At 71.8% G+C, this 115,343-nt stretch carries 89 protein-coding genes, 1 pseudogene and 2 riboswitches (2 of these 92 only partly in view); of the genes and pseudogenes, 41 read left to right on the forward strand and 49 right to left on the reverse strand.

Annotation, left to right across the window (positions count from 1 at the left end):
* Nucleotides 1-634, reverse strand: the 5' portion of a protein-coding gene (locus L3i22_RS45295) for a Clp protease N-terminal domain-containing protein (protein WP_221323588.1). The gene continues 110 nt to the left of window position 1, outside the view; the window shows 634 of its 744 coding nt (coding positions 1-634); it begins with the start codon at nucleotides 632-634; the stop codon falls past the left edge of the window.
* A gap of 152 nt (nucleotides 635-786) precedes the next feature.
* On the opposite strand from L3i22_RS45295, the gene L3i22_RS45300 reads away from it, so the two are divergent.
* The 4 genes from L3i22_RS45300 to L3i22_RS45315 all read left to right on the forward strand — a co-directional run bounded on the left by L3i22_RS45300 (nucleotide 787) and on the right by L3i22_RS45315 (nucleotide 4,374).
* Nucleotides 787-2,133 (forward strand): nitrate/nitrite transporter, encoded by a 1,347-nt coding sequence (locus tag L3i22_RS45300; RefSeq protein ID WP_221323589.1) that lies wholly within the window; start codon nucleotides 787-789, stop codon nucleotides 2,131-2,133.
* 10 nt (nucleotides 2,134-2,143) lie between these two features.
* Complete coding sequence (locus L3i22_RS45305) at nucleotides 2,144-2,851, forward strand: hypothetical protein (protein WP_221323590.1); 708 nt, start codon at nucleotides 2,144-2,146, stop codon at nucleotides 2,849-2,851.
* 17 nt (nucleotides 2,852-2,868) lie between these two features.
* Nucleotides 2,869-3,372 (forward strand): DUF664 domain-containing protein, encoded by a 504-nt coding sequence (locus L3i22_RS45310; RefSeq protein ID WP_221323591.1) that lies wholly within the window; start codon nucleotides 2,869-2,871, stop codon nucleotides 3,370-3,372.
* Nucleotides 3,373-3,507: 135 nt separating this feature from the next.
* On the forward strand, nucleotides 3,508-4,374 hold the full coding sequence (locus tag L3i22_RS45315) for a class I SAM-dependent methyltransferase (RefSeq protein ID WP_221323592.1): 867 nt from the start codon (nucleotides 3,508-3,510) through the stop codon (nucleotides 4,372-4,374).
* Here L3i22_RS45315 and L3i22_RS45320 read toward each other — a convergent pair.
* The 4 genes from L3i22_RS45320 to L3i22_RS45335 all read right to left on the reverse strand — a co-directional run bounded on the left by L3i22_RS45320 (nucleotide 4,371) and on the right by L3i22_RS45335 (nucleotide 8,945).
* Nucleotides 4,371-4,508, reverse strand: coding sequence for a hypothetical protein (locus L3i22_RS45320; protein ID WP_221323593.1), 138 nt, complete (start codon nucleotides 4,506-4,508; stop codon nucleotides 4,371-4,373). The two genes, L3i22_RS45315 and L3i22_RS45320, sit on opposite strands and share 4 nt — an antisense overlap.
* Nucleotides 4,509-4,655: 147 nt before the next feature.
* Nucleotides 4,656-6,125, reverse strand: coding sequence for an ATP-binding protein (locus L3i22_RS45325; RefSeq protein ID WP_221323594.1), 1,470 nt, complete (start codon nucleotides 6,123-6,125; stop codon nucleotides 4,656-4,658).
* A gap of 2 nt (nucleotides 6,126-6,127) precedes the next feature.
* Nucleotides 6,128-7,786, reverse strand: coding sequence for an FAD-dependent oxidoreductase (locus L3i22_RS45330; protein ID WP_221323595.1), 1,659 nt, complete (start codon nucleotides 7,784-7,786; stop codon nucleotides 6,128-6,130).
* A gap of 4 nt (nucleotides 7,787-7,790) precedes the next feature.
* Complete coding sequence (locus L3i22_RS45335) at nucleotides 7,791-8,945, reverse strand: NAD(+)/NADH kinase (RefSeq protein ID WP_221323596.1); 1,155 nt, start codon at nucleotides 8,943-8,945, stop codon at nucleotides 7,791-7,793.
* Between the two features lie 131 nt (nucleotides 8,946-9,076).
* Between L3i22_RS45335 and L3i22_RS45340 the strand changes: the two genes are divergently transcribed.
* Nucleotides 9,077-9,901 carry an HAD family hydrolase gene (locus tag L3i22_RS45340; RefSeq protein ID WP_221323597.1) on the forward strand — a complete coding sequence of 275 codons (825 nt, stop codon included), beginning with the start codon at nucleotides 9,077-9,079 and terminating at the stop codon, nucleotides 9,899-9,901.
* Here L3i22_RS45340 and L3i22_RS45345 read toward each other — a convergent pair.
* Entirely contained in the window at nucleotides 9,861-10,445 is a 585-nt protein-coding gene (locus L3i22_RS45345; protein WP_221323598.1) for a DUF1684 domain-containing protein, read from the reverse strand. The genes L3i22_RS45340 and L3i22_RS45345 overlap by 41 nt on opposite strands.
* 97 nt (nucleotides 10,446-10,542) lie before the next feature.
* On the opposite strand from L3i22_RS45345, the gene L3i22_RS45350 reads away from it, so the two are divergent.
* Nucleotides 10,543-11,520, forward strand: coding sequence for a class I SAM-dependent methyltransferase (locus L3i22_RS45350; protein WP_221323599.1), 978 nt, complete (start codon nucleotides 10,543-10,545; stop codon nucleotides 11,518-11,520).
* A 25-nt stretch (nucleotides 11,521-11,545) separates the two neighbouring features.
* On the opposite strand, the gene L3i22_RS45355 is transcribed toward L3i22_RS45350, so the two are convergent.
* The gene (locus L3i22_RS45355; protein ID WP_221323600.1) at nucleotides 11,546-12,241 is read right to left on the reverse strand and encodes an adenosylcobinamide amidohydrolase; all 696 of its coding nucleotides are present in this window, start codon (nucleotides 12,239-12,241) and stop codon (nucleotides 11,546-11,548) included.
* Nucleotides 12,242-12,309: 68 nt separating this feature from the next.
* Here L3i22_RS45355 and L3i22_RS45360 point away from each other — a divergent pair, with 68 nt between their 5' ends.
* Complete coding sequence (locus tag L3i22_RS45360; RefSeq protein WP_221323601.1) at nucleotides 12,310-13,275, forward strand: nitroreductase; 966 nt, start codon at nucleotides 12,310-12,312, stop codon at nucleotides 13,273-13,275.
* Nucleotides 13,276-13,567: 292 nt separating this feature from the next.
* Here L3i22_RS45360 and L3i22_RS45365 read toward each other — a convergent pair whose 3' ends face one another.
* Entirely contained in the window at nucleotides 13,568-15,223 is a 1,656-nt protein-coding gene (locus L3i22_RS45365; RefSeq protein ID WP_221323602.1) for a sulfatase-like hydrolase/transferase, read from the reverse strand.
* A gap of 107 nt (nucleotides 15,224-15,330) precedes the next feature.
* Here L3i22_RS45365 and L3i22_RS45370 point away from each other — a divergent pair, with 107 nt between their 5' ends.
* From L3i22_RS45370 to L3i22_RS45380, 3 genes are read left to right on the forward strand one after another with little or no spacing between them, the layout of a single operon-like run.
* Nucleotides 15,331-15,945, forward strand: coding sequence for a TetR/AcrR family transcriptional regulator (locus L3i22_RS45370; RefSeq protein WP_221323603.1), 615 nt, complete (start codon nucleotides 15,331-15,333; stop codon nucleotides 15,943-15,945).
* The gene (locus L3i22_RS45375) at nucleotides 15,939-17,675 is read left to right on the forward strand and encodes an ABC transporter ATP-binding protein (protein ID WP_221323604.1); all 1,737 of its coding nucleotides are present in this window, start codon (nucleotides 15,939-15,941) and stop codon (nucleotides 17,673-17,675) included. The genes L3i22_RS45370 and L3i22_RS45375 overlap by 7 nt, the downstream gene beginning before the upstream one ends.
* On the forward strand, nucleotides 17,672-19,648 hold the full coding sequence (locus L3i22_RS45380) for an ABC transporter ATP-binding protein (protein ID WP_304523445.1): 1,977 nt from the start codon (nucleotides 17,672-17,674) through the stop codon (nucleotides 19,646-19,648). The genes L3i22_RS45375 and L3i22_RS45380 overlap by 4 nt, the downstream gene beginning before the upstream one ends.
* Before the next feature lie 57 nt (nucleotides 19,649-19,705).
* Here L3i22_RS45380 and L3i22_RS45385 read toward each other — a convergent pair whose 3' ends face one another.
* From L3i22_RS45385 to L3i22_RS45420, 8 genes are all read right to left on the reverse strand, one after another.
* Nucleotides 19,706-22,993 carry a Calx-beta domain-containing protein gene (locus L3i22_RS45385; protein WP_221323605.1) on the reverse strand — a complete coding sequence of 1,096 codons (3,288 nt, stop codon included), beginning with the start codon at nucleotides 22,991-22,993 and terminating at the stop codon, nucleotides 19,706-19,708.
* Between the two features lie 105 nt (nucleotides 22,994-23,098).
* Nucleotides 23,099-23,177, reverse strand: a riboswitch (cyclic di-GMP riboswitch).
* A gap of 191 nt (nucleotides 23,178-23,368) precedes the next feature.
* A complete protein-coding gene (locus tag L3i22_RS45390; protein WP_221323606.1) occupies nucleotides 23,369-31,702 on the reverse strand; it encodes a Calx-beta domain-containing protein in 8,334 nt (2,777 codons plus the stop codon).
* A gap of 579 nt (nucleotides 31,703-32,281) precedes the next feature.
* Nucleotides 32,282-32,899 carry a response regulator transcription factor gene (locus tag L3i22_RS45395; RefSeq protein WP_221323607.1) on the reverse strand — a complete coding sequence of 206 codons (618 nt, stop codon included), beginning with the start codon at nucleotides 32,897-32,899 and terminating at the stop codon, nucleotides 32,282-32,284.
* Between the two features lie 40 nt (nucleotides 32,900-32,939).
* Nucleotides 32,940-34,076, reverse strand: a complete 1,137-nt coding sequence (locus tag L3i22_RS45400; protein ID WP_221323608.1) for a sensor histidine kinase — start codon at nucleotides 34,074-34,076, stop codon at nucleotides 32,940-32,942.
* Entirely contained in the window at nucleotides 34,073-34,849 is a 777-nt protein-coding gene (locus L3i22_RS45405) for an ABC transporter permease (protein WP_221323609.1), read from the reverse strand. The genes L3i22_RS45400 and L3i22_RS45405 overlap by 4 nt, the downstream gene beginning before the upstream one ends.
* Before the next feature lie 116 nt (nucleotides 34,850-34,965).
* On the reverse strand, nucleotides 34,966-35,802 hold the full coding sequence (locus L3i22_RS45410; protein WP_221323610.1) for an ABC transporter ATP-binding protein: 837 nt from the start codon (nucleotides 35,800-35,802) through the stop codon (nucleotides 34,966-34,968).
* A gap of 101 nt (nucleotides 35,803-35,903) precedes the next feature.
* Complete coding sequence (locus L3i22_RS45415) at nucleotides 35,904-36,665, reverse strand: ABC transporter permease (RefSeq protein ID WP_255657639.1); 762 nt, start codon at nucleotides 36,663-36,665, stop codon at nucleotides 35,904-35,906.
* Nucleotides 36,662-37,576 (reverse strand): ABC transporter ATP-binding protein, encoded by a 915-nt coding sequence (locus L3i22_RS45420; RefSeq protein ID WP_255657640.1) that lies wholly within the window; start codon nucleotides 37,574-37,576, stop codon nucleotides 36,662-36,664. Before L3i22_RS45420 ends, L3i22_RS45415 begins: the two co-directional genes overlap by 4 nt.
* 296 nt (nucleotides 37,577-37,872) lie before the next feature.
* Between L3i22_RS45420 and rnhA the strand changes: the two genes are divergently transcribed.
* Nucleotides 37,873-38,337 (forward strand): ribonuclease HI, encoded by a 465-nt coding sequence (gene rnhA, locus L3i22_RS45425; RefSeq protein WP_221323612.1) that lies wholly within the window; start codon nucleotides 37,873-37,875, stop codon nucleotides 38,335-38,337.
* A 17-nt stretch (nucleotides 38,338-38,354) separates the two neighbouring features.
* On the opposite strand, the gene L3i22_RS45430 is transcribed toward rnhA, so the two are convergent.
* A complete protein-coding gene (locus L3i22_RS45430) occupies nucleotides 38,355-38,771 on the reverse strand; it encodes a MarR family winged helix-turn-helix transcriptional regulator (RefSeq protein WP_221323613.1) in 417 nt (138 codons plus the stop codon).
* Between the two features lie 63 nt (nucleotides 38,772-38,834).
* Here L3i22_RS45430 and L3i22_RS45435 point away from each other — a divergent pair, with 63 nt between their 5' ends.
* Nucleotides 38,835-39,428 (forward strand): TIGR03086 family metal-binding protein, encoded by a 594-nt coding sequence (locus L3i22_RS45435; protein WP_221323614.1) that lies wholly within the window; start codon nucleotides 38,835-38,837, stop codon nucleotides 39,426-39,428.
* A 31-nt stretch (nucleotides 39,429-39,459) separates the two neighbouring features.
* On the opposite strand, the gene L3i22_RS45440 is transcribed toward L3i22_RS45435, so the two are convergent.
* From L3i22_RS45440 to L3i22_RS54510, 3 genes are all read right to left on the reverse strand, one after another.
* Entirely contained in the window at nucleotides 39,460-39,807 is a 348-nt protein-coding gene (locus L3i22_RS45440) for an MmcQ/YjbR family DNA-binding protein (protein WP_221323615.1), read from the reverse strand.
* 36 nt (nucleotides 39,808-39,843) lie between these two features.
* Nucleotides 39,844-40,569, reverse strand: a complete 726-nt coding sequence (locus L3i22_RS45445; RefSeq protein WP_221323616.1) for a hypothetical protein — start codon at nucleotides 40,567-40,569, stop codon at nucleotides 39,844-39,846.
* A gap of 64 nt (nucleotides 40,570-40,633) precedes the next feature.
* Nucleotides 40,634-43,384, reverse strand: a complete 2,751-nt coding sequence (locus L3i22_RS54510; protein WP_221323617.1) for an AAA family ATPase — start codon at nucleotides 43,382-43,384, stop codon at nucleotides 40,634-40,636.
* Between the two features lie 117 nt (nucleotides 43,385-43,501).
* Between L3i22_RS54510 and L3i22_RS45455 the strand changes: the two genes are divergently transcribed.
* Nucleotides 43,502-43,750 carry an SCO4226 family nickel-binding protein gene (locus L3i22_RS45455; protein ID WP_221323618.1) on the forward strand — a complete coding sequence of 83 codons (249 nt, stop codon included), beginning with the start codon at nucleotides 43,502-43,504 and terminating at the stop codon, nucleotides 43,748-43,750.
* 302 nt (nucleotides 43,751-44,052) lie between these two features.
* Here the strand turns inward: L3i22_RS45455 and L3i22_RS45460 are convergent, their stop codons facing one another.
* Nucleotides 44,053-45,084, reverse strand: coding sequence for an intradiol ring-cleavage dioxygenase (locus L3i22_RS45460; protein WP_255657641.1), 1,032 nt, complete (start codon nucleotides 45,082-45,084; stop codon nucleotides 44,053-44,055).
* A gap of 589 nt (nucleotides 45,085-45,673) precedes the next feature.
* On the opposite strand from L3i22_RS45460, the gene L3i22_RS45465 reads away from it, so the two are divergent.
* Genes L3i22_RS45465 through L3i22_RS45475 form a run of 3 tightly spaced genes read left to right on the forward strand, consistent with a single transcriptional unit; the run spans nucleotide 45,674 to nucleotide 48,949 of the window.
* Nucleotides 45,674-46,210, forward strand: a complete 537-nt coding sequence (locus tag L3i22_RS45465) for a helix-turn-helix transcriptional regulator (protein WP_221323620.1) — start codon at nucleotides 45,674-45,676, stop codon at nucleotides 46,208-46,210.
* A complete protein-coding gene (locus tag L3i22_RS45470; RefSeq protein ID WP_221323621.1) occupies nucleotides 46,210-47,688 on the forward strand; it encodes an MFS transporter in 1,479 nt (492 codons plus the stop codon). The genes L3i22_RS45465 and L3i22_RS45470 overlap by 1 nt, the downstream gene beginning before the upstream one ends.
* Nucleotides 47,689-47,701: 13 nt before the next feature.
* Nucleotides 47,702-48,949 (forward strand): ABC transporter substrate-binding protein, encoded by a 1,248-nt coding sequence (locus L3i22_RS45475; protein WP_221323622.1) that lies wholly within the window; start codon nucleotides 47,702-47,704, stop codon nucleotides 48,947-48,949.
* 250 nt (nucleotides 48,950-49,199) lie between these two features.
* Here the strand turns inward: L3i22_RS45475 and L3i22_RS45480 are convergent, their stop codons facing one another.
* Nucleotides 49,200-50,063, reverse strand: a complete 864-nt coding sequence (locus L3i22_RS45480) for an SDR family oxidoreductase (protein ID WP_221323623.1) — start codon at nucleotides 50,061-50,063, stop codon at nucleotides 49,200-49,202.
* Nucleotides 50,064-50,147: 84 nt separating this feature from the next.
* Between L3i22_RS45480 and L3i22_RS45485 the strand changes: the two genes are divergently transcribed.
* The 4 genes from L3i22_RS45485 (at nucleotide 50,148) to L3i22_RS45500 (ending at nucleotide 53,195) form a co-directional block, all read left to right on the forward strand.
* On the forward strand, nucleotides 50,148-50,867 hold the full coding sequence (locus tag L3i22_RS45485) for a TetR/AcrR family transcriptional regulator (protein WP_221323624.1): 720 nt from the start codon (nucleotides 50,148-50,150) through the stop codon (nucleotides 50,865-50,867).
* Between the two features lie 101 nt (nucleotides 50,868-50,968).
* Complete coding sequence (locus tag L3i22_RS45490; protein ID WP_221323625.1) at nucleotides 50,969-51,334, forward strand: hypothetical protein; 366 nt, start codon at nucleotides 50,969-50,971, stop codon at nucleotides 51,332-51,334.
* A gap of 200 nt (nucleotides 51,335-51,534) precedes the next feature.
* On the forward strand, nucleotides 51,535-51,963 hold the full coding sequence (locus L3i22_RS45495) for a hypothetical protein (RefSeq protein WP_221323626.1): 429 nt from the start codon (nucleotides 51,535-51,537) through the stop codon (nucleotides 51,961-51,963).
* A 275-nt stretch (nucleotides 51,964-52,238) separates the two neighbouring features.
* Nucleotides 52,239-53,195 carry a DNA polymerase domain-containing protein gene (locus L3i22_RS45500; RefSeq protein ID WP_221330465.1) on the forward strand — a complete coding sequence of 319 codons (957 nt, stop codon included), beginning with the start codon at nucleotides 52,239-52,241 and terminating at the stop codon, nucleotides 53,193-53,195.
* Nucleotides 53,196-53,330: 135 nt separating this feature from the next.
* Here L3i22_RS45500 and L3i22_RS45505 read toward each other — a convergent pair whose 3' ends face one another.
* Complete coding sequence (locus L3i22_RS45505; RefSeq protein WP_221323627.1) at nucleotides 53,331-53,852, reverse strand: SMI1/KNR4 family protein; 522 nt, start codon at nucleotides 53,850-53,852, stop codon at nucleotides 53,331-53,333.
* 124 nt (nucleotides 53,853-53,976) lie between these two features.
* Here L3i22_RS45505 and L3i22_RS45510 point away from each other — a divergent pair, with 124 nt between their 5' ends.
* From L3i22_RS45510 to L3i22_RS45520, 3 genes are all read left to right on the forward strand, one after another.
* Nucleotides 53,977-55,065, forward strand: coding sequence for a sensor histidine kinase (locus L3i22_RS45510; RefSeq protein WP_255657642.1), 1,089 nt, complete (start codon nucleotides 53,977-53,979; stop codon nucleotides 55,063-55,065).
* 14 nt (nucleotides 55,066-55,079) lie between these two features.
* Nucleotides 55,080-55,727 carry a response regulator transcription factor gene (locus L3i22_RS45515; protein ID WP_221323629.1) on the forward strand — a complete coding sequence of 216 codons (648 nt, stop codon included), beginning with the start codon at nucleotides 55,080-55,082 and terminating at the stop codon, nucleotides 55,725-55,727.
* A 113-nt stretch (nucleotides 55,728-55,840) separates the two neighbouring features.
* On the forward strand, nucleotides 55,841-58,555 hold the full coding sequence (locus tag L3i22_RS45520) for a bifunctional diguanylate cyclase/phosphodiesterase (protein ID WP_255657643.1): 2,715 nt from the start codon (nucleotides 55,841-55,843) through the stop codon (nucleotides 58,553-58,555).
* On the opposite strand, the gene L3i22_RS45525 is transcribed toward L3i22_RS45520, so the two are convergent.
* Entirely contained in the window at nucleotides 58,468-58,974 is a 507-nt protein-coding gene (locus tag L3i22_RS45525) for a DUF2809 domain-containing protein (RefSeq protein ID WP_221323631.1), read from the reverse strand. The two genes, L3i22_RS45520 and L3i22_RS45525, sit on opposite strands and share 88 nt — an antisense overlap.
* A complete protein-coding gene (locus L3i22_RS45530; protein ID WP_221323632.1) occupies nucleotides 58,971-59,405 on the reverse strand; it encodes a TIGR03618 family F420-dependent PPOX class oxidoreductase in 435 nt (144 codons plus the stop codon). Before L3i22_RS45530 ends, L3i22_RS45525 begins: the two co-directional genes overlap by 4 nt.
* Before the next feature lie 36 nt (nucleotides 59,406-59,441).
* On the opposite strand from L3i22_RS45530, the gene L3i22_RS45535 reads away from it, so the two are divergent.
* Nucleotides 59,442-60,353: a TIGR03619 family F420-dependent LLM class oxidoreductase gene (locus tag L3i22_RS45535; protein WP_221323633.1), complete on the forward strand. Its 912-nt coding sequence runs from the start codon at nucleotides 59,442-59,444 to the stop codon at nucleotides 60,351-60,353.
* Nucleotides 60,354-60,366: 13 nt separating this feature from the next.
* Nucleotides 60,367-61,005 (forward strand): carbohydrate-binding protein, encoded by a 639-nt coding sequence (locus L3i22_RS45540; protein WP_221323634.1) that lies wholly within the window; start codon nucleotides 60,367-60,369, stop codon nucleotides 61,003-61,005.
* On the opposite strand, the gene L3i22_RS45545 is transcribed toward L3i22_RS45540, so the two are convergent.
* Nucleotides 61,002-61,403: an Hsp20/alpha crystallin family protein gene (locus tag L3i22_RS45545; RefSeq protein WP_221323635.1), complete on the reverse strand. Its 402-nt coding sequence runs from the start codon at nucleotides 61,401-61,403 to the stop codon at nucleotides 61,002-61,004. The genes L3i22_RS45540 and L3i22_RS45545 overlap by 4 nt on opposite strands.
* Nucleotides 61,404-61,700: 297 nt before the next feature.
* On the opposite strand from L3i22_RS45545, the gene dinB reads away from it, so the two are divergent.
* Together dinB and cobF are read left to right on the forward strand one after the other, a co-directional pair.
* Nucleotides 61,701-62,876, forward strand: coding sequence for a DNA polymerase IV (gene dinB, locus L3i22_RS45550; protein ID WP_221323636.1), 1,176 nt, complete (start codon nucleotides 61,701-61,703; stop codon nucleotides 62,874-62,876).
* 140 nt (nucleotides 62,877-63,016) lie between these two features.
* Complete coding sequence (gene cobF, locus L3i22_RS45555) at nucleotides 63,017-63,769, forward strand: precorrin-6A synthase (deacetylating) (protein ID WP_221323637.1); 753 nt, start codon at nucleotides 63,017-63,019, stop codon at nucleotides 63,767-63,769.
* 167 nt (nucleotides 63,770-63,936) lie between these two features.
* On the opposite strand, the gene L3i22_RS45560 is transcribed toward cobF, so the two are convergent.
* The gene (locus tag L3i22_RS45560; protein WP_221323638.1) at nucleotides 63,937-64,773 is read right to left on the reverse strand and encodes a sigma-70 family RNA polymerase sigma factor; all 837 of its coding nucleotides are present in this window, start codon (nucleotides 64,771-64,773) and stop codon (nucleotides 63,937-63,939) included.
* 82 nt (nucleotides 64,774-64,855) lie between these two features.
* On the opposite strand from L3i22_RS45560, the gene L3i22_RS45565 reads away from it, so the two are divergent.
* Complete coding sequence (locus L3i22_RS45565; RefSeq protein ID WP_221323639.1) at nucleotides 64,856-65,314, forward strand: carboxymuconolactone decarboxylase family protein; 459 nt, start codon at nucleotides 64,856-64,858, stop codon at nucleotides 65,312-65,314.
* Here the strand turns inward: L3i22_RS45565 and cobN are convergent.
* Complete coding sequence (gene cobN / locus L3i22_RS45570; RefSeq protein WP_221323640.1) at nucleotides 65,311-68,850, reverse strand: cobaltochelatase subunit CobN; 3,540 nt, start codon at nucleotides 68,848-68,850, stop codon at nucleotides 65,311-65,313. The genes L3i22_RS45565 and cobN overlap by 4 nt on opposite strands.
* Before the next feature lie 56 nt (nucleotides 68,851-68,906).
* Nucleotides 68,907-68,988, reverse strand: a riboswitch (cobalamin riboswitch).
* 271 nt (nucleotides 68,989-69,259) lie between these two features.
* Here cobN and L3i22_RS45575 point away from each other — a divergent pair.
* The 4 genes from L3i22_RS45575 to L3i22_RS45590 all read left to right on the forward strand — a co-directional run bounded on the left by L3i22_RS45575 (nucleotide 69,260) and on the right by L3i22_RS45590 (nucleotide 74,528).
* Nucleotides 69,260-70,663 (forward strand): precorrin-3B synthase, encoded by a 1,404-nt coding sequence (locus L3i22_RS45575; protein ID WP_221323641.1) that lies wholly within the window; start codon nucleotides 69,260-69,262, stop codon nucleotides 70,661-70,663.
* Nucleotides 70,660-71,280 carry a precorrin-8X methylmutase gene (locus L3i22_RS45580; RefSeq protein WP_370644577.1) on the forward strand — a complete coding sequence of 207 codons (621 nt, stop codon included), beginning with the start codon at nucleotides 70,660-70,662 and terminating at the stop codon, nucleotides 71,278-71,280. Before L3i22_RS45575 ends, L3i22_RS45580 begins: the two co-directional genes overlap by 4 nt.
* A gap of 45 nt (nucleotides 71,281-71,325) precedes the next feature.
* Nucleotides 71,326-72,843, forward strand: a complete 1,518-nt coding sequence (locus L3i22_RS45585) for a precorrin-2 C(20)-methyltransferase (protein ID WP_221323643.1) — start codon at nucleotides 71,326-71,328, stop codon at nucleotides 72,841-72,843.
* A 167-nt stretch (nucleotides 72,844-73,010) separates the two neighbouring features.
* A complete protein-coding gene (locus L3i22_RS45590; RefSeq protein ID WP_221323644.1) occupies nucleotides 73,011-74,528 on the forward strand; it encodes a cellulase family glycosylhydrolase in 1,518 nt (505 codons plus the stop codon).
* Here L3i22_RS45590 and L3i22_RS45595 read toward each other — a convergent pair.
* The 15 genes from L3i22_RS45595 to L3i22_RS45665 all read right to left on the reverse strand — a co-directional run bounded on the left by L3i22_RS45595 (nucleotide 74,468) and on the right by L3i22_RS45665 (nucleotide 93,973).
* Complete coding sequence (locus L3i22_RS45595) at nucleotides 74,468-75,664, reverse strand: glycosyltransferase (RefSeq protein ID WP_221323645.1); 1,197 nt, start codon at nucleotides 75,662-75,664, stop codon at nucleotides 74,468-74,470. The genes L3i22_RS45590 and L3i22_RS45595 overlap by 61 nt on opposite strands.
* On the reverse strand, nucleotides 75,642-76,880 hold the full coding sequence (locus tag L3i22_RS45600; protein WP_221323646.1) for a glycosyltransferase family 4 protein: 1,239 nt from the start codon (nucleotides 76,878-76,880) through the stop codon (nucleotides 75,642-75,644). The genes L3i22_RS45595 and L3i22_RS45600 overlap by 23 nt, the downstream gene beginning before the upstream one ends.
* Nucleotides 76,877-78,163, reverse strand: a complete 1,287-nt coding sequence (locus L3i22_RS45605; RefSeq protein WP_221323647.1) for a lipopolysaccharide biosynthesis protein — start codon at nucleotides 78,161-78,163, stop codon at nucleotides 76,877-76,879. The genes L3i22_RS45600 and L3i22_RS45605 overlap by 4 nt, the downstream gene beginning before the upstream one ends.
* On the reverse strand, nucleotides 78,157-79,041 hold the full coding sequence (locus L3i22_RS45610) for a hypothetical protein (protein ID WP_221323648.1): 885 nt from the start codon (nucleotides 79,039-79,041) through the stop codon (nucleotides 78,157-78,159). Before L3i22_RS45610 ends, L3i22_RS45605 begins: the two co-directional genes overlap by 7 nt.
* Nucleotides 79,041-80,993, reverse strand: coding sequence for a hypothetical protein (locus tag L3i22_RS45615; RefSeq protein WP_221323649.1), 1,953 nt, complete (start codon nucleotides 80,991-80,993; stop codon nucleotides 79,041-79,043). Before L3i22_RS45615 ends, L3i22_RS45610 begins: the two co-directional genes overlap by 1 nt.
* The gene (locus L3i22_RS45620) at nucleotides 80,990-82,099 is read right to left on the reverse strand and encodes a glycosyltransferase family 4 protein (protein WP_221323650.1); all 1,110 of its coding nucleotides are present in this window, start codon (nucleotides 82,097-82,099) and stop codon (nucleotides 80,990-80,992) included. The genes L3i22_RS45615 and L3i22_RS45620 overlap by 4 nt, the downstream gene beginning before the upstream one ends.
* Nucleotides 82,096-82,911, reverse strand: a complete 816-nt coding sequence (locus L3i22_RS45625; RefSeq protein ID WP_255657644.1) for a glycosyltransferase family 2 protein — start codon at nucleotides 82,909-82,911, stop codon at nucleotides 82,096-82,098. The genes L3i22_RS45620 and L3i22_RS45625 overlap by 4 nt, the downstream gene beginning before the upstream one ends.
* 147 nt (nucleotides 82,912-83,058) lie before the next feature.
* On the reverse strand, nucleotides 83,059-83,835 hold the full coding sequence (locus tag L3i22_RS45630; protein WP_221323652.1) for an L-type lectin-domain containing protein: 777 nt from the start codon (nucleotides 83,833-83,835) through the stop codon (nucleotides 83,059-83,061).
* 84 nt (nucleotides 83,836-83,919) lie between these two features.
* Nucleotides 83,920-85,029, reverse strand: a complete 1,110-nt coding sequence (locus tag L3i22_RS45635; RefSeq protein ID WP_221323653.1) for an aromatic ring-hydroxylating dioxygenase subunit alpha — start codon at nucleotides 85,027-85,029, stop codon at nucleotides 83,920-83,922.
* A complete protein-coding gene (gene solA / locus L3i22_RS45640; protein WP_221323654.1) occupies nucleotides 85,026-86,162 on the reverse strand; it encodes an N-methyl-L-tryptophan oxidase in 1,137 nt (378 codons plus the stop codon). Before solA ends, L3i22_RS45635 begins: the two co-directional genes overlap by 4 nt.
* Nucleotide 86,163: 1 nt before the next feature.
* Nucleotides 86,164-88,482, reverse strand: coding sequence for an FAD-dependent oxidoreductase (locus L3i22_RS45645; protein WP_221323655.1), 2,319 nt, complete (start codon nucleotides 88,480-88,482; stop codon nucleotides 86,164-86,166).
* Between the two features lie 3 nt (nucleotides 88,483-88,485).
* Nucleotides 88,486-89,442 (reverse strand): ABC transporter substrate-binding protein, encoded by a 957-nt coding sequence (locus L3i22_RS45650; protein WP_221323656.1) that lies wholly within the window; start codon nucleotides 89,440-89,442, stop codon nucleotides 88,486-88,488.
* Nucleotides 89,439-91,247 (reverse strand): proline/glycine betaine ABC transporter permease, encoded by a 1,809-nt coding sequence (locus tag L3i22_RS45655; protein WP_255657645.1) that lies wholly within the window; start codon nucleotides 91,245-91,247, stop codon nucleotides 89,439-89,441. Before L3i22_RS45655 ends, L3i22_RS45650 begins: the two co-directional genes overlap by 4 nt.
* A gap of 151 nt (nucleotides 91,248-91,398) precedes the next feature.
* Entirely contained in the window at nucleotides 91,399-92,427 is a 1,029-nt protein-coding gene (locus L3i22_RS45660; protein WP_221323658.1) for a glycine betaine/L-proline ABC transporter ATP-binding protein, read from the reverse strand.
* Nucleotides 92,428-92,431: 4 nt separating this feature from the next.
* Nucleotides 92,432-93,973 (reverse strand): GMC family oxidoreductase, encoded by a 1,542-nt coding sequence (locus L3i22_RS45665; protein ID WP_255657646.1) that lies wholly within the window; start codon nucleotides 93,971-93,973, stop codon nucleotides 92,432-92,434.
* Nucleotides 93,974-94,045: 72 nt separating this feature from the next.
* Between L3i22_RS45665 and L3i22_RS45670 the strand changes: the two genes are divergently transcribed.
* The 5 genes and pseudogenes from L3i22_RS45670 to L3i22_RS45690 all read left to right on the forward strand — a co-directional run bounded on the left by L3i22_RS45670 (nucleotide 94,046) and on the right by L3i22_RS45690 (nucleotide 100,180).
* Nucleotides 94,046-94,807 (forward strand): glycerophosphodiester phosphodiesterase, encoded by a 762-nt coding sequence (locus tag L3i22_RS45670; protein ID WP_221323659.1) that lies wholly within the window; start codon nucleotides 94,046-94,048, stop codon nucleotides 94,805-94,807.
* A 400-nt stretch (nucleotides 94,808-95,207) separates the two neighbouring features.
* A pseudogene (locus L3i22_RS54180) lies at nucleotides 95,208-95,747 on the forward strand (hypothetical protein); the annotation flags it as partial.
* Between the two features lie 1,256 nt (nucleotides 95,748-97,003).
* Complete coding sequence (locus L3i22_RS45680) at nucleotides 97,004-97,840, forward strand: siderophore-interacting protein (RefSeq protein WP_221323661.1); 837 nt, start codon at nucleotides 97,004-97,006, stop codon at nucleotides 97,838-97,840.
* 106 nt (nucleotides 97,841-97,946) lie between these two features.
* Nucleotides 97,947-99,134, forward strand: a complete 1,188-nt coding sequence (locus L3i22_RS45685; RefSeq protein WP_255657647.1) for an MFS transporter — start codon at nucleotides 97,947-97,949, stop codon at nucleotides 99,132-99,134.
* A gap of 245 nt (nucleotides 99,135-99,379) precedes the next feature.
* Nucleotides 99,380-100,180 (forward strand): class I SAM-dependent methyltransferase, encoded by an 801-nt coding sequence (locus tag L3i22_RS45690; protein WP_221323663.1) that lies wholly within the window; start codon nucleotides 99,380-99,382, stop codon nucleotides 100,178-100,180.
* A gap of 173 nt (nucleotides 100,181-100,353) precedes the next feature.
* Here the strand turns inward: L3i22_RS45690 and L3i22_RS45695 are convergent, their stop codons facing one another.
* Nucleotides 100,354-101,196, reverse strand: coding sequence for an LLM class flavin-dependent oxidoreductase (locus L3i22_RS45695; protein ID WP_221323664.1), 843 nt, complete (start codon nucleotides 101,194-101,196; stop codon nucleotides 100,354-100,356).
* 527 nt (nucleotides 101,197-101,723) lie between these two features.
* Nucleotides 101,724-103,211, reverse strand: coding sequence for a glycosyltransferase family 39 protein (locus tag L3i22_RS45700; protein WP_255657648.1), 1,488 nt, complete (start codon nucleotides 103,209-103,211; stop codon nucleotides 101,724-101,726).
* A gap of 285 nt (nucleotides 103,212-103,496) precedes the next feature.
* On the opposite strand from L3i22_RS45700, the gene L3i22_RS45705 reads away from it, so the two are divergent.
* The 3 genes from L3i22_RS45705 (at nucleotide 103,497) to L3i22_RS45715 (ending at nucleotide 110,144) form a co-directional block, all read left to right on the forward strand.
* The gene (locus tag L3i22_RS45705) at nucleotides 103,497-108,239 is read left to right on the forward strand and encodes an AAA family ATPase (RefSeq protein ID WP_221323666.1); all 4,743 of its coding nucleotides are present in this window, start codon (nucleotides 103,497-103,499) and stop codon (nucleotides 108,237-108,239) included.
* Nucleotides 108,240-108,727: 488 nt separating this feature from the next.
* Entirely contained in the window at nucleotides 108,728-109,480 is a 753-nt protein-coding gene (locus L3i22_RS45710; protein WP_255657649.1) for a 2,3-dihydro-2,3-dihydroxybenzoate dehydrogenase, read from the forward strand.
* Nucleotides 109,481-109,508: 28 nt separating this feature from the next.
* Nucleotides 109,509-110,144, forward strand: a complete 636-nt coding sequence (locus L3i22_RS45715; protein WP_221323667.1) for an isochorismatase family protein — start codon at nucleotides 109,509-109,511, stop codon at nucleotides 110,142-110,144.
* Nucleotides 110,145-110,519: 375 nt separating this feature from the next.
* Here L3i22_RS45715 and L3i22_RS45720 read toward each other — a convergent pair whose 3' ends face one another.
* Entirely contained in the window at nucleotides 110,520-111,152 is a 633-nt protein-coding gene (locus tag L3i22_RS45720; RefSeq protein ID WP_221323668.1) for a 4'-phosphopantetheinyl transferase, read from the reverse strand.
* Between the two features lie 26 nt (nucleotides 111,153-111,178).
* Nucleotides 111,179-112,159 (reverse strand): LacI family DNA-binding transcriptional regulator, encoded by a 981-nt coding sequence (locus L3i22_RS45725; protein WP_221323669.1) that lies wholly within the window; start codon nucleotides 112,157-112,159, stop codon nucleotides 111,179-111,181.
* 44 nt (nucleotides 112,160-112,203) lie between these two features.
* Between L3i22_RS45725 and L3i22_RS45730 the strand changes: the two genes are divergently transcribed.
* On the forward strand, nucleotides 112,204-112,857 hold the full coding sequence (locus L3i22_RS45730; RefSeq protein WP_255657650.1) for an HAD family hydrolase: 654 nt from the start codon (nucleotides 112,204-112,206) through the stop codon (nucleotides 112,855-112,857).
* Between the two features lie 360 nt (nucleotides 112,858-113,217).
* Here L3i22_RS45730 and L3i22_RS45735 read toward each other — a convergent pair whose 3' ends face one another.
* Together L3i22_RS45735 and L3i22_RS45740 are read right to left on the reverse strand one after the other, a co-directional pair.
* A complete protein-coding gene (locus tag L3i22_RS45735) occupies nucleotides 113,218-114,891 on the reverse strand; it encodes a hypothetical protein (RefSeq protein WP_221323670.1) in 1,674 nt (557 codons plus the stop codon).
* A gap of 3 nt (nucleotides 114,892-114,894) precedes the next feature.
* On the reverse strand, nucleotides 114,895-115,343 hold the end of the coding sequence (locus tag L3i22_RS45740) for a glycoside hydrolase family 127 protein (RefSeq protein ID WP_255657651.1). It continues 1,408 nt past the right edge of the window; the window shows 449 of its 1,857 coding nt (coding positions 1,409-1,857); its start codon lies off the right edge, out of view; the stop codon is at nucleotides 114,895-114,897.

The following is a 115,343-nucleotide window of genomic DNA, read 5'->3' on the forward strand; positions in this document are numbered from 1 at the left end:
CGGCGGCGGCCGTGTTGGCCTGCAGATGGCGGTAACCGGCCAGCGCCGAGGCCACCGCCCGCCGGGTCAGCCGCGGATCGGCGCCGGCCGCCCGCAGCACCTGGCCGGCCCCGCCGTCCGGCTCGGCGACCAAGCCGAGCAGCAGGTGCTCGCAGCCCACGTAGTTGTGCCCGAGGCCGACCGCCTCGCCGACGGCCAGCTCCAGTGCGCCCGCCGCCGGGACGCTCAGGTGCACGCCCGGGCCCGGCCCGGGAGTCTCGTCGCCCGCCTGCTGCTCCAGGTCACGGGCCAGCCGGCCGGGCTCGATCTCCAGTGCTTGCAGCACGTGGATCGCCAGGTTCGACCCCTCCGTCAGCATCCCGCCGAGCAGGTCACCGCTGGTCACCGACGTGCGCGCGGCGGCGCCGGCCCGCTCGACGGCCAGGCCGAGGACCGTGCGGCCGCGGCCGGTCATCAGCGGGAAGCGCTGCTCCAGGTCGGCGCCGGAGAGCTCGGCGAGGGACGTCTCGCGGATCGCGGTGACCCGGCGGACCGCCTGCTCCAGCGCCCGCTGGCAGATCGCCGAGACCGGCAGGCCGGTCTCCCTGACCGCCTCGGCCAGCTCGTCCGGCAGATACACATTGATCTTCGGCATCACGCCCACCTCCGTCAGACTTGGGGTTATAAAGCTATACCCCCAATAGGGTTACATCAAGGCGGGCCAGTGGGCAAACGCACGTTGCGGCGCGCCGACCTGCGGAGAAGGCTTGGAAAGTACAAAAGAGCCGCGCGAGTGGAAGGCGCCACATGTCCCTGCGACCCGGAGCCCGGGCCTGGGCGGTGTGGGCCGCCGGCCTCGCCGCGTACGTCATCGCCGTCCTCAACCGCACGTCCCTCGGCGTCGCCGGGCTGGACGCGCAGCACCGGTTCGACGTCGGCGCGAGCGCGCTGGCCAGCTTCGCGGTGCTGCAACTGCTCGTCTACGCCGGGCTGCAGATCCCGGTCGGGCTGCTGCTCGACCGATTCGGATCACTGCGGCTGGTGGTCTCCGGCGCGCTGGTGATGGCCGCCGGGCAGGCCCTGATGGCGTTCGCCGACGGGATCACCGGCGCGGTCGTGGCCCGGGTCCTGGTCGGCGCCGGGGACGCGATGACGTTCATCAGCGTGCTGCGCCTGGTGCCGCGCTGGTTCCCGGCCCGCCGGGTGCCGGTCCTCACTCAGTTGACCGGCATCGTGGGACAGCTCGGGCAGGTGCTCTCCGCCGTACCGCTGGCCCTGCTGCTCGCCGGACCGGGCTGGGCCCCGGCCTTCCTCGCGACCGCCGGCGCCGGGGTCTTCGTCGCCCTGGCGGCGGCAGCCGCCCTGCACGACACCCCGGAGCGCCGGGTCACCAGCGGCAATCCGATCAACCTGCGCAAGCTCGGCGCCGACGTGGCGATCGCCTGGCGGCACCCGGGCAACCGGCTCGGGCTGTGGACGCACTTCACCACCCAGTTCACCGGCACCGTCTTCGCCCTGATGTGGGGCGTCCCGTTCCTGATCGCCGGCGAGGGCGTCAGCCGGGGCACGGCCAGCTCGCTGCTCACCCTGTTCGTGATCGTCGGGATGGCGACCGGCCCGGTCCTCGGCACCCTGGTGCAGCGCTTCCCGCTGCGCCGCTCGCTGCTGGTGCTCGGCATCGTCGGGATCAACCTGGGCGCGTGGGCGCTGGTCATCCTCTGGCCCGGCCGGGCGCCGCTGCCGGTGCTGATCCTGCTGGTGGTGGCGCTCGGCTCGGGCGGGCCGGGCTCGATGATCGGGTTCGACTACGCGCGTACGTTCAATCCCCCGCACCGCCTCGGCACCGCGACCGGCGTGGTCAACGTCGGCGGGTTCGTCGCCTCGCTGCTCACCATCGAGCTGGTCGGCCTGATCCTGGACGCCCGCACCGGCGGCAGTGCCGACTATCACATCGCCGATTTCCGGGTCGCGATGTCGGTGCAGTTCCTGATCGCCGCGGTGGGCCTGACCGGCATCCTGCGCAGTCGGAAGCTGGCCCGGCAGCGTCTCGAGGAGGAGGAAGGCATCGTCATCCGCCCGCTGCGGGTCGCCATCGCCGAGCGGCGGGGTTTGGCGATGAGCCGTGGGGTTAAGGCGGATAACTGGCGCGACTGAGAGGGGGCACATGACCGAGCACGCGCAACCCCGGATCTGGGCCGGCATCGACATTCCCAAGACCATCGCCGGCACCCTGGCGGCCGTCTCGGCCGCGGTGATCGGCTCGTTCCTCGGCGTCGCCGGGACGTTGATCGGCGCGGCGGTGGCCAGCCTGATCAGCTCGGTAGGCACCGAGGTGTACCACCGCTATCTGAACCACGGCACGAAGAAGCTGCAGGCCGCGTTCGTGACCGCGCCCGCCGCGGTCGGCACGCCCGAGGTGGCCGCGGCGGAGGAGGAGACCCCGTCCGGCACCCCGCGGAAGATCCGCTGGAAGCGGATCGCGATGGTGACCGGCGCGCTGTTCGTCCTCGCGATGGGCACGCTCACCGTGGCCGAGCTGCTGGCCGGCAGGTCCGCGGCGGATGCCACCGGCGGGCGGGACGGCGGGGCGCCGACCGTGTTCAACTGGTCCGGCAACCACTCCGACGACCCGGCGACGCCGGCCCCGGCGCCGTCGGCCACGCCGACCGGCACCGATCCGGCGCCCACCGGCGCCGCGACCACCCCGGCCGGCACCGGGACGGCGACGACCGCACCGGCGCAGGACCCGACCACCGAGGCCCCGGCCGACCCGACGCCGACCGGCGACTCCGGCGGCGACACCACCACCGGCGGTGGCTCCGACACCGGCGGCGACACGACTCAGCAGGGCACCGCGGAACAACCGCAGTAGCGGGAGGGAGATCGAGGATGGACGCGAAGGGCGTACTCGGCGAGGCGTTCGGGCGGGTGCCCGAGCTGATCGGCACGGCGATCGACGGCCTCACCCCGGAGCAGCTGCACTGGGCGCCGAAACCGGGCGCCAACTCGATCGGCTGGCTGATCTGGCACCTCACCCGGGTGCACGACCATCACGTCGCCGACGTCCTCGACGCCGAGCAGATCTACGTGACCGGGGACTGGGCCCAGCGGTTCGGCCGCAAGTCCGACCCGTCGGACACCGGCTATGCCCACACCGCCGCCGACGTGGCCGCGGTGGTGCCCGTGAGCGCGGCCGCGCTGACCGATTACTACCAGGCCGTGCACGAGCGGACCGTGGGCTACCTGGGTGGGCTGACCGAGTCCGACCTGGACCGGATCGTGGACCGGCGGTGGGATCCGCCGGTCACCCTGGGCGTGCGGCTGGTCAGCGTCTACGACGACTGCGCGCAGCACGCCGGCCAGGCGGCCTACATTCGGGGCCTGCTTCCCTAGGCCGCCTTTTGGGGGTACGGCGTTCAGCGGCGTGGCTGTCTGACGCCGGGCCCCCGGTGTTGCGGCAGATCGCCGGGTGGCACGTGTGACAGGTGTCAGCGGCCGGGGATGCGGGTGCGCGATAGCGTCGAGGCCATGCCGGAGTATCGGGCGAGTCAGACAGCGGTTCTCGTGTGCCAGGGGCGGGCGGTGGCCCACGAGCGGCGCCTGCCCGGGCGATATGCGGATCCGACCGCGATGGTGCTGCTCCGCGACGACGAGCGGGCCGCCGTCGAGCGGGTGCTGGCCGGGGCGTTGCCGGCCGACTGGAACGACCGGATGGCGTACGAGATGGTCCTGCGCTGCGGCGAGATGCTGGTCCCGCGCACGGTGGCGATCGACGACGCGATCCGCGAGCGGCCGGCCGGCCAGGTGGTGATCCTCGGCGCGGGCCTGGACGGGCGCGCCTGGCGGATGCCGGACCTCGCCGACGCGGCCGTCTACGAGGTCGACCAGCCCGCCTCCCAGCAGGACAAACGCGATCGGGCCACGGCGCTCAAGGGCACCCCGCCGACGTTCGTGCCGGTGGACTTCGCGCGGGACCGGCTCGGGGACGCGCTCGCCGGCGCCGGGCACCGGGCCGCCGAGCCGACCACCTGGGTGTGGGAGGGCGTCGTCCCCTACCTGACCGCGGCGCAGGTCACCGGCATGGTCCAGCAGATCGCGGCGCTGTCCGCGGCGGGCAGCCGGCTGATCGTCAACTATCAGGAGCATTCGGTGGCCGCGCGGTTCGGCCGGCTCATCGCGCGGGCCATGGCCCGGCCGGGCGGGCGGTCCAACCCGTGGGCCGCCGAGCCGTGGCTCTCCACCTGGACGCCGGCCTCGATGGGCGGGCTGCTGCGGCGGCACGGGTTCACGGTGCTCCGCGACGATGATCTGCGGACGGTGGCGGCCGGCCTCAAGGAGGTGGCGCCGGACCGGATGTCGTTCCGCTCCGGCCGCGTCGCCGTCGCCGACATCTAGGCGCTTTCCAGGACCGCTTTCATCTCGACGATGCCGCGCTCGACCCGGGCGCGGACCGCGCCGACATCCGCGATCGCCGCCCACACCTGGGCGGCCGGCACATCCACGGACGTCTCGACGGCGACGGTGGCCAAAGTTTCTCCCGGTGGTGCGGCGATGGGCGGAGAGCGACGGCGCTATCTATTCTCGTTTTCAGCAAGACATGGGAAGGAAGCGCCGCCAGGAGCCGCCCATCACCGACCCCGATCCTAGGGGACCGGCGGCGGGCGGCTCCAGCCGAATTACGCCGAGGCCGGCTCGCTCATCGGCAGCCGGACCAGAAACTTCGTGTCCCCGGGCGAGGACTGCAGCGAGATGTCGCCGCCGTGCCCGTTGACCACGATCCGGTACGAGATGTCCAGCCCCAGCCCGGTCCCCTGGCCCACCGGCTTGGTGGTGAAGAACGGCTCGAACACCCGCTTCTTGATCTCGTCGGGCACGCCCGGGCCGGTGTCCCCGACCGCGACGACGACCCAGTCGTCCTCCTGGTACGTCCGGACCGTCAGGGTGCCCGCCCCGGACATCGCCTGGACGGCGTTGTCGATCAGGTTGGTCCACACCTGGTTCAGCTCGGCCGGGTGGACCGGGATCTGCGGCAGCGAGCGGTCGTACTCCTTGACCACCCGGATGCCGTCACCGATCTTGTGGTTGAGCATCACCAGGGTGCTGTCCAGCCCGGTGTGCACGTCGATCCACTGGTGCGCCGACCGGTCCACGTGCGAGTACTGCTTCGCCGCGTTGACCAGCGACGACACCCGGCCGGTGGCGTCCTCGATGTCGCTCATCAACTGCTCGGTCTCCAGGGCGTAGCCGATCCAGTGGATCGCCTGGTCGAGCAGTTCCGGCGACTCCAGCCGGGACTGGATCTCGGAGAGGCACTCGGTGTCGATGCCGCCCTGGGCGAAGACCGGCGCGACGTCCCAGCCGCCGGTGACGCCGTGCTCCTCCATCCAGTCGCCGAGCTCGTCCTCCAGGTCGGCGATCTGCATCGCGGTGCGCACCGGCGCCTTGGCGGCCCGCTCGATGACCTCCTCCTGGAGGTTGAGCAGGGCGATCAGGCGGTCCGGCGGGACCTTGCCCTTGGCCAGCTTGCCGAGCTTCATCCGCATCCCGGCGACCCGCTCGCGCAGCGCGCCGGTGGCCCGGGACGCGGCCGCGGCCGGATTGTTCAGCTCGTGCATCAGGCCGGCGGAGAGCGCGCCGAGCGCCTGGAGCCGCTGCCGCTCGCCGATCGCCGCCTGCGAGCTGCGCATCCCCAGCGCCAGGCCCTCCAGCAGGTGGGTGGCCATCGGGAACCACTCGCGCATCATCCGGCTGAAGTCGCGCTCGGAGAGCACGAAGAACTCGGAGTCGGAGAGCGCCCGCATCGAGCCCATGTAGTTGCGGGGCACGCCGTCGTCACGCAGGTACGCGTTCGTGGCGCCCATGTACACGCCGCGCTGCTCGGTGCGGCTGGTCTGCACGTCGTCCTGCCCGACCCGCCGGCTCAGCGCGATCGTGCCGCTGAGCAGCACGAAGAACTGGGTGGCCGGGTCGCCCTCGCGCAGCACCAAGCCGCCGCCGGGGACGCGCATGGTGCAGCCGTGCTCGGCGATCCAGGCGAGCTGCTCGTCGGTCAGCTTCTCGAACAGGAACAGCGTCTTCAGGTCGGCGGGGGTGAGCCGGCCGGGCTCGCAGGGTTCGAGGCGGATCTCTTCGGTCTCGACAGTCATGGTTACTGCGCCTCCAGGTAACGATGGACCAATGCGACGGCCATCGCGCCCTCACCGACCGCCGAGGCCACCCGTTTGATCGAGTTGGCCCGGACGTCGCCGGCGGCGAAGATGCCGGGAACACTGCTCTCCAGGTAGAACGGATCGCGGTCCCGATCCCATCCCCGCGGACGCCCACCGTTTGCGAGAAGGTCCGATCCGGTGCGGATGAACCCCTTTTCGTCCCGGTCGACCGCGCCACCCAGCCAGTCCGTCCGCGGTTCCGCGCCGATGAAGACGAACAGGTAACCGCACTCGACGGTGGCCTTCGTCCCGTCCTTGCTGTCGCAGATGGTGATCGCCTGCAGGTGCCCGTCGCCCTGCGCGCCGATCACCTCGCAGCGGGTCCGCACCTCGATGTTGGGCACCTGGGCGAGCTGCTGGATCAGGTAGTACGACATCGAGGACTCCAGCGAGTCGCCCCGCACCAGGAGCGTCACCCGGCGGGCGTACTTCGAGAAGAAGAGCGCCGCCTGGCCGGCCGAGTTCGCCCCGCCGACGATGTAGACGTCGCTGCCGGCGCAGGCCGGGCCCTCGGTCGACGCCGAGCCGTAGAAGACGCCCGAGCCGGTCAGGTCGGCGACGCCCTCAGCGATCAGCGGACGGTAGGAGACCCCGGTGGCGAGCAGGATCGCGTGCGCCGAGATCTCGCCGCCGTCGGCGAACGTCAGCGTCCGCGCCGAGCCGTCCGCCCGGAGCCCGACCACCTCTCGGGTGTTCAGCGTCTCGGCGGCGAACTTGTCGGCCTGCCGCCGTGCCCGGTCGGTGAGCTGGGCGCCGGAGATCCCGTCCGGGAAGCCCAGATAGTTCTCGATCCGGGAGCTCTGGCCGGCCTGGCCGCCGACTGCCTGCCGCTCGATCAGCAGCGTCTTCAGGCCCTCCGAGCCGCCGTAGACCGCGGCGCCGAGCCCGGCCGGCCCGCCGCCCACGATGATCAGGTCGTAGAAGTCCCGGCCCGGGTTCGTCGACAGGCCGGCCGCCTCGGCGACCTCCTGCACGCTCGGGCGCGGCAGCGCGCGCCCGTCCGCGGTGACCACCAGCGGGATCGACTCCGGCCCGGCGTCGGCCGCCTCCATCAGGCGGCGGCCCTCCGGCTCGTCGGCGCCGAAGTACTTGTACGGCACCAGGTTGCGCGCCAGGAAGTCGCGGATCTGGAAGGACGGCTCGCTCCACCGGTGCCCGACCACCCGGATGTCCGGCAGCTCCTGGTCGCCGGTGGCCTGCCACGCGTCGAGCAGCGCGTCCAGCACCGGGTAGAGCTTCTCCTCCGGCGGGTCCCACGGCTTCAGCAGGTAGTGGTCGACGTCGACCACGTTGATCGCCTGGATCGCGGCGTCGGTGTCCGCGTACGCCGTGAGCAGCGCCCGGCGCGCGTGCGGGAACAGGTCCATCGCCTGCTCCAGGAACTCGATGCCGTTCATCTGCGGCATCCGGTAGTCGGCGAGCATCACGGCGACCCGGCCGCCGCGCAGTTTCAGCTCCTTGAGCACCTCCAGCGCCTCGGCGGCGCCGCCGGCCCGGATCACCCGGTACTGGTCGCCGTAGCGCCGGCGCAGGTCACGTGCGATGGCTCGGGAGACCGAGGGGTCGTCGTCGACGGTGAGGATGGCGGCGTGGCCCATGTCGTTACCTCAGCTCCACATCGTTCAGCTCGGGGTGACGTTCCAGATAACCGGTCACGAACGGACAGGTGGCGACGATCGGGACGGCCCGGGACCGGGCGTCGGCGAGCGCCGCCGAGGCCAGCCGGCCGGCCAGCCCGCGACCGGAGAAGGCCTGGTCGACTTCGGTGTGCAGGAGCTCGACCCGGTCGGTGTGCCGGCGGTAGTGCAGCATCCCGGCGACCTCGCCGCCGACCAGCACCTCGTACCGGTGCTGCTCGAAGCTGTCCACCACGATCGCGTCGCCGGCGTCGAAGTCGCCGGCCTGCGCGCTGCCCTCGACCCGCAGCTTGCGCCGGGCCCGCTCGTAGAACGAGGTCTGGCCGAACCGGATCACCTGGGCGGCGGCCGGGACCGGCTCGATCTCGATGGACGCGCCGGCCTCGGCATAGCCCTCGATGATCCCGTCCACCTCGATCGCCAGGCGGCCGCTGGTGGGCAGCACGTCCAGGCAGAGGTGCTCGGAGGTGTCCAGCACCAGCGAGCGGTTGAACGACGAGTGCGCGGCGGCGGCGCTGACGATCAGGGCCTCCACGTTCGGCGAGACGATCGGGCCGCCGGCCGAGAAGCTGTACGCCGTCGAGCCGGTCGGCGTCGAGACCAGCACCGCGTCGGCCGCGTAGTTCACGAACCGCTTGCCCTCGACCCGGATGCCGACCGCGGCCAGCCCGTGGCCCGGGACCCGGACCAGGGCGATGTCGTTGAAGGCGGTCACCCGGCGGCCGTCCGGCAGGACGGTGCGCACCGCGGTGCGCGACTCGATCCGGTACGAGTGCTCGTCGATCGAGGAGAGCGCGTCCTTCAGATCCGGCAGATCGACCTCGGCCAGGAACCCGAGGCGGCCCACGTTCACCCCCAGCACCGGTGTCTTGCGGCCCTCGACCAGCCGCATGCTGCGCAACATCGTGCCGTCGCCACCGAGGCTGACCAGCAGGCCGGCCCGCTCGACCATCTCCTCGGCGGAGACCGGCTCGGCGCTGCAGTCGATGCGGTCGATCTCGTCCGGCAGGCCGAGCACGGTCACCCCGCGCGCGGCCGCCCAGCTCACGATGGTGTCGACCGCCGACCCGCAGTCGCGGCGCGGGTGCAGCACCAGACCGACGACTTTGATCATGCCCATCCGCGTCCCCCTTCGTTCCGGTGCCAGCCTTGCATGTCCCGCGCAAGATCGGCGACCGTCGCGACCGTGGCGGGGAGCACTTGACTTCCGGGGGCGGCGAAACGTCGTACGCATGATGTTGAATGCCGGTCATGACGCAGTGGCAGGCGGTGGTCACGGACCTGGACGGCACGGTGGTCGGCCCGGGCGACGCGATCAGCCCAGCCACCCTGAACGCCGCGGCTCAGTTGCGCTATCGCGGGGTGCCGCTGATCGCCGCCACCGCCCGCACCCGCAACGGGGTGGAACGCCTCACCGCCCTGGTCGGCCACCTCGCGGTCGCGGTCTGCCACAACGGCGCGCTCGGCTGGTCCCCGGCCGAGAGCCGCACGCTCTGGCAGCGCACCCTGCCCGCCGACGACCTGCGCGACCTGGCCGGGTTCGTCCGGGCCCTGCCCGGCGCCGGGCTGGCCGTCTTCGGGGTGGCCTCCTGGGACATCACCCCGGAATACCTGGCGCTCCGCGGCCGGCCGCCGGCCGAGCCGTGGCGGCCGGTCGCGCTCGGCGAGATCGCCGACCAGCCGGCCTACGGGGTGGCGATCCGGCACGGCACGCTCACCTCCGACCAGCTGACCGCCCGGCTGACCGAGGCCGGCTTCGCCGAGCGGGTCACCCTCACCTACTCGGCGCCCCACCTGGTCGAGGCCGGGCCGCCCGCGGTGGACAAGGCGGCCGGCGTGGCAAGCGCGCTGGACTGGCTGGGCATCGCCCCGGAACACACCGTCGCCTTCGGCGACATGCCCAACGACCTGAGCATGTTCGCCCTGGTGGGCCACTCGGTCGCGGTCGGCGACGCGCACCCCGCGGTGCTGGCCGCCGCCACGGCCCGCGCCCCGTTCGACGGCTTCGCCGACCATCTGACCCGGCTCGGCCTGATCAGTGGTAGGACTTCTCACCCGCCTCGAGCGGGTGGGTGATCCGGTTCTCCGGCGGCGCCAGCGGGCACGCCCAGCGCGGGTCGTAGGCGCAGCTCGGGTTGTAGAGGTAGTTGAAGTCGAGCCGGACCCGGTCCGAGCCCAGCCACTGCACGCCCCGCCCGTGGGTGCCCTTCACCGTGTCGGTCAGGTAGCGGCCCCCGCCGTACGTCTCCCGGCCGCACGTCCCGTCCCGGACCGGCAGGAACAGGCCGCCGCCGTAGGCCGCGATCCACCAGAGCGTGAGATCGCCGAACGGGGTCTCCAGAATCCCGGCGCGGGTGTACCGGACGACGCCGTCCGGCCCGCCGGTGTCGATCGTCAGCTCACCGTCCGCCTTGTGGACGGGCACGTCGACGATCGCCTCCGGATTTTCCGGAAAATACGCCAACCCCGCGAAATCGGCCCGCTCCGAGGGCGGGATCGGCGACTGCGCGTGGGTGGCGAAGAGATCATCGCGGCGGGTGCGGAAATCCGACAGGCCGTCCGCTTCGAGGTACATACGGGCGACCGCGGACCGGAAATCGGCCAGCTCCAGTGACTCCATGACCGGAACGGTAGCCGCCGATTTACGCAGCTCACACCGGCGTACTTGAGTGAGTGAAACGTTGCGTCCGTCACACCCGGGCTGCATCCTGGTGGGCGTGCCGGAACGGATAAGGGAAGTCACCGCCCTGCTGGCCGAGGTGCTGGCGCCACGGGCGCCGCTCACCGTGATCGTCGACGGCGGCGATCCGGGCGCGGCGGCCGACTTCGCGGCGCGGCTCGCCGCGGCGTTCCCGGCGTCCGCGCGAGCCTGGAACATCGACGCGGTGCTCGGGCTGATCGGGCCGGGCACCGGCGGGTTCGACTCGGCGCTCAACGTGCTCGAGCCGGCCACCGACCAGGTCCTGGTCTATCTGCGCGGCGGCCCGCGGAACAGGTTCACCAGCGGCGACGGGGAACGCCGCGCCCAGGTGGTGATCGACCACCGGGACCCGGACTGGCCGGTCATCCGGCACATGCACCCGTCGCTGGCCGACCCGGACCGGTGGTACCTGTCGGAAAGCCGGGCGTTCTTCGCGGCCCGCGCGGCGGACTGGGACGTCAAGTTCGGGGACGATCTGCCGGCGTACGCGAAGGCCGTCCACGAGGCCGGCGTGCGCCCCGGCGAGGTCGCCCTCGACGTCGGCTGCGGGACCGGGCGGGCGCTTCCCGCCCTGGCCGGGGCGGTCGGGCCGGCCGGGCGGGTGATCGGGCTGGACTTCACCCCGGACATGCTCGCCGAGGCGTGCCGGGCCGGCCGGAACACCGCCGCGACCCTGGTCGTCGCGGACGCCCGCCGGCTGCCGATCGCCGACGCCGCGGTCGACGTGATCTTCGCGGCCGGTCTGATCACCCACCTGCCGGACCCGCCGGCCGGGCTCGCCGAGCTGGCCCGGGTCACCCGGCCCGGCGGGACGCTGGCGATCTTCCACCCGGTCGGCCGGGCCGCGCTGGCCACCCGGCACGGGCGGACGCTGCGGCCGGACGAGGCGCTCGCCGAGGAGCGGCTGGCGCCGTTGCTGGCCGCGGCGGGGTGGGTGCTGACCTCCTACGAGGACGGCGAGGACCGCTTCCTCGCCCTGGCCACCCGGCTCTAGCGCGGGGTCACGGTTCGCTTTTCGCTCACGATTGCGGCGCCGATTCGGCGGTACGGCCGTAAGCCCCCGACCAGGAGCGCCCGGTAGCCAGATTGGCCGCACCCCCGTCCCGGACCGCCCCGAACACGGCCCGCGCCATCGGCGTGCCCCAGTGCGAACGCGGCCCGCCGTAGGCCGCCGGTTCACCGGCCACCGGGCAGAGCACGCAGATCGCGTCCGTCGCGGTGCCGGTCGCGGACAGGCCCAGGTCGGCCAGCGCCTGCACCTTCGCCTCGGTGGCCGTCGCGACCGCGTTGACCAGCGCGCCGGCACTGAGCCGCTGCGGAATCCAGACGACGATGTTGATCGTCCCGGGATGATGGGCGAAACCGGTCACCCCGGCTTCGGCGGCGCGGATCGGGGCGCCCAGGCCGACCGTCGCGTAGACGTGCACCCCGGCCTCCGACGCCGACACCACGTCACGCACGTTCACGCCGGTGAGCAGCCCGACCCCGGGACCGGACAGGTGGAGCGCGCCGGCGAGCTCGGTCAGGTGCACCGCCGGGTCCGGCCGCGCGTAGGACATCGGGACGCTGGCGTTGATCAGCCACTCGCGGGTGCCGACACCGCCGCCCAGGACCGCGCTGGAGACGGCGAGGACCGGCTCGGGAAACCGCCAGAGCAGCAGCGGCACCTCCTGCCCGTCCTCCTTGCGATGGGTCAGCGACGGCTCGGCGAACACCCGGCCCAGCCTACGGTTCGGGACTTTCGGCCTTGGTCGGCCCTGGTCGGACGACACACCATGGGGGGATGAACGAGGTCAAGCAGGCACTGGCGCAGGCCGCCGACGCGGCCCGGTTCGCCCCGTCGATCCACAACACCCAGCCGTGGCGGTGGGTGGTCCGGGCCGACCGGCTGGAGCTGTACGCGGTCACCGGCCGGCAGCTGCACGCGCAGGACCCGGACGCCCGGATGCTCCTGGTCAGCTGCGGCGCGGCGCTGCACCACGCGCAGGTCGCGCTGGACGCCGAGGGCTGGGGATACACGGTCGAGCGCCCCGGGTCCCTCGACGGGCCGCTCGCGGTGATCACGCCGGGTGACCGGCGACCGGCCGAGCCGGAGGCGACCCGGCACCTGCAGATGCTCCAGGTGCGGCGGACCGACCGGCGCACGGTCCGGGACGAGGCGGTTCCCGGGCCGGTCCTGGACGCGCTGGTCAAGGCGGCTTCGCCGGGCGGGGCCGAGCTGCACCTGCTGGACCGGGACCAGGTGCTGGACCTGGCGGTCGCGGTGGAGCACGCCCAGTCCGCCGAGGACGCCGACGAGCGGGCCCGTGCCGAGCTCGCCACCTGGGTCGGCGGGGACCGGCCGGACGGCACCGGGATCCCGGCCTCGGCGCTGCCCGCCGAGGTGCCGCTGACCACTGTCGCGGAGCGGGACTTCCAGGCCGAAGGCTCGGTCACGGCCGGGGACGGGCACGACCGGGCGGCGACGTACGGCGTCCTGTACGGCCGCGGCGACGCCCCGTCCGACTGGTTGCGCTCCGGCGAGTCGCTCAGCCGGCTGTGGCTGGCCGCGACCGAGCACGCGGTGAGCCTGCTCCCGTTCAGCGGGCCGGTCGAGGTCCCGTTCACCCGGGCGGCCCTGACCCGCCTGCTGGGCGGAACCGGCGTGCCCTACCTGGCCGTCCGCCTCGGCCTGCAGGACCCGGACCGGACCGCTCCCCCGCACACCCCGCGCCTCCCCGCCACCCAGGTCATCACGCTCGCCGACTAGCGCGAGGCGTTGCGGGGTCCTTTGAAACCGCAACCACCCTCGGACGTCGCCCTTTCGGGTCTCGCGTTCTGGGCGCCCCGCGCCCTGCGAGGCCCGGAAGGGTCCCCGCGGGAGCGACGATCAGTTATTGGCCGCAGCCGAGGCAATGAAGAATTTGATCTTGGGTTTGAGGGTGAAGACGAACCGGCCGGTCACGCTGCCCGCGTGGCCGGCCGGTTCTGGGCGGAGAGGAATGTCCGGAGCCGGTCTCGGGAGGAGGCCGGGAGGGATCAGTAGCGGTCAGCAGAGGGGGTCAGTGGGGGTCGCCCTCCGGGCCGAAGGCGGTCAGGAAGCGGTCGCGGAAGGCGTTCATCGGCCAGACCGGGGCGTTCGGGGCGGGCTTGACGCTGCTGGTCCAGCCCCAGGAGTTGATCCGGTCGAGGACCTTGGGGTCCTTGGCGATGATGGTGATCGGGACGTCGTGGGTGGCGTTCTGGCCGACCACGACCGAGGCGGGCTGGTGGTCGCCGAGGAAGACCATGACCAGGTTGTCGTCGCCGTAGGTGCTGGCCCAGTTGATCAGGCTGTCGACCGAGTAGGCGATCGAGCGGGCATATTCGGTCTTGATCTTGCTGTCGTCCTTCCAGACCGTCTTCGGGTCGGTGGTCTTGGCCTGCGGGCCGTAGACGCTGCCGTCGCCGAGCTGGTCCCAGCCGAGCGTGCTCGGGACCGGCGCCCACGGGGTGTGGCTGGAGGTCAGGGTGATCTCGGCGAGCAGCGGACCGCGGCCGGGCTTGCTGTACTCGAACTTCTGGAACTGCGACAGCGCGTACTGGTCGGGCATCGGTGACCAGCTGAACTGCGGGCCGTGGTAGTTCAGCGCGGCCTTGTCGTAGACCTGGTCGTAGCCGTAGAACTGGCCCTCCGGCCAGGCGTAGATGACGCCCGGCTCGACGCCGACCGTGCGGTACCCGGCGTTCTTGAACGTCCTGGTCAGCGTGAGCCGGTCGGTCGCCATCAGGCTGCGGTAGCGGGACTCGTTGTTGACCCACATGCCGGACAGGAACGTCGAGTGGGCCAGCCAGCTGCCGCCGCCGGCGGTGGACGAGGTGAGGAAGCCGCTGCGGGCGGCGAACCCGGCCTTGGCCAGCTTCTGGTCCCCGTCGGCCAGCGCGGTCAGCACCGAGCCGTTGAACGCCGGGTTCTCCACCGCGTCGCGGCCGTAGCTCTCGATGAACGAGACCACCACGTCCTTGCCGCGCAGCGCGGTGAGCAGCTGGTTCCCGGGGCGGTCCCGGTACGGGTCGGCGTCCACCTCGGCCACGAACGCGCGCTTGTCGGCGAGGTCCTTCGGCAGCGCGAGCGCGGTGTCCCGGGCCAGGTCGGCGGCGGCGGTCGAGGCCACCGGGATGCCGCCGATCAACTGGTAGCTCATCAGGAACAGGGCCAGCCAGGCCACCCCGGCGACGCCCAGCCCACCGGCGGCGATCCGGCGATGCCCGACGGCGACCCGGGTCAGCCGCAGCATCGCCCAGGCCATCCCGGCGACCATCAGGACTCCGAGCAGGACCGCGCCGACCGCCACCGCGGTCGCGGACGCCTTGCCGACCGAGTCGACCAGGAAGTTGAAGCCGTCGTCGAACAGCGTCCAGTCCAGGACCGGGTCGAAGCGGCGGGCCAGCACCCAGAAGAAGCCGATGTCGACCAGTTTGACCACGGTGAGCGCGCCGAGCAGCACGCCCAGCCCGGCGGCCAGCCAGCGGCGCGCCCGCGGCGGCGTGACGAGCAGCACCGCGCCGGCGATCAGCGCCTCGATCGGGATCCGCACCAGCGCGGTGTACCAGTGGTTGCCCGGCGGGAGCCGGGTGATCTGGTCCGGCAGGATCAGCGCGAGAAAGACGAGGATTGCGGCGAAACCCGTGGTCACGTGACGAATGACCCGGCGGTACGGCTTGCTTGGTTGGCTCACGTTTACTTGATACGCCCCCGTGTCGTTTCCGGTTCGACGAGGGGGCGGTGAGACCCCATGACAAAAGTCAGTGGATGAGTGAGTGCTCGCTCATTAGGCTGTGCGCCGTGGAGAACAGACGCAGACGTCAACCGGCCCTCGCGCCGGACGAGCGGCGGGCGGCATTGATCGCGGCGACCATCCCGCTGCTGCACGAGCATGGGGTCGAGGTGAGCACCCGGCAGATCGCGCACGCCGCCGGGGTCGCCGAGGGCACCATCTTCGGCGTCTTCAGCAACAAGAACGAGCTGGTGGTCTGCTCGGTGGTCCAGGCGCTCGACGCGCAGCCGACGCTTGACGCGCTGGCCGCCATCGATCCGGCCGCGGGCCTGCGGGAGCGGCTGCTGGCCGCGGCCGAGATCGTGCACGCCCGGTTCGCGGAGAACGCGAGCCTGATGCACGCGGCCCGCCGCCTGATCATCATGAACGACGGCAGCCCGGAGGCGCGGGAGCGGATGACCTCGACGCGCGGGCTGCTGATGACCGCCGTGACCGAGGTGCTCGAGCCGGACGCGGCCCGGCTGCGGGTCCCGCCGGCCAAGGCGGCCCGGTTGCTGCTGCTCTACTGCGGCGCGAACACCTTCGGCCCGTTCGGCGACAGCGAGCGGTTCAGCGGTTCCGAGCTGGCGTCATTGCTGCTCGACGGCATTCTCACCAATCAGGGGGAGCAAGCGAAGTGTTGATGAAGCTGCTTCGCGTGCACCTGCGGCCGTACTGGAACACGATCGGCCTGATCGTGCTGTTCCAGTTCCTGCAGACGCTCGCGACGCTCTACCTACCGACGTTGAACGCCGACATCATCGACAAGGGCGTCGTCACCGGCGACACCGGCTATGTGATGAAGCTCGGCGGCTGGATGCTCGGCATCACGGTGCTGCAGATCGCCGCGCAGATCGTCGCGGTGTACTTCGGCGCCCGGACCGCCATGGCGGTCGGCCGGGACGTGCGCGAGGCGATCTTCAGCCGGGTGCAGACGTTCTCCGCCCGCGAGGTGGGCCAGTTCGGCGCGCCGTCGCTGATCACCCGCACCACGAACGACGTGCAGCAGATCCAGATGCTGGTGCTGCTCACCTTCACGCTGATGGTCTCGGCGCCGATCATGTGCGTCGGCGGCATCGTGCTCGCGCTGCGCCAGGACGTGCCGCTCTCCGGGCTGCTCCTGGTGATCATCCCGATCCTGGTCGGCGTGGTCGCCCTGATCATCAGCCGGATGCGGCCGCTGTTCCGCAGCCTGCAGGTCAAGCTGGACCGGGTCAACCAGGTCATGCGCGAGCAGATCACCGGCATCCGGGTGATCCGGGCGTTCGTCCGGGACGACCGGGAGAAGGCGCGCTACGAGGTCGCCAACGACGACCTCACCCAGGTCTCGCTGAAGGCCGGCAAGATCATGGCGCTGATGTTCCCGACCGTGATGCTGATCGTGAACCTGTCCAGCATCTGCGTCCTCTGGTTCGGCGGGCACCGGATCGACAGCAACCACATGCAGGTCGGCGCGCTCACCGCGTTCCTCAGCTACCTGATGCAGATCCTGATGTCGATCATGATGGCCACCTTCATGTTCATCATGATCCCGCGCGCCGAGGTCTGCGCCGAGCGCATCCAGGAGGTGACCGGGACGGACACCTCGGTGACGCCGCCTGCGGCGCCGATCACCGAGGTCGACAGACATGGCGAGTTGGAACTGCGGGCGGTCAGCTTCCGCTATCCGGGGGCCGAGGCCGCGGTGCTTTCCGACGTACGACTGGTCGCCCGCCCCCGGGAGGTGACCGCGATCATCGGGTCCACCGGCAGCGGCAAGACCACCCTGATCAACCTGATCCCGCGGCTGTTCGACGCGAGCGAGGGCGCCGTGCTGGTGGACGGCGTGGACGTCCGGGAGCTCGAGCCCGGCCTGCTGTCCCGGCTGGTCGGCATCGTGCCGCAGCGGCCGTACCTGTTCACCGGCACGATCGCGACCAACCTGCGCTACGGCAATCCGGACGCCACCGACGAGGAGCTCTGGGAGGCCCTGGAGGTCGCCCAGGCGAAGAACTTCGTCGAGGCGATGGACGGGCGGCTCGACGCCCCGATCGCGCAGGGCGGCACGAACGTGTCCGGCGGGCAGCGGCAGCGGCTCGCGATCGCCCGGGCGCTCGTGCACCGGCCGGAGATCTACCTGTTCGACGACTCGTTCTCGGCCCTCGACTACGCCACCGACGCGGCGCTGCGGGCCGCGCTCACCGAGTACATCGCGGACTCGACCGTGGTGATCGTGGCGCAGCGGGTCAGCACCATCCGGGACGCCGACCGGATCGTCGTGCTCGACGACGGCCGGGTCGTCGGGACCGGGACGCATGAGGAGCTCATGGACGGCAATCCGACGTACCGGGAAATCGTTCTTTCGCAGCTCACTGAGCAGGAGGCCGCCGCATGACCGCGCCCAACCGGCCGCCCGCGCGGCCGATGGGCGGCCCGCCGGCCGCCCGGATGATGATGGGAGCCGGCGGACCGCCGGAGAAGCTGCAGGACTTCAAGGGCTCCACCAAGCGCCTGCTGAAGATGCTCGCGCCGCAGCGGATGCTGGTCGGCCTGGTGCTGCTCTTCGGCATCGCCTCGGTCTTCCTGTCGGTGCTCGGCCCGCGCCTGCTCGGCCACGCCACCGACGTGATCTTCAACGGCGTGGTCGGCCGGAAGCTGGGCGAGTCCCTGCCGCCCGGGGTCACCAAGGAACAGGCCATCGAGCTGCTCCGGCAGAACGGTGAGACCAAGATGGCCGACCTGCTGGCCGGGATGAACGACGCGATCCCCGGCCAGGGCATCGACTTCGACAAGCTGCTGCACGTGCTGGCCTGGGTGGTCGTGGTCTACCTGTTCGCCTGGGTGTTCGGCGTGTTCCAGGGCCGGATCACCGCGCGCGTGGTGCAGACCGCCGTCTTCGACCTGCGCAACCAGGTCGAGGCGAAACTGGCCCGGCTGCCGCTGTCGTACTTCGACAAGCAGGCCCGCGGTGAGGTGCTCAGCCGGGCCACCAACGACACCGACAACATCGCGCAGACCCTGCAGCAGACGTTCGCGCAGCTGATCACGGCGCTGCTGACGGTCGTCGGGGTGCTCGGGATGATGTTCTGGATCTCGCCGCTGCTGGCGCTGATCGCGCTGGTCACCATCCCGGTGTCGTTCTTCCTGACCAAGGCCATCGGCAAGCGGGCCCAGCCGCAGTTCGTCGCGCAGTGGAAGGTCACCGGCCAGCTCAACGGGCACATCGAGGAGATGTTCACCGGGCACTCGCTGGTCAAGGTGTTCGGCCGGCAGCACGAGGCCGAGGAGGCGTTCCGGCAGCACAACGACAAGCTGTACGCCTCCAGCTTCCGGGCCCAGTTCATCTCCGGCCTGATCCAGCCGGCCATGATGTTCATCAGCAACATCAACTACGTGCTGGTCGCGGTGGTCGGCGCCCTGCGGGTGACGTCCGGGTCGCTGTCGCTGGGTGACGTGCAGGCGTTCATCCAGTACAGCCGGCAGTTCAGCCAGCCGCTGACCCAGGTGGCCAGCATGGCGAACCTGGTGCAGTCCGGGGTGGCCTCCGCCGAGCGGGTGTTCGCCCTGCTCGACGCGGACGAGCAGAGCGCCGATCCGGCTCCCGTCGATCTTGCGCGGGTCGAGGGCCGGATCGCGTTCGAGAACGTGTCGTTCCGGTACACGCCGGACAAGCCGCTGATCGAGAACCTGTCGCTCGCGGTCGAGCCGGGGCAGACCGTGGCGATCGTCGGGCCGACCGGGGCCGGCAAGACCACGCTGGTCAACCTGCTGATGCGGTTCTACGACGTGACCGGGGGGCGGATCACCCTGGACGGGGTGGACATCGCCACCATGCCGCGCGAACAGCTGCGCGAGCAGATCGGCATGGTCCTGCAGGACACCTGGCTGTTCGGCGGGACGATCGCGGAGAACCTCGCCTACGGCGCGGACTCCTTCGACGAGGCGGCGGTCATCCGGGCGGCCGAGGCCGCGCACGTCGACGGGTTCGTCCGGATGCTGCCGGACGGCTACGAGACGAAGATCGACGAGGAGGGCTCGAACGTCAGCGCCGGTCAGAAGCAGCTGATCACGATCGCGCGGGCGTTCCTGGCCGAGCCGAGCATCCTGATCCTGGACGAGGCGACCAGCTCCGTCGACACCCGGACCGAGGTGCTGATCCAGCGGGCGATGAACACGCTCCGGACCGGACGGACCAGCTTCGTGATCGCCCACCGGCTGTCCACGATCCGCGACGCCGACCTGATCCTCGTCATGGAGGACGGCACGATCGTGGAGCAGGGCACGCACGACGAGCTGATCGCGGCCGAGGGGGCGTACGCCCGGTTGTACTCGGCGCAGTTCGCCTCGGCCGTGGTCGAGATGGACTGAGACAAGCAAACGGGGGCGGCCGTGAGGCCGCCCCCGTTTTTTCGGGTCAGTCGATGCTTACTTGATGGTGATGGTCTTCGTCGCGGAGTAGCCGGCGGCGATGCCCGTCGTGCTGTTGCCGGAGACCAGGGCCCGCAGGGTCAGCTTCGTCTTCGACTTGAAGCTCCACGTGCCCTTGTAGCCGGCCGTGCCGGTCTTGCCACTGGCGACCGTCACCCACTTGCTACCGCTCTTGCGCTGGATGGTGACCGTCTGGCCGCCCGCCTTCGGGTTGCCGACGACCATGGCCGTCAGCTTGCCCTTGGTGGTCGACACGGTGAGCGCCGGCGACTGGGTCAGCTTGACCGTCTTCGCCGCGGAGACCATGCCGTCGGACTTGACCGCGAAGGTCCAGCCCTGGGTGATTGCCCGGGAGACGAACTTGTACTCACCGTTGTCGTCGGCCTTGACCGTGACGTTCAGCGGGGCGAGCTTGCCGGGGAGCGGGGCGCCCCAGAGCTCGACGTCCGCCTTCGGGCCGGCCTTGCCCCAGATGGCGGCCAGGCCGCCGCCCTTGGCCGGACCGGTGACGGTCAGGGTCGGGGCGACCGGGTTCGACATGTCGTCGGACTCGATGGTGACGGTGCCGTTCCAGATGTTGTTGTAGACGCTCGCACCGGCCGGGCCGGGCTTGCCGAGCTTGATCCAGAAGGTCTCGTCCGGCTCCTTCATCTTGTCGTCAATGATCTTGACGCTGATGACGTTGCCCTTGCCGTCCGGCGTGATCATCAGGGTGCCGTGCGACGCCTCGTAGTCCTCGCCCGCCTTGGCCGTGCCGTCCGCGGTCTCCCACGGGACGGTCAGGGTCTGGGTGGTCGAGGTGGCCGAGTTGTCGGCGGTCCACTCCAGGCCCACCGGGACCTCGATGGACTTCTCGTTCTCCTTGATCGAGCCGTCCGGAATGTGGACGGCCGGCGGGAGGTCGCCCGGGTCATCGGTGATCTTGTACGTGCCGGTGCTGACCGGGATGCCGATCAGCGAGGCGGACGACTCGGTCGCGGTGACTCCGAACGTCTCGGTCGGCTCGTCGATGCTGTCCGGCTCGAGGTAGAACTCGGCGATCTGGCCCAGCGTCGGGGTCGCCGCCCCGGCGGTGACGGTCAGTTCGCCGCCGATGAGACCGAGGTTGGCGATGTTGCCCGAGTAGTCGGTGTTGTAGGTCGCGACCTCGTTACCGGTACCGGACCCGGCGGTGGCGAACTTCAGCTTGTACGCCTTCTCCGCGGTGCCGGTGACGGTCGCGTTGACGCGGATCGACGTGCCCTCGGTGCCACCGGTCGAGTTGAAGGTGACCGCAGGCGCGGCGTCGTCGTCCTTGATCGTGAGCGACGCGGTCGACGGAGTACCCGTCGTCACGTTGCTGGAACCCGCGCTCACGACGGGCGCCGGGATCGCGATCGTCTCGTTGCCCTCGTAGACCGTGTCGCCGTTGACCGGGATCACCAGGTCAGCCGTGGTCTGGCCGGCCGGGATGGTCACCACGGACGATGTCGGCTGGGCGTAGTCGCTGGCACCCAGGGCGGTGCCGCCGGCGACGGTGGCTCCCTGGGTCGCCGTGGTTCCCGCACCCACAACGGCGGGAACCGAGAAGGTGAACGAGACGTCCACGTTCGTCGGGCCGCTCAGCGTGACCGGGATCTTCGCCTGGGTGACGCCGGTCTTGCCCTCGTCGACCGTGGCGTCCTTCAGGTTCCAGGTCGGCTTGGTGTCACCGTCGTCGGCGATGGTGAACGCCGTCGTGGAACCCGTCAGCGTGGCGTTCGGGCTGGTCAAGACCAGGTTGAAGGTCTCGTCCGGGCTCTCGTAGTAGGTGTCCCCGATGATCGAGACCGGAATCTTCGCCTTGGTCTCGCCGGGCGCGATCGTCAGCGAGCCGTCCTTGCCGACGTAGTCGGTGCCATTGGTGGCGGTGCCACCGCTGAAGGCGTAGTTGATCTTCACCGGGATCGAGGCGGTGCCGCTCAGCGTCAGGTAGATCCACTTGTCGACGGTGCCGCTGTTGCCCTCGGTCCAACTGGTGGCCGCGACCCCCGTCTCGTTGACCGAGATCGTGGAGGCGGACGGCGGCGTGTCCGCGTCGACGATGGTGCCGCTGGCCGAAACCGGCGTGCCCAGGGTGATGTTCGTCGGGGCGCTCAGGGTGGCCTTGAGGTTCTCCGTGCCCTCGACGACCCCGTCACCGATGGGAACATTGCTTACATTGACGTTGCCCGTGGTCTTGACGAGCACTGTCGAATTGGTGGAGTTGTTCGGGAAGGTCACGCTGCGATTCGTAACGGCGGTGAAGTCGGTGCCGCTGGTCGCCGGGTTCGAGTTGTCCAGAGTGTCGCCGCTCGAGGTGTCGAAGCGGACAGCCGCACCAGCGCGCTGCGTCGGGCCGGAGAGCGAGATCGGGAAGCCGAGCGAGCCGCTCTCGCTGACCGAGCCGCCGCCGGCGACCTTCACGGTCGGCTGCGCGTCGTCGTCGGTGATCGTCACCGGTGCCGTCGCACCGCCCGCGGAGGCCGCGCTGCCACCCGGCGCCTGACCGGTGGTGATGTTGACGTCGAAGCTCTGGTCGTCCTCGTCGATCGCGTCGTCGAAGAGAGTGACCCCGGTGGCACCGCTGCTCGACCCCGCCTTGATCGTGATCGTCGACCCGGCCGGAAGTGCCGTGTAGTCCCGGGTGGAGTCGGTGCCGGCCTGCGCCGCCGCCGGGCCCGCGAGCCGGTCCATCGACGCCACCGGGATGACGACGTCGTGCGCCAGGGTCTGAGCGGATCCCGAAAGGGTGGCGCTCACCCAGGCGGTCGCCTGCGTGGTGACCGCGCTCACGCCCGTGCCGGTCGTGGTCGCGGTCTCCGGAACCGTGCCCGGACCGGTCAGGATGTAGGAGTTGGCGGCGGGGTCCCAGTTCCAGACCGACGCCGTGGTCGAGCTCACCTGCGTGTTGGGCGTCGGCGTGGTGGCGTCGGACCCGGTCAGGGTGATCGTGTGGGCCGCGATGGCCGCGTCGGCGATCGTGTCTACATAGACGGTCACGGAGTTGACGCCGCCGGCCGTGGTCCCGGGGAAGGTGTAGCTGGCGCCGCCCGCGGCCACCCCGACGGTCGGGGTAGCGACGTAGTTGGTGCCCGCGACGCCGTCCCCGGTAGCGGCGAAGGTGATCGCGCCGGAGGACGACGCGCCCGTGTAGGTCGCCGTGAACGCGACCCGGGCACCTTCCCAGTTGTCCGTCAGTGGGGTGATCGTCAGGCCCGAGATGGCGGCGTAGGCCGGCGTGGGGACGAACGCTACTGGAACGAGCGCGGCGGCGGAGGCAGCCACAGCGGCCAGGACAGTGCGGATCCGGGGCCGTCCCCAGAGCGCGAACGGCGCCCGGTCGCGCGGCGCCGCTTGGATTGGTCGATAACGCATTCTCTTCCTGTCTCCTTCGGCGGCTGGGCAACCTCCAGCGGGGAGGCCCCTGGCTTTGCGTCCCCGTCACGGGACGGGGTTGCCTGTTCGGGTACCGCACCTTGGGGCGGTCGGGGCGCCGGTCAACCCGGCCCTCAGCAGCGCAAACACCGGACTAGAGGTCCGTGTGAGGCGGAGCCATCCGTAATCTAACCGGCATATCCGTACCTTTTCGGCGGAACGCCTTTTTCCGGGCAGAGAAACGTTCACGTGCGGGCGAAGATCACGCGAACGGCCGCGGGCGGGTCAGCGGACCCTTACCGAGCGGGACGCCGACGTGCCGCCCAGGATGCCGAGCGACGCGGTCGCGGCGATCACCGCGCGGAACGAGTACGTCGTCCCGGACTTCAACCCCCGCGTCGTCACCGTGAACGTCCCGGCCGCGTTCAGCGCGCCCTTCTCCACGGTCTTCCAGGAGCCGCTGACCAGGCGCTGCACGCTGACGTCCTGCCCGGGCTGGTCCGGGTCGCCGCTGACCCGCAGGGTCACCGCGCCCTTCGCCCCGCTGGTCGCGGTCAGTGCCGGGTCCTGGCGGACCTGCACGGTACGCACCGGCGAGGTGAGCCCGTCGGCCCGCGCCATCAGCCGGTATCCGTTGTTGAGGGTCGGCGCGAAGGTGAACGCGCCCTCCTTGTCGGCCGTCGTGGTCTGCGCCACCCGGAACGTCCCGCCGCTGGTGCCGGCCGCGGCGAGCAGCTCGACCTTGGACCCGGCGCCGGCCTTGCCGCTGATCGCGACCCGGCCGCTGCCGGTGAGGACGGCGGAGCTCAGCGCCAGGGTCGGCACGGTCGCCCGGTCGTTGTCCGCGATGGTCACCGTCGCCTGCGTCCGGGCTCGGACGACGTCGCTCGGGGACGGGTCGCCGAGACGTACGGCAAAGCTCTGGTCGGTTTCTTTCTGTTTGTCGTCGATGATCGGCACGGTGATCGTCGACTGATCGGTGCCGGGCTCGAAGGTGAGCGTGCCGGACGAGTCGGTGTAGTCCTCGTCGGCGAGCGCCGTGCCGGCGACGGTCCGCCAGGGCAGCGTCACGGTCCGTTCGGTGCCGGTGGTGCCCTTGGCGAAGACCAGCGTCACCGGCAGGGTGACCGTGCCGTCGTCCTCGGCCGCGGAACCGTCGGCGATGGTGACCCCGGGCGTCTGGTCGTCCGGGTCGTCGGTGATCCGGTAGTCCGCGCTGACGTCACCGGCAGTGACGGTGAAGCCCTCGGTGTCCTCGTCGACGGTGTCGTCGACCAGACCGATCGTGCCCAGGGTGACCACCGTGCCGTCCGGCGTGCCGCCGGGCAGGCTGAGCGAGCCCAGGCGGTCGTCGTCGTAGTCGCCCGGCTCGGCCGGATCCCCGGTCGCCGAGCCGGCGATCTTCACGGTGCCCATGTCGAGGTCACGCTGCGCGACCCCGGTGACCGTGCCGCGCAGTTCGAGGGTCTCCCCCTCGGCGCCGGTCGCCGGCCGCAGCGTGATCGTCGGCCGGGCGTCGTCGTCGACGATGGTCAGCGACCCCACCTGCGCGGGTCCGGTGGCGTCGCGCTCGCCGGCGGCCAGCGCGACGGTGATCGCCGCGGACTCGTCGCCCTCGTAGACGGCGTCCTGGACGATCGGGACGGTGATCGTGCCGGTCCGGCTGCCCATCGGGATGCGCAGCGTGCCGGCCGGCGCCCGGAAGTCGTCGCCGGTCGCGGTGCCGTTCTGGGTGGTGACGGTGAGGTCGACGTCGTCCTGGGCCGGAACGGTCAGCGCGACGGTGAACGTCGCGTTGCCCGAGCCCTCGGCGGCGGTCCCGCCGGTGACCGAGAAGGTCGGCAGCGGGACGTTCTGGTCGTTGTCGGTGATGGTGATCGTGCTGGTGGCGGTGCTGATCGCGGCGTCGGCCGGGGTGACCGCGGTCGCCTGGACCTGGAACGTCTCGCTGATCTCGTTGCGCAGGTCGTCGACGATCGGCACGCTGATCGTGCCGCCGCTGCCGCCGGCCGCGATGACCAGCGGGTTCGGGGTGGCGACGCCGTAGTCGTTGGCGCTCGCGGTGCCGGCGACGGTCTGGTGGGCGACCGAGACGGACTGCTCGGTCGAGGTGGCGGCGGTGCGGGCCGGGTCGAAGACCAGGCTCACCGGCACGGTCGCGGTCCCGGCGCCCTCGGCGACGGTCACCGGACCCCCGAGGGCCACCGCGGGCGGCTTGTCGTTCGGGTCGTCGGTGATCCGGTACAGCGCGGACACCGCTCCGGCGGCCGGGACGCCGGTGTTGGTCGCGGTGATCTTGACCGTTTCGGTCACCTCGTCGACGGTGTCGTCGGCGAGTCCGAGCGTACGGACGGTGAGCGGCGCGGTCTGGCCGGCGGGCAGGGTGAACGAACCGCCGCCCGGCGTCAGGGTGTAGTCGCTCGGCTCCGCCCCATCCGCACCGTTGGTGGCGTCGGCGGCCGCGGTGAGCGAGTACGTCAGATCGTTCTCGGCCACGCCGGTCGGGGTGGCGACGACGTCCAGGCTGCCGCCCTCGGCGCCCTCACCGCCGTTGAGGGCGATCACCGGGACCGCGTCGGCGCTGTGGATGGTCAGGCCGCGGTCCTGCGCCGCCCCGATCACGTTCAGCTCGGTCGCGGCCGGGGCGACGGTCAGCGTGGCCTGCTCGTCCGCCTCGTACGTATCGTCGTTGTTGATCTCGACCTGCACCGTCGCGGTGGTCTCGCCCTTGGCGATCGTCGGGTGCGCGTCCGAGAGCGTGTAGTCGTCCCAGCCCGGATGTCCGCCCGCGGTGTGCGTGCTGACGTCGGCCATCGTCGCGTCGAAGGTGACCGTCGCGGCGGCCGGCTCGTCGAGCGTGATCGTGTACTGCGCGACGTCGCCCTCGTCGGCGACGACCGGGTCGGAGACGGTGAATCCCGGCGCCGGGGTGTCGTCGTTGGTGATCGTGACCGTGCCGCTCGGGCGGACCAGACCGTCCGAGTTCTGCGGGTTGCTCAGGTCGACGCCGAACGACTCGTCCAGTTCGTAGGCGCCGTCGTCGCCGATCCCGACCTCGATGTCCTTGCTGGTCTCACCCGGCGCGAAGGTCAGGGTGCCGTTCTGCGGGTCGTAGTCGGAGATCGCGTCGGCGCTGCCGTCCGTGCTGCCGCTGCTGGTCTGGTAGTCGACCTGGATCTGCTTCTCGGTGCTCAACGCCGAGCTGTCGCTGAAGTCGAGCGTGACCGGGACGACCGCCGGACCGTCGTTCTCGGCCACCGGCGTGTTCGCCGGGATGGCGATCTTCGGGTCCCGGTCGTCCGGGTCGTCGGTGATCTGATAGCCGCCGGTCACGTCGGCCACCCCGGCCACCGTGTCGTTGTGCACGCTGACCAGCAGGTGTTCGGTCTCCTCGGCGACGGTGTCGTCGAGCAGCGGGACCGTCCGCAGGGTCACCTCGGTGCCGGACGGCGTGCCCGGCGGAAGCGGGAACGTCAGTCCGCTGTCGGTGTAGTCGGCGCCCTCGGCCGGATCGCCCGCCAGCGAGTCCCCGGCGAGGGTCAGCGAGTAGGTCGTCGCGGACTGGGCGGTTCCGGTCACCGTCGCCTTGACCGCGACCGTGCCGCCCTCCGCGCCCTCGGCCGGGATCAGCGTCAGCGTGGGCGCCTGGTCGTCGTTGGTGATCGTCACCGTGCGATCCGCCTGCGCCCCGGTCGCGTTCACCTCGTTGGCGGCCAGCGCGATCGACAGGGTGGCCGTCTCGTCGGCCTCGTAGATCTCGTCGGCGGTGGTCGCCACCTCCACCTCGACCGAGGTCTGGCCCTTCGGGATGGTGAACGTGCCGGCCGGCGCGGTGTAGTCGTCGGCGCTGGTCGTCACATCGGCCATCGCGGCCGTGAAGTGGAGGTCCGCGGGCGCCGCCACGTCCAGGGACACCGTGTAGAAGGTGCTCCCGCCCTCGTTCACCGGCTGCGAGGCCGACACGCTGAAGACCGGCTTGTGCGCGCTGTCGTCGTCGGTGATCGTCACCGTCGTGCCGGCCGGGTCGATCCCGCTCGCGTTGGACGCGTTGGCGAGGCCGACGTCGAAGGTCTCGGACAGCTCGTAGACGGCGTCGTCGATGATCGCCACGGGAACGTCTTCGCTGGTGTCGCCGGGAGCGAAGGTGAGCGTCCCGGTCGCCGCGGTGAAGTCGGTCCCGTCGCCGGCCGTGTCCGGGTCGGTGCCCCAGTCCGCCGTGACGGTCTTCTCGGTGCTGGTCGCGGCGCTGTCGCTGAAGTCGAGCGTGACCGGGACGTTCGCCGTGCCGACGCCCTCCGCGAACGACTGCGGGCCCGGGGCGACGATCACCGGCGGGAGGTCGTCCGGGGCATCGTAGAGCGGGAAGTCGGTGTAGACGTCGGTGACCCCGGACACCGTGGAGTTGTGCACGGTGACGCCGACGAACTGCACGTCCTCGTCCTTGTCGTCGTCCAGGACCGGGACCGACGTGAGCGGCAGGATGCTCCCGGACGCGGTGCCCCCGGGGACCACGACCGTGGCCGGGGTGGCGGTGAAGTCAGCCGGATCGGCGGCGAGGATGCCGCTAGTCGTGCTGGGGGCGAAGTTCAGCGTGTAGGTCATGGCGACCTCGGCGCTGCCCTGCAGGATGCCGATCACCGGCGCCGTGCCACCCTCGTCGCCGCCGTTGGAGGAGACCGACAGCGTGGGCTTCGCGTCGTCGTCGGCGATGGTCACCGCCGTGTCGATCGGGCCGCCGGTCGCGTTGGTCTCGCTCCCGGCCAGGGCGACGTGCAGCGTGGCCGTCTGGTCACCCTCGTACATCGTGTCGGGGGTGGTGTGCAGGTTGATCGCGGCCAGCATGCCACCCTTCGGGATGGTGATCGCGACGTCGGTCAGGTGGTAGTCGTCGTTGTGGGTCGTCCCGTTCACCATCGTCACGTCGAGGTGGACGTCCGCGACCGCGGGCGCGGCCAGCTCCACCTTGTAGACGGCGGAGTCGCCCTCGGGGATCGGGGTGCCCGGCGTGATCACGGTGACCCCGTCGGCCGGCTGGACGCGCTCGACGGTGAAGCCCGGCTTGTTGGCGCTGTCGTCGTCGGTGATCGTCACCGTGGTGACGGCCGGGTCGACATCGGCGCCCTGCGGGTTGCTGAAATTGACGTCGAACGTCTCGTCCAGCTCGTAGAAGGCGTCGTCGATCAGGGCCACGTCCGCCGACTTGCTGGTCTGGCCCGCCGCGAAGGTCATCGTCCCGGAGGTCCCCTGGAAGTCCTCGTCGGGCATGGCGGTACCGGAGTCGGCCGACCAGTTCACCGACACGGTCTTCTCGGTCGCCGTCGTCGACCCGCTGAACTGCAGCGTGACCGGCACGGTCGCGGTGCCGTCGTCCTCCGCGACGCTCACCGTGCCGTCCGGGACGATGAGCGGGGGCAGGTCGGCCACGTCGTCGTCGATGCCGTACGCCGAGGAGACCGGCGCGGCGGACGGATGCGTGGCGTTGCTCAGGGTGACGCCGACGTACTGCTCGTCCTCGTCGATCGTGTCGTCGGCGAAGTCGATCGAACCGACCGTGAAGGCGTGCCCGGACGTCGTGTTGGCGGGCACCACCAGGTCGGGCAGGTTTGCGGTGTAGTCCGCCACGTCCGCCGCGACCCTGCCGTTCGACGAGTCCCCGGCCGCCGCGACCGTGAAGGTCATGGCCGCCTGGGCGACGCCGTGCACGGTCGCGATCACGTCCACCGAGTTGCCCTCGGCGGCGTCCTGGGTGTTCAGCGTGAGGGTCGGGATCGGGTCGTCGTCGGTGATCGTCACCGTGCGGTCCACCTGCGCTCCGGTGGCGTTGTTCTCGCCGCCGGCCCGGGCGATCGACAGGGTGGCGGTCTCGTCACCCTCGTACAGGACGTCGGGGGTGGTCTGCACCACCACGGTCGCCGTGGTCTCCCCCGCCGGGATCGTGAACGTGCTGTTCGCCAGGGTGTAGTCGGCCACGTCGGCCGTCACGCCCGCCATCGACGCGGTGAAGTGGATGTCCGCCACGGCCGGCGCGGCCAGCGTGACCGTGTAGGTGAGCGAGCCGCCCTCGGCCACCGCCCCCGGGCTGGAGACGGTGAACCCCGGCGCGGGATCGTTGTCGTTGATGGTGACCACGTCGGTGGGCACCGCGATGGTGGCGTTGGTCGCGTTGCTGAGGTTGACGTCGAAGTGCTCGGAGAGCTCGTAGGCGCTGTCGTCGACGAGCGGCACCGGGATGTTCTCCGGGTTGCCCAGCGCGCCGAAGGTGAGCGTGCCACCCGTCGTCGTGTAGTCGCCGGGAGCGAGGGCAGTGCCCGGGGCGGTCCCGTACTGGACCGTGATCGACTTCTCGGACTTGGTGGCGGTGCTGCCCGTCCAGTCCAGGGTCACCGGGATGTCGAGCGGGCTGGCGGCGTTCTCGGCGACGGACTGGGCCGCCGACATGGTGATCGCGGGCGGCGTGTTGAGCGGATCATCATGAATCGTCAGGTTGCCCGACACCGCGGCTTGACTACCGAGCGTCACATTGATCTTGACGGTCTGGTCATCCTCGTCGATGTCGTCGTCCACCACCGCGATGGTGCCGAGCGCGATGGAGGAGACGCCCGGGAGGAGCGTGCCGGAGAGCGTCGCCGAGCTGCTGTCGAAGTCGGCGCCCTGAGCGGTCCCGCCGGTCAGATCCGCGGTCCAGTTGATCGAGGCCTGGGCCGAGCCGGTCACCGTCGCGGTCACGGTGACGGGTCCGTCCCCTTCGGTCGCGGCCGGCGGGGCCAGCGTGACCGACGGCGCCTGGTCGTCGTTCTGCAGGGTCAGCGTCCCGTCCACCGTCGAACCGAGGACGCCGGCGTTCGGCGTGGCGCTGATCGTCGCCGACTCGTCGGTCTCGAACACGGTGTCCGCGTTGATCGTCACCGGGATGTCCAGCGCGATCGACTCGGCCGGGAACGTCAGCGTCGCCGACGCCCGGGTGTAGTCGTCCGAGCCCGGCGTGACCCCACCGGTGGTGGCCGTCCCCGGCGTCGCGGCGACGTCCACGGTGACGGTCTGGCTGCTCGGGTTGCTCAGCGTGGCGACGAACGTGGCGGTGCCGTTGCCCTCCGGCCGGGAGATGCTGGAGACCGAGACCAGCGTCGGCTCGGTGTCGTCGTCCGGGATGGTCACCGGGGTGGTGCCGAATCCGGAGATCGGCGCGCCGCCCGGGTTGGTGAGCGCGATGTCGAACGTCTCGTCGCCGGGCTCGTACACGTTGTCGCCGTGGATCGTGACGTCGATCGTCTTGTGCTTCTCGCCGACCCCGAAGGTGAGCGTTCCCGACGTGTTGTCGAGATCCTTGCCGTCGGTGGCGGAGTCCCCCACGACCGTGTAGCCGACGCTGACCGGCGCCTGCGGTGCGACCGTGAGGTTGACGTCGTACTGCTGGACGTGGGTCCCGGAGTTTCCCTCGGCCAGCGTGCCGACCGGGGTCAGCGTGATCGCGTTGTCGACGATCTTGCCGGTGACACTGGCGGTGCCCAGGGTGGCGTTCACCGGGCTGCTGAGCGTGACCCCGACGGTCTCCTGCCCCTCGACGAAGGCGTCCGCGACGGTCGGCACGTCGATCATCGCGTTCTGCTGGCCGGCCGGGATGGTCAGGGTCTGGTTCGTCACCGCGGCGTAGTCGGTCCCGGGCGACGCCGTGCCGCCCGAGGTGTCCGCCCGGACCGTCACCGGCAGTTTGGACGGCGCGTCCAGGCTGACCACGAAGTGCAGCGTGTCCCCCTCGGCGGCGTCCGGCGCCGCCTCGACCGACACCACGGGCGGCGAGTCGTCGTCGGTGATGTTCACCGTCGCGGTGGTGGGCGTGCCCTCGGTCGCGTTCGTCGGCACCCCGCCGACCACCGTGAACGTCTCGGGCGACGTCTCGTCCAGCGCGTCCGGCAGGATCGGCACGCTCACGGTGCCGCTGGACACCCCGGGAGCGATCGCCAGCGCCCCGGCCGGCTCCGCGGTGTAGTCCTCCCCGGCGGTGGCCGATCCGTCGGCGGTGCTGTACGGGATCATGATCGACTTGGCCGAGAAGTGCGACAGCGTGGCGGTCACGACCGCGGCCGGATCACTCTCACCGACCGTCACCGGCGTACCCAGCGTGTACGTCGGCTCCGCGTCGGTGTCGAGCATCGACCCGTACGCCGTGTCGGTCACCGTCGTGAGCGTCGGATCCATCAGCTGCAGCACGAACGACTCGTCGTACTCGTCGGTCGAGTCGGCCTTGCCCTGCACGGTCAGCCGCTTCACCACGTCCCGGGTGCTCGCGTTGAACGTCGTGGTGCCGCTGATCGCGGTGAAGTCCAGGCCGGGCGTGGCCGGATGCTCCGCGGTCGGGTCCCCGATCGCGCGATAGCCCAGCGTGTAGGTCCCGGTCGACGGACCCACCCGGCGCACCTGGAACGTGAACGTCCCGTCCTCGTTGTCCTCGATGTCCGCGTCGATCACGATGTCGCCGGGCGCGGCGATCGCCGGGGCGGGCAGCACCACAGCGCCCGGGACGAGTCCGGCCGCCGCCGCGGCCACGATCGAGACGGCCAGCCGGAACCGGTGCGGCGCCCAGAGACGGATCGGTGGCTGATGACTCGGTCGTTCCCGCATTTCGGCCCCCTAGAGCGGTCATCAGGCGCACTGAGCAGCGGATACCTGCCGCGCCACCGGTAATGTAGCTGCCCCATTAGCGGTATATGAGGGGAATTCCGGTTTCCCGCGTTTCATCGATCAGCGGCAGCGCCCCGCCGTCCGATCGATTGCCGGGGCGCACCTCCGCCGGCCCGATGAGCTGATCACCGGGGCCAACTTCGAAGATCAAATTCTTGATTGCCTACGCTGCGGCCAATAACTGATCGTCGCTCCCGCGGGGACCCTTCCGGGCCTCGCAGGGCGCGGGGCGCCCAGAACGCGAGACCCTCCAGGGCGACGTCCGCCGTTGGTCACGGAAACCCGTCGACCCCGCCGCCGTTGGTTGCGGAAACCCGTCGACCCCGCCCACGTCCGACCAGGACTGACCACGAGCAGGCCCGCGAGGCAGCGGCCCGCGCAAGGCCCAGCCTCGCTTCCCGGGTCCGGCTGGTGCTCAGGGCTGCCTTCGGCGCCCTGCCACAGCACTCAGCGCCAGCCGGCAAGCGTGAGCGGTCGGCCCGTCGGTCAGTCGGCCGGCCGGTGGCGGCTGCGTCGTCGTCAGAGCAGGTCGTGGCGCATGGCGGTGGTCACGGCGGCGGTGCGGTCGGCGACGTCCAGCTTGTTGAAGACGCGCAGCAGGTGGGTCTTCACGGTCGCCTCCGAGATGAACAGCCGCTTCCCGATGTCGGCGTTGGTGAGACCGGCCGCGACCAGCTTCAGCACCTCGGTCTCGCGCGCCGACAACGCCGGCGGCGCGGGGCTGCGCACCTGCCGGATCAGCGTCGACGCCACGCTCGGCGCGAGCACGGTCTCCCCGCGCGCGGCGGCCCGCACCGCGTCCGCGAGCTCGGCCGGCGACGCGTCCTTGAGCAGGTATCCGCTGGCCCCGGCCTCGATCGCGCGCAGGATGTCCCGATCCGACTCGTAGGTGGTCAGCACCATGACCCGGATCTCCCGGTTCCCGGCGAGGATCCGGCCGGTCGCCTCCACCCCGTCGCCGCCGGGCATCCGCAGGTCCATCAGCACGATGTCGGGACGCTCCCGCAGCGCGATCTCGGTGCCCTCCACCCCGTCCGACGCCTCCCCGATCACGGTCAGGTCCGGCTCGGCGTCGAGCATGCCGCGCAGCCCCATCCGCACCACCGGATGATCGTCGACAAGCAGAATCCGGATCACGCGAGAACCTCTCTCGTTGCCTTTGTCGCCGCCGGGCGGGTCACGCCGGGATCTCCAGTTCGATCGTGGTTCCGGTGTCGGGGTCACTGCGGACGCTCAGCGTGCCGCCGACCTGCTCGGCACGCTGGCGCATCCCGGGCAGCCCGAACCCACCGGTGCCGGCCGGCTCGAACCCGCACCCGTCGTCCCGGACGACCAGCCGCACCGACCCGGGCGAATACGCGAGCAGCACCGCCACCTCGTTCGCGTGAGCGTGCCGGCGCACGTTCGCCAGCGCCTCCTGGGTCGCCCGCAACAGCACCACCTCGACGGGCGTCGGCAGGTCCCGGGGGTCACCGGTGACCCGGAACCCGGCCGGCACGCCGGTCTCCTCACCGAAACGGGACGCTTGACGTCGTACCGAATCAAGCAGTCCGGAAGCCAAAGCGGAGGGTGCGAGAGCAGCGACGATGGCCCGGCTCTCAGCCAGATTCTCCCGCGCGGTGCGAACCGCGAGCGCCAGGCGCTCGTCCCGCAGCGCCGGATCGGCGGCCTGGATCAGCGTGATGATGCTGGTGAAGCCCTGCGCCAGGGTGTCGTGGATCTCGCCGGCCAGGCGGGTGCGCTCGGCGATCACGCCGGCCTCGTGGGAGAGCCGGGCGTTCTCGGCGCGACTGGCCTCCAGCTCGGCGATCAGTTTCGCCCGCTCGGTGCTCTGCTGAATCACCCGGATGATCCACATCCCGAGCCAGATCCCGCCCACCGCGGAGATCGCCGAGATCACCAGGTCCATCTTCCAGTTGCCCTCGCCGGTGATCAGATCGACCACCGTCGGCACCGAGGTGACCAGCACAACCGTAGCGATGGCAAGGCGGACCGGAGCCAGCTGGAAGATCAGCGGAATGATCGCGAACAGCAGCCAGGAGGCCACCGGCACGGTAGCCGCGGCCACCACGAAGAGCACGACCTGCACGGCCAGCACCGTGATCGAAAGCGGACCGTCGATGCCGCGCGCCACCCGCCAGCCGAGCCCCGCGTGCAGCGTGGCCATCCCGGCGATCGCGACGAGCCCGATCGCCTTCTCCCCGGTGGTCGCCGCGGAGCCGACGACCGCGGCCGCGTTGGCGGCCGCGATCACGAAGAAGTAGATGTCCCACCAGCGCGAATAGGCGACGTGGACGGTGGCCGACTCGGTCATCGGTCCTTTTCGCTCCACCGGAAGGTCGCCAGGCACAGCACCAATCCGATCACACACCACGCGCCGAGCACCATCGCCGTCCGGCCCAGCTCCCAGGAGCCGGCCGCCTCCATGGACTTCATGCTGTCCGGCAGGAACACGTACCGGAAGCCCTGCGCCATCCACTTGATCGGGAAGAACGAGGCCACGGTGATCAGCCAGGACGGCAGCTGGGTGATCGGGTGGATGAAGACGCCGGAGATGAAGTTCATCGCCACCACCGGCACGTTCAGGATCGCGCCGGCGCTGCGGGCGTGCTTGACGATCGCGCTGACCGCGACACCGAGCAGCGAGCAGGCGGTGACCGAGAGGATCAGCAACCAGGCGAAGGTGAGCCAGTGGCTGGCGTCCGGCAGCGGCATGTCGAAGAACAGCGTGCCGACCAGGATGAGCAGCGCCGCCTCGGCGATGCTCAAGGTCAAGACCAGGATCAACTTCCCGATCAGGTACGCCGACACCGGCAGCGGCGTGCCGCGCAGACGCTTGAGCGTGCCGTCCTCGCGATCCAGGGCCAGCCCCGAACCCATGGTCACGAAGCCGGTGGTCAGGATGCCGTAGGCCAGCATGCTCGCGGCGTAGATCTGGCCGGCGCTGACCCCGGGCTGCTCGGAGGAGTCCCCGAAGATCGTCCCGAACAGCAGCAGAAGCATCGCCGGGAACAGGAACGTGAACACGACCGCGGTCCGGTCCCGGAAGAACTGCACCACCTCGACGTAGCCACGGCTCAAACTCATCCCCAGCGACCCCGGCGCCCGCCCAGCCCCCGCACCCGCGCCGCTCGCGCCCTGGCCCGCGACGCTCCCGTCCGGGTTCGCGGTCGTCCCCGTGTTCCGCTCCGGGCTGGTGGCCGTCATCGCTGTGCTCCGATCAGGGTCAGGTAGGTGTCTTCGAGGGTCGGCCGGGTAACCGTGAGCGTCCGCAGGTCGGTCCCGTCCGAGGCCAGCTTGCGGATCAGCTCGCTCGGGTCGGCGAGTTGCTCGGTCCGGATCCGCCCGCCCTCCTGCCAGGAGACCTTGGAGCCGGCCGCGGCCCGCCCGCCGAGCGTCGCCGGGGTGCCCTCGGCCACGATCCGCCCGTCGGCCAGCACCGCGAGCCGGTCCGCGAGCGCTTCGGCCTCGTCCAGGTAGTGCGTGGTCAGCAGGATCGTGGTGCCGTCCCCGGCCAGCGTCCGGATCAGGTCCCAGAACTGCCGCCGCGCCGCCGGGTCGAACCCGGTCGTCGGCTCGTCCAGGAACAGCAGCTCAGGCCGCCCCACGATGCCGAGCGCCACGTCCACCCGGCGCCGCTGCCCACCGGACAGCGTCCGGATCTTGCTGCCCCGCTTCTCGGTCAGCCCGACGAGCTCGATCACCTCGTCGGTCCCCCGCGCCCCCGCGTAGAACCCGCCCACGTGCCGCACCATCTCGGCCACCGTGAGATCGGCCGCGTCGTCGGCGTCCTGCAGCACGATCCCGATCCGCGACCGCCAGGCCTGCCCCGCCGTGCCCGGATCCTCGCCGAGCACCCGCACGTCCCCGCCGTTGCGCCGCCGGTGCCCTTCCAGGATCTCGACGCTGGTGGTCTTGCCGGCCCCGTTCGGCCCCAGCAGCGCGAAGATCTCCCCACGGGCGACAGTCAGGTCGATCCCGCGAACCGCGTCCTTGCCCTTGTATGTCTTCCGAAGTCCGGTGACCTCAATGGCTTCCATGCCGAGAATCGTCCCGTCCGGCCCCACCCCACCGGAACGACCACGCGACGGTCACCGCCTGTCCACCGATCGATGGACCCCAGCCCCCGCCCCGCCGTGGCTTACTCCCAGCGGAACTTGCGGGCCGCGAGCGTCAGCCAGACCACCGCCCACGTGCCGAGCGCCAGCCAGATCGACAGTGGAATGCTGGTGCCGGTCATCGTCGTGTCCCGCAGCGCCTGCGCGTGCGCCGCCAGCGGCAGCAGGAACCAGCCCACCGTCCCCAGGTCCGGCGCCGCGAACATGATCCCGCCCACGGACAGCATCAGCACGTAGATCAGCGTCGCCGCGCCCGTCGTCGTCTCCGGCTTCAGCACGCTGGCCAGCAGCAGCGCGAGCCCGCTGTACCCCGCGGCGGCCAGCACGGTCACCCCGGCCGCCGGCAGGATGTCGCCGAACTGCGGCCGCCACCCGACCAGGAACCCGACCAGCCCCAGGAAGATCACCTGCAGCACGATCTGGACCAGGATCGCGGCCGTCTTGGCGAGCAGCAGCCCGGGCCGGGTCAGCGGCGAGGCGCCGAGCCGCTTGAGCACGCCGTAGCTGCGCTCATACCCGGTCGTGATCGCCTGCCCGGTGAAGGCCGTGGACATCACGGTCAGCGCGAGCACCCCGGGAACGACGAACCCGAGCCGGTCGTCGGTCGGCAGGTTGGTGGCGTGGGTCAGGCCGGCGCCGAGCAGCACCAGCAGCGGCACGCCCATGGCCAGCACCACGGCCTCGCCCCGCCGCGCGGTGAGGAGCAGCTCCATCCGGATCTGCTTGCCGATGATCGTGCGCATCGGGGCCCGGCCGGGCGCCGGGGAGAACGTTCCGGCGGTCACTTCGCTGCTCCGACTGGATTCTGGGTGGTCAGGGAGAGATACACGTCCTCGAGCGTCCGGCGGCGGCTGCTCACCGCGGTGACGTGCGCGTCCGCCGAAGCGAACCAGCCCAGCACGTCGGCCAGGGCCCGGGTGTCCAGGGCGCCGGTGATCGCATACTCCCCCGGGGAGGTCTCGGCCACCTCGTGGAGCGCCTTCAGCGGGGCCAGGTCGAGGCCGGGATCGGCGCGGACCTCGAGCAGGTCGATGCCGGCGGCCGCGGTCAGCTCGCCCGGCGTGCCGGTCGCCGCGACCTCGCCGGACCGCATGATCACCACGTCGTCGGCCAGGCGCTCGGCCTCGTCGAGCAGGTGCGTGGTGAGCAGCACGGAGACGCCGTCGGCGCGCAGCTCCTCGATGAGCTGCCAGGTGGTGTGGCGGGCCTCGGTGTCCATGCCGGCGGTCGGCTCGTCCAGGAACACCAGCTCGGGCCGGCCGACCAGGGCGACCGCGAGGCTCAGCCGCTGCTGCTCGCCCCCGGAGAGCCGGCGGAACCGGGTCTTCTCCACCTTGCGGAGGCCCAGCCGGTCGAGCAGCATGTCCGGATCCAGCGGATTCGCCGCGAACGAGGCGAACAGGCGAAGGATCTCCCCGGCCGCGGCCCAGGGGTAGACGCCACCGGACTGCAGCATGATGCCCAGCCGTGGCATCAGCGCGTCGTGCTCGGCGACCGGGTCCATGCCGAGGACGCGGGCCGTGCCGGCGTCCGGTTTACGGAAGCCCTCGCACACCTGGAGCAGGCTGGTCTTGCCGGCGCCGTTGTGGCCCAGCAGGGCGAGCACCCGCCCGCGCGGGGCGCAGAGCGACACCCCTTTGACGGCCGTCGTGTCGCCGTAGCGCACCACGACGTCTCGTACCTCAACCGCGGCCACGTCGCCACCCACCATGAGCTCCGCCCATCCGATCCGCCTCCGGCCACGATACGGCGGGCCCGGCCGGGGCCCACCCGGGGCAGCCCACGGATGGCCTCCCTCACTGCCGTCCCATCCGATCGGTCGTTCCCGCCCTGGTCTCATCACCGCCGCCACCTCCTCGTCCCGCGCCCCTCGGCCTGCCCTCACTCTTCTCCTCCGGCGATCCCGTCGCGCCCTACCAAAGAACCCCTCACCCGTACTTTCGGCCGGTTGCCCTCCTTCTGCGGGCCGGCGGTTTCGGTAGGGTTCGCGGCATGAGTGAGCAGAGCCGCGCCGTGCAGATCTACACCGACGGGGCCTGCGCGCCGAATCCCGGACCGGGCGGCTGGGGCGCCGTCCTGCGGTGGGGCCAGGCCGAGAAGGACCTGTGCGGCGGCGAGGCCACCTCGACCACCAACAACCGGATGGAGCTGATGGCTCCGATCCGCGCCCTGGAGACGCTGAACCGCGCGCCGCTCGTCGTCGACATCTACACCGACAGCGTCTACGTCAAGGACGGCATCACCAAGTGGATCCCGCGCTGGCGGGCCAACGGCTGGCAGACCTCGGCCCGGCAGCCGGTCAAGAACGTGGACCTCTGGCAGCGTCTCGACGCCGCGGTCCAGAAGCACGAGGTCAGCTGGCACTGGGTGAAGGGCCACGCCGGCCATCCGGAGAACGAGCGGGCCGACCGCCTGGCCGCCCGGGGCCTTCAGGAAGCGGTCGCGGCCGCCGGGTGAACCCGACCCCGGTCAACTCACCCGATGCGGTTGGCGAGGGCTGACAACGTACGCAGGAAGGTCTCTTGATCTTCTTGGGGTAGATCCCCCATCAGCAGGTCCTCGGCCGCCCGGATCTCGGCCTGGATCGCCCGGTGCGTGGCGCGGCCGGCGTCGGTCAGCCCGAGCAGCCGCACCCGCCGGTCCGCCGGGTCCGGTTCGCGCTCGATGAGCGCGCGTTCCTGCAGGTCGTCGAGGACCGGGATGAGCCGCGTCTTGTCCGCGCCGATGCTCGCGGCCAGCGCCGCCTGGGTTCGCACCGAGCCGCCGGCCAGTGCGTTCAGCACCACGTAGGCCCACATCGACACCCCGTGCCGGGTCAGGATCGGCTGCTCCATCGCGATCAGCCGCCGCCCGAACCGGGCGACCAGCGCGCCGAGATCATCCCTCGCCATCCGCGCAGCTTTTCATGCCCCGTCCGGCTTGACTAATCGTACGCTGAAGTAGATCGTAAGCTTATGCCTACGATTACTGAGGACCTCCGGCCGATCCACTCGACCGTCATCCGCGCCACCGCCGACCTGGTCGGCCGGGCCACCGTCGCCGATCTGACCCGCCCGACCCCGTGCGCCGGCTGGGACCTCGGCGACCTGCTCGCGCACATGACCGTGCAGCACCTCGGCTTCGCCGCCGCGGCTCGGGGACACGGCGCCGACCCGGCCGTCTGGACGCCGGTGCGGCCCGGCGCCGATTTCGCCGAGCGGTATGCCGAGGCAGCCGACGCGGTCATCGATGCCTTCGCCGCCCCGGACGCCCTCGTCCGGGAGGTACACCTGCCGGAGCTGAGCCCCGACCGCACCTTCCCGGGGCGCCTGGCGCTCACGTTCCACCTGGTCGACTACGTGGTGCACGGCTGGGATGTCGCCACGGCGCTCGGGCTCCCGTTCCGCCCGTCCCCGGAGGCCCTGGCCGCCACCCTGCCGATCGCCCGCAGCGTCCCCGGCGGCGCGGCGCGCCTCGCCCCGGGAGCGGCCTTCGCCCCCGCCCTGCCGGTGCCGCCGGACACCGACCCGCTCACCGAGATCCTCCTGCTCCTCGGCCGCCGGCCCTGAACCCTCAGCCCGCCGGCCCTCAACCCAGCGGTCAGGCCAGGCGTGGCAGGTAGGCCGACCACACCTTCTTCGGCACGACCATGCGCCACGCGTCCAGCACCAACTCGGTCATCTCCGCCTCGTCCAACCCGGCCAGATGCGCCTGCACCCAGTTGAACCGCAGGTCGGACTCGCGCGGCAGATGGTAGGTGGCCGGATTCGCGGCGATCAGCGCGTCGCGTTCCTCCTTCGGATAGCCGAACCCCATGACGGTCTCGTCCCGCGAGAAGGCGACGTAGACGATCTTGCCCACGCGGAACTTCACCCTGTCCCGGATCAGGTGCTCGGTGCTTCGTGGCAGATCCCGGGCGACCCGCCGTACGTCATCGACGGTGACCATGCCCCGAACCTAATCCGGGGGTACGACAGAAACGGCTCACTGCCCACGCGGGCGCGGCACCGGCGGATCCGACGGCTCCTCCGGCGCCCGGACCTTGGCCCGGGCCACCCGGTCGGCGGCCAGCTTGTAGGTCGCCGCCCGGACCAGCTCGTCCGGCACGGTGTGCCGACCGGCGCTCTCCGGCTCCGCCGAGTGCCGGGCGCGCGGCGCGGGAACCGACGCCGGACCCGGCTCCGGCAGCGGGGCGACGGCCGGGTCCGGCTCGGCCGGCCAGTGCGGATCCGGCAGGGAGGAGTAGTGCACCCCGCCGTCCGCGGCCGGCTCGGGCAGGCCGGGGTGCGGCGCCGGCGCCGGGAAGCCGACCGACGACGGCCGCGGCGTCCCGGACGAATCCGGGGCACGGCGACGGACCGGCACCAGCGGCGGCGGGTCCGCCACCGCGGAAACCACGGGCGCCGGGGCGGGCGGAGCCGGTTCGGGAACGACCGTGGCCTCCGGCTCAGGGACCGAATCACCCGTTCGGGGAGCGCCCTCCCCGACCACCACCGAGGCCCGGACCGCCCCGCGCCGCCGTGGTCCGGCCACCCGGGCCGCCAGACTGAACACACTTCGGGCAGCATGGTCATATCCGTCCCGATATGCCTCTTCCCGCTCCTCCCCGCCCATGCGCCGCTCGTGCATCCGCCCCAGCGCGTAGCCGATACAGCCCACGAACACGCTGAGCAGGACAAGCAGGATGACAGAGTTCCCCGGTGCGCTCATGCCGGAGATTGTGCCGATTCGGATAGACCGTGAGCTATGGCCCGTTTGACGGACCACGATGGAATTAGCTCGAAGGCTCAACCGTTGCCAGCCAGCCGGCAATCTGGGTGCGCCGCGCCACCCCCAGCTTGGTCCGGATGTGCTCCACATGGGCCGCCACCGTCCGCGGCGAGATCACCAGCTGCCCGGCGATCTCCCGGTCGGTCCGCCCCGCCGCGACCAGCCGCGCCACCTCGAACTCCCGCGCGGTCAGCAGCGGCGACTCGCCGGATCCGGCCGCCGCCGGGGTCCCGGCCAGCCAGGCCGCCGGGAGCGGGCCGAAAGCCGACCGCGCGGCCGCGACCAGCGCCGCCGCCTCCCCCGGCCGCCGCGACCGGTGCGCGCAGCGGGCCTGATCGAGCAGGACCGCGGTGCCCTCCCAGAACCGGCGCCGGCCGGACCAGAACGACGCCGCCTCGGCGAGCCGGACGCGCGCCTTGCCGGTCTGCCCCTCGGCCAGGTGGATCAGCCCCCACGCGTGGTCGAGGGCGCCCAGCGTTCCGGGGATGGCCCGGTCCGCGATCAGCGGGGCGACCCGGGACACCCAGTCCCGGGCCTGCGTGGGGCCCGTTCCGGCGAGGTAGGCACGGGCGCCGGTCACGACGTACGGGAAAAGGTAGGAAGCGTCCCGAACCGCGGCCGAAGCCGCGTAGCCCTCCTCGCACCGGGCGATCGCCGCGTCCGGATCTTCCGCGAGGAGCGCCAGCTCCGCGAGGCCCCACCAGGCCGGCGAGACCCGCTGGAGCTCCCGCATCGCGCCGCCGAGCTCGGCCGCCTCGGTGAGAAAGGACCGGGCCGCGGCCGGATCGGCGACCAGTGCGGAATATCCGAGCACGTGCAGCGCGGTGATCCGGGTGGTGATGCCGCCCCGGCCGTCCGCGAGCGCGGCCCGGGCCTGCGCGGAAGCCTCCGCGAAGTCCCCGGTCGCCCAGCGGACGTGGGCCAGGTGGGCGGCCATGTAGTGACGGTCGTTGAATCGCTCGGCACGTTCCGCGTAGGCGATGCCCTCGGTCAGCCACCGCTCCGCCCGGTCGTACTCGACGAGCACCGACGCGGACGACCCGAGCATCCGGTAGGCCCGCGCCGCCTCCCGCTCCAGATTCGCCGCCACGGTCCGGGTGATCACGTCTTCCAGCAGTTCACAGCCCTCGTCCAGCCGTCCCAGGAAGAGCAGCACCGACCCGACCGTGGCATCCAGGTCATGATCCGGGGCGGCGCCGAGGAGCGCCCGCGCCCGCTGGCCGTGCTCCAGCGCCTCGGCGAGCCGCCGGTCCAGCATGTGCGCGGCGGCCAGCGCGGAGTGCAGACGGGCGAGCGTCGCCCCCTCGGCCAGCGGAAGACCGGCCCGCAACGCGGAAACACGCTGCTCCAGACCGTCCCCGAGCAGGTGCCGCACCGCGACCCACTCCGGCAGCAGGCCCACCGCCGCGAGTGGGTCACCGGCGTCGATCCGAAGTTCATAAGCTTCCGCGTACGCCCGGTCGGCCGCCTCGTTGTCATCGATGGCCGCCAGTTCCCCGGCGAGCGCGGCCAGCAGAAACGCCCGGTCGAACCCCGGATCGACGGTGCGCAGCGCCCGCCGGTACAGATCGGCCGCCTCCTGGTGCGCGGACAGGTCGCCCGCCTCGGCGGCGCCCCGCACGGCGTACGGAAAAGCCTCTTTCGGACGTTGTGCCCGTTCGTACTGATCGCTGACGAACGCGGCGGCGAAACCGACCGCGGCAGCCGCCTCGGCGGCCCTCCCGTGCAGCTCACGCCGCCGCAACGGGGTGAGCTCGGCGTACAGCGCGTCGCGGATCAGCGCGTGCCGGAAGTCGTACGCGAGCCCGTCCCCACGCCCCTGCACGAAGAACCGTTCGCCCAGCTCACGCAGCGCCCCGTCGATCACCGCGGGCGGCTCGCCGGTGATCGCCGCGAGCAGGTCCAGATCGAACGAGCGGCCGAGCACCGACGCCGCGCCGGCCAGCTCCCGCGCCGCCGCACCGAGCTGCTCAGCGCGGAACAAGACGGCGTCCGCCAGGGTGTCCGGCACCCCGTCCGCGGCCGCCAGGAACTCCTCGACGTGCAGCGGAATCCCGTCGCTGCGGTCGAACACCGCGGAAACTCGCGGACCGGCCAGGGGCTCCCCGAGGATCGCCGCGGCCAGCGCCGCGGTGTCCGCACGACCCAGCCGGGGCAGCCGGATCTCCTCGGCATGACGCTGAGTGAGCAGGCGGGCCCGCCACCTCCGCATCGGCACCCGCGGGTACAACTCGTCACTCCGATACGTCCCGACCAGCAGGATCGGCAGCGACCGGGCGCGCAACGCGAGCCGGCCGAGCACATCCAGGGTCAGATCGTCGGCCCAGTGCAGATCCTCCAGGGTGATCAGCATCGGACGTGGGCACGCGGCCACCCGCTCGATCATCTCGACCAGGTCGGCGACCAGGAGCCGCCGGTGCCGGTCCGGGTCACCGTCCGCGCCATCCCGCAGCCGCTGCCCGATCCGGATGCCGGTCGCCTCCGTCGCCGGGTCCCTCCGCAGACCCGCGCCGAGGTCGGTGAGCAGGCCCGCGGCCACTTCCAGGTCGCCCGGGGCGGCCGCCGCGCCGACCACCGCGAACCCCTCGGCGACGGCCCGCCGGCTGATCTCCAGGAGCAGGCGGGACTTGCCGATGCCGGCCTCTCCGGCGAGCAGGAGCAGCTCCCCGGTGCCCTGGGCAGCTTCGGACAGCCGGCGTTCGGCCAGCTCGATCAGGTCGCTCCGTCCGATCAAGACGGGACTACTGAGGGTCACAGCGGAACTTTAGGAGCCGTCCCCCGGCTTCCTAGGTGTTATGACCGATGTCCGACGGCGCCGATCGGCCCAGGCTGTAGCGGCAGGACAAACGCCGCACAACGAGGAGACCCTTCAATGGCGAAGTTCATGGACGTCCACGACGGATTCTTCGGCGTCACCGCCGACCAGCTGAACGCGGCGCACGACGCCGACCTCAAGATCGAGGGCGAGGAGGGTGTGCACTTCGAGCGCGCCTGGCTCGACCCCGAGGCCGGCAAGGTCTTCTGCCTCAGCACCGGTCCGAGCAAGGAGGCCGTGATGCGCGTGCACGAACGCGCCGGCCACCCCACCACCCAGGTCTACGAGCTGACGGCCGAGGTCTGAGTGGGAAACCGGGGCGCGGGTTCGCTTGGGGGCCGGCCCGCGTCCCGGTTTCAAGATCAAACCCTTGCTTGGGTACGACGGAAGCCGCCCGCCCGCAGCAACCCGCAGCGAGGCGTTCCTCGACGGGCTGCGTGCCCTGGTCGCGCCGCCATCACGAGCGTGGCCCCGGTGCACCACGCCGACCTGTTCGGCTGGTCCCGCGTCGCCCCGACCTGCCGCGGGCCCCGCGCGTTGTGTGCCCCCACGGCTCCCCTGCCTTTAGCGCCTCCTCCGGATTCCGCGCCTCCCACCCTTCGGGGGTTTTACCAGCCGAACGGGTTCCACCAATGACGCTGCTTCTTCTTCTGCGGCTGTTGCTGCCGGGGCCTGGGCGCGGCCGCCGTGGTGGTCGCGCTCGCCGTAGCCGTTGCGCTGGTCGTCGTCGAAGCCGTGGCGCTGGCGGAAGCAGTCGCCGACGGGCTCCCCGACGGCGGCGCCCCTGACGGACCTCCGGACGGCGGCGTGCCCCCGCCCTCCTCGGTCCCGCTCGGGTCCACGGCCGCGGTCAGCGTCGCCGCGAACCCCGCCGTGACACTCCCGGTGACGGTCGCCAGTTCCCGGGCCGCCGAATCGTCCCCGAACACGTTGTCGGTGGCCAGGCTCACCTGGCTCAGGTTCGTGACACTCTTGCTGTAGCCGTCCGTCGCGTACACCAGATCGGCGACGTCCTCCGGGATCGCCATCTGCGACGTCTTGATGATCGGCCCGTCGCCGCTGGTCGCATTGGTCAGCGACGAGTACACCTCGAAGTGGATGTGCGGCCAGCGCCCCGAGTAGCAGGCCGGGAAGATGCTGGTGAAGGTGACCGTGCCGGCCGAGTCCGTCTCCTGGATGCCCCGCAGATAGTTCTCCCCGGTGATCCCGGTCGAGTAGAGCGAGTAGTTCCCGTCCCGGTCGCAGTGCCACGCGTACACCGCCGCACCCACGATCGGCGCACCTTCCAGATCGACCACGGCGATCGAGAACGTCAGCGGAACACCCTCCGCGACGGTCGTCGACGTGCCGAACGACGACCGGATGTCGCTGCGGACGATGCCGGACTCGGTGCGCACGTCAACACCGTTGGAGCCGTCCGCCGGGTAGGGCCCCGCCGTCTCCGACTCGATCTCCTCCAGCGTCGCGGCCGACGCCGACCCGCCCGTGGCGACCAGCGTGCCGGCGACCACGACGGCCGCACCTGTGCCGCCGATCAGGGTGAGCATCCGCCGCCGGTTCATCGTGCCGAGGTCGAACGCCAGTCCCTTGTCGTGGACCTCGCGAACGTATGCCGCGTTGTCCAGTTCCTGCTCAGTCAAAGTGTGCCGCCCTTCCTGAGTTCCTAATGTGCAGTTCCTCATGTGTCGGAAAGAGCGAAACATCGACATTTGTGCGCGCACTGTCACGCACCTATGTCCCGGATAAGCCCACCGTGAACACCTTTGTCAACAATCCCTCCTCGCGTCCTCGCGTCCTCGCGTCCTCGCGTCCTCGCGTCCTCGCGTCCTCGCGTCCTCGCGTCCTCGCGTCCTCGCGTCCTCGCGTCCTCGCGTCCTCGCGTCCTCGCGTCCTCGCGCCTCGCGCCCCGCGCCCCGCGCCCCGCGCCCCGCGCCCCGCGCCCCGCGCCCCGCGCCCCGCGCCCCGCGCCCCGCGCCCCGCGCCCCGCGCCCCGCGCCCCGCGCCCCGCGCCCCGCGCCCCGCGCCCCGCGCCCCGCGCCCCGCGCCCCGCGCCCCGCGCCCCGCGCCCCGCGCCCCGCGCCCCGCGCCCCGCGCCCCGCGCCCCGCGCCCCGCGCCCCGCGCCCCGCGCCCCGCGCCCCGCGCCCCGCGCCCCGCGCCCCGCGCCCCGCATCGATGATGTTTGGTAAAGAGGCGTTGCGCAAGAGTTCTTTACCATGCATTCTGAGGTCATGGCTGAGATCAGAGACGAGGCCGTGCTCAAGGCCGTCGCCCACCCGCTGCGCCGCCGCCTGCTTGACACGATGCGTGTCGACGGACCCTCGATGCCCAGCGCCCTGGCCCGTGCCACCGGCCAGGCCGTCGCCAACGTCAGCCACCACCTGCGGGTGCTGGCCGACGCGGGCCTCATCGAGGAGGCCCCCGACCTGGCCCGCAACCGCAAGGAGCACTGGTGGCGGATGACCGACCAGCGGATCAGCTGGAACCCGACCGACTTCTCCCCAGAGGCCGCCGACGCCGCCGAGGCGATCGGCCTGCAGCGCCAGATCGACCTGGCCCGCACCTGGCTGGGCAGTCCGGCGGCCCGCTCCGAGCCATGGGTGACCAGCGCCTTCTCCACCGACGGCTGGCTGTTCCTCTCCCCCGAGGAACTCTCCGAGTTGGGCGACGAGATGAACGCCCTGCTCTCCCGATATCGGGACCGCCCGGAACGAGGCGACCGGGTGCCGGTCTTCGTATTGGGCCGCGGCTTCCCGGCGAGGCCGTGATGTCTCTCCTCAGGGACCGCGACTTCCGCAAACTGTGGGGTGGCCTGACCGTCAGCAAGCTGGGCAGCGCCGTCGCCTCGGTGGTCACCCCGCTGCTCGCCGTGCAGGTCCTGAACGCGGACGCCTTGACGGTCAGCCTGCTCACCGCCGCCGCCTGGCTGCCCTGGCTGCTGATCGGACTCCCGGCCGGCGCCTGGGTCGACCGGGTCGCCAAGCGCCCGGTGCTCCTGGCCTGCGACGCGGCCAGCGCGCTGCTGGTCGCCAGCGTCCCGTTGACCGCCTGGCTGGGCCATCTCACCGTCACCCACCTGCTCCTGGTCGCCCTGCTCACCGGCGTGGCCGCGGTCTTCTTCGAGATCGCGTACACCGGCTATCTCCCGGCCATGTTCGAAGCGGACCAGCTGATCCAGGCGAACGCGCTGGCCAACGGCAGCGGCTCGGCCGCCCAGATCGCCGGCCCGGCGCTCGGTGGTGCGCTGGCCGCGGCCGCGGGCGCGGCCACCGGTCTGGCCATCGACGCGGCCAGCTTCGCCGCCTCGTTCGTAGGCCTGTCCCTGATCCGCCGCCCGGAACGCCCGATCCACCAGAGCCATCCCGAGCCAACGGCCAACCGCAACCCGTACCCGCCGCCCGCTGACCTCGTCGGATCCCACCCGTCGCCTGCGGACCGCGCCGGATCGCAGCCATCGCGCACGGCCGACAACGGGCCACGCCGATCGCCCACCTGTGACGACGAGCCACAGCCATCGCCCGCTGACCGCGACGACCCTGTGCCACACCGATTGCCGCCCGGCCGGGATCGACGTCGCCCTGACACTTCGCGCAGAAGCATCGCCCGCGAGATCCGCGCCGGACTGACCTGGCTGCTGCATGACCGCTACCTGCGGAATCTCATGACGCACGGCGCGCTCAGCAATCTCGCGCTCAACGGATACGGCGCGATCCTCGTGGTGTTCCTCGTCCGCGACGTAGGCGTCAGCACCGGCACGGTGGGGCTGTTGCTGTCCGCCTCGGGCCTGGGCGGCGTCGCCGCCGCAAGTGCGACCCCATTTCTGGTACGGCGATTCGGTGCCGCCCGTGCCATTCGAACCACCAAGGCCGCGGCCGGATGCGCGTCGCTGCTGATCCCGTTCACCGGACCGGGCACCGGCCTGCTCGCGTTCGTCGCCGGGACCGCCCTGGTCGCCGCGTTCGTCGTGGCCGGCAACGTGATCACGGGCAGTTTCCGCCAGGCGTACGTGCCCCCGGCCCTGCTCGGCCGGGTGCTGACCGCGATGCAGTTCGTCAACTTCGGGACGATCCCGGTGGGTGCGCTGCTCGGCGGCGTGCTGGCCACCGCGTACGGAAATCGGTTCTGCGTCGCCGTGATGACCGCGACGTACGCACTTGCCGGACTGATCATCCTGCTCGGTCCTTTCCGGGGGCGCCGGGATCTTCCGGCGACAAATTCGAGCGAGGCGCTTTTAACCGTTCGGTAATACTCTGGGCGGCATGCGTATGGTGGCCGTTCTCGCAGTAGCCGCGCTGCTGACCGCCTCGTCCTGCGGCTCGGGCGACGACGACAAACCGCCGCCCAGCACCGTCGAGGTGTTCACCTGGTGGGCCGAGGGTGGGGAGAAAGCCGGGCTCGACGCGCTGGTCACCCGCTTCAACGCGGACTGTCCCGGCCAGCGTTTCGAGAACGGCGCCGTGGCCGGCGGCGCCGGCGTGAACGCCAAGCAGGCGCTCACCCAGCGGATGGCCCGCCACGATCCGCCGGACACCTTCCAGGCCCACGCGGGCGCGGAGATGACCGACTACATCGACGCCGGTCAGGTCGAGGACCTGACGGCGTACTACGACAGCTGGGGACTGCGCGAGGCCCTGCCCGCCGGCCTGATCGACGACCTCACCGTGCACGGCAAGATCTACTCGATACCGGCCAACATCCACCGCGCCAACGTCATCTGGACCAACCCCACGGTCCTGTCCCGCGCCGGAATCACCGCTCCGCCAAACGATCTCCCCTCGTTCATCGCCAACCTGTCCGCGTTGAAAGCCGCCGGGATCGAGGCGCCGCTCGCCCTCGGCCGCGACTGGACACAACTGATGCTGCTGGAAGCGGTCCTCATCACCGATCTGGGCCCGGACGGCTTCGCCGGCCTCTTCACCGGCGAGACGGACTGGAGCGGCTCCCCGGTCACCAAGGCCATCAACGACTTCACCGTTCTGCTGAGCTACGGCAACCTGGACCGCGACACGCTGGACTGGCCCCAGGCGGAACGTCTCCTGATCGACGGCCAGGCCGGCTACCAGCTGATGGGCGACTGGGAGGCCGCCGACCTCACGGCCAAGGGCTTCCCGGGCTACGGCTGGTTCACCTTCCCGGGCAACGGCAAGACCTTCCAGTGGCTGGCCGACTCGTTCACCCTGTCCACCGGAGCCTCCAACATCAGCGGCACCGAATGCTGGCTGAAGACCGTCAGCTCCGCCTCCGGCCAGCAGGCCTTCAACGCCGCCAAGGGCTCGATCCCGGCCCGTACCGACATTCCGTCCACGGGCTTCTCGCCGTATCAGAGGTCCGCCATGGCCGACTGGAAATCCACCACCCCGGTCCCGTCCTGCGCCCACGGTTCGGCCTGCTCACAGCCCTGGCAGACCGCCGTCAACGCCGCTCTGAACGCCTTCTCCACCACTCACGACCCAAAGACTCTCCAATCCGCCCTGGCCCAAGCCGCCACCCAGTTCATCCGCGAGTAGGCCCCGCCCTTCGCACGCCGCTCGCGGACCGCCGCGCTCCTACCGCCCGGCACCGCCGTCCGCGGCCACGCCCCGTCACCCGCCGCCCCGTCACCCTCCGCCTCGTCGCCCCGCAGCCCCGCCGCCCGCAGCCCGGCCGCCTCGTCGCCCCGCCGCCCGACACCACACTCCCGCCCGCCTGCCCCACCGCGCAGGCACGGGCCGCAGACGTGGATCGCCATGCCGGCAGACCATCGCTCCACCCGGGGAATCAGCCGGCAGTCACGAAGCGCTCCAGGACTGTGCGGACCGAGGTGGCGGGGTGGCCGGTGAGCTTTTCCAGCGTGGGATCGGTGATGGCGAACTCGCCGCGGCGGGCCGCACGGAACATGCCCAGCGTGAAGTCGGCGGCGAACGGCGGGAAGCCACGGTCGACGGCAGCTGCCTTCCAGTCCTCGTCGCTGATGATGACCCGGGTGATGGAACGGCCGGTGATCTCGCCCAGGATCCGGGCGACATCAGTGAAATCGAGCAGCTCGGGAGCGGTGAGCGGCGGAGTGGTGCCGTCCAGAGCGCCCTCGCCGGCCAGGGTGATCGCGGCGGCCTCGGCCAGGTCGGCGTGGTCGGTCCAGGAGACCGGGCCGTCCTCCGGGACGACGAGACGGCCTGTCTCCAGTGCGTCGCCGAGATGCATGAGGATCGTGCTGGTGTAGAAACCGTTCCGCAGCGCGGCGAACGGGATGCCGAGGCCGGCCAGATGCTCCTCGGCCGCCGCGTGCACCGGCTGCGGGCCGAACAGTGAGTCCCTCGACGCGGCCTGATGGCTGGTGTAGAGCACCCGCGTCACCCCGGCGCGATGGGCGGCGTCGATCGCGGCACGGTTGGCCTCGAAGGCGCCGCCACCACGGATCGCGGCCGAGATGACCAGCACCTGATCGGCACCCTCGAACGCGTGCTCCAGTGAGGCCGGCTCGGTGAAGTCACCGCTGCGGACGCGGACCCCACGCTCGGCCAGGCCGGGCACACTTCCCACGTCACGAACACTCACACCGACTCGGCTGGCGGGAACCCGCTCCAGCAGTCGGTCGACGATCCGCGACCCCAGGTGCCCGCTGGCTCCGGTAACGACGATCATGGCAACTCCTTCGGATATCGGTGGAACGCCTCAGACGATACCACCGGAATTCCGTTGGAACGCAAGAGGTGATATCGTCGATTCATGGTTGAGGTGGAGATCGCGGAAGAGCGCGGCGAGGTTCGCGCGATGCTCATCGAGGCGGCGAGCCGACTGCTCCGTGAGCAGGGTGCTCGCGCCGTCACCACACGCGCGGTCGCGCAGGCCGCAGGTGTGCAGCCGCCGATGATCTATCGCCACTTCCACGACAAGGACGGCCTGCTCGACGCGCTGGCCGAGCACGCGATGGTGGAATATGTGCACGCGAAATCCGGCCCCGAGGACGCCGACCCGCTCGCCGAGCTCCGCACCGGCTGGGCGAAGCACGTCGAGTTCGGCTTGGCCAACTCGGAGCTCTATCTACTGATCAACACCCCGGGCCGGCGATCGGCCGCCACCGACGCCGGGCGGGATGTGCTACGGCACCGGGTCCACCGGCTGGCCGAGGCCGGTCTGCTGCGGGTCGACGAGGCCCGGGCCACCGAGATGATCCATGCCGCCGGCACCGGCGCTGTCGTGGCCCTGCTGTCGCAGCCACCGGATTCCCGTGACCCGGACCTGGCCGCGGCGATGTTCGACGCGGTCGCTGCGGCAATCCTCACCGACCGTCCTCCCACGCCGGCGGCGGATGTCTTGCCTCTGACCGTCACGTTCGCAACCGCGGTGCCCGGCCTCCCCACGCTGAGCAGTGCCGAACGCTCGCTCATGTCGGAGTGGCTGGCCCGAGCCATCAGCGAGATGCAGAGTCCCAGCCCGGCAGCCTGATGACAGCCCCTCGCCCCGAGAAACTCCAAACCGGAGCAATTTGGGCCCGAGGCGACGAGAGAGATTGGGGTTGATCTTTTGGTGGTGACAAACTTCCAACCGTGAGCGATGGCTGGGATCCCCATGTGCACGTCGAGGTGAATCTCGTTCGGGCGGGTAAGGATGTCCGGAATCTGCTGGCGTCCATGTTCGGGCTGGTGGCGGATCTGCCGGCCCAGGTGGAGACCGGCTGTGGGCGGCGGGTGGCGTTCGCCATGACGTCGCCGTTGCCGGAGCGGGTGACCTGTCTGCCTTGCCGGGAGTATGCGAGCGAGCAGCACCGGCGGTTCGCGGACCAGCTGGAGAGCTTGTTTCGGATGTCGCCTGGAGCGCAGCTCACGCCCGGGCTGGACGTCTCCGCGAACGACGCCGCGCAGGCAGCCGCCCGGTATCGCGACCTCGCCGAACGGTTCGCGGGCCGAACCTAGCCGGCTCGGCTCGGCTCGGCTCGGCTCGGCTCGGCTCGGCTTCGAGATTGTCGAGTGGCGCGGGGCAGCCAACCAAGCCCGGGTGCCGTGGGTGACGCACCGGTGTCGGCGGGTGTGACGGGCCGGCGTGACGGGCCGGCATGACGGGCCGGCGTGGCGGGCCGGCGTGGCGGGTCAGTGGTGGCGATTAGGGTGGCGGCGTGACATCGATGGCTGAGACTGCCGAGTGGGGGCGGGACGTCACCGTGCGGCGGATGTCGGGGCTGCTCGGGATTTGGGTGGTCGGGTCGGCGGGGCTTTTTCTGCTCGGGATGCGGGATCTGCTCACGTTCGGGGAGGTGGCGGCGGCGCATCCGGTTCGGGGTGGGTGGTTTTTGCTGGGGTGTGCGTTTGTGCTGGTGGCGGCGCCTCTTGGGGCGGCTGTGATCGGGGCTCGGGGGAAGCAGAGCATCTACGCCGGGGTGTGTGCGGTGCTGGCGCTCGGTGGGCTGGTTCTTGGTGGACTGGTGGCGGTCAAGGGGCTGCAGGAGACCGGGGCGATCGCCAAGCCGGCGGCGGTTGTGCCTACGCCGCGGGTGTCGCAATGTGTCGAGCGCAGTGGCGGCGATACGCGCTGTCCCGGTGGATGATGGACGGCATGGCCGAGGACCGCAGCGACACACAGCCGAAGGGCCGGCGCCGAAAGGCTCATCCGGGCGGGACCGACGGCGGCGAGCAGCCGACAGCCGAACGGCAAACAGCCCAGCCAGGCGGGACCGACGGTGGCGGGCAGCCGGCAGCCGAGCGGGGAACAGCTCGGCCGGGCGGGGATGGCGGGGATGGGCAGTTGGAAGCTGTGGGTGGCAAGGCTCAGCCGGACGCCGTCGATGGGGGTGGGCGGGCTAGAAGCGGGCGGGCCAAAGGGGTGGCCAAGGAGGAGCGGGACGGGGTGCCGCTGACCAATTTGGATCAGGAGCTCTTTCCGGGGGCCGGGGCTACCAAGCGTGAGCTCGTCGACTACCTCGATGTGATGGCTGAGCGGCTGGTGGCGGTGATTCGCGATCGGCCGCTGTCGGTGATTCGGGTTCTGCGCGGGCAGGAGCAGTTCATGCAGAAGAACCTGCCCAAGTACACGCCGGACTGGGTGCCGAGGACGAACGTGTGGGCGGAGGCCTCGCACCGCGAGGTGACCTATGCGCTGGGGAACGATCGGCGGACGCTGCTCTGGTTCGGGAATCAGCGGGCCGTGGAGTACCACCCGGCTCTGGCTCTCGCGGAGACTCCGCATCGGCAGACGCATCTGATCATGGATTTGGATCCGCCGGAGGGTGGCGGGTTCCGGCTTGCGGTGCGGGCTGCTCGGCTGGTTCGGCAGGCGCTCGCCGGGGTGGGGATGAGCGGGGCGGTGAAGACCAGCGGATCCAAAGGGGTGCACGTCTTCGTTCCGCTCAAGGGGGATCCGGCGCCGGAGGACGTGGCTGCCGCGCAGCGGGCGGTCGCGGCTCGGGCCGAGCGGATCGATCCGGAGCTGGCTACGACCGCGTTCATCCGGGAGGATCGGCACGGCAAGGTGTTCCTGGACGCGACCCGGGCGGGTGGGGCGACCGTGGCGGCCGCCTACAGTCCGCGGATCAGGCCCGGGGTGCCGGTGTCGTTTCCGGTCGCCTGGGACGAGCTGGATGACGTGACTCCGGCGGACTTCACGATCCGGAGCGCGTTGGAGATCATCGGGGACGAGGATCCGTGGGCTGCGGCCATGCCGGCGGCTCAGGAACTCGACTCCGGGCTGATCGCGGAGGGGCACACCATTCCGGTGGCCCGGGTTCAGGCCATGCACGAGGGAAAACGCCGAGCCAAGGCCAAGCGGGACGCCGAGAGCTGAGCGCAAGCGAGCCAAGCAAGCGGGGCAAGCCAAGCAAACGGGGCAAGCCAAGCAAGCGGGCGGGCTAAGCAAGCGGGGCAGGCTAAGCAAGCGGGGCAGGCCAGGCAGGCGGGCAAGCGAGTGGGGCGGGCCGGGTCAGGAGACCAGGGCGCTCCAGAACGGAACAGTCGGACGCACCCGCCGGCTGGCCGGCTCACCCAGCCCGAACTCCCGGTTCAGCCAGTCCGACAGATCAACCCCGTAACAGAGCACATCCGTCTGATAGATCGACAACACCGGATGCCCCGGAATCGCCGCCGGCAGATACCGGTGCGCGTACAGCGGCACCATCCGAGGCGCGATCATCAACCCGGCGCGGGCCGTCCCGACCCGGTCGCCGAAGGGCGCCCCCCACCCGTCGTACCAAAAATCGTTTTCAGCCACGTCGAACAGCACGCCCTCCACCGGCGCGGTCAGCGAAGCGCGCAGCGCGGAGCGGTCGCGACCGCGCCAATCCGGCCAGCCGATGCCGCCGGGCAGCCCAGCCGCGAGGAACTCGCGATGGTCGGGGGCGAAGGTGAAGCCGAACTCGGCTTCGACGTCGGTGAGTTCGTTATCGGTCAGGCCGGGCGCGATCGGGAAGCGGCCGGAGGCGGCGAGCAGTTCCGCGGCGGTCACTCGATTACCTTAACCAGCGGGACCTGATACATCGAATGGTGTAGCTCGTACGCGGGAGGCGTCCATGCGGGTGACGACGGCCGGACGACGCGCCGGAGCGGGTCCGGCTCCTAGCGTCCTGAGCATGAACTTCATCTATCTCGCCGCGGCCGCGACACTCGTCGGTGTCCCCGCCGGACTGGCCGCCACTGACGGCAACGCGACAATAGTGATGACCGTCTCACTCGCGATCTTCCTGGCCGGGCTGGTGCTCGCCGCCCGGCGCCGGCCGCGGCTGGTGCTGATCCTGTCGGTGCTGACCGTGACCGCCTGGCGGATGGCCTATCTGACCGATTCCGGCTGGGTCTGGCCGGCCACCGCCGCGCTGGTCCTGACCGTGCTCGCCGGCCGCCTGCGCACCGCGGTGATCACCTGTGTGCTGGCGCTGACGACCGGGGCGTTCTGGGACCAGTTCGTGGTGTCCGGGAAGACCGAATGGGTGTTCGCCCACGTCGGCGGTGAGGGGCTGTGGCTGGCCGCCGTGCTGGCCGGGTCGGTCGCCTACCGGAACACCGCCCGCTGGCGGGACGAGCTCGGCCGGCGGCTGGCCCGGGAGGCGCACGAGCGGGAGTTGGAGAGCCGCCGCCGGCGCGCCGAGGAGCGCGTGGAGATCGCCCGTGACCTGCACGACGTCGTCTCGCACACGCTCGCCGTGGTGGGCGTGCACCTGAACGTGGCGCTGGACGCGTTCGACGAGGACCCGGAGGAGGCCCGGGCGTCGCTGCGGCTCGCCCAGCAGGTCCGCGGCGGGGCGATGACCGACCTGAAGTCGCTGGTCGGCGTCCTGCGCGAGGGTGAGGTGCCGAGTCTGGCGAGCGTGCAGCGGCTGGCCGATCGGGTGCGTGCGGCGGGGCTGCCGGTGACCGTGAACGAGTTCGGCGATCCGGTGGAGGTGCCGGCGCCGGTGGCCACCGCGGTCTACCGGGTGGTGCAGGAGGCGCTGACGAACGTGGTCCGGCATTCCGCGGCGACGCACGCGATCATCACGATCCGGTATTCGCCGGGTGGGGTGCTGGTCGACATCCAGGACGACGGGCACGAAACCGGACCGGTCACCGACGGGCACGGCATCACCGGGATGCGCGAGCGGGTGGCCGCGCTGGGCGGGGCGCTCACCGCCGGCCCGGGGCGGAACGGCTTCTCGGTACGGGCAAGCATCCCGATGAAGGAATGACTGAAGGAAGTCACATGCCGATCACCGTGCTTCTCGCCGACGACCAGCAACTGGTCCGGGCCGGGTTCCGCAGCCTGCTGCGCCGCGCCAAGGACATCGAGGTGGTCGGCGAGGCCTCGACCGGCGACGAGGCCGTCCGCACCGCCCGCGCCCTGCGCCCGGACGTCATCCTGATGGACATCCGCATGCCGGGCCTCGACGGCATCGCCGCCACCCGGGCGATCCTGGCCGAGAACCCGGCGCCGCGGGTCGTCATCCTGACCACCTTCGAGACCGACGAGTACGTCTTCGCCGCGCTCGCGGCCGGCGCCAGCGGCTTCCTCACCAAGGAGATCGACCCCGAGGGCCTGCGCACGGCGGTCCGGGTGGTGGCCGCCGGCGACGCCCTGCTGTCCCCGAGCGTCACCCGCCGGGTGGTCGGCCAGTTCGCGCACCGCCCGGTCCCGGCCACCCCGAAGCGGGACCGGCCGGCCGTGCTCACCGACCGCGAGCGCGAGGTGGTGAGGCTGGTCGCCACCGGCCTGTCGAACAACGAGATCGCGGCCGAACTGGTGATCAGCCCGCTGACCGCGAAGACCCACATCACCCGCTCGATCGCCAAGCTGGGCGTCCGGGACCGGGTCCAGCTGGTGATCGTCGCCTACGAGGACGGCCTGGTGTAACCGCATTGCACCCGCCCGCTTCCTAATACCGGCACTCCGCGGCCCGATGTCCCGTTCGATCACAATCCGAGGGCGGAGGCGTCGAGATGACTATCGACAACGCGGAGGGACCGGTGGACATTCGCCGTTGGCTCCGGGTCTGCATCGCCGTCGCTTCGGTTCTCACCGTTCTCGCCGTACTGATCGGCGCAGAGGTAGGCGGTCCCGACATCGCTAACGACATCTCCACCTGGGCGCTGACCGCCCTTCCGATCGCGGCGGCCGGCACCTGCCTGTGGCGTAGCCGCCGCTACTCCGGCCGGCACCGCTGGGGCTGGGCGGTCCTCGGCGCCGGCGTGCTGAGCTGGGGCGCCGGTCAGGCGTACACCCTCGCGCAGTACTACCCGCACGGCGGTGACCTGCCGGTCCCGTCCTGGGCCGACGCCGGCTACCTCGGCATGATGCTGCTCATCCCGCTGGGTCTGCTGATCCTGCCGAGCACGTCGCAGCCGCTGGCCAACCGGGCCCGCAGCGTCCTCGACGGGATGCTGGTGGCCGCCTCACTCGTGCTGGTCAGCTGGGTGCTCGTGGTCGATCCGCGGATCGACACGAACGACGCGGGGATCGGCTTCTACCTGACCCTCCTCTACCCGCTCGGTGACATCGTGATGGTCACCATGATCGGGTTCATGCTGCCGCAGCGGCGGGCGCTGTTCCGCTGCTCGGCGGACCTGATGTTCTTCGGCATCGGGGTGGCCGGCTTCGCGATCTCGGACATCGGCTACGCGTACCTCGGCATGGTCCACGACTACCAGTCCGGTTCGATCGTCGATCTCGGCTGGATCCTCGGCTTCTGCATGATCATCATCGGGGCCGCCCGGCCGAAGGACGCCGAGCCGCTGAAGAGCGAGTTCGGGCAGCGGATGCGGATGGGCGCGGTGATGCTGCCGTACGTCGCGGTCGGCGCCGCCCTGGTCGTCAGCGCGATGTTCCACCTGGTGACCGGGCACAGCACGCCGTTCGTCGCGTGGACCCGCTCGGTGCTGATCCTGCTGCTGATCGGGCGCCAGGTGCTCACGCTCCTGGAGAACCGGGACCTGACCCGCACCCTGGAGGACCGGGTGGAGCGCCGGACGGCCGAGCTCTACGCCCGGGAGCAGCAGTTCCACGCGCTGATCCGGCACAGCTCGGACGTCGTCACGGTGATCGACGCGAACGGCGTGGTGACCTTCCAGAGCGAGTCGATGCTGCGGGTGTTCGGCTACCCGTCCGAGGTGTTCGTCGGGCGGCACTACACCGAGCTGCTCGCCCCCGAGGTGACGATCCGGCTGGCCCAGGCGATGCGGCAGGTCGCGGTCCGGCCGTACGCCTCGGTCACGCTCGAGGTCGTCCACACCCACCAGGACGGCCGGCAGCGCCCGTCCGAGATGATCGTCACGAACCTGGTCGAGGACCCGCACGTGGGCGGCTTCGTGCTGAACACCCGGGACATCAGCGAGCGCAAGGAGCTGCAGGAGCAGCTGGTCCACGAGGCGTACCACGACTCGCTGACCCAGCTCGCGAACCGGGCGCTGTTCCGCGAGCGGACCGCCGCCGCGCTGGCGCGGACCACCGACCTGACCGTGCTGCACCTGGACCTGGACGGCTTCAAGCGGGTCAACGACAGCCTCGGCCACCTGGCCGGCGACCAGCTGCTGGTGCAGATCGCCGACCGGATCAAGGGCTGTGTGCGGGGCGAGGACCTGGTCGCCCGGTTCGGCGCCGACGAGTTCGCCGTGCTGATCGAGGCGGCGGCCGGCGAGGAGGCCGAGTTCGTGGCCCGCCGCATCCTGGACGACCTGGACCTCCCGGTCGAGGTCGGCGCCCGGAGCATCCACGTCCGGGCGAGCATCGGCCTGGCCCAGGCCGCGCTGCTGGACGAGGAGGACGAGGACCGCGCCGAGCAGCTGCTGCGCAACGCCGACCTGGCCATGCACCACGCCAAGGCGGCCGGCGGCAGCGCCTTCACCAGCTACCGCACGCAGATGCGGGACGGCCTGCTGGAGCGCCTGGAGCTGGAGAACGACCTGCGCGCCGCGCTGGAGCACGGCGACCTGCGCCTGCACTACCAGCCCACCGTCGACCTGGACACCAGCCAGGTGGTCGGCTTCGAGGCCCTGGTCCGCTGGATGCACCCGACCCGCGGCATGATCAACCCGCTGGACTTCATCCCGCTGGCCGAGGCGACCGGCCTGATCGTGCCGCTCGGCCGCTGGGTCCTGCACGAGGCGTGCCGCCAGGCGGTCGAGTGGAGCAACGCGGCCGGCGGCCGTCCGCTGAAGATGTCGGTCAACGTCTCGGTCCGCCAGTTCGACCAGTCCGACTTCACCGAGACCGTGCTGGCCGTGCTCGCCGAGACCGGCATGCCGGCCGACCAGCTCTGCCTGGAGATGACCGAGTCGGTGCTGATGACCGACACCGAGGCCAACCTGGAGCAGCTGGTCCGGCTCAAGGCGCTCGGCCTCACGCTGGCCATCGACGACTTCGGCACGGGTTACTCGTCACTCGCCTACCTGCGGCGCTTCCCGGTCGACACGCTCAAGATCGACCGGTCGTTCGTCGAGCGCCTCGGCATCCTGGCCGGGGACGGGGACACCGCGCTGACCGACACCATCGTCCGGCTCGGCAAGAGCCTCGGGATGGCCACGGTGGCCGAGGGCATCGAGGAGTTCGGGCAGCTGGCGGCGCTGCGGGAGATGGGCTGCGGGTTCGCCCAGGGCTACTACTTCTCCCGGCCGGTGCCGGCCGCCGACGCCGGCCGGCTCTTCTTGGAAGGCGCGGACACCGCGATGGAGACCTCCGCCGGGTAACTCGCGGTCCCGGCGGCGTCGCGGTTGTGCACTGCCCCTTTGGTACGGCGAAGCCGGCCCAGAAACGCAGCGGCAACCGCGACGCCGACCAGGTACCAGCCCAGATCCGCCGGGTCGAAGCTCACGCCGAGCACCAGCCGAGCCACCACACTGCGCGCCGAAAGCTCCGCGGGCACGCCGGTGAGCTGCAGGAACTCGACCGCCCAGCACCAGCCCGCGGCGAGCAGCGCCACCCACCGGACGGCCAGCCGCGGCCACAGCACGAGCACCCCGCAGAAGACCCCGGCGGCGTACAGCGCGGTGCCGCTGGCCTGCTCGACCAGCCCACTGCTGAGCAACGGGCTGCCGGTCAGCAGCCGGACGCCGAACGCCAGCAGCACACACCCGGCCGCCGAGCCGAGCGCGACCAGCCGGATCACGGATAGACGCGGGTGGGCCGGATCAGCACCGCGGTCCGTCCCTCGGCGACCATCGCGCGGTCGTACCCGTCCCAGTCGTCGTGGGTCCCACCGGCGGCGGTGAAGATCTCGCGGAGCAGCAGGCGCAGGCGCTCCGGGTCGAGCCACGGCTGCGGGTCGTGCGGGCCGGCCAGTTGGGCGCGGCCCTCGACGGTCGCGTAGCGCCAGCCGCTGCGGAACGCCACCGCCAGGTCCGGCCGCTCCCGCAGGTTGCGGAGCTTGACCGGGCCGTAGGTGACGAAGGCCAGCACCCGCTCGCCACCCTCCGGATGATCGATCAGTCCGGTGTTGACCAGGCTGGACTGAACGGTGTGGTCGGCCCGCGCGGTGGAGACGATGGCCAGGCCGGTCTCGGCCCGGCTCAGCTCCCAGGCATCGGCAAGTGTGGTCACCCGGCCCAACCTACCGGCAGCAACTAGCCTGATTCCATGCTGATCAGTTTCGGTTGCCCGGTCTCCGGCGCCTGGGCGCGCCCGGAGGTCCTGACGTCGATCGCCCGCCGGGCCGAGGAGCTGGGCTATCACGGGCTGTGGGCGTTCCAGCGGCTGCTCGTCGGCCGCGATCAGGACCTGGCGCCGATCTATCAGAGCGTGCTCGACCCGATCGTCGCGCTGACCTGGGCCGGCGCGGCCACGTCCCGGATCCGGCTGGGCGTCTCGGTGCTCAACCTGCCCTACGTGGCCCCGGCCTACCTGGCGAAACAGGTCGGCACGCTGGACCGGCTCACCGGCGGCCGGTTCGACCTGGGGCTGGGCACCGGCTGGTCGGAGCCGGAGTTCGTGGCCACCGGGTCCGACCCGAAGCCGCGCGGCCGCCGGACCGAGGAGTACCTCGCGGCGCTGCGGACCCTGTTCGCCGACGGCGAGGCCGAGTTCGCCGGGGACTTCTACCGGGTGCCACCGAGCCGGATGCGACCGCTCCCGGCGCAGGCCGGCGGGCCGCCGATCCTGCTCGGCGGGACCGCGGAGGTCGCGCTGCGGCGGGCCGGGCGGCTGACCGCCGGCTGGGTGAGCAGCAGCCGCGCGAGCCTGGCGGACATCGAGCACGGTGCGCGGGTGTTCCGGGCGGCAGCGGCCACCGCCGGGAAGAATCCGGACGACGTACGGATCGTGGTCCGCGCCGTCACGCAGCCGGGCGACCGGGATCCGGCGGTCCCGCTGTCCGGCTCGTGGGCGGACATCCGGGCCGGCGCGCGACGCTACGCGGAAGCCGGCGCGACCGAGCTGTTCTACGAGCCGAACTGGGATCCGCGGATCGGCGGCCCGGACGCGGATCCGCAGCTCGCGAGCGAGTTGGGGGCCGAGATGATCGAGGCCCTGGCCCCGGGGGAAAACGGCTGACTACCCTTGCCGGGTGGATCAGCGAACTCCGACCGTCTACCGCACCCGTTCCTGGAAGAACCGGAACCGGGCATTGATCGCCCTGGCGGGTCTCGCCCTGCTGCTGGCCGGCTACGGCATCGGCCGCTGGCAGGACACGCCGTCCTCGGCCTCGGCCGCGGCCGCCGAGCAGTCCGCGGCGCCGTCCGAGGTCCCGTCGTCGGCCCCGGCGCCGACCGAGGCGGCCCCGACCACGCCGCCCCCGACCCCGGTCAAGTACCAGGTGCTGCAGGCCGAGTCGGCCAACGAGCTGACCGGCATCCAGGCGCAGGACACCGAGGACCAGGGCGGCGGGCAGAACGTCGGCTGGATCAACCGCGGCGACCACCTGCGGTTCGACAACTTCGTCTTCGGTGACGTGCCGGCGACCAAGGCCAAGTTCCGGGTCGCGTCCGCCGCCGGGGTGTCCGGCCGGGTGCAGGTCCGGCTGGACGCCCCGGACGCCGACCCGGTCGGTGAGCTCTCGGTGAGCAACACCGGCGGGTGGCAGACCTGGCGGACCGACGTGGCGGCGCTGACCCCGGTGACCGGGACGCACACCGTCTACCTCACATTCACCGCGACGGACGACAGCGAGTTCATGAACATCAACTGGATCCAGTTCGACCACTAGACGGCCGCGGCGACCTCGATCTTGCGGGGCTTGCGCTCCTCCAGGACCGGGATGCTGAGCGTGAGCACGCCCTTGTCGTACCGGGCCTCCAGCCGGTCGGTGTCCAGCTTGTCGGAGAGCTGGACCTGCCGGCTGAACACGCCCACCGGGCGCTCGGCGATCACGTAGCGGACGTCCTCGCCCTCGGCGCGGGTACGCTGCGCGCGGACCTTCAGCACCTTGCCGTCGACGGTGATGTCGATCGACGCCGCGTCCACGCCGGGCAGGTCGATGTCGATGAAGAAGGTGTCGTTCTCCCGATACGCATCGAGGCGCGCGCCCGCGGTCCGGGTCGAGCTCTCGACGACCCGGGCGGTGAGGCGCTCGAGGTCGCGTACGGTCGGGGTGCTGAGCAACATGGGTGGTTCCTCGTTCCTTACTTGAGCGTGGGTGACTCAACTCTAGAAAACCGGGATTCCCGCTTCGCGATTCCCGCCCGGAATGTGATCGCGGATACCACCCGAGGCCCAAAAACCTTGCCCCCTCGGCTTTCACGCGTGGAGCACCCCGGTCTCGCCCTCGGCACAGCTCCCTTCGGGAGCTCAACACCAAACCGCCTATTGGGTACGGACGGAGCAACGCCCCACCAGGACGTTTTCCACAGATCGCCGGTCCGGGCCCGCACTTCATCGAACATATGTACTAGACTCGGCGGCGTGATCCTGCATGCCGACCTGGACTCGTTCTACGCGTCGGTCGAGCAGCGCGACGACCCCGCGCTGCGCGGCCGGCCGGTCCTGGTCGGCGGCGGGGTGGTGCTGGCCGCCTCCTACGAGGCGAAGGCCTTCGGCGTGCGGACTCCGATGAGCCTGTCCCAGGCCCGCGCACTCTGCCCGCACGCCGTGGTGGTCCCGCCGCGGATGGCGGCCTACTCGGCCGCCAGCAAGGCGGTCTTCGCGGTGTTCCACGACACCACGCCGATCGTCGAGCCGATCTCCATCGACGAGGCGTTCCTCGAGGTGGACGGCCTGCGCCGGATCAGCGGGACAGCCGAGGAGATCGCCCGCCGGCTCCGCGCCGAGGTGCGCTCCCGGACCGGGCTGCCGATCACCGTCGGCGTGGCCGGCACCAAGTTCCTGGCCAAGGTGGCCAGCGGCGCCGGCAAGCCGGACGGGCTGCTGGTCGTCCCGCCCGGCGGCGAGCTGGCGTTCCTGCACCCGCTGCCGGTGGAGAAACTCTGGGGCGTCGGCCCGAAAACCGCGGCCCGGCTCCGCGAGCGGCAGATCCGCACGGTCGGGCACGTCGCCCGGGTCGGCGAGGCCGCCCTGGTCGCGATGCTCGGCGCGCACGCCGGGCGGCACCTGCACGCGCTCGCGCACAACCACGACCCGCGCCGGGTGACGACCGGCGGGCGGCGCGGGTCGATCGGGGCGCAGTGCGCGCTGGGTCGCGGGCAGCGGTCGTTCGACGAGGTGGAGGCGGTGCTCGCGGCGCTGGTCGACCGGGTCACGCACCGGATGCGCGGGGCGCACCGGGCCGGGCGGACGGTGACGTTGCGGCTGCGGTTCGACGACTTCGAGCGGGTGACCCGCTCCCGCAGCCTGGTGAAGGCGACGATGCGGACCGGGGCGGTCCTGCGGACCTCGGTCGAGCTGCTGCGGGAGGCGCGGCCGCTGATCGAGCAGCGAGGGCTGACCCTGGTCGGTGTCGCGGTCAGCAATCTGGACGGGGACGGGGCCGTGCAGATGGAGCTTCCGTTCGAGCCGCCCCGGCAGGACGGGCTGGACGCGGCGGTCGATCGGGTGCGGGATCGGTTCGGGGCGCTCGCGCTGCGCCGGGCCGACATGCTGGGGCGCGAGATGCACCCCTCGGTCCCGATCCTGCCGGACTGACCTTCACCCCGACGCCGCTTTCCCCGCGCCCCGGCTTTGGGCCGCTCGCCGCAGCCGCTTCGCCGCGCGCTGGACTTGGGCGCTCGGCGCGGGCCGGTGCCGCTCATGGCCGGGCGGGGGCGGTGCGGCAGACTCAGGGGGTGCGGAAGATCTACGTGATCGGGATCGGTGCTGGCGACCCGGACCATCTGACCCTGCAGGCGGCCAAGGCGATCGGCCGGACCAACGTGTTCTTCCTGCTGGACAAGGGCGAGACCAAGCAGAGCCTGATCGACCTGCGGGAGCGGATCATCCGGGCCTACTCGGGCCCGAGCCGGCGGATGGTCGAGGGCCGCGACCCGGAGCGGGACCGCACCCCGGCCGACTACACCGGCACGATCGCGGACTGGCGGACCCGGCGCTCCCAGGTGATCGAGGACCTGATCAGCGAGAACCTGAAGGACGACCAGATCGGCGCGTTCCTGGTCTGGGGCGATCCGGCGCTCTACGACTCGACGATCGCGATCCTGGAGGAGATCCTCGAACGAGGGGCGACCACCTTCGAGTACGAGGTCATCCCCGGCATCAGCAGCGTGTCCGCACTCGCCGCGAAGCACCGGATCGGGCTGAACCGGGTCGGCAGTCCGTTCCAGATCACCACCGGGCGCCGCCTGGCCGAGGAGTGGCCGGACGGTGTCGACGACGTGGTGGTGATGCTCGACGCCCAGCAGGCGTTCACCCGGTACCCGGACGCGGACATCTACTGGGGTGCCTACCTCGGCACCGAGGACGAGTTGCTCGCCTCGGGCCGGGTCGAGGACGTGGCCGACGAGATCGTCGCGACCCGCGCCGCCGCCCGCGACCAGCACGGCTGGATCATGGACACCTACCTGCTCCGCCGCCGCCCCGACTAGCCGGCAAAGCACCGGCCGGAGCCGGAGCCGGGACCAAGCGCCGGAGCCAGAGCCGGAACCAGGGCCGGGGCCGGAGCCGAAGCCAGGGCCGGGGCCGGAGGGCGGCGCGCCTCGCGGCCTCGGCTGCCCGACCCGCCCGGAACAGCCGTGAGCACCAGCCGGGGTGGCTAGTTGAGCAGCTCGATGGTGAGCGAGTCGGCCGGGTCGGTGATCGCGTCGATGGCGATGATCCGGTCGCCGGCGACCGTGAAGCAGAGCGCGATCGTGGTCCCGAACGGCGTGTGCACCACCGCGCCGGCCGTCCCGTCGATCGTCGCCGGCATCGCGCCCGTGGCCCGCCCGGCGAAGAACCGCGCCGCCCGCTCCGCCCCGGACCCGGCGCCGAGCCGCGCCCCGGCCTCGTCCATCCGCAGCACGACGTCCGGGTCGAGCAGTTCGAGCAGCCCGGCGACGTCACCACCACGCGCCGCGGTCAGGAACGCGTCGACGATCTGCCGCTGCCGGGCGAAGTCGGCCGCGCCCGCCGGCGAGCCGCCGTGCACCCGGCGCCGGGCCCGGCTGGCGAGCTGCCGCGCGGCGGCCGGGCTGCGCCCCACCACCACGGCGATCTCGTCGAAGGCGACCGCGAACAGGTCGTGCAGCACGAACGCGAGGCGCTCGGCGGGCGTCAGGGTGTCCAGCACGACCAGCAGCGCCGCCCCGACCGAGTCGGCCAGCAGCGCCTCCCGTTCCGGGTCGGCGGCCGCCGGGTCCTCGGCGGGAACCGGCGGGTCCTCGCGCCGGGCCGCCCGGGAGCGCAGCATGTCCAGGCAGACCCGGCCGATCACGGTGGTCAGCCAGGCGGGCAGGTTGTCGACCGACTCGCCGCCGGTCCGGCTCAGCCGCAGCCAGGTCTCCTGCACCGCGTCGTCCGCCTCGGCGGCCGAGCCCAGCATCCGGTGCGCCAGCGCGCGCAGCCGGGCCCGGTTCGCCTCGAACTCGGCGACCAGAAGTTCGTCACTCATCGCGTCCCCCTGTCACATCCGCGCGATTCGGCGCGTCACATGCCCGACGGAGCAACACCGACGGATGTGACAGGAGACGATCATGGGAGCACGCCTCACCGCCGCGACCGGTCCGCAGGACGATGTGGTCAAGGCGGTCAACCTGCTCTACAAGTCGGCGCACTCGGCCGGGGTGCCGAGCGCCGTGCTGGAGTTGGTACACCTGCGGGCCAGCCAGATCAACGGCTGCGGCCCGTGTGTCGACGCGGGCGCGAAGAGCCTGCGCAAGGCCGGCGAGACCGACGACCGGCTGTTCGCGGTGCCGGTGTGGCGCGAGACGCCGTACTTCACCGACCCGGAACGGGCCGCGCTCGCCCTGGCCGAGTACGCGACCCGGCTCGCCGACCGCCCCGACCCGGTGCCGGACCCGATCTGGGACGAGGCCGCGAAGCACTTCACCGAGGAGCAGCTGGGGGCGATCGTGCTGTGGATCGCCACCAGCAACTTCTTCAACCGGATCAACGTGACCACCAAGCAGCAGGCCCCGATGAGCTGGGGCTAAGCCGGACCATCCTCCAGATCGCCCTCGGTCTCGAGGTAGAGCTGCTGGAGCGCGGTCAGGGTGTCCGGCGACGGGGAGTCCCAGAGCTTGCGCTCGGCCGCCTCCAGCAGGCGCTCGGTGATGCCGTGCAGCGCCCACGGGTTCGACCGCTTCATGAACTCCTGGTTCTCCGCGTCCAGCGCGTAGGTCGCGGCGACCTGCTCGTACATCCAGTCGGTGACGACACCGGCGGTCGCGTCGTACCCGAAGAGGTAGTCGACCGTCGCGGCCAGTTCGAAGGCGCCCTTGTAGCCGTGCCGGCGCATCGCGGCGATCCAGCGCGGGTTGACCACCCGGGCGCGGAAGATCCGCGCGGTCTCCTCGGTCAGGCTGCGGGTCCGCGTCGCGTCCGGGTTGGTGGAATCACCGATGTACGCGGCCGGCGCCTTCCCGGTCAGCGCCCGCACCGTGGCGATCATGCCGCCGTGGTACTGGAAGTAGTCGTCCGAGTCCATGATGTCGTGCTCGCGGGTGTCGATGTTCTTCGCCGCGATGTCCATCCGCCGGTACGCGTTCTCCATGTCCGCGCGGGCCGGCACCCCGTCCAGGTCCCGCCCGTAGGCGAAGCCGCCCCACACCGCGTACACCTCGGCCAGGTCGGCGTCGTCGCGCCAGTTCCGGCTGTCGAGCAAAGGCAGAATTCCCGCGCCGTACGCCCCGGGCCGGGACCCGAAGATCCGCATGGTGGCGCGCCGCCAGTCACCGTGCTCGCCCTGGTCGCGCAGCGCGTGCTCGCGGACGTAGTTGTCCGGCTCGTCGAGCGCCGCGACCAGCGTGAACGCGTCGTCGAGCATCGCCACGACATGCGGGAACGCGTCCCGGAAGAAGCCGGAGATGCGGACCGTCACGTCGATCCGCGGGCGGTCGAGCTCCTCGCGCGTGATCGGCTCCAGGCCGGTGACCCGCCGGGACGCCGGGTCCCAGACCGGGCGGACCCCGATCAGCGCCAGGATCTCGGCGATGTCGTCGCCGGCGGTCCGCATCGCGCTGGTCCCCCACGCGGAGAGGCCGACCGATTTCGGCCACTCTCCGTAGTCCTTGCGGTAGCGGGCCAGCAGGGAGTCGGCCATTGCCTGGCCGGTCTCCCAGGCCAGGCTGCTGGGGATGGCCTTCGGGTCGACCGAGTAGAAGTTGCGCCCGGTCGGCAGCACGTTGATCAGGCCGCGCAGCGGGGAGCCGCTGGGGCCGGCCGGGACGTAGCCGCCGTCCAGCGCGTGCAGCACGTTGGTCAGCTCGTCGGTGGTCCGGGCGAGCCGGGGCACGACCTCGGTCGCGGCGAACTCCAGCACCCGCCGCACGTCGTCATTGTCCGAGATTTCCGACACATCGGACGGCCAGCCGGCCTCTTCCATCGCGATGATCAACGCGCGCGCCTCGGCCTCGATCGCGTCGGTCTCGGCCGTGGAAGCATCCTCGGCCAGGCCCAGCGCCTCCCGCAGACCCGGGAGCGCGGCGACCTGACCGGCCCACATCTGCCGGGCCCGGAGCATCGCCAGCACCAGGTTCACCCGGGCCTCGCCGGTCGGCGCCGCGCCCAGCACGTGCAGCCCGTCCCGGATCTGCACGTCCTTGACCTCGCACAGCCAGCCGTCGATGTGCATGATGAAGTCGTCGAACTGCTCGTCGTCGGGCCGGTCGGAGAGCCCCAGGTCGTGGTCCATCTTCGCGGCCTGGATCAGGGTCCAGATCTGCGCCCGGATGGCCGGCAGCTTCGCCGGGTCCAGCGCCGCGATGTTGGCGTGCTCGTCGAGCAGCTGCTCCAGGCGGGCGATGTCGCCGTAGGACTCGGCCCGGGCCATCGGCGGGATCAGGTGGTCGACCAGCGTGGCGTGCGCCCGGCGCTTCGCCTGCGTCCCCTCGCCCGGGTCGTTGACCAGGAACGGGTAGATCAGCGGCAGGTCGCCGAGGGCCGCGTCGGTGCCGTCCGAGGCGGACATGCCCACGTTCTTGCCGGGCAGCCACTCCAGGTTGCCGTGCTTGCCCACGTGCACCACGGCGTGCGCGCCGAACTCGTCGGCGACCCAGCGGTAGGCGGCCAGGTAGTGATGGCTCGGCGGCAGGTCCGGGTCGTGGTAGATGGCGACCGGGTTGGCCCCGAAACCACGCGGCGGCTGCACCATCACGACGATGTTCTCGTCCCGCAGCGCGGCGAGCACGATGTCGCCGTTGTCGGTGTACAGCTCGCCGGGCGGCGGGCCCCAGTGCTGGACGACGCTCTCCCGGAAATCCTCGGGAAGGGTCGCGAACCAGTTCTCGTAGCGGGCGCCCGCGATCCGCACCGGGTTGGCGGCCAGCTGCTCCTCGGTCAGCCAGTCCGGGTCCTGCCCGCCGGCCGCGATCAGGGTGTGGATCAGGCTGTCGCCGTCGTAGTCGGCGAAGGAACCGACCTGGTAGCCACGCTCCTTCAACGCGGCCAGCAGGGCGACCGTCGAGGCGGGCGTGTCCAGGCCGACCGCGTTGCCGATCCGCGCGTGCTTGGTCGGGTAGGCCGAGAGCATCAGCGCCACGCGGCGGGAAGCGGGCGGGATGTGCCGCAGACGCGCGTGGGCGGTCGCGATCCCGGCGACCCGGGCGGCGCGCTCGGGGTCCGCCACGTACACCGACAGGCCGTCGGGGTCGATCTCCTTGAACGAGAACGGGACCGTGATGATCCGCCCGTCGAACTCCGGGATCGCCACCTGGGTCGCCGCGTCCAGCGGGGACAGGCCGTCGGCGCTCGCCTCCCAGGTGGCGCGCGAGCTGGTCAGGCACAGGCCCTGCAGGATCGGGACGTCCAGATCGGCCAGGACGCCGACGTCCCACGCCTCGTCGTCGCCGCCGGCGCTCGCCGTGGCCGGACGGGTGCCGCCGGCCGCGAGCACCGTCACGACCAGGGCGTCCGCCGTGCGGAGCTCGGCGAGCAGGTCGGCCGGCGCCGTACGCAAAGAGGCAGTGAAAATGGGCAGCGCACGGGCGCCCTTGGCCTCGACGGCCTGGCACAACGCGTCGACGAACGCGGTGTTGCCGGCCATGTGGTGCGCGCGGTAATAGAGCACCGCGACGCTCGGGGCGGGCTCGGCGATCTCGGCCGCGGCGCGCGGCAGGATGCCCCACTGCGGGCTCTCCGTGGCCGGCGCGAACCCGTTGCCGGTGAGCAGCACGGTGTCGGAGAGGAAGTCGTGCAGCGCGGCGAGATTCTCCGCGCCGCCCTGCGCCAGGTAGAGGTGCGCGTCCGCGGCGATGCCGGCCGGGACCGAGGAGAGCTTCATCAGGTCCGCGTCCGGCAGCATCTCGCCGCCCAGGACCACCACCGGGATCTCCTGGCCGAGCAGCGCGTCCAGGCCCTCCTCCCAGGCCCGGCGGCCGCCGAGGATGCGGACCACGATCAGCTCGACCCCGGACAGCAGGGCCGGCAGGTCGTCGACCCCGGTGCGAGCCGGGTTGGCGAGCCGCCAGGCCGAGCCGCTGGCCCGGGCGCTGAGCAGGTCCGTGTCGGACGTCGACAGCAGCAGAAACACGCGTGCGCTCCCCCTCGGGGTCCGCGCCCCGGGTAGTTGACGAAGCACGGCGACCGGAGTTCCTGGCTCCCGGGCTCGGCTCGCCGGCCGAATCCGGTGACAGTGGCGGGACCGCGCCGGACTCGCACCGGCTTCCTCCGCGGCGTCGCCGCTCTCATTCACTTGTTCCGGCACACGCTACTGGACGCCCGGACCCGGCCGGGCCGCGATCCGAGTGCCATCGCCTGTGACGCCGCTGACGCCCCCCACGGGGTTGAGTCCGTCGCCTGTGACGCCGCTGACGCCCCTCGGGAGGTTGAGTCCGTCGCGTGTGACGTCGCTGACGAGCGGTGTGACGCCGCTGACGAAGTTGTGATGCTGCCGACCCGAGGATGCGGTCCGGTCGGAGGCCGCCCGTAGTATCCGGGCCGTGACGCACCTTCGGCAGTCGGACACCGACGCCTGCCCCGGCGCGCTGCGGTTGCACACCGCGGCGGACGGGTTGCTGGCGCGGGTCAGGCTGCCCGGCGGTCTGCTGAGCGGGGCCCAGCTGCGCTCGCTGCGCGAGCTCGCCGAGGCGTTCGGCGACGGGCGCCTGGAGCTGACCTCGCGGGCCAATCTGCAGCTCAGAGGCCTGCGGCAAGACCGGGCGGAGACCTTGGCGAGTCGCTTGCGCGCCGCCGGGCTGCTGCCGTCGCACACCCACGATTCGGTACGGAACATTGCCGCGCCCCCGCTGGCCGACGCGCGCCTGCGTCGCTGGGTCGGCGAGCTGGACGCGGCGATCTGCGCCGATCCGGAGCTGGCCGCCCTGCCGGGAAAGTTCCTCTTCGGGATCGGCCAGGTGCCCCTCGCCGCCGACGTCGCCGCGGTCCCGGTCGCCCTCTCCGGTGAGTTCGCCCTGCGGTTCGGCGGCCACGACACCGGCCTGCGGGTGGCGGCCGAGCGGGTGGTCGAGGCGCTGGTCACGGCTGGGCACGCGTTCCTGGCCGAGCGCTCGGCGCAGCGCGAGCCCGCCCCGCAGCCCTCCGCACAGCCCGAGCCCTCCCCACAGCGCGCGCCCTCCGCACAGCGCGAACCGGCAGCGCAGCCCGAGCCTTCAGCGCAGCGTGGCGGGTCTGCGTGGCGGCTGCGGGAGCTCGCTGACGGGCCGGCGCGGGTCTCGGCCCGGGTGGCGGCGGCGCTGGGCGTGACGCCGGTCGGCGTGCCGGCCGTGGCGGCGGTCGAGGTGGTGGAGCCCGGAGCACTGGTCGGCGTCGTGACCGGAAATGGTCACTTCGCTGCCGGGGCGTTGGTGCCGCTGGGGCGGCTCGAGGGCGTACAGGCGAAGGTTTTGGAGGACGCGGAGCGTCTGGTTGTCACGCCTTGGCGTGGGGTTCTGGTGCCGGATCTGGCCGAGGGCGCGGCAGCGGCCTGGACCGACCGGATGGCCGCGGCCGGGCTGGTGGTGACGGCTACCTCGCGGTGGAGCGGGGTGACCGCGTGCGCCGGCCGGCCCGGCTGCGCGAAATCCCTGGCGGACGTGCGTGCCGATGCCGACAGGGCGACCCGGTTCGGGGACGGGCTGCCGGTGCACTGGGTCGGTTGCGACCGAGCCTGCGGAAGCCCGTCGGGCCCCCACGTCCGGGTCGAGGCAACCGCCCCGGGCCAGGAAGCGGCGAGCGACGCGGGCCAGGACATGGCGAGCGACGCAGGCGCGGGCCGGGGCGCGGCGAACGGCGCGGGTTATGTGGTGACGCGGCGCGCGGCGGACGGCGCGGTGGTCGGGAACGGCGTGCTGTCCGGGACCGACCATGCGCTGGAGGAACTGGTGGCGGGGGCGAGGAGAGCCTGATGGAGTACGAACGGAACGGCGCGGAGATCTATCGACGATCGTTCGCCACCATCCGGGCCGAAGCGGATCTCGTCGGTCTGCCCGAGGACGTGGCGCGCGTCGTGGTCCGGATGATCCACGCCTGCGGGATGGTCGACCTGGTGCGCGACGTCCGGTTCAGCCCGGGCGTGGCGACCGCGGCCCGGAAGGCGCTGCTCGGCGGCGCCCCGATCCTGTGCGACGCGGAGATGGTCGCGTCCGGGGTGACCCGCGCCCGGCTGCCGGCCGGCAACGAGGTGATCTGCACGCTGCGCGACCCGTCCGTGCCGGGGATCGCCGCCCGGATCGGCAACACCCGCAGCGCGGCGGCGATGGACCTGTGGGGCGATCGGCTCGGCGGCGCGGTGGTGGCCATCGGGAACGCGCCGACCGCCCTGTTCCGGCTGCTGGAGATGATCGCGGCGGGGGCGCCGCGGCCGGCCGCCGTGCTGGGCATCCCGGTCGGCTTCATCGGGGCGGCGGAGTCCAAGGAGGCGCTCGCCGAGTCCGGCCTGGAGTACCTGATCGTGCGCGGGCGGCGGGGCGGCAGCGCGATGACGGCGGCCGCGGTGAACGCGCTCGCCACCGAGACCGAATAAGCGCCACCGAGACCGAACGAAGAACCGGAAAGCGAACCAGGACTTATGACGAACGACGTGGTTGCCGGGCGGCTCTACGGGGTCGGGCTCGGCCCCGGCGACCCGGAGCTGGTCACGGTCAAGGCCGCCCGGCTGATCGCGGCCGCCGACGTGGTGGCCTACCACGCGGCCCGGCACGGGCGGAGCAACGCCCGCGCGATCGCCGCCGGCTACCTGCGGGACGATCAGGTCGAGGAGGCGCTGATCTACCCGGTGACCACCGAGACCACCGACCATCCGGGCGGGTATCAGGGCGCGATCGACGAGTTCTACGAGCAGGCCGCGGCCCGTCTCGCCGCGCATCTGGACGCCGGCCGGGACGTGGTGGTGCTGGCCGAGGGCGACCCGTTCTTCTACGGGTCCTACATGCACATGCACAAGCGGCTCGCGCACCGCTACGAGACGACTGTCGTCCCCGGCGTCACGAGTGTCAGCGCCGCCTCCGCGGTGCTCGGCCGCCCGCTGATGGAGCGCGACGAGGTGCTCACCGTGCTGCCCGGCACGCTGCCGCCGGACGAGCTGGCCCGCCGGCTCGCGGCGACCGACTCGGCCGCCGTGATGAAGCTGGGCCGGACGTTCGAGGGGGTCCGGTCGGCGCTGGCGGCGGCCGGGCGGCTGGACGACGCGTTCTACGTGGAGCGCGCGACGATGGCCGCCGAGCGGGTCGGCCGGTTGTCCGAGATCGATCCGGCGACTGTGCCGTACTTCTCGCTGGCCCTGCTGCCCAGTCCGGCGGCGACGGCGTACCTCGAGGGCACCCCGCCACCGGCGCATGACGGCGGGGTGACCGTGATCGGGCTCGGCCCGGGCGCGTCCGGCTGGCTCACCCCGGAGGCGCGCGCGGCGCTGGCCGAGGCCGACGACGTGGTCGGTTATCAGACCTACGTGGACCGGGTGCCGGTCGACCCGCGGCAGGTCCGGCACGCCTCGGACAACAAGGTCGAGGCCGAGCGGGCCGCGTTCGCGCTGGATCTGGCGCGGCGGGGCCGGCGGGTGGCGGTGGTCTCGTCCGGTGACCCGGGCGTGTTCGCGATGGCCGCCGCCGTGCTGGAGGTCGCCGACGACCCGGAGTGGAAGGACGTGCCGATCCGGATCGTGCCGGGTCTGACCGCGGCCCAGGCGGTGGCGAGTCGCGCCGGCGCGCCGCTGGGTCACGACTTCTGCGTCATGTCCCTCTCCGACCGGCTGAAACCGTGGTCGATCATCGAGACCCGGCTGGCCGGCGCGGCCGCCGCGGACCTGGTCATCGCGATCTACAACCCGGCCTCGCAGACCCGCAAGGAGCAGCTGGTCCGGGCCCGCGAGGTGCTGCTCGAGCACCGCGACGCGGCCACCCCGGTGGTGGTCGGGCGGGACGTCGGCGGCCCGGCCGAGTCGGTGCGGATCACCACGCTCGGCGAGCTGGACCCGGCGACCGTCGACATGCGCTGCCTGCTGATCGTCGGCTCGTCCCAGACAAAGGCCGTGACCAGGGCAAACGGTCAGACAATCGTGTACACGCCGCGGCACTACCCGGTCGCATAGGCGTCGCACAGCGCTGGCTGAGCATCGACCACGCGGGCGGAAATGAATAGTCCGCTCCCGGATCGCACCACGGGGCAACCGCACTGCATCGACGGTTGCCTGATGGCAACGTGCCATCGGCCGAATGGAGGGGTCACCGAAAAGCAACTGCCGCAAAGGGCCCCCGAATGTCTCTCGCCGGTCGTCGTGCCGCCATCCTTGCCTCCTCACTTCTTCTTTCGCTCCTCGCGCAGAGCGGTGCCGCCTCCGCGGCGAAGAAGCCCGTGCCGGCGCCGGCGAAGAAGCCCAGCACCGCGACCACGGTGAAGAAGGCGGCCGTGCCCACCCTGGCCGGCCGGCTGGCCGCCGTGCAGGCGGCCAAGACGATCAACTACTACCCGTCGAACGCGGGCTGGTCGGCGATGTGGACCAACTTCGACGCCGCGAAGATCGAGGCGGACCTGACCAAGGCGAAGGCCCTGGGCGCCGACAACGTACGGGTGATCATCTTCCCGACGGCGTTCGGCTATCCGGCGCCGAAGGCCGACTACGCCGCGAAGCTGGCCAAGTTCGTCAGCATCGCGGACGGCGAGGGCCTGACCGTGAAGCTGACCCTGTTCGACTGGTGGGAGGGTTACACCGACACGGCCGGCAGCGCGGCGTGGGCGAAGGCGGTGCTGGCGCCGTACGCGGCCGACCCGCGGGTGCTCTCGGTCGAGGTGCAGAACGAGTTCGATCCGACCGACGCCCGCGCGGTCACCTGGGTCAAGAAGATCATCCCGGCGCTCCGGGCGGCCGTCCCGGCGATGCCGCTGACCCTGTCGGTCTCCGGCACCACCGGCCCGAACGGGCTGGCGCAGATCCGTACCGCGCTGTCCGCCACCCCGGTCGACTACCTGGACTTCCACTTCTACGGCAACTCGGAGCGGGCGCTCGCCGAGATCCGCAAGGCGCAGACCGCGGCCGGCTCCTACCCGATCGTGATCGGCGAGACCGGCCTGAGCACGGCGTCCGGCAGCGAGGGCAACCAGGCCGCGTACCTGGCCCGGGTGTTCGCCGCGGCGAAGGTCGCCGGGGTCGGCTCGGTCGCCCCGTGGACGCTGTCCGACTTCAGCACCGGCGCGATCCCGGCCAACTCGGCGGTCTCCCGGATCCCGGCGCAGTACAAGTTCGGCCTGTACCGGGCGGACGGTTCGGCGAAGGCCGCGGTCGCCGTGGTGAAGACGTACTGGGCCGGCCAGACTCCCGCGAACAGCGTGCTGGACCTGGGCTTCGAGGGCTCCACGAGTAACTCGCCGTGGGGGCCCTACCTGGCCGACGAGGGCGCCGCCGAGCGGGTCACCGGCATGGCCCGCACCGGCGCCGGCTCGATCCGGTTCAACGGCACGAGCCGGACCGACACCGGTCTGCCGTCGCTGCGGACCTCCCCGGTCACCCCGGTGCAGCCGGGCTACCGCTGGCACGCCGAGGCGTGGGCCAAGGGCCAGAACCTGACCGGCACCACCGAGATCGCGCTGAGCTGGTTCGACGCCAACGACAAGTGGCTGGGCCAGAGTCAGTCGAAGCCGCTGCCGACCGGCACCACCGGCTGGACGAAGCTGACCGTGGACGCGACCGCCCCGGCGGGGGCGGCCAGCGTCCAGCTTCACCTCAAGTCGGGCGACAACAAGGGCACCGCCTGGTTCGACGACGTGGCGGTGTCCTGACCGACGCCGATCCGCTCGAACAGGCGGGCGTAGGCGTCCGTCGTCCGGCCCCAGGAGGACGGATCCGCGTGCCGCCGACCGACCAGGCCGGCGGCATGGGTGATGCCGGCGGCGAGTTCGGCGGGCTCGCCGGCCGGGACGAAGACCGTTCCGGGGTACGGCCCGGCCGCCTCGACCAGGCCGCCGACCGAGGTGACCACCACCGGCAGGCCGTGGCTCATCGCGATGTGCAGCGGGCCGCTGGCCGAACTGCGGCGGTAGGGCAGCACCACCGCGTCGGCGGCCGCGAAGTACTCGTTGACCTCGGTGTCCGGCACGTACCGGTTGACGAAGGTGATCCGGTCCCGGGCCGACGACGCGGCGATCAGCTCGCCCGGCCGGGTCCACCCCTCCCAGGTCTCGCCGACCACGGTCAGGCGGTAGGACGGGTCCAGCGTCGCGAAGGCTTCGATCAGATCTTCGAGGCCCTTGTACGGCCGGATCGTCCCGAAGTACAGCAGCCGGGTCACGCCGTCCGCGCCGGGCGCGCGCTCGACCGGCGCGGCGTGGTGGTCGAACGGCCCGTGCAGCGCGATCTCGGCCGGCACCCCGCCCAGGTCGTACGCCGAGGCCAGCGCGTCCCGGTCGTACGCCGAGTGCACGACCACCCCGGACGTCCGCCGCAGCAGCGGCCGGATCGCCCCGCGGACGTACCGCGCCGCCCACCGGTGCCGCAGCTCCCCGGTGTCCTGGACCTCGTGGAACTCGATCACCACCCGGATCCCGAGCCGCCGGGCCGCGATCGCCAGCACCAGGTACGAGTGCAGCACCGCCCCGGTCCACCACTGCAGCACCAGCACGTCCGGCCGCTGGGACCGCAGGAACGCCACGGCCCGCGCCAGGCTCGGCGCCGCCCACCAGTCCACGCCGTCGAAGACCGGGATGTCGTCGTCGTACCGCAGGTCGCTGAGCTGCTGCCCGACCCGGTCCCGGCCGGGGTAGAGGCGGGCCGGCAGCAGCCGCCGCATCAGGATCGCGCTCACGTCGAAGCGCTCCTGCAGCGCGTTGCTCAACCGGCAGGTGTAGTAGCTGATCCCGGAGAGGAAGTGCCAGCCGGAGCCGACCACCACGACCCTAGGACGCTGCGATGCACGCACGGTAGACCTCCTCGATCTGCGGGACGACGCGCGCGGCGGTGAAGTCCAGCCCGCGGCGGTGGCCGCCGGCGCGCAGCCGGGCGGCGAGGTCGTGGTCGGTGAGCACCCGCAGCAGCGCGGCGTGCAGCGCGGGCACGTCGCCGGGCGGCACGAGCAGGCCGCTCTCGCCGTCGGTGACCACGTCGGTGAGCCCGCCGGCGGCCGAGGCGACCAGCGGCGCGCCGCCCAGCATCGCCTCGACCGCGACCTGGCCCATGCCCTCGTTCAGCGACGGGACCACGCCGGCCACCGCGCCGTGCCAGGCGGCCATCACCTGGGCGTGCGGCACGTCGTGGCGGATCAGCGTGCCCTGCGGCGGGGCCGGGGTGTCGTCCCGGCGGGTGCCGAGGCAGACCAGTTTCGGAGCCGGGCCGGGGCCGGGCCAGCCGTCGACGAGTTTCCGGAACGCGTCGAACAGCACCCCGATCCCCTTGTGCGGCCCGAGCGCGCCGACGAAGAGCAGGTAGTCGCCCTCGGGCAGCCAGTCCGGCCGGGGCTCGGCGCGGGCCAGCGTGTCCAGGCCGTCCGGGACCAGGCTGGAGAGCACCTTGACGGGCAGGTCGCCGGGCAGGTTCGCCTGGGTCAGGGCGCGGGCCACCGAGGTGGAGATCGCGGTGAGCGCGTCGATGCCGCGGTGCCGGTGCGCGTGCAGGCCGGCCGTCAGGGCCAGCGAGCGGGGGCCGCCGTACTGGACGGAGGCGCAGCTCACGCAGCGGGCCAGGCTCGGGCCGGGGCACGGCCGGCCGTTGCGGGAGAAGGTCTTGCGGACACAGGTCAGCCCGAAGTCGTGCGCGGTGTGCACGTGCGGGCGGCCGAACCGGGCCCGGCGCAGCGGCAGGTAGCTGTACATCAGCCAGTCGTGGCTGTGCACCACGTCGTAGTGCTCGGCGCGCAGCAGCCGGGCGATGTCGGTGCTGGTCAGCGGGTCCGGCACGGTCGGGTGGAAGGGCTTGCCCGGGTCCTGGTTGAGCCCCGGGACCAGGGTGTTCGCGATGCTCCGGACGCGGTGCACGCGCACCCCGCCGAGCGTCTCGTGGCCCGGCGCGGCCGGGGTCGCGAGGGTGAGCACGGTGACCTCGTGCCCGCGCCGGACCAGCTCCGCGCTGCTGGTCGCGATGCTGCGCTCGAGTCCGCCGATGACCGGGGCGTACAGGTTGGACAGGTGCAGGATCTTCATAGGACGGTGGCCTTCTGCCGGGCGGAAAGTGCGAGGGCGACCGCGCCGACCAGCAGCGCGGACGCGGTCTGGCCGGCCAGCCAGGCGACCCCGGCGCCGGTCACCCCGGCCCCGGGCAGCAGCAGCCAGGTGAGCGACAGGCAGGTGAGCGCGCGGACCCCGTTGAGCCGCCGGCAGAGCCGGAACTCGCCGTGGGACCGCCAGTGCGCCACCGCCAGGTTGGTGATCGCGTCCGGGATCGCGGCCAGCACCAGGATCTTCAGGAGCGTGCCGCCCTCGACGGCGTAGGCCGTGCTGAACAGCGCCAGGATCCGGTCGCCCGCGGTCAGCAGCAGCGCGGCCGGGATGCCGACCATCGCCAGCACGACGACCGCCGCGCGGCGCAGGCCGACCCGGGCCGCGTTGGTGCGTTCCGCGTAGAGCGCCGAGGCGACCGCCGGGGAGACCATGAAGAGCATCGACGCGGTCATCCAGGCCAGGTAGAAGTGCGCGGTGGCGCCCGCGCCGAGCCGCGCGGTGACCAGCACCGGCAGCAGCGCGGCCGGGCCGGCCTGGGTCAGGTTGATCAGGTGGTGCCCGGTCAGCGCGGCCCGCAGGTGCGGCAGCTCCGCGGCCAGGCTCCGGAGCCGGAGACCGAGCCGCAGCCGGGCGCCGGGCCGCAGCCGGGCCGGCCCGATGACCACGGTCGCGGCGCTGACCAGGAGCGTCGGCAGGGTCCAGGAGACGACGACCGCGCCGGCCGAGTGGGCCCCCGCGCCGAGAATCGCGGCGAGGGCGCCGATCTTCCCGGCGGCCAGGAGCAGATTGCGTACGAACATGCCGTGCCCCGCCCGATGCGCCACGTACACGTTGTCGAGCAGCGTGCTGGCGGTGATCGCGGTCGCGGCGCAGACCAGCGCGACCGCGGCGGCGGGGCCGCGCAGGAAGTCGAAGTTCGCCGCCACCATCGGGACCAGCACCGCCCCGGCGGCCGCGGTCGCCGCGGTGACCGCCCCGCCGGCGAGCAGTCCGCCGCCGACGATCCGGGACCAGGCGTCCGGGGCGCTGCCGGGCAGCCGCTGGATGAACATGTGCCCGGCGCCCAGGTTCGCGATCATGCTGATCGCGGTGGCCGCCGAGATCAGCGCGGTGGCCGTGCCGACCTGCGGGGGCGCGACCGCGCGGGCGGCGAGCATCCAGTAGACGTAGCCGAGGCCGCCGTTGACCACCGTGGTCGCCATGATCAGCAAGCTGTTGCGGGCCAGCGAGTCGTTCAGCACCCGCCGGGTCGCGGCGATCAGCACGCGGGCCGCCCCCGGGCCGGCGCGGTCCGGCCGGTCGCGGCCTTCGCGTAGAAGACCGTGCTCGCGCCACCCACGCTGATCCCGACCGGGCGCAGGCAGCCGTCCGCCGGCAGGGCCGGGACGCGGACGCTGAGCGCGTAGACCTTGCCGGTCCCCACGGTCACCGGCCGGCTCGCGACGACCGCGCTGCCGACCCGCAGCCGCAGCATCTGGGTGGTGGTCGGCAGCCCGGAGCTGGTGATCCGGACCGGGACGGCCAGGCCGCGGGCCGGCACGGTGACCGGACGGGTGATCCCCGCGGCCCAGCCGTTCAGCGCCACGGTCAGGTAACCGGGCAGGCCCGGGTGCCGGCCGCGCTCCACGGCACGGATCGCGACCCCGCCGACGACCAGGGACAACAAGATCGGAATCAAGATCGAGGCGACGGTACGGGCGGTGGCCGGTATCCGGGCGCCACCCGTTCCAAGGGCCGTCCCGGCGCGGCGCTGGGCCGGCACGCCGGGTTCGTCGCCGTCCTCGTCCCGCTCCCCGCGCCGGCTGAAGTAGAGCCGGAGCAGCCCGGCCGCGCCGAGCACGGTGGCCAGCAGCGCGGTCCCGGCGATCAGCGGGATCGGCGCGACCCCAGCCCCGAGCGGGTGCAGCAGCAGCGCCACGGTCGGCAGGGTGAGCAGGCCGGCGAGCACCGTCAGGCCGGCCTTGACGGCCGGGATGCCGGACTCGGCCGGCCGGCCGGTGACCGCGCGCACCCAGAGCTCGCCGACCGCGAGCAGGGCGAGCAGGCAGGCCGGCAGCAGCACCGGCCAGGGCAGGCCGGCGGCCGGGAGCAGGACCGAGAGACTTGCGTACGCCGTGACGAGCGGCCGGAGGATCGTCCTCATCATCGCGTTCCCTCGTGGACCGGGTGCGCCAGGCTGCCGAAGTCGAAGCGGTAGATCGCCAGGTGCGGTCCGTCGTAGACCTTGATCAGCCAGGGCATGGCGTCGAACTTGGTGAGCTGCGCCCGGTCGAACGCGGGCACGCCGTCGTGCCGGAGCGGTTCGTTCGTCTCGAAGTAGATGTTGATGTCCGGCACCTGCTCGGCCATCCGCCGGTCCACCACGAGGAACTCGAAGCGCCAGTCGCGGAGCTGGGCGAGCAGCGCCGGCGAGATCGGCCGGCCGGGCTGGGCGCGGTACAGGTCGTACGCCGGGAAGCTCTCCGACCCGGTGGTCGGCTGCTGCTCGCCGTAGGAGCCGAGGATCAGCCCGGAGTAGCGGTCGGCCACCAGCCGGATCCCGCGGCCCTGGGTGTCCAGCAGCCAGTGCGCGGCGGCCAGCACCTCCGGCGTGGCGGCCCGGGTGTCCGAGCCGTAGACCGGCGGCCCGGGAAACCGGTAGGACGGGTTCATCCCGGCCGCGTTGTTGCCGACCAGCAGCACCGCGCAGGTCGCGGCGACGCCGGCCCCGGCGACGACCGGCCCGGCCGCCACGAGCCGGGACGGCAGTCGCCGGGCCCGGTCCAGCAGCGCCACCACCACCGGGGCGGCCGCGATCGCCAGGCCCAGGTAGCTGAACGCCCAGGAGCGGCGCGCGCCCTCGGCCCCGGCCGGGGTCAGGATCAGCAGCGTGGCCGGGAAGTAGAGCGCCCCGAGCAGCAGCATCGCGGTGGTGCCGGCGTGCGTGACCGGCTCGTCGGTGTAGCGGCGGCGCCACCACAGGACGGTCGCGGCGACCATCGCGAGCAGCGCGACGGCCGGCGCGAGGTACGCCGCGTCCTGCTCCCACCAGGGCAGCACCGACTTGCTGAACAGCTCCCGGCCGCCCTCCTCGCCGCCGGCCAGCCCGCTGATCTGGTCCAGCGCCCGGCCCAGGTACGGGTCCAGGTAGCTGCCGGTGCGCGGGGCGACCAGCCCGAGCCAGACGGCCACGATCAGCGCGGTGCCCGAGGTCAGCGCCCAGGCCGCCCGGGCCGGCGTGATCAGCTCCCGGGCGGCGATCGAGTGGATCGTGCAGACCAGCGCGAGCAGGCCGATCACGCCGGTCATCCAGAGCGCGGTGAGGTGGTGCGTGGCGGTGGTCGCGGCGCACAGCAGCAGGGTGAGCGCGGACCAGCCGAGCCGGGCCGGCACGGTGGTGGCGCGCAGCGCGCGGATCGCGGCGGCGAGCGCCCACACCAGGATGCCGATCGCCATCGACTCGTACCCGAGTTGGGTGTCGAAGAACAGGAACGAGCTGTTCAGGCTGTAGAGGAGCGCGGCCGCCGCGGCGATCCGCGGGTCCGGCCGCAGCTGCCCGGCGAGCACCGCCACCCCGAGGGTGAGCAGCACGTGCGCGGTGGTCAGCACGAACAGGGCGGACTGCCAGATGCTCAGCCCGGTGAGCGTGGCCAGCGACGCGACGCAGGCGTGCAGGCCGGGGTAGTCGCCGATGACCCGGACGATCGGGTTCATCTCGAAGAGCCGGCCGTCCAGGAGGATGTTGTGGCTCTGGCCCCAGTGCGCGTACTCGTCGTGGTAGAGCGGGCCGCTCGGGTGACGCAGCAGTTTCGGCAGGTAGGTGAAGGCGCCGTAGCCGATCAGCACGGCCAGCCGGAGCCGGGCCGAGGTGCCCCGGCGCAGCGCCCAGTACCCGGCGGTCAGCGTGAACAGCAGCATCCCGGCCCAGAACCAGCCGAACTGCCCGCTCTCGCCCCACTCGGCCCGCCGGTACGCGATCACGATCGCCGCCGCCCCGGCCGCCCCGGCGACGGTCAGCGTCGACGCGCACCAGGCGGCCTCGGCGACCCGGGCGCGGGGGCCGCCGCGCCGCGACCCGGTGAGTCCCGGCGCCGGCCGGGCGGTGACCGCGCTCACCGGCCTCCTGCTCCCGCGCCGGTGCTCGGCACCGGCATCCCGGTCAGCTCCGAGTACACCTGCCGGGTCGCGGTGACCACGTCGGCCCAGGTGGGCAGCGGTGCCGCGGTGGCCGACCGGCCGGCCGCGACGGCGTCCCGCAGCGCCCCGGCCAGGGCCGCCACGTCCTCCGGGTCGGTCATCCGCACCCAGGCCGCGGGGCCGGCCAGCGCGGCCAGCTCCTGGTGCGCCGGGATCGGCGCGGCGACGGTGGGGATGCCGGCGGCGAGCGCGTCGGCGACGGTCATCCCGAACGCCTCGTGCGCCGAGGCGGAGACCGCGGCGGATGCCCGGGCCAGGCAGCCGGCGAACGCCGCGTCGTCGAGCCGGCCGTGGAAGACCACCCGGCCGGCCACCCCGAGGCGACCGGCGAGCTGCTTGAGCGAGCCGGCCGCCGGGCCGTCGCCGACCACGTCGAGCCGGTACGCCGGCCCGAGCGGCCCCATCGCCCGGATCACCCGGTCGACCCGTTTGTAGTGCTCGAGCCGGCCGGCGCAGAGGATCCCGCGCACCCCGGGCCGGTGACCGGGCACCACCGGGCGCGGATCGGTCCCGTTCGGGATCACCACCACCCGGCCGTGCGCCTCCGGGAAGTCCCGCAGCACCAGGTCACGCTCGGCCCCGGTGACACAGACGATCCGCCCGGCCCGGCTCATGATCCGCCGTCCGAACGGCCGGTACGCCGGGTGTAATGCCGCCCGAAGCCGGGTATGCCCGGTTCCGTGGTAGTGCGGGGTGAAAACCAGCGGTGTCGGGTGCCGGACCAGCGCCGCGCCCAGCGACACCAGCGCGTGATAGCTGTGGGTGTGCAGGACGTCGTACTCCACGGCGTGGTCGCGCACCCAGCGCCAGAGCGGCAGCGAGACCCGGTAGTTGCGGGCCGGCACGGTCAGCGGGAAGCGCCGGACCAGCACGCCGTCCACCGTCTCGGTGGGCCGGACGGCGTGCTGGGTGAGCACCTCGACGTCGTCGCCGGCCGCGAGCAGCCCGGCGACCAGGCGCCGGACGTGCGTCTCCACCCCGCCGACGTCGGGGTGGTAAGCGTTCGAGACGACGCCGATCCTCATCGTGCGGACCGCCCGGCGACCTGCCGGGACCCGCGCCGCAGACCCCGCGGCCACTCCCGGCCGATGGTGCGCAGCACCCGGATGCCGTCGGTGAACGCGTTCAGGTTGCTGACCCCGTGGATCCGGTTGTGCTCGAAGCTGGACACCTCCTCGATGGCCAGGCGGGCGCGGGCGGCACGCAGGTTCAGCAGCGTCTCGATCTCGAAGCCGTCACCCCACAGCCGCCCGTCCCCGCCGGCCGGCGCGGGCGAGGTGCTGTCCAGGTCGAAGACCTCCAGATGACACGACCAGAACGCGTTGTATCCGTAGCAGAGGTCGCTGTACGTCGTACCGAAAAGGATGTTGACCAGGACGCTGAGCATCTTGTTGCCGGCCCGGCGCAGCCGGGTGATGTCGGCGCTGCCGCCGCCGGCCCGGAACCGCGAGCCCTTGGCGAAGTCGGCGCCGGCGCGCAGCGCCGCGACGAAGCTGGGGATCTCGCCCGGGTCGGTCGACCCGTCGGCGTCGATCATCACGATGATGTCGCCGGTACACGCGGCGAAACCGCAGGCCAGGGCGTTGCCCTTGCCCTTGCGGTTCTGGGTGACGACCCGGATGTCCGGGCGCAGCCGCTTCGCGACCGCCACGGTGTCGTCGGTGGAGCCCCCGTCGACCAGGATTACCTCGTCGACCTGCGGCAGGCGGGCGAAGACGTGCGGGAGGTTGCGGGCCTCGTTGAGCGCCGGTACGACGACACTCACGATCGGCTCCGGCTCGGGCAGAACCGGCGGTTCGACAGTGGTCTGTTCGTTGCCGGTATCGGTGGGGAGCACACGGTCGACCGTGGGCATGGATGTCTCCGATCGAACAGGGTGGAGGCGGCCTCGGCGGGCCGGGCGCATGGGTGCGGGTCGCGAGAGTCCGGGCAGGCGCCCGGGGAAGGGCAGCCGGCGCCGCGGAGGACGGCGCCGGCGGAGCTGTCACGCCTTCGGCGCGTCGACCGTCCAGTCGTAGACGTCCTGGTGGGAGACCCGGTCGCCGGTCGCGCCGGTGAAGCCGACCCAGCCGTCGCGGAGGCCGGCCCAGCGCGCGACGTCGACCTTCTCGTCGAGCATCAGCTTCTCCCGGGCGTTCCGGTACAGCCCGCGGACGTAGACGCGCAGGCGGTTGCCGTCGGCGTCGTACCGGATCCGGGCCTGGAACGGCTTGCCGTAGAGCGGGATCGACGCGGTCGCGGTCTTGTGGTGCCGGTCCGGGTTGCCGCCGAGGACCACGGCCAGGTGGTTGCTGTTCGGGTCGGGCGAGTTCTGGTACGTGTCGAACTCGACCGCCACGCTCCGGCGGAGGCCGCGGTAGCCGAGGCCACCGCCCCAGCCGCCCAGCGCGCGCGGGCCGTGCCCCTGGGCCAGGAACGCGATGCCGTCCCCACCGGGCCGGTTGTGGTGCAGGAACGCCTTGAACGACGTCTCGAACGAGCGGTCCAGGTCGACCCGCTCGGTGGACCAGGCCGACCCGATCTGCTTGTAGCCGCCGGTGGTCAGCTGGATGACCCGCTTGCCGGTGCTGGTCCGGGTGATCATCGAGGCGGTGCCGTTGAGCTCGAGGTTGTCCCCGCGCCCGTCGGTGATCGGGTGGCTGTCGCGCGGGGCGCGGGGCGCGGCCACCGCGCCGGCGGACGGGGCCGACGTGAGGAGAGACAGCACAGCGGTGGCCAGCAGGCCACCGCGCGCCAGTCTCGTGGTACGGGAGAGTCGCACGACATGCTCCATTTCAGTCGATTTGCCCGACTAAGACCTGGCCAAAGCTAGGACAGTCTTCGGAGCCGCGTGAGCGAGTTGTGGTTATTTCTTCCCTTCGAGACGATCCCGGATCCACTGGTGGAAACCCGCGATATGGTGCTCGCTCGGGACCAGCACTCCGCCGTTCGCGTACGCCCGTGACGACATTCCGGGTTGGCAGCGCTCGCAGGCGTCGAAATCCTGGCGATTCACCCGATCGAAGAGCTCCACCGACGGATCCAGGTCGGCGTCGGAGTCGATCACGTCCGGGCGGAACAGCCAGTCGCACTCCACGATCGTGCGATCGGCGGCCAGCGGGTACATCCGGTGCAGGATCGCGTGGTCCGGCACCAGGTTGACGAAGACCTGCGGGCGGATCGTGATCGCGTAGTAGCGCCGGTCCTGCTCCGGGGCGATCGTCTCGATCGCGGCCTGGCCGGCGCTGCCGTCCACGGTGAAACCGTCGACGCCCGGGCCGAACTCGGCGCCGTGACCGACGTAGTACTGCGCGGCGTACCCGCCGGCGAACTCCGGGAGCACGTGCACCAGCTCGGGATGGATCGTCGAGCAGTGGTAGCACTCCATGAAGTTCTCGATGATCAGCTTCCAGTTGGCCCGGACGTCGTACCGGATCCGGCGGCCCACCCGCAGCTGGTCCAGCTGGTAGCGGTCGATGGCGGCGAGGTCGCCGAGGCGCTCGACGCACGCGCCCATCACCTCGTCCTCGAACGACGGCGCCCGCTCCGCCAGGCAGACCCAGACGTAGCCGAGCCACTCCCGGACGTGCACCCTGGTCAGGCCGTACTCGACCCGGTCCACGTCCGGCATCTTCACCAGGTTGGGCGCGGCCACCAGCTTGCCGTCGGTGTCGTACGACCACGCGTGGTACGTGCAGCGAAAGGTGCGTTTGACCGCGCCGGACTCCTCGGCGCAGAGCTGCGCGCCGCGGTGCCGGCAGACGTTCAGGAAGGCCCGGGCGCCGCCGTCGCGACCGCGGGTGATCAGCACGCTCTCCCGGCCGACGGTGACCGTGCGGAACTGGCCGGGATTCGCCACGTCCGAGCCGCGGACCGCGCAGAACCACATCCGTTCCAGGATCCGGTCCTGCTCGGCGGCGAAGATCGCCGGGTCGGTGTAGTAATGGCCGGGCAGGGTCGGTAGCAGTGAGCTCATCTGAACCGCCGGGGATCGAAGAGGCCGATGTCGTGCCGGGTCGTGCCGGTGGTCGCCAGATCGGCGAGGATCTCCCCCACCACCGGGACGAACTTGAACCCGTGCCCGGAGAACCCGCAGCCCACGGTCACCGCGTCGTGCGCGGGATGCCGGCTGATCACGAAGTGCTCGTCCGGGGTGGTGCTGTACATGCAGGGCTCGCCGCGCAGGTGCGCGCCGGGCAGGTCGGGCAGCACCCGGCCGGCCGCCGCGGCCATCTCGGCGATCTCGGCCGCGTGCACCCCGGTGTCCAGGGTGTCCGGCGTGGTCGGGGTGCCCTTGCGGAAGAACGCGATCTTCGCCCCGCCGTCCGGGCCGTCGATCGCCGGGAAGCCGTAGACCTGCACCCCGGACTCGTCCTCCCAGATGTAGATCGGGTGCCGGTCCGGCAGGAACGCGTCCACCCCGCCGCGCGGCTGGAACCAGTGCTGCACCTGCCGCTCGATGGCGAACGGCACGCCCAGGTCGGCGAGCAGCTCGGGCGCCCACGGGCCGGGCGTGAGCACCAGGTGCCCGGCCGAGTAGACGCCGCTCGCGGTGACCACCCGGACCCCGTCGCCGGCCGGCTCCCAACTCCGCATCGGCTCGTGGAACCGCAGCTCGGCGCCGTGCCGGTCGGCCTGCTGCAGCTGCGCGAGGACGGTGCGCTCGGGGCGGACGAACCCCGCCTTCGCCTCGTAGAGCGCCACCTCGTCCGGCCGGGGCGCCGTGGTCGGGAACCGCTTGCGCAGGTCGGTCGCGTCCAGCAGCTCGTGCTCCAGCCCCCACTGCTCGGCGCTGGCCCGGGCGCCGGCCACCGTGCGGCTGTCCGGCAGGCCGGCCATGATCCCGCCGGTCAGCGTGATCACGTCCATCGCCGAGTCGGTGGCCAGCCGGTCGTAGAGGTCGTAGGCGCGCAGCAGCAGCGGCACGTACTCCGGACCCTCGAAGTACGACTGCCGGGTGATCCGGGAGCCGCCGTGGCTGGCCCCGCGGTCGTGGCCCGGCCCGTACTTCTCCAGCCCCAGCACCCGCAGGCCCCGGGCGGCCAGGTGGTGGGCGGCGGCGCTGCCCATGCCCCCGAGTCCGGCGACGATCACATCAAAGGCAGGCATGTCAGCTCCTCAACCGCTCGTGCTCGGGATCGAACAGCGGCTCGGCGGCCACCGTGGCGGCCAGCCGCCGATCGAAGTATCCGATCTCCACCTCGGTGCCGGGCACGGAAAGACCGGCCGGGAGCCAGGCGTACGCGATCGGCGCGCCGACCGTGTGCCCGAACGCCGCGCTCGTCACGTGCCCGACCGGAGCGCCGTCGGCGTAGACCGGCTCCCGCCCCATCGGCACCGCGCCGGGGTCCGCCAGCAGCAGGCAGGTGAGCCGCCGGTCCGGTTCCGGCCCGCTCGCCAGCCCCGCCTGGTACGGATCGTCCTCGCTGGTCATGTCCACGCCCCAGGACCGGTAGCCCTTCTCCAGGCGCAGGCTGTGGAACGCGGCGCGACCGGCGGCGATCACCCCGTGCCGGCGGCCGGCGCCCCAGAGCGTGTCCCACAGCTGCAGGCCGTGATCCGCCCGGGCGTAGATCTCCCAGCCGAGCTCGCCCACGTAGGAGAGCCGCAGCATGGTGACCGGAACCGTGCCGATGTGGCCCTGCCGGCACTGGAAATACCGGAACGCCGCCGGCGACACGTCGATGTCGGTGAGCGGCGCGACGACGTCCCGGGCGCGCGGTCCCCAGAGCCCGATCCCGCAGGTGCCGCCGGTGACGTCCCGGACTTGTACGCCGTCCGGGGCGTGCCGCAGCAGCCAGTCCAGGTCGAGCGGGCCATTCGCGCCGACCTGGAAACGGTCCTCGGCCAGCCGGGCCACGGTGATGTCGCTGCGGATGCCGCCGGCCGTGTCGAGCAGCAGCGTGTAGACCACACTGCCGACCTTGCGGTCGACGTTTCCGCTGGTCAGGCCCTGGAGGAAGGAGACCGGGCCGGTGACCTCCAGGCGGGTGAGCGGGGTCATGTCGTACATCGCGACCCGCTCGCGGGTGATCCGGGCCTCGGTCTCGGCGATCGGCGACCAGTGCCGGGACGACCAGTCGTCGCGCGGGATCGGGCTGGGCGGGAGTGGGTTGGTGGCGTACCAGAGGGGTCGTTCCCACCCGGTCGCCGCGGACTCGCCGAAGACCGCGCCCAACTGGGTCTGCCGGGCGAAGAACGGGCTGACCCGGACGTTGCGCACCGACGGCGGATCCAGCGGATGCACGATGTCGTAGACCTCGACAAAACTCCGAACCGACCGCTTGCGTACGTAGTCCGGCGCCAGCTGCGCCGGATCGAACCGGTTGAGGTCGCATTCGTGCAGGTCCAGCGAGGGCCGGCCGGTCACCATCCACTCCGCGACGGCCCGCGCCGCACCGGCCGAGTGGGTCACCCAGATCGCCTCGGCGGTCCAGAAGCCGGGCAGCTCCCGGGACTCGCCGAGCAGCGGGAAGCCGTCCGCGGTGAACGAGAAGACGCCGTTGAAGCCGTCGGCGATCGCCGCGTCGGCCAGGCCGGGCAGGAGCTCGGCGGCGGCCGCCCACGACTCCCGGAACGTGTCGGGGGTGAACGGCATCATCGAGGGGTGGTCGCCGCCGGGCAGGTCGGCGAGCTCCACCGGCATGGGTTCGTGCAGGTAGGAGCCGATGCCGAGGGTCTCGCCGTGGGCCCGGAAGTAGAGGTCGCGGTCCTGGTGACGGAGAATGGGGAGGTCGTCGTGGGCGCCGGCGCCGTCGGTGCGGACGTATTGGTGCGCCATCGGGAGCAACGGGATGGGCACGCCCGCCAGCTCGCCGATCCGCGGCCCCCAGAAGCCGGCGCAGCTGACCACAATCTCGGATATATAGGTTTTTTTCGTGGTCCGCACGCCCGCCACCCGGCGGCCTTCCCGCAAGATCTCGACGACCTCTTCTTCCCCGACAAATCGGGCACCGCGCGCCGTCGCCCTGGCCGCCTGCGCCTCACACGCGTCGACCGCCAGGGCCAGGCCGTCACTCGGAACATGCAGGCCGCCGAGGATCCGATCCTTGTCCGCCAGGGGAAACATCCCCGCGGTGGTGGCTGGATCGAGGATCTCCGACGGGATCCCCCACGACTGGCCGTACCCGAAACGCCGGTGCAGCTCGGCCAGCCGCTCCGGCGTCGTCGCCACCTCCAGGCTGCCGACCTGCCGGAAGCAGTCCAGCCCGACGAACTTCTCCACGGTGTACCGGGCCATCCGGGCCATGGTCCGCGACGGGTTGGTCTGGAAGACCAGGCCCGGCGCGTGCGAGCTGGACCCGCCGGTGACGAAGAGCGGCCCGCGCTCCAGCACCGTCACGTCGGTCCAGCCCCGCGCGGTCAGCTCGTCGGCGAGGGCGCAGCCGACGATGCCGGCCCCGATGATCACGACCTTCGGCCCGGCCATCGGTCAGCTCCCGGCCGGGATCCAGGGCTTCCAGGTGGACTCGTGCTCGGCGACCCACTTCTCGGCCGCGTGGTCGGCGTCCAGACCCTGGTTGGTGAGGTAGTCGGAGACCAGGTTCTGGTCGTCGTTCGTCCACTTGAAGTTCTTGATCAGCTCGTAGGCCGCGCCACCGGTGTCGGCGAACTTCTTGCTGACGATCTTGTCGAGCGGGTAGTCGGGGTAGTCGCAGGCGACCTTCTTCGGGTCGGCGTCACACCCGGCGGTGTAGGCCGGCAGCTTCACCCGGACGTACTTCTCCTTGGCGAACAGCCACTGCGGCTCGTAGAAGTAGAAGAGCAGCGGCTTCTTCTGCGCGGTCGCCTGCTGGGCCGCCTTGATCAGCGCCGCCTCGCTGCCGGAGTAGACCACCTTGTAGTTCAGCTTCAGGTTCGTGACCAGCGCCTCGTCGTTGGTGACGTAGGACGGGTCGCCGTCGAGCAGCTGCCCCTTGCCGCCGGACTCGGACGTCTTGAACAGGTCGGCGTACTTGCCGAGGTTCTTCCAGTCGGTGATGTCCGGGTACTGGTCGACCATCCACTGCGGGACGTACCAGCCGATCACCCCGGTGTTGCCGGTCAGCCCGGCGCTCACCGCGACCTTCTTCTCGTCGATGTAGGTCTTCTTCAGGTCGTCGTGGCCCCAGTTCTCCACGATCGCGTCCACCTCACCGGTCTCGAAGCCCTGCCAGGAGATCTCCTCCTTCAGGTTCTTCTTCGCCACGGTGTAGCCGAGCTTGTGCTCCAGCAGGTAGGCGAGGACGTCGGCGTTCGCCTCGTACCCCACCCACGGGTTGATCGCCAGGTTGACCGTGCCCTTGCTGCCGGCGCTCGGTTTGCTCTCCCCGGCGTCCGAGGTGGCCCCGCCGCACCCGGCGAGCAGCAGGCTGAGGACGACGGCGAAGGACAGTTGTCTGTTTCTCATCGGGAGGGACCCTTTCGGCGGTGGAAACCTTGAGTGAGGCGGTCCAGCAGGACACCGAGCAGCACGATCGCGAAGCCGGCGGCCAGGCCCCGGCCGAAGTCCTCGCGCTGGGAGAACCCGGCGACCACGTCGTAACCGAGCGCGCCGGCGCCGACCAGGCCACCCACCACGACCATCGCGAGGACCATCACGATCCCCTGGTTGGCGGCGAGCAGCAGGCCGCCGCGGGCCATCGGGAGCTGCACCTTCCGGAGCAGCTGGCCCGGGGTCGAGCCGGCGGAGAGCGCGGCCTCGACGACGGTGGCCGGCACGTCCCGGATCCCGCGCTCGACCAGCCGGACGACCGGCGGCGCGGCGTAGATGACCGCCGCCACGATCGCGGTGAACCGGCTGGCGCCGAAGAGCGCCACCGCCGGCAGGAGATAGACGAACGACGGCATCGTCTGCGCGGCGTCCAGCACCGGCCGGACGATCGTGGCCAGCCGGTCGTGCCGGGCGCAGAGGACGCCGGCGGTGATCCCGACCAGCATGGTCAGCACGGTCGCGACCAGCACGGTGGCCAGCGTCTGCATCGCGTGCTGATACAACCCCAGCCCGGTCAGCCCGGCCGCGGCGGCGCCCGCGATCAGCGCCGCGCGCCAGCCCGCCAGCAACAGCCCGAAAGCGAGCACGACCAGGGTGAACAGCCACCACGGGGTGGTCGTCAGGAGGGTTTCCAGCGGGTTGAGCAGCACCGTGCTGACGGTGTTCTTCAGCCACTCGGTCGCGTCGTACCAGTGCAGTTCCAGCCAGCCGGTGACGTCGTTGACCGGCTTGGCGAACGAGAAGAGCGGCAGCTCCAGCGTCACCCGCGCGGCGGCGATCGCGATCGCGGCGACCAGCACCACCGCCGACACCCGCCAGTCCCGGCGCTGCCGCCGGGCCGCGGCCGTGGTCACCCGGTCCAGCACGATCGCCATGATCACGATGGCCAGCCCGGCGTCGAAGGCGGCGCCGACGTTCACCCGCTCCAGCGCCTGCAGGATGTTCACGCCCAGCCCGGGTGCGTCGATCAGGGCGGTCACCACGACCATCGAGAGCGCCATCATGATCGTCTGGTTGACCGCGAGGACCAGGGCCGGCCGGGCCATCGGCAGCCGGACCTTGGCGAGCAGCTGCCACCGCGTGGAGCCCAGCGCGGTCGCCGCCTCCACCGCGCTCGGGGCCACCCCGGCGATGCCCAGCTCGGTGATCCGGATGGTGACCGGCACGGCGTAGATCAGCGTCGCCACCACCGCGGCCGGCGAGCCGATCAGGAAGAGCAGGGTCATCGGCGCGAGGTAGGCGAAGGTCGGCAGGATCTGCATGACGTCCAGCAGCGGGCGCAGCGCCGCGCCGATCCAGCGCACCCGGGCCGCCAGGATGCCGAGCGGCACGCCGATCAGGACCGAGATCAGCACCGCGGTGAGCGTGAGGGCGAGCGTGTCCACGCTCTCGTCCCAGAGCCCGAGCACCCCGAAACCGAGGAACCCGGCGACCGCCAGCAGGGCCGGGCGCCACCCGCCGAGCACGAACGCGATCGCGCCGGCCACCGCGACCAGCCCGGCGAGCCCGAGCCCGGTCAGCCCGGCCCGGACCGCGTCGACCAGCAGCCGGATGCCGAGCCGGAGGTAGTTGATGCCGTAGAGGAAGAGCGGATGCGTGTCCCGGTTCGCGTCCACCCAGTCGCGCACGCCGCCGAAGAAGCGGAACGCCACCGCGTCCGAGTCGTCCGCGACCGCCGTCGTGCGGAAGGCGAGATACGCGACCACGGTCGCGACGATCAAGACAATTGCGACGGTACGGACGGAGAGCAGCCCCGTCCGCCGCCGAGGTCCCGCGTCGCCGGGCCCTCCGCTCGCCGGGCCGCCGTCCGTGGCGGTGGCTCGGGCCGCGACCGCAGTCATCGCCGGCCCCCGGTTGGCGCGCTCGCCCCGCTCATCCGGCCGGGACCTGGCGCCGGTGGCCCAGCAGCGCCGGCAGCAGCCGCTCGGCGTCGACCACGCCGACCCGCCGGTCGCCGTCGACCACCGCGATCGGCCGGTCCGCGCGCAGCACCCGGGCGACCGCGTCGCGGATCACGGTGTCCTGCGGCAGCGGCTGGTCCTCGCACTCCTCGCCGTCCACCGGCGGCCGCATGATCCAGCGCAGGGTGAGCACGTCGGCGCGCGGCACGTCCCGCACGAAGTCCTCGACATACCCGTCGGCCGGCGCCCCGACCAGCTCCTCCGGCGTGCCGACCTGCACGAGCTCACCGTCGCGCAGCACCGCGATCCGGTCCCCCAGGGTCAGCGCCTCGGCCAGGTCGTGGGTGATGAAGACCAGCGTCTTGCCCACCTCGGCGTGCAGCCGCCGCACCTCGGCCTGCATGTCCCGGCGGATCAGCGGGTCGAGCGCGCTGAACGGCTCGTCGAAGAGCAGCACCTCGGGGTCGGTGGCGAGCGCCCGGGCCAGCCCGACCCGCTGCTGCATGCCGCCGGACAGCTCCTCGGGCAGCTGCTGCTCGTGCCCGGTCAGCCCGACCAGCTCCAGCACGTCGGCGGCCCGCCGGTGCCGTTCGGCGCGGGCCACCCCCTGGATCTCCAGCCCGTACGCCGCGTTGTCCAGCACCGACCGGTGCGGCAGCAGCCCGAAGTGCTGGAACACCATGGCGACCCGGTGCCGCCGCAGGTCCCGCAGCCGCTTGGCGGACATCCCGCGGACCGGCTCGCCGTCGATCTCGATCTCGCCGCCGGTCGGCTCGATCAGCCGGGTCAGGCAGCGGACCAGGGTGGACTTGCCGCTGCCGGAGAGTCCCATGACGACGAAGACCTCGTTGCGCGCGACGTCGAAGCTGACGTCACGGACCGCCGCCACGCAGCCGGTCCGCTCGCGCAGCTCGGCCCGGGGCAGGTCGGCCAGGGGCGACCCGGGGACCCGCTCGGGGCGTGGTCCGAAGACCTTCCACAGATGGCGCACGGCGATCATCGGGTCACCTCGGCCGGATCAGGTCGGCGGCCCGCTCGCCGATCATCAGCACCAGCACCATCGGGTTGACCGTGGGCATGGTGGGGAAGATCGAGGCGTCCGCGACGCGTACGTTGTCGAAGCCGCGCAGACGCAGGTCCGGGCCGACCACGGCGCCCGGGTCGTCGGCGGCGCCCATCCGGCAGGTGCCGGCGGGGTGGTACACGGTGTGGTGCGCGGCTCGTCCGTACGCCGAAAGCTCTTCGTCCGTGCGCAGCAGCGGGCCGGGAGCGATCTCGCGGCCGATCCACGACGCGAAGGGCTCGGTCGCGGCCACCTCGCGGGCCAGGCGCAGCCCGTCCACGATGGTCCGCTCGTCGTGCCCGTCCGGGTCGGTGAAGTAACGGAAGTCGAGCAGCGGCTTGGTCGACGGATCAGCATCGGCCAGCGTGAGGCGGCCGACGCTGCGTGGTCGAGGCACGTTGGGGGTCATCCCGAAGCCGTGTTCCGGCACGTCGTACCCGAGTCGCTCGGTGTTGAACGTGAACGGGATCTGGTAGAGGTGGAACATCAGGTCGGGCCGGGCGGCGGCCGGGTCGCGGCGGACGAAGAGGCCGGCGTCGGCGTCCATGACCGACATCGGCGGCAGCGGCCGGCTCGCCTCCCAGAGGATCAGCGACTCCGGGTGGTCCAGCAGGTTCTCCCCGACGCCGGGCAGGTCCAGGCGCACCGGCAGGCCGAGCCGCTTCAGGTCGTCGGCCGGCCCGATGCCGGAGAGCAGCAGCAGGCGCGGGGTGTCCACCGCGCCGGCGCACAGCACGTACTCCTGCCGGGCCTTGATCAGCTTGTCGCCGCCGGCCGTCCGGACCGTCACGCCGCGCTCCGGATCCAGGTGATAGGCCCAGGTCTCGGTCATGATCGTGAGGTTCGGCCGGGCCAGGTGCGGGTGCAGGTAGGCAACCGACGCCGAGGAGCGGATCCCGGTCTCCGGGTAGTAGCCGACCGGCAGGAAACCGGCCCCGTCGGCGAACGGCGCGGCGTTGAAGTCGTCCAGCACCGGCACCCCGAGCGCGCTGTGGCAGGCCGCCACGAAGTCGGTCGCCAGCGGGTTGCGGTCCTTCTCGGCGACCTGGGTGATGTTGATTTCCAACCGCTGCCAGTACGGCAGCATGTCCGCGAACGACCACCCGCTCGCGCCCGCCTCCACCCAGTCGGCGAAGTCCTCCGCGGGCGGCCGGAAACTGATCATGGTGTTGTGCGAGGAGCATCCACCGAGCACCCGGGCCCGCGAGTGCCGGATGTGCGAGTTGCCGCGCGGCTGCGGGACGGTCGGATAGTCGTAATCGAATTCGGTCTCCAGCAGGTTGATCCAGTTCCGGAGCCGGAGGACCCGGTCGTCCCCCACATCGGACGGTCCACCCTCCAGCACACAGACCCTGACCTGCGGGTCCGCGGACAGCCTGGACGCCACCACCGAACCGGCCGTGCCGCCACCGACGATCACCACGTCGTACTCGAGCGTTTCCAGTGCGAGCCACCCTCCACCGCGCCGTGGACCAATGATCATCATGGCAATGTCGACGGTCAATGGGGAGAGGTTTCTTTTACGTCAGTGCAACAACCCCGGCATACTGCCCATGTGGATCTTGCTTTTCTGGACGGCCCGCGACCCCGGGCCTTCGCCCATCGCGGCGGCGCCGCCGAGGGTGACGAGAACACCGCCGCCGCCTTCGAGCGCGCGGTCGCGATGGGCTACCGGTACGTCGAGACCGACGTGCACGCCACCGCGGACGGCGTCCCGGTCGTCATCCACGACGCCCGGCTGGACCGCCTGGCCGGCCGCCCCGGCCGGGTCGCCGACCTGACCTGGGCGGACCTGGCCACGATCCGGGTCGGCGGCGCGTCCGCGGTGCCCCGCCTGGACGAGATCCTGGACGCGTGGCCGGCGATCCGCTTCAACATCGACGTGAAGTCCGACGCGGTCGCCGAGCCGGCCGTCGCGACGATCCGGCGGGCCGGCGCCGGCGACCGGGTGCTGCTCGCCTCGTTCAGCGATGCCCGGCTGGCCCGGGTCCGCGCGCTGGCCGGGCCCCGGGTGGCGACGTCGCTCGGGATGCGCGGGGTGGCCCGCCTCCGGCTGGCATCGATGGCCGGCGTCCCGCTGCGCCTGCCGGAATCGGTGGCCGCCGTACAGATCCCGGTCCGTCACGGCGCCGTCACAGTACTCACCCCGCGATTCCTGAAATACGTTCATCGAATCCGCCGGGAAGTGCACGTGTGGACGATCGACGACCCCGAAGAAATGCGCAGGTTGCTCGACCTGGGCGTGGACGGGATCATGACCGACCGCATCGAGGTGTTGCGGGACGTTTACTCTGCGCGAGGGCTATGGTTGAGTTAGGCCAGGTCAGCTAAATTTCGACGAAGATCGTTGAACCGGGGACATCATCCGTTCGGCTGATGCCCGAGGGTCACGTACCGTCGCATATTTTTTCTTTAAGTTTTGATTCCGGAATCCTTAAATATGGTTCCGGAATTGATTTCTGTGAGAGGTGCTCCTAACGTCTGGGCGTCGGCGCCACACAATGGCGAACGCCACAGTCGAAAGGCACGTCATGGAAAGCACGGGTCACCGTCGATCCGGCCCCGCAGCCGCCGGATCGAAGCGCGGCCGGCTGCTGGCCGTCGGCGCGGTGGTGGTCGCCGCCGCCGGCGCGATCGGGTTCGCACAGCTGTCACACGCCGACGAGACCCCGCAGACCAAGGCCGCGAGCGAGAGCGGCAAGGGCAAGGTCGTCAACGGGCAGACGATCCTCACCGACACCTGCATCGACAGCAACCTGCCGGCGCACGACGGTTTCCAGAAGGGCGACCGGTGCGTCTCCACCGAGTTCGGTGAGGTGGCCTCGGCCGCCAACGACGCGTCCCTGCTGATCACCCAGGCGCCGCTGAACGTCGCGCCGAACACGCCGTTCACCCTCAAGGTCAGCACCCGGAACCTGATCCGCGACCGCTTCCTCGCGGCCGGCCAGGGCGGCTACTACGTCGAGTCCAGCGTGCTGCAGAACGGCATCGTCCGCGGCCACTTCCACACCGCGTGCCGGATGCTCACCTCCACCCGGTCGGCTCCCGACCCCGCGCCGGTGCCCGCGTTCTTCGTGGCCACCGAGGACAAGCAGGGCGGGAAGACGCCGGACACGGTGACCATCCAGGTGCCGGGCCTGCCGACCGAGGGCACCGCGCAGTGCGCCTCGTGGGCCGGTGACGGGTCGCACCGTACGCCGATGATGGAGCGGGCCAACCAGACGCCGGCGATCGACGCCGTCCGGATCAACGTCCGCGCCGCCGCCGGTGGCAACAACAACGGTGGCAACCAGGGCGGGAACCAGAACCAGGGCGGGAACACCGGCAACAACAACGGTGGGAACACCGGCGGGAACACTGGTGGCAACACCGGCGGGAACAACAACAACGGTGGCGGTAACACCGGGAACACCAACGCCGGGACGGTGACCGCGACGCCCAAGGCGACCACGGTGACCGCCAAGCCGGGCACCACCAGCGACACGGACACCAACACCGGCAAGGGCACCGAGACCGAGACCCCGGCGACGACGAAGAGCACCACGAAGCCGGCCGCGACCACCAAGCCGGCGACGACCACCAAGCCGGCCACGACGAAGTCGACCAAGTCCACCACTGACTCGGACACCTCGACGGACTCCTCGGCCACCGAGTCGGACACCTCCACGGAGGAGACGACCGCTCCGGTCGAGACCAAGAAGCCGAAGCCGCAGGCCACGCCGACCGGGGACAGCGGGGCGGCGGCCGACTACGGCATCGACGTCGGCGCGCCTGACGACGCTGCGCCGACCAGCACCTCCGGAGATCAGTTGGCCGAGCCGCCGGCGGACAACACCGGTGGGCCGTTCACCCTGGTCAGCAACCACCCGGCGGTGTTCGGCGGTGGAGCGATCGTGGTGCTGCTGGCGATCATCGGGTTCGCTTTCGCCCGGTCCCGCCCGCGTCGCTACTGATCCACCCGCTTCACCTCTCCACCCGCTTCACCTCGGCGGCGCTGAACCACCTGCTCCACCCCGGCGCCGCTGAACCACCCCGCTCCATCCGAACGGCAAGAACGACGGGCGACGCCCGGCTACGCGAGAACTTCTCCGCGTGGCCGGGCGTCGCTTCCGTTTCCCGGGCCCCCTGGGCCGCCGTTCCGCCCAGGCTTCTGCTCCGCCTCCTGCTCCGCGGGGCGGGCGTCGTCTTACGCCGTACCCCCAATTGGTTGGCCTCGGCCCGGGACCAGCCGCCGCGTGCCGCATGCCCGGCCGTCGGCGTGGGGTCTTTCTCATCTTTTGGATGGCATCGGGTCCGCCGCACGGCTGAATCTTTCCGCGATATCACCGCGACGGGACCCTGGGGAAAAGCATGCTGACCAGCGGCGATATCATCGCGGCGGAGCATTCGCCGAGATCTTGGCGGACCGGCCGGGAAATCGAAGATTGCGGGCAGGGTTCGGTCGATCGCCGAAGAATGAGGGTAGCCTTACCTGCTGAAGATCCTCCTACCGGCAGTGCAGTGAGGTGCAGATATGGCTAGCAGACCGGCGCGACCTGCCCACGAAGGCGTGGTCACCCGGGTGGAGCAGCTCACTCCGCACATGGTGCGGGTGGTGGTCGGCGGCGAGGCGATCGCCCGGATCGATGCGGGCCGCTTCACCGATCACTACATCAAGGTGCTGTTCCCGCCGGCCGGTGTGGTGTATGCGGAGCCGTTCGACATGAGCGCGATCCGCGAGACCATGCCCCGCGACACCTGGCCGGTCGTGCGGACGTACACGGTTCGCAAGTGGCTTCCGGAGATCCCCGAGATGTGGGTCGACTTCGTGGTGCACGGCGACGAGGGCATCGCCGGGCCGTGGGCGGCGCGGGCCAAGCCGGGCGACGTGTTCCGGTTCATGGGCCCGGGCGGGGGCTATTCGCCCAGCTCGGAGAGTGATTGGCACCTGCTGGCCGGCGACGAGAGCGCGCTGCCGGCGATCGCCGCCGCCCTCGCCGGGATGCCGGAGGGGGCCCGGGTCCGGGCGTTCGTCGAGATCGACGGGCCGGACGAGGAGCAGAAACTGGAGACTCCCGCCGACGCCGAGATCGTCTGGCTGCACCGGGCCGGGCGTCCGGTGGGCTCGGCGCTGGTCGAGGCGGTCCGGTCGCTGGAGTTCCCGGCCGGGCGGCTGCAGGCGTTCGTGCACGGCGAGGCCGGGTTCGTCAAGGCACTGCGGGCCTATCTGCGGGTTGAGCTCGGGCTCGGCATGGACCAGCTGTCCATCTCGGGCTACTGGCGGTCCGGGATGAACGAGGACGGCTGGCAGACCAGCAAGCGGGAGTGGAACGAGCAGGTCGAGCGGGAGCAGGAGCCCGCCCAGGTGTAACGACCGAGGGCCGGAGGGGACCTAAGCTCCCTCCGGCTTCTTCGCAGGTCGTGGAAGGTGTACCCCGGTTCGCGTTTCGCGCCGCTCCGGGACCATGATGGTCGGCGTGCCAGTGCTCGAAGAACAGCGGAACCGGTCGCGCCGCGGACAGATCTTCATCCTCGTCGCGCTCGTGCTGGCCGCGGTGAACCTGCGGCTCGCGGTGACCAGCGTGGGCCCGGTGCTCACCGAGATCCGCGACGGGCTGCACATGAGCGCGACCGTGGCGGGGCTGCTCACGTCCGTACCGGTGCTGTGTTTCGCCTCGGTCGGCCTGCTCGCACCGCGCCTCGCGCGGCGGCTCGGCGCCGCGCCGGTGATCGCCGGCGGTCTGACGCTGCTGACCGCCGGGCTGGCGACTCGGCCCTTCGCTCCGAACTCCGCGCTGTTCGTGCTGCTCAGCGCGGTTTCGCTGGCCGGTATCGCGGTGGTCAACGTGCTGCTGCCGTCGATCGTCAAGGATCGTTTTCCGACCCAGGTCGGCGCGGTCACCGGGGTCTACACGGTCGCGCTGAATCTCGGCGCGACCACCGCGGCCGCCGCGACCGTGCCGCTGACCAGCGGGTTCGGCGACTGGCGGCTCGGGCTGGCCTGCTGGGCACTGGCGGCGGTGATCGCGCTGCCGCCGTGGTTGCTGCTGGCCCGCGAGCGCGCCGCGACGGCGGCCCCGGTCACGGGCGTGCCGCCGGTCCGGGTCAGCCGGCAGCCGGTGGCGTGGGCGCTCGCCGTCTACTTCGGCATGCAGTCCACCTCGGCGTACGTGATCATCGGCTGGCTTCCGCAGATCTACCGGGACGCGGGGCTGTCCGCGGAGCTCGCCGGGGTGCTCTTCGCGACGACGTCGCTGCTGTCGGTGCCGCTGGGGTTGGGATTGTCGGCGTTGGCCGGTCGGGTGCGCTCGCAAAGCGGGATTGCGGTCGGTCTTGGCCTTTTCGGAATTGCCGGTTATTCCGGTTTATGGGCGGATCCGGCGGCTGCGCCGTGGCTCTGGGCGATCCTGCTGGGCATCGTCAACACCGCGTTCTCGCTGGTCCTGACCATGATCGCGCTGCGCGGCCGGACGCCGGCGACCGTGGTGCGGCTGTCCGCTTTCGCCCAGGGCGTCGGCTACCTGATCGCCATCCCCGGCCCGATCCTGATCGGCGCCCTCCACGACGCGACCGGCGGCTGGAAGGCCCCGCTGGCCATCATGATCTGCCTGATGGTCCCGCAGATCATCGCCGGCTTCTTCGCCGGCCGCGACCGCCAGATCTGACCCCAACTTCTCCACCAGCCACAACCGCCAGCACACCGCCCGCTTCTTCCCTTGCCACGGCCGCGAGCTTCGTCCCCTGCCACGGCCGCGAGCTTCGTCCCCTGCCACGGCCGCGAGTTTCCTCGCCGACCACAGCGCGGCCTCTTCGCCGGCCACGACCGGCAGACCTGAGCGCACCGCTCACGCTCACCGATTTCGCCTGCGGCAAGCTTGGGCACGGTACGAATCGGTCCTACGCTCGCGGAATGACGGACATCTCGTGGCAGTCCGGCGACGCGTACGAGTCCTACGTGGGCCGATGGAGCCGCCGCGTCGCAAAAATCTTCGTCACCTGGCTCGACGTCCCCGCCAACAGCCGCTGGCTCGACGCCGGCTGCGGAACCGGAGCGCTCTCCGCCCAGATCCCCGCTCCCGCCCTGCTCATCGGCATCGACAAGTCGCCCGCCTTCCTCTCGGCACTCCCCCGCGCCGGCGTCCCCGCCGCACCGCCGCCGAACCGGGTGCTTGCCTGCGCCGGTGACGCGGCCGCGCTGCCCTTGACCGACGCCGGATTCGACGCCGTGGTCAGTGGCCTCGCGCTCAACTTCGTGCCCCGCCCCGAGTCCGCGGTCGCCGAACTCTGCCGGGTAGCCGCCCCGGGAGCAACGATCGCGGCCTACGTCTGGGACTACGCGAACGGCATGGCGATGATGCGACACTTCTGGTCCGCCGCCGCCGAACTGGACCCGGACCTGGGCGAACGCGACGAATCCCGCAGCTTCGAATTCTGCCGCGACGACGTGCTAGCCGACTGGTGGTCCGCCGCCGGCCTACACGACGTGACCACCCGCCGGATCGAGATCCCGACGGTGTTCCGCGACTTCTACGAATACTGGACCCCGTTCCTCGGCGGCCAGGGCCCGGCCCCCGGCTACGTCACCGCCCGCTCCCCCGCCCAGCGCGACGCCCTGCGCGAGTCCCTCCGCTCCCGCCTCCCGACTCAACCGGACGGCTCGATCCCCCTGACCGCCGCCGCCTGGGCCGTCAAAGGCCGCAAAGCCCCCTGACCAGCCCCGGCGACGCGCCGGTCACCGCCGAGCGAACCGCCGGGAAGCCGAGCGCGGCGCATCAAGTCAACCGCCCGCCAGACCACCCCGAAACCCCGGCATCACCACACCGCACACCAGACGAACCGCCCACCACACCAAGCCCGACACGACAGCATCACACCGCGCGCTAACTAGGCGGCGGGCATCGGCTCGGCGAGACGCAGGCGCTGCACGACCGGAGCAAAGTCCTCCATGAACAGCCCGTTCACCGCGTAGTACGAAAACCCTCCCTCCGCCCGCCGCCGCAGCAACTCCTCGACGGCCAGATCAGCGTCCCCGATCAGGAACGCGGCAGCTCCGGACGCGGCCATCTCCCGCGGATCACCACCGACCTGGCGGGACAGCCACTCCGGCAGCGCGAAGATGCTCGGCGCGAATGCGGTCACCCCCACCAGCAGCTCAACCTGATCCGCCCGCTTCGACATCCCCCGGAACGCCTCCGCCGCACGGAACAACTCACTCGGCGTAGTAGCCGGCGGCAGCCCGAACGTCACCACGTCCGCCTGCTCCGCGGCAAGCCGCATCATGCCCGGCTTCGACGCCGCTACCAGCACCTTCGGCGGTACCGGCAGCCCCCGGGCGGCGGCGATGGTGTCCGCCGTCCGCCGCAGCCGCTCACCCGGCGTACCCCACAATCCGCCGAGCGCCGCGGTATCCGCCTGCCCGTTGGGCCGCCCACCCCCGACCCCGAGCTCGAACCGCCCGTCGCTGATCGTCTGCAGGCTCCGGGTCTCCCACGCGACGTGCGCGGGAGTGCGGTTCGGCGAGTTCAGCACATAGGTGCCGATCCGCAGCGTCCGGGTCACCGCGGCAGCAGCGGCCAGCGCCGCGAACGGCGACAGCGTGAACAGGGTGTCCGGGATGAGCAGGACGTCGTACCCCAACTCTTCAGCGCGCCGCGCGGTCGCCGCCCATTCCGCGCCGGTGCGAGCCTGCCCGGCGATAACTCCGAATCGAAACGCACGCTCAGTCATCCGCCCACTCTCCCGAACACGCCGCACAACCGCGTCCACTCCAGGACGACACCCGCCGTACGCCCACCGGCGTACCCAAAACCAACAGCCTGCGCCCCAGGTCTCACCCCAACCCGCCCCGCCCCAGCCCGACCCTGCCCGGCCCAGCGGCTCACCCCGCCCGACCCAGCGCCGCACCCCGGCCCCGGCCCAGCCCGACCCAGCGCCGCACCCCGCGCCGCGCCGCGCCCCGCCGCGCCCCGCCCCGGCCCGGCCAGCCCGGCGCCGCACCCCCGGCCCAGCCCGGCCCGGCGCCGCACCCCCGGCCCAGCCCGGCCCGGCGCCGCACCCCCGGCCCAGCCCGACCCAGCGCCACGCCCCCAGCCCAACGCCCCCTCCCCGCCTCGGCCCGGCCCGACGCCTCACCCCGAACCCAACGCCCAACCCCGGCCCAACAGCTCACCCGCCACCCGGCGGCTCGCTCCCTCACCGAAGGGCGTACCCCGCCAAGGTCCGACGGGCTGCCGGCCCGACATCAGCCGGCCCGCTCAGCCGTAGTGCTGAAGGCTGGGCCAGGCCGTATGCCACGGCACCGTCGGCCGGCAGACGTAGATGTGTGCCTCCTCGCTCTCCTCGTTGGCAACCCCGGCCGAATTCCGCAACGCGCCCTGCTCGACGCAGCCGTCCTCCGGGCCCGGCCGTGCCTGGATCACCGCGATCACCACGGTCTTGTCGTCCGGCGGCGGGCCGAGGTTGTACAGCTCGTTGTGTCCGCTGTAGACGGCCGGCAGACCGAGCGGCCGACCATACCGATCGAGCGCGCCGGCCTCGCCGTAGTTGCTGGTGAAGAGCACCGCCCGAGCCTGATCCTCGGCGGGCAGGGCGCGATAGACCGCGGCGACCTGCGCGACATACTCCTGCCAGCCGATCTGATCGGCGATCGTCTGATTCGTCTCGGCGACGGTGGTGTCGGCCAGCCGGCTCTCCGGGATCACCGGCAGAGACGTGACGATGCCGGCCGCACCGAAGACGACCACGCCCGCGATCAGCCAGATCAGCCGTGGCCGGCGGCCGTCGAGCCAGCGCACGGTGGGCACCGCGCCGATCGCGAACAACGCGGTGAGCAGGCCCAGCGGATAGTAGGGCTGACCCGCGATGACAAAGATCAAAATCAACATCAGTGGGTACGCGACGGCCAGCGCCCGCACCGGCCGCAGGCCCGGATCGCGCAGCAAGGTGACGATGCCGGCGATCCACACCGGCGGCAGCCCCAGCAACAACAACTGGAACGGCAGGAGCAGGATCCGCGACTCGTCGCCCTTGTCCTCGGCGAGCACCCGGGCCATCTCCAGCTGGGGGAAGTCGTTCGCCACCTGATAGATCAGATTCGGCAGACCGACGACCAGCGCGATCCCGGCCCCGGCCCACAGCCACGGTGAGCGCAGCACCCGGCGCGGGCCGGTGATCAGCAGCGCGCCGCCGAGGCAGAGCAGCAGCAGGAAAACCAGGTGCTTGTTGTAGAGGCCGAGCCCGGTGACCAGGCCCGCCCACAACCAGGCGCGCGGCTGCTCATACAGCAGCGCGCGCACCACGAACAGGATCACGCCGAGCCAGACCAGCAGGTCGGTCGCGGCGGTCGACCCGACGTGCGCGGCGCTGAGCGCGAACGTGCCGAAGACGACGGACGCCGCCAGCGACTGGGCGCCCGCACCGCCGCCCACCTCACGGGCGATCGCGGCGGCGAGCAGCGCCGCCAAGCCGAGCATCAGGGCATAGGGAACGCGCATCGCCCAGACCGTGTCACCCAGGACCTCGATCGCCAGGCGGTCGAGAAGCGGGGTCAACGGAGGCTGGTCGACGTAGCCCCAAGCGGGGTGGTTGCCGAGCATCCGGAAATAGAGCTCGTCGCGGTGATAGTCATATCGGCCGGCCGAGGCCAGCATCAGCAGGGTTGCGGTGGAGGCGATCAGGGAGACCGGCAGCCAGGCCATCGGCCGGCGGCCGATCCCCGTGTTCAGCGTCAGCGTTTCGGTCACGCCGCCCAACGTACGCATCGACGATGATCAGCTCTACAGGCCTTAAGTACGGTCTTCGCCCGGGCAGATACCGACCTGAGTCGGATGTGGTGGGTCGCCTCGCGATGCCATCATGGGGCCCTCAGCAACGTCGATGTCCACGAAGGACGGATTCCCGTGTACGAGCCCGAACCCGACACCACCGCGGAGCCCGCCGAGCGTGCTCGCGCCGGTGTGCGGTCCTGGGTCCAGGAGACCGGGCGGCGGGCTCGGGCACGAGTGCGCGGGGCCAGTCCGTACGCAATCTTGGCCTTTCTTACTGCCTCGGCGATCGCGCCGGTGGCCGGAGCCGGCCTCGGCGTCTCGGCCGCGTTCGGCGTCGCGCTCGCCCAGCTCGGCGGCCTGGGCAGCAACTTCCTCGCGGATGCCCTGGCCGGCACGGCGCAGCGGATGCGCGGCACCGGCCCGATCACCGAGCAGCAGTGGCGCGATGCCGTCGCCGCTGATCTGCTGCCCCTGCTCGACGCCGGGGACGCGCGCGGGAAGCAACTGCAGGCGGAGGTCTCCGCGGTGCTGCACGAGATCGACGCGGTCGCCACCGCGCTGACCGAGGCCGCCACCGCCGACGACGACCTGCGGCGACAGCTGGAGGCGGCCTTCGAGCAGCTGGGCAGCGACGTCGGGTCGCTGGGGTGGATGCTCGGCGACGTGCGCCGGTCCATCGACGACCTGCGGCAGCAGTTCGCCGGGCAGACGTTCCTGCTGCACCGGCAGCTCGAGGAGGTCCGGCGACAGCTCGTCGCGGTGAACCGGGAGCCGCTGCCGCCCTCGCCGGCGACCGCCTCCTCGGAGCCGCCCTATCCCGGTCTCGCCGCCTTCCAACCGGCCGATGCCCCGCTGTTCCGCGGGCGGGAGGCGCAGGTCGCCGAGTTGCTGGCCCGCCTGAGCGAGCAGGCCCTCGGCGGTCCGGCCCTGGTCGTCACGGGAGTCTCCGGCGTCGGGAAGTCCTCGCTGCTCCGCGCCGGCCTGCTCCCGGCGATCGGCGCCGGCCGCCTGGGGCCGGCCGCGGCGACCTGGCCGTGGGTCCTGCTGACGCCCGGCCCCACACCCCTGCATGACCTGATCAACCAGGTCATCCGCCTGTTGCCACCCGAAACGCCAACGATGAGGACGACAGCCGGCGGCCCCCCGGCAACGACCGGCGTAACGGAAGCCCTGGCCGACGGGCCGAATCCCGCAACCGGTGAACCGGACACCGGCAGCGTGCGGGCGACGACTAGCGAGCTGGAATCCCAAGGCACTCGATCGCAGCCGCCCGAGGCAACTACGGCCACGATGGCAGCCGACGGCCCGGAGGCAACGGCGGGCCGGGCGGAGACCGCAGAAAGCAAACCGGCGACCACGGCCGACCGGCCCGAGACCGGCAGCACGCGGGCAATGATCAGCGATCCGGCAGGGGTGAGCGAGTCAGCAGGCGTAATCGCTGGGCCGTTGGCCACGATCGGTCGACCGACGGCCGCAGCGGAGACTGCGGACACCGCGGGTTGGTCCCGGGGCGACGCGAGCGTCGGCCCAGGATCGGTTGCGAAGCTGGTTGGTGAGGTCCGGCGGGATCCCGCGTCCTTCGGGAGGCTCGCTGGGGAGGCCGCGGCTGCGGGGCGGCGGCCGGTGATCGTGGTGGACCAGTTCGAGGAGCTGTTCACGCAGTGCGCGGACCCGGCTGAACGGCTGGCCTTCACGGCGGCGCTGACCGCGGCTGCTCCGGCACTCGTGGTGATCGCGGTGCGGTCGGACTTCTATCCGGCCTGCATCGAGCTGCCGCCGCTGGCCGGGCTGCTGGCCGCCGGGCACGTGGTGCTCGGGCCGCTGGACGCCGAGGCCCTGCGCCGGGCCGTGGTCGAGCCCGCCGAGCAGGCCGGGCTGACCGTCGACCCGGGGCTGCCTGAGCTGATGCTCCGCGACCTCGGCGAAGACGTCCTCGCCGCCGCGAGCACGAACGGTGCGGGGCTGGGCGGCGCGGGCAGCGCAGGCGCAGACGGGCCGAGTGCGGGCGGCCCAAGTCCGGGCGCGGGCACGGGCACGAGTCCCGGCGCGAGCGCGGACGCGGGCACGAGTCCCGGCACGGGCACGGGCGCGGGCACGAGTCCCGGCACGGGCACGAGTCCCGGCGCGGGCGCGGGCGCGGGCGGTCCGAGTGTGGCTGGTAGTGGTGTGGGCTGGGGTGGTGGTCGTGGGGGCTATGAGCCGGGGGCGTTGCCGCTGCTGGCGCATGCGCTGAGGGCTACCTGGGAGCGCCGGGACGGGGATCGGCTGACGGTGGCGGCCTATCGGGAGACCGGTGGGATTCGGTATGCGGTGGCGGAGACGGCCGAGCGGATCTACCTGGGGCTGGAGCCGGACGAGCGGGCGAGTCTGCGCTCGGCGTTGCTCTCGCTGGTGACCGTGACCAGCAACGGAACTGTGGTGCGGCGGCGCGGGCAACGGGACGCCGGTAACTCCCGGGTGCTGGATCGGCTGGTCGCCGGGCGGCTGGTGACCGCGGGAACGGACACCGTCGAGATCAGCCATGAGGCGCTGCTGACCGGCTGGCCCCGGCTGGCCGGCTGGGTCGAGGACGCGCGGGCCGATCTGGAGCTGCGGCAGCGGGTCGTCGAGGCGGCCGAGGACTGGGAGCGGTCCGGCCGTGACCCGGACCTGCTGCTCCGTGGGTCGCGGCTGCTGTCGGCCCGGGAGCGGCTGACCGACGCCGGCTCGCTGCCGGGGCCGGCGCCGGTGTTCCTGGCCGAGGGGGCGGCGGCGGCCGAGCAGGGCGAGCTGGCGCGGCGGCGGGCTACCGGGCGGCTGCGCAGGCTCGTCGCGGGGTTGGGCGTCGCGCTGCTGCTGGCCGTCGCGGGTGGGCTGGTTGCCTTCGACAAGCAGCGGGTCGCTGCGGAGAAGGGGCAGGAGGCGCAGGACAGCCGGCGGGTGACGGCCTCCCGGCAGTTCGCGGCCGAGGCGGTCAACGCGCTGGATCGGGACGAGATCACCGCGGTGCGGCGGGCGCTGGACGGCTGGCAGGAGGCGCCGACCGTGGAGGCGCGCGGCGCGCTGCTGTCCGCGCAGATGGTGAACTCGATCGGCACGCTCGGCACCGAGGTGGGTGGCACGGCCGCGGCGGTCAGCCCGGATGCCGCCCGGATCGCGATCGGGTACCAGGACGGAACGGTGCGGCTCTGGGATGCCCACACCTTCGCGCCGGTCGGCGAGCCGATGGTGCCACCCGACGAGAAGGCCAGGACGTCCACCTCGTCGGTGGCGTACTCGCCGGACGGCCGGTTCCTGCTCTCCAGCACCATCGCCTACAACGGGCTGCAGATCTGGGACGCCGCCACCGGGAAGCTGGCCCGGACCCTGCCGGGCGGCGCCGCGGCGGCCTGGCTGCCCGGCACCTCGACCGTGGTGGCCACCCGGACCGACACCACCGGCAGCGTGTTCCAGTTCGGGCTGTGGGACGCGCCGACCGGCAAGCTGACCAGGTCCTTCCCGGTCGGCAAATACTTCGCCTTCGATCTCTCGGTCAGCCGGGACGGCCGGTACGTGGCGGCGGGCAAGGACATGACGTCCCCGGCACAGGTCTGGCAGCTCAGCGACGGGCGGCCGGTGACGACCGTTCCGGACACCGTGCACGTCGCGTTCGCGCCGGACGGCACCCTCGTCGGCGGGAACCGGCTCGGCCAGCTCGCCCAGTGGTCGATCCCGTCGGGCAAGCGGCTGCGCACGATGATCCCGGATGTCTCCACGCCCGGGGCCAGCCGGATCGTGGTCACCTCCGACGGGCACGCGATCGTCAACAACGGTTTCCGGTCGATCGCCATGTTCATGCTGGCCGACGGGTCGAAGACGACCAACAACACCGGAGTCGCGGTGTTCCCGGTTCCCGCGGTCTCCCCGGACGGCCGTCTCGTCGTGGTGACCGGCTCGGATGCCCCGACCGCGGTGCTCCGGCGCGCCACCACCTGGCTGCCGCACGTCGGGCAGGTGTTCGACAGCGCGTTCTCCCCGGACGGCCGGCAGCTGGCGACGGCCGCCGACGACGGCCTGGTCCGGATCTGGGACGTGGCCTCGCGGGACCTGGTCCGGTCGATCCCGACCGCGGGTAAGCCGGGCAAGGTCGCCTATGCGGCCGGCGGCACGCTGGTGGACGCCACCGCGAACCACCGGCTGGAGATTCGGGACGCGGCGACCGGGAAGCTCCGCGAGACCGTCCCCCTCGTCGGGCTGCAGACGGACCTGGACGTCTCCCCGGACGGCTCCCTCGTGGCAGTGTCCACCAGTCAGGGGCCGGACGACGTCTTCACCGATGCCGATCCCAAGAAGTTCGACCAGATCGTGGTCTACGACGTGGTCCGGCGGGAGGTCCGCGCCCGGTTCCGGCCGGCGAGCGCCGACAAGCCCACGCCCAAGGCCACGGGCGACAAGTCCATTGACGACAAGGAGGATCCCTACGCCGTCGCATTCAGTTCCGACGGCTCGACGTTGATGGCCACCTTGACGAGCAACACGGCCTACATCCCCTCGACAGTTCTGCAGCGATGGCGGATCTCCGACCTCGCGATGGACGGGACCTATCCGCTCGGCAAGTACCAGGCCGGGGACATCGCGGTGTCGCCGGTCGACGGCTCGGTCGCGGTGGCCGGGACGAACGGGTTCGTGGAGGTGCGGAGCGCGGACGGTGCCCGGCAACTCTGGACCACCCCGCCGCAGATCCAACAGATCGACTCGATCGAGTTCTCGCCGGACGGGCGGACGCTCGCCTCGACCGAGTTCAACGGACGCGTCCATCTGTGGGATACCGGGAGCCATGCGCTGGCCGCCACGCTGACCGGGCACGGTTCCCGGTCGAACGCGCTGGCGTTCTCGCCGGACAGCAAGTTGCTGGCGAGCGCCGGGTTCGACTGGACGTTCGGGGTGTGGCGGCTGGACGACGCTCAGGTGCTTTCGGATCTGTGTCAGATCGCGAAGATAGCCAGCCGGAACGACGGCGAGGAGCCTCCGATGCTGTGCAGGTGAATGCCGCTTCGCACACGGATGGCGCTGTGCAGGTGAGTGCCGCTGCAAATACGGATAGAGCTGTGCACCTGAATGTCGTGGGCGGTTGGTGAGGCGTTCCCCGCTTTTGCGTCATCCGGGCCGATGCTAGGTTAGCCTAACCTAACAGCGAACGGAGCCGATGGCATGACCATGCCCCGGTACAGGGAACGGCCGCACCGCGACATCGCCGGCGCGCTCGGCACAGGCACGCTCGGCAGCGGCACGCTGCTAGCCGGGCGGGGCGTGAGCGGACACGGCACCGCTGGCACCGGCTCGCGCGGCACGCGGCGGACCGCGCGGGGCGTCAGCGGACACGGCACCGCCGGCACCGGCTCGGGCGGCACGCGGCGGGTCGGGCGGGGTGTGAGGGGACACGGCGGCGGCGGGATTCGGGCAGGGGCGGGTGGCTTGGCGGGCCGGGTGTTGGCGTGAGCGGCGGCTACGGGACTGGTGGGCCGGGTGTTGGCGTGAGCGGCTATGGGATGGGTGGGCGGACGGCTGTCGTGACCGGGGCGGGTCAGGGCATCGGGCGGGCGGTGGCGGTGGCGCTGGCCGCTGAGGGGGTCCGGGTTGTCGCCGTGGACCTGAAAGTGCCCGAGTTTCCGGAGCACGACGGGCTGATCGTGGGGCGTGCCGCTGACGTGGCCGAGGTGGATCAGGTGGAGGCGGTGGTCGACAGTGTCGACGGGCCGATTGATCTGCTGGTCAACGTGGCCGGGGTGCTGCACCTGGGGGACGTCGTCGAGTTGTCCGACGCGGCCTGGGCGCATACGTTCGCGGTCAACACCACCGGCGTATTCCAGGTCAGCCGGGCGGTGGCTCGGCGGATGAAGCCGCGCGGCTCCGGGGCGATCGTGACCGTCTCGTCGAATGCGGCAGGTGTGCCCCGGGCCGGTATGGCCGCCTATGCCGCGTCCAAGGCGGCCAGCACGATGTTCACCAAATGCCTGGGCCTGGAGCTGGCCCCGCACGGCATCCGCTGCAACGTGGTCGCGCCCGGCTCGACCGATACCCCGATGCAGCGGGAGCTGTGGGACGGGGACGACGCGTCCGCGGTGCTCGCCGGGAATCCGGCCGCGTTCCGGGTGGGCATTCCGCTCGGGCGGATCGCCAGCCCGGCGGACATCGCCGACGCGGTCCTGTTCCTGGCGTCCGACCGGGCGCGGCACATCACCATGCACGATCTGTACGTCGACGGCGGAGCAACCCTGCGCGCCTGAGAGTGGCCCCCACCCGAGAGAAGCTGACATGCTCCCCCGTATCAATCCCTACCTGGTGCCGTCCGGGTTCTCCCGGGCCGGCGGCAAGGTGCAGTGGCACGTCGAGCCGGCCCGGGCCGCGCTGCTCGTGCATGACATGCAGAACTACTTCCTGGCCCCGTTCGGGACCGACAACGCGCTGCTCCGGCAGGTGATCGCGAACATCGCCCGGCTGCGCGAGCACGCCGCGCGGGCCGGGATCCCGGTGTTCTTCTCGGCGCAGCCGGGCGGGCAGAGCCGCGAGGAGCGTGGGCTGCTGCAGGACTTCTGGGGTGACGGGCCGCCGGCCGAGCCGCGCGGGCTGGCGATCACCGACGAGCTGACGCCGGGGCCGGGTGACGTGGTGCTGACCAAGCGGCGGTACAGCGCGTTTGTCGGCACCGACTTCGCCGACCAGCTGAAGCATCGGGATCAGCTGATCGTGACCGGGGTCTACGCGCACATCGGGGTGATGGCGACGGCGCTGGACGCGTTCATGCGCGGCATCCAGCCGTTCGTGGTCACCGACGCGGTGGCGGACTTCAGCCCGGCGCATCACGCGGACGCGCTGCGCCACGTGCAGACACGCTGCGGCGTGGTCGCGCCGACCGCCGAACTCACGGCCGACCTGCTGGCCCCGGCCTGAGGCGAGCTCGGGGGCTGGGGTTCGGGGGCTGGCGGCCCGGGGGCTGGCGGCCCGGGGTAACCGCGCCCAGCCACGGACTGGGCCCGGGGGTTTGTGGCTTGGGTTTGGGGCTTGGGGTAAACCGCGCCCAGCCACGGACGTCGCCCTTTCGGTCTGAGTGTTCTGGCCGCCCCGCGGCCTTGCTCAGAGCGGAAGGGTCCCCGCGGGAGCGACGATCTGTACCCCGGCGGACCGAGGCAAAAAAGAATTTGATCTTCGAAGTGCACGGAAGTGCGGGCGCGGCGAAAAGCGGCGACCGGGGATGGCCGGGGATCGGGCGACCGGCGACCGGGGGTCGGGGATCGGGGATCGGGGATGGCCGGGAGGACGGCCTGGTCAGAGCAGGACCGCGGTGAGAATCAGGCCCTGGTCGATCAGGAAGTGGCCGGGCATTTCGCGCAGCGGCCCGTCGATCAGGATGTGGCCGGTGAACGTGCCCGCGTCCGGGTCGATGTCCAGGGACGCGTCCTCGAAGCCGAGCCAGCGGCCGGTCACCGGGAACCACGCCTTGTAGATCGACTCCTTGGCGCTGAACAGCAGCCGGTCCCAGCAGACCTCCGGGTGCGAGACGGCGAGGCGGGCCAGCAGGTCGCGGTCCGCCGGGGTGGTCACCGTGCCCAGGACCCGGGGCGGCAGCGGCGCGTGTGGCTCCGCGTCGATGCCGAGGCCGGCGATGTCGCTGGTGCGGGCGACCGCGGCGGCCCGGTAGCCGGCGCAGTGGGTGATGCTTCCGGCGACGCCGGCCGGCCAGACCGGCTCCCGGCGGGGGCCGCGCAGGATGGCGACCGGGGCGTGCCCGAGTGCGAGCAGGGCCTCGCGGGCGCAGCGCCGGGCGGTCAGGATCTCCCGGCGGCGGCCCGGCGCGGTCGACGCCACCAGCGATTCCTCGCCGGGGTAGCAGGCCTCGTCCGGGTCGTCGGTGTAGGCGACGGCCGAGTACACCGGGTGAGGCAGCAACTGGTCCAGCACGACCGGTAGTGTGCCATCCCGCCCGGTCAGGCGACCGTGGAGTCCCGGATCACCAGGCGTGCCGGGTGCGGGTGCCGGCCCGGCGCGGGGCTCCCGTCGATCGCCGCCAGCAGCAGGCCGGCGGCGGTCCGGCCGAGTCCGTCCAGGTCCATGTCCACGCTGGTCAGCGGTGGGCGGCTGGCCTCGGCGATCACGTCCCAGTTGTCAAAACCGGTCACCGCCACGTCGCCGGGCACGTCCCGACCGGCCTCCCGCAGCGCCTCCGCCAGGCCCCGCGCGATCTGGTCGTTACCGCAGACCACGCCGTCGAGGTCGAGGTCCCGGGCGAGCAGCAGGCCGGCCGCGCGCCGGCCCCAGGCCTCGCTCCACTCGCCGAACATCGGCGCGGCCACCAGCCCGGTCAGCGCCGCGGCCCGGACCTGCGCGGAGTGGTGATGCTCCGGCCCGGTGACGTGCACCAGCCGGGTGCGGCCCGCGCTGCGCAGGTGGGCGGCGGCGAGCCGGATGCCGCCCGCCTCGTCCGGGACGATCGAGCAGTCGGCCGGGTCGGTGGAGCTGATGAACGCGTAGACGACCGGCACCGGCAGGTCCACGCCGATCGGCGCGCGCGTCCCGGCCCGCCGGCCGGTCACGATGATCCCGTCGACCCGGCGGCTGAGCAGCACCCGCAGGTGATGACGCTCGCGGATCGGATCGTCGCGCGCGTCGCAGAGCAGCACCGACACCTGGCCCGCGCCGAGGATGTCCTCCGCGCCGATGAGCAGCGGGATGCTGAACCGGCCGATGGTGTCCGTGGTGATCATGCCGACCGTGTACGTCCGGTCCGAGTGCAGGCTGCGCGCCGCCTGGTTGGGCCGGAAGTCGAGCTGGCCGGCCGCCTCCCGGACCCGGGCCACGGTCTCGGCCCGCAGCGAGCCGCGCCCGTTGAGCGCCTTCGAGGCGGTCCCGACCGAGACCCCGGCCAGCGCCGCGACGTCGCGGATGGTGGCGAGCCTGGGACGGGACATCCCAGGAACGTACTACCCAGGCACCCACCCCTATTTTGGTACTCGTGATTCGTGCCGTGATCGTCGACGTCGACGACACCCTGTGCCTGACCGAAGCCGCCTCGTTCGAGCTGGAGAACGACGTGCTGGCCGCGCTCGGCCGCCCGCCGATGTCCCGCGCCGTGCACCGGGCGACCTGGGGCGAGATCCTGCTGGACGCCATGCCGCACCGCTCCCCCGGCGTCGACCTGGACCGGTTCGCCGCGCTGTTCCCGATCTGGCACCAGCGGTACCTGGCCGAGGGCCGCCTCGACGTGATCCCGCCGGAGAACCTGGCGACCCTGGACCGCCTGGTCCTGGACGGCCGCACGGTCCTGCTGCTCACCTCCCGCACCGAGCCCGAGGTCCGGCACCTGCTCGAACCCGACCACGTGCTGGCCGGCCGCGTCGCCGGCGCCTACCACCAGGGCAACACCCGGTTCCGCAAACCCGACCCGCGCGCCTTCGACGAACTCCTGATCGAAACCGGACTCTCGCCGGAGCGGTGCGTCTACGTCGGCGACTCCCCCGGCGACGCCCTCGCGGCCGGCGGCGCCGGCATCCGCTTCATCGCCTGCCTGCAGAGCGGCGTCCGCGGCCTGGACGACTTCGACCCGCGCTACGTGACCGCCGCCGTCGACACGTTCCCGGAGATTCTTTCCGCGATCTCCAACCTTTGAAGATCTTTTTTTGCCTCGGTCCGCCGGGGTACAGATCGTCGCTCCCGCGGGGACCCTTCCGGGCCTCGCAAGGGCGCCGGGGCGCCCAGAACGCGAGGCCCTACAGGGCGATGTCCGTGGGTGGTTGCGGTTTCAAAGGACCCCCGCAACCCGGTTGCCGGGTCAGGGCCCAGCCGCGGGGTCGCGGTCCCGGCTGGTGCTCACGGTTGTGTGCGGCGCTCGAGTTCGCTGGTGCTCACGGTTGTGCGGCACTCGGGGCGGCCGGGCGGCGGCGCACCGGGCTGAGGGCCGGCAAGGCGGGCGTTGAGATGGGCGTACCGGGAAGGGCTGCCGGGCCCGGGGCGGGCCCGGCAGCACCCATCAGGCGAGGTTGATGTAGTCCAGCTCGGCGTAGCCGGTGCCGCCGGCGAAGTTCGGTGAGCCCTTCGCGAGGCGGATCACGTTGTAGCCGGCCTTCAGCGTGACCGAGGCGCTGACCGTCGAGCCGAACACGCCCCACGCCGCGGTCGGCGGGTAGCTGACCGTCTGGAACGCGCCCCCGTTGTAGGCCAGCCCCTGGGTCGCGGTCGCCCCGGTGGCGTTGGCGTAGCCGATGGTCATCGTGTACGCCCGGGCCGTCGGCACGTTCACCACGAAGTCGACGAACGACTGGTTGCGCATGTTGGCCGAGCCGTCGATCTGCCCGACGTACCCGCCGCTGGAGGCGGACGACGACGTGAAGCGGTTGGCGTTGACCGCGGTGGCGTTCTCCGCCTCGTAGCGCTGCTGCCAGGTCGGCACGCCCGAGGTCGGGGTGATCACCAGTTGGTAGGCGGCGAGCGCGTCCATCCCGGACACCGGCACCGTGATGCTGCCGCCGGAGACCGCATACGTGCTGGTCGAGACGGTGGTCGCGGTCGACGCCGTGGTCCGCCCGGTGGTGCCGGTCTTCGAGAGCGTGACGCTCACCTGCGAGCCCAGCGCGGCCAGCCCGTTCACCTTGACGGTGTTCGCGCCGCTGTCCCCGCCGAAGACCACGTTCACGATCTTGCGGGTGCCGTCGTACGCCGCCACCCCGTCCAGCCACGACGACGGCACGGTCTGGACGATGTTGCCGGCCATGTCGCCGTACCACTTGTACGCCCAGTACGTCGCGGTCGGCGAGTTGTTGTAGAGCAGCCCGTTCAGCGTCCCGGCCTCGTACCAGTAGGCGCGCTCGGCGTCCCGGATCCCGTTCCGCTCGAAGACCGCCATGTAGTGCGCGGCGACGCTGGGGATGTCGACCTGGTCCGGCGACGCGTACTCGTTGATCGAGATCGGCCGGGCCGAGATGCCCAGCGACGACTCGATCGCCCGGTAGTCGGCGACGTGCGCGGCCACGTTGTTGTAGCTGTGCACGTCGAGCTCGTGCCAGACGGTCACGTCCGGCAGCGTGCCGGTGTTCTTGGCGTTGGTCAGGAACGCCACCATCCAGTCGTGGTTGTAGATCGAGTAGCTCGGCCCGACGATCGGGGTGACCGTGTCGAGCGTCCGGATCAGCTGGTACGTACGGGTCCAGCCGGCGTTGAAGGCCCCCGCGGAGCTGGTGTTCCAGGTCCAGTCGGGCTCGTTCCACAGCTCGTAGCCGTCGATGTTGGTGGCCGAGGTGGCGCCCAGTCGCGCGTTCACCATGGTGCGCACCTTGGACTCCCAGTCGGCCCAGCTGACCCACTGGTACGGGAAGTCCTTGTAGATGTCCGGCAGCCGCCAGAACTGCTGGGCGCCGGCGCTGGTCACCTTGCCGGCCATCTCCAGACCGTCGCAGCACGGGACGGTGGCGCCGTTGCCGAGCTGCTGAACGCCGTACGGCGGCTGGGTCAGATGGTTGAGATGGAGGGCGAGCGGAACCTGGGTGGAAGCGCTGACGGCATAGAGGCCGCCGGATGCCACGTGCGTGACCGGACGGACGGTGGTCCCGACGTTGACGGTCAGGGTGTTACCCGCGGCCCGCGCCGGGCTGGGGACGACCAGCCCGGCGGCGGCCAGTAGGAGGACGGGTATTACGGAGCGGCGCATGGGTCACCTCTCGGATAGGGGGATGAACACCCGCATCGGACCCGGCTCCCGGTTGGCCCAGAGGAAATAGGGGATGGCGGTGGCGATCACCGGTGGGGTGACGCGCACCGGGGCCGGGAGGGGCCGGTAGAGATGCGGGGTGTCGGTGGGACGGGCGCGCAGCGGGATCCGCAGCAGCACCGGGGCGAGCCCGTCCGGATCGCGGCTGACCTGCAGCGGGGCGGACGAGTCCAGCTCCAGGTCCTCGAACGGCACGCCGGTGGGGGCGTCCGCGTGTTCCAGGCAGTAGACGATCGGGCCGCGGACCAGGGCGGCCGCGCCGCGGACCGCGTCGACCCGGGGGTGGGCGGCGATCAGGCGCGGCAGCATCACCAGGGTGAGCTCGACGCGGTCGCCGATCAGCCAGGTACGGGTGAGCCGCACGTACCCGCTCTCGACCGGGACCGCCTCGC

Source organism: Actinoplanes sp. L3-i22 (genome assembly GCF_019704555.1).
GTDB lineage: Bacteria > Actinomycetota > Actinomycetes > Mycobacteriales > Micromonosporaceae > Actinoplanes.

Bases quoted from the DNA above. Each gene is read 5' to 3' on its own strand.
- L3i22_RS45300 (WP_221323589.1), top strand. From the start codon at position 787: ATGTCCCTGCGACCCGGAGCCCGGGCCTGGGCGGTGTGGGCCGCCGGC.
- L3i22_RS45305 (WP_221323590.1), top strand. From the start codon at position 2,144: ATGACCGAGCACGCGCAACCCCGGATCTGGGCCGGCATCGACATTCCC.
- L3i22_RS45310 (WP_221323591.1), top strand. From the start codon at position 2,869: ATGGACGCGAAGGGCGTACTCGGCGAGGCGTTCGGGCGGGTGCCCGAG.
- L3i22_RS45315 (WP_221323592.1), top strand. From the start codon at position 3,508: ATGCCGGAGTATCGGGCGAGTCAGACAGCGGTTCTCGTGTGCCAGGGG.
- L3i22_RS45325 (WP_221323594.1), bottom strand. From the start codon at position 6,125: ATGACTGTCGAGACCGAAGAGATCCGCCTCGAACCCTGCGAGCCCGGC.
- L3i22_RS45330 (WP_221323595.1), bottom strand. From the start codon at position 7,786: ATGGGCCACGCCGCCATCCTCACCGTCGACGACGACCCCTCGGTCTCC.
- L3i22_RS45335 (WP_221323596.1), bottom strand. From the start codon at position 8,945: ATGGGCATGATCAAAGTCGTCGGTCTGGTGCTGCACCCGCGCCGCGAC.
- L3i22_RS45340 (WP_221323597.1), top strand. From the start codon at position 9,077: ATGACGCAGTGGCAGGCGGTGGTCACGGACCTGGACGGCACGGTGGTC.
- L3i22_RS45345 (WP_221323598.1), bottom strand. From the start codon at position 10,445: ATGGAGTCACTGGAGCTGGCCGATTTCCGGTCCGCGGTCGCCCGTATG.
- L3i22_RS45360 (WP_221323601.1), top strand. From the start codon at position 12,310: ATGAACGAGGTCAAGCAGGCACTGGCGCAGGCCGCCGACGCGGCCCGG.
- L3i22_RS45380 (WP_304523445.1), top strand. From the start codon at position 17,672: ATGACCGCGCCCAACCGGCCGCCCGCGCGGCCGATGGGCGGCCCGCCG.
- L3i22_RS45390 (WP_221323606.1), bottom strand. From the start codon at position 31,702: ATGCGGGAACGACCGAGTCATCAGCCACCGATCCGTCTCTGGGCGCCG.
- L3i22_RS45400 (WP_221323608.1), bottom strand. From the start codon at position 34,076: ATGACCGAGTCGGCCACCGTCCACGTCGCCTATTCGCGCTGGTGGGAC.
- L3i22_RS45405 (WP_221323609.1), bottom strand. From the start codon at position 34,849: ATGAGTTTGAGCCGTGGCTACGTCGAGGTGGTGCAGTTCTTCCGGGAC.
- L3i22_RS45410 (WP_221323610.1), bottom strand. From the start codon at position 35,802: ATGGAAGCCATTGAGGTCACCGGACTTCGGAAGACATACAAGGGCAAG.
- rnhA (WP_221323612.1), top strand. From the start codon at position 37,873: ATGAGTGAGCAGAGCCGCGCCGTGCAGATCTACACCGACGGGGCCTGC.
- L3i22_RS45430 (WP_221323613.1), bottom strand. From the start codon at position 38,771: ATGGCGAGGGATGATCTCGGCGCGCTGGTCGCCCGGTTCGGGCGGCGG.
- L3i22_RS45435 (WP_221323614.1), top strand. From the start codon at position 38,835: ATGCCTACGATTACTGAGGACCTCCGGCCGATCCACTCGACCGTCATC.
- L3i22_RS45440 (WP_221323615.1), bottom strand. From the start codon at position 39,807: ATGGTCACCGTCGATGACGTACGGCGGGTCGCCCGGGATCTGCCACGA.
- L3i22_RS45445 (WP_221323616.1), bottom strand. From the start codon at position 40,569: ATGAGCGCACCGGGGAACTCTGTCATCCTGCTTGTCCTGCTCAGCGTG.
- L3i22_RS45455 (WP_221323618.1), top strand. From the start codon at position 43,502: ATGGCGAAGTTCATGGACGTCCACGACGGATTCTTCGGCGTCACCGCC.
- L3i22_RS45465 (WP_221323620.1), top strand. From the start codon at position 45,674: ATGGCTGAGATCAGAGACGAGGCCGTGCTCAAGGCCGTCGCCCACCCG.
- L3i22_RS45470 (WP_221323621.1), top strand. From the start codon at position 46,210: ATGTCTCTCCTCAGGGACCGCGACTTCCGCAAACTGTGGGGTGGCCTG.
- L3i22_RS45475 (WP_221323622.1), top strand. From the start codon at position 47,702: ATGCGTATGGTGGCCGTTCTCGCAGTAGCCGCGCTGCTGACCGCCTCG.
- L3i22_RS45480 (WP_221323623.1), bottom strand. From the start codon at position 50,063: ATGATCGTCGTTACCGGAGCCAGCGGGCACCTGGGGTCGCGGATCGTC.
- L3i22_RS45485 (WP_221323624.1), top strand. From the start codon at position 50,148: ATGGTTGAGGTGGAGATCGCGGAAGAGCGCGGCGAGGTTCGCGCGATG.
- L3i22_RS45510 (WP_255657642.1), top strand. From the start codon at position 53,977: ATGAACTTCATCTATCTCGCCGCGGCCGCGACACTCGTCGGTGTCCCC.
- L3i22_RS45515 (WP_221323629.1), top strand. From the start codon at position 55,080: ATGCCGATCACCGTGCTTCTCGCCGACGACCAGCAACTGGTCCGGGCC.
- L3i22_RS45535 (WP_221323633.1), top strand. From the start codon at position 59,442: ATGCTGATCAGTTTCGGTTGCCCGGTCTCCGGCGCCTGGGCGCGCCCG.
- L3i22_RS45545 (WP_221323635.1), bottom strand. From the start codon at position 61,403: ATGTTGCTCAGCACCCCGACCGTACGCGACCTCGAGCGCCTCACCGCC.
- L3i22_RS45560 (WP_221323638.1), bottom strand. From the start codon at position 64,773: ATGAGTGACGAACTTCTGGTCGCCGAGTTCGAGGCGAACCGGGCCCGG.
- L3i22_RS45565 (WP_221323639.1), top strand. From the start codon at position 64,856: ATGGGAGCACGCCTCACCGCCGCGACCGGTCCGCAGGACGATGTGGTC.
- L3i22_RS45585 (WP_221323643.1), top strand. From the start codon at position 71,326: ATGACGAACGACGTGGTTGCCGGGCGGCTCTACGGGGTCGGGCTCGGC.
- L3i22_RS45590 (WP_221323644.1), top strand. From the start codon at position 73,011: ATGTCTCTCGCCGGTCGTCGTGCCGCCATCCTTGCCTCCTCACTTCTT.
- L3i22_RS45600 (WP_221323646.1), bottom strand. From the start codon at position 76,880: ATGAAGATCCTGCACCTGTCCAACCTGTACGCCCCGGTCATCGGCGGA.
- L3i22_RS45610 (WP_221323648.1), bottom strand. From the start codon at position 79,041: ATGAGGACGATCCTCCGGCCGCTCGTCACGGCGTACGCAAGTCTCTCG.
- L3i22_RS45620 (WP_221323650.1), bottom strand. From the start codon at position 82,099: ATGAGGATCGGCGTCGTCTCGAACGCTTACCACCCCGACGTCGGCGGG.
- L3i22_RS45635 (WP_221323653.1), bottom strand. From the start codon at position 85,029: ATGAGCTCACTGCTACCGACCCTGCCCGGCCATTACTACACCGACCCG.
- solA (WP_221323654.1), bottom strand. From the start codon at position 86,162: ATGCCTGCCTTTGATGTGATCGTCGCCGGACTCGGGGGCATGGGCAGC.
- L3i22_RS45645 (WP_221323655.1), bottom strand. From the start codon at position 88,482: ATGGCCGGGCCGAAGGTCGTGATCATCGGGGCCGGCATCGTCGGCTGC.
- L3i22_RS45650 (WP_221323656.1), bottom strand. From the start codon at position 89,442: ATGAGAAACAGACAACTGTCCTTCGCCGTCGTCCTCAGCCTGCTGCTC.
- L3i22_RS45660 (WP_221323658.1), bottom strand. From the start codon at position 92,427: ATGATCGCCGTGCGCCATCTGTGGAAGGTCTTCGGACCACGCCCCGAG.
- L3i22_RS45665 (WP_255657646.1), bottom strand. From the start codon at position 93,973: ATGATCATTGGTCCACGGCGCGGTGGAGGGTGGCTCGCACTGGAAACG.
- L3i22_RS45680 (WP_221323661.1), top strand. From the start codon at position 97,004: ATGGCTAGCAGACCGGCGCGACCTGCCCACGAAGGCGTGGTCACCCGG.
- L3i22_RS45690 (WP_221323663.1), top strand. From the start codon at position 99,380: ATGACGGACATCTCGTGGCAGTCCGGCGACGCGTACGAGTCCTACGTG.
- L3i22_RS45695 (WP_221323664.1), bottom strand. From the start codon at position 101,196: ATGACTGAGCGTGCGTTTCGATTCGGAGTTATCGCCGGGCAGGCTCGC.
- L3i22_RS45715 (WP_221323667.1), top strand. From the start codon at position 109,509: ATGCTCCCCCGTATCAATCCCTACCTGGTGCCGTCCGGGTTCTCCCGG.
- L3i22_RS45725 (WP_221323669.1), bottom strand. From the start codon at position 112,159: ATGTCCCGTCCCAGGCTCGCCACCATCCGCGACGTCGCGGCGCTGGCC.
- L3i22_RS45735 (WP_221323670.1), bottom strand. From the start codon at position 114,891: ATGCGCCGCTCCGTAATACCCGTCCTCCTACTGGCCGCCGCCGGGCTG.